This is a genomic window from Nonomuraea sp. NPDC050643 (assembly GCF_040654715.1).
GTDB lineage: Bacteria > Actinomycetota > Actinomycetes > Streptosporangiales > Streptosporangiaceae > Nonomuraea.
In genome coordinates this window covers 56,301-168,564 of the sequence record NZ_JBFAIM010000019.1, presented here as the reverse complement: position 1 = coordinate 168,564, position 112,264 = coordinate 56,301, and the positions used below count along the sequence as shown (strand labels likewise).

The window sequence follows — 112,264 nt, the reverse complement described above, 5'->3', positions numbered from 1 at the left end:
GTGGTCGACCAGGCGCTTGACGCCCGCCCGGCCGAGGTGCGACAGGGTCGCCCAGGTCTTCAGCGCGCGGAACGGGCGGGTCTGCTCGGGCCCGTACTCGGCGAACCAGCCGAGGTCGCCCGCGTTGTCGTCCATCAGGTACGACGGCACCAGGCTGAACGCGGCCCGCGCCGCGCCCGGATCGCGCAGCAGCGCGCAACCGCAGCCCACCGGCACGCCCAGCCACTTGTGCGGGTCGAGGGCCAGCGAGTCGGCCCGTTCGAGCCCCGCGTAGTGCGGCGCCGCGCCGTCGGCCAGGACACCGAGCGCGCCGTACGCGCCGTCGACGTGGAACCAGAGCCCGTACGCCGCCGCCACGTCGGCGATCTCGCCGAGCGGATCGACCGCGCCGGAGTTCACGGTGCCGGCGCTGCCCGCCACGCAGAACGGCCGCCGCCCCGCCGCCAGATCCTCGCCGATCATGGCGCGGAGCGCGCCCACGTCCATCCGGTACGCGGAGTCCACCGGCACCGTGCGCACGTTCCGTGCCCCCAGGCCGAGGAGCTGGGCCGCCTTGTGCAGGCAACTGTGGCCCTCCTCGGTGACGTACAGGACGAAGGGCGCCCGGCCGGACAGCCCTTCCTCACGCGCGTCCCACCCGTCGGCCCGCGCCGCCCGCTGGCGGGCGGTGGCCAGGCAGATCACGGTGGCGATGGACGCCCCGCTGGTCAGCAGCCCGCCGCCGGGCGGATGCGGGAAGCCGACCAGCCCGGCCAGCCAGCGCACCACCGTGCGCTCCAGGTGCGGCCCGGCGTGGTCGCCGCCGGCGCAGCTCGGGTTGAGTGCGGCGGCCAGCGGCTCCACGAGCACGCCCGCCGGGTTGGGCGGCGAGTTCACCCACCCGAAGAAGCGCGGGTGCCCGTTGCCCATCGGGTAGGGCAGGACGTGCGCCCGCGTGTCCTCCAGCAGGTCGTCGAGCGGGCGCCCGGTCTCGGGCAGCTCCTGCCCGGTCAGCCAGGCGAGCTCGTCGTCCGGCACCGGCCGCCAGACCGGCCCGTCGCCGACGCCCGCGAGGTGACCGGCCGCCATCTCGGCCGCCTTCGCTCCTGCCAGGCGCAGCTCATCCATGGGGCGTTTCCTTCCGTGGTTCGTGGTGCCCGCCCGCGCCTGCCCTCGGGCCCAGCTCCATGGCCAGGTAGAAGACGCAGTCGGTGGTGCCGTCGTTGGCGAAGGCGTGGCGGCGGTCGCCCGGGTAGTAGGCCGAGTCGCCGGCCGCCAGCTCGTACGGCCGGCCGTCGATCGTCAGCCGCAGCCCGCCGTGCTCGACGGCCAGGTATTCCCGCGACCCCGGCGCGTGCGGCGCGAACTCGCCCGCGTCCACGCCGGGGCCGATGGTCGTGCGCATGAACTCGAACTCGACTTCGCCCAGCACCGGCGACAGCACCCGCCGCTCCCAGCCGGACGGGTCGCGCAGCACCCGCTGCTCGGTGTGGCGCAGCACCCGCATCGCCCCGTGCGCCGGCTCGTCGAGCAGCCGCGCGATCGAGGTGCCGAGCGCCGTGGCCAGCCGGTCGAGCACCAGCACGGTCGGCGTCTTGGCGCCCCGCTCGACCTCGGAGACCATGCTCCTGCTGATGCCGCTCAGCTCGGCCAGTCGCTCGATGGACAGCCCGCGCGCCCGCCGCTCGGTGCGGATCCGCCTCCCCAGCTCGGCCATGGACAGCCCGCTGGACAGGAAACCTTCGCCTTCCATTCCTCCACTATAGCGGTGCCTTTTCCGCTTTAGTGGATTCTTGGTACGCCGCCAGCACCTGCTTGCGCCGCTTGGCCGGGAGCCGGTCGATGTAGAGATGGCCGTCGAGGTGGTCGGTCTCGTGCTGCAGGCAGCGGGCCAGCAGCCCGGTGCCCTCGACCGTGACGGGCTCGCCGGCGGTGTCCAGGCCGCGCACGGTGGCGCGGTCGGGGCGGGGGAGCGGCGCGTACTGGCCGGGGACCGACAGGCAGCCCTCGTCGTCGGGGTCCAGCCGCCGCTCGCCCAGGCCGGGCAGCTCCAGCTCGGGGTTGACGACGACGCCCTTGTGCCGCTGCCCGTCGGCGTCGGGGCAGTCGTAGATGAACACGCGCAGCGGCACGCCGATCTGGTTGGCGGCCAGGCCCACGCCCTCCGCCGCGTACATGCTCGCGAACATGTCGGCCACCAGTGCCGCCAGCTCGTCGTCGAACCGGGTGACCGGCTCGCACGGGTGATGCAGCACCGGGTCGCCCACGTGCACGATCGGCCGGACCTCTCCCACGACCAACGCCTTTCCTGAAGTGCGAACGTTTCCGGCAATTCTACGAGCTGTGGAAGGTGTCTCGTATCGCAAGACATTTTCTCTTGAATGGTGAGACTTCGTTACAGTGGCCTCATCGTCGCCCGAACGAGGTCGTCCGAACGAGGGAGTTTGCGATGGACGCCGTCTACACCCACGGCCACCACGAGTCCGTGCTGCGCTCACACCGCTGGCGCACCGCGGAGAACTCGGCGGCATACCTGCTGCCCTACCTCAAGCCGCACATGAAGGTGCTCGACGTGGGCAGCGGCCCCGGCACGATCACCGCCGACCTGGCGGCCCGGGTGGGGCACATGACGGCGTCCGAGGTGAGCGCGGACGCACTCGACCTGGCCAGGGCCGAGGTGACCGCCCGGGGGCTGGCGAACGTGGAGTTCGCGGTGACCGACGTACACGCGCTGGACTTCCCCGACGACACGTTCTGCGTGGTGCACGCGCACCAGGTGCTGCAGCACGTCGGCGATCCCGTGCGGGCGCTGCGGGAGATGGGCCGGGTGACCAAGCCGGGCGGGTTCGTGGCGGCGCGCGACAGCGACTACGCCGCGTTCACCTGGTATCCGGAGGTGCCGGAGCTGGAGGAGTGGTTGGCGCTGTACCAGCGGGTCGCGCGGGGCAACGGCGGCGAGCCGGACGCCGGGCGGCGCCTGCTGTCGTGGGCCCGCGCCGCCGGCTTCGGCGACGTCACCGCGACCTCCTCGACCTGGTGCTTCGCCACACCGGAAGACCGGGACTGGTGGGGCGGCATGTGGGCGGAGCGCGTCGTGCACTCGGCGATGGCCGAGCAGGCCCTGGCCACCGGGGCCGCCACGGACTCGGCCCTGCGGCGCATCTCGGCCGGCTGGCGGACGTGGGCGGCTGCCGAGGACGGCTGGCTGTCGATCCTGCACGGCGAGATCGTCTGCCGCGTGGCCTGACCGGTCGGGCCTGAAGAGGTGGGGTCGGACCTGAGACTGCGGGCCCCGTGCTCGAGGCGGCGGGTCGTCCCAGCGTTGACGGGGGGATGCCTGCGGCGGGGTCAGATGCCCAGCGTGCGGGCGCGCTGCCACTGCGGGTCGCGGTAGAGGACCATGTCCGTGCCGACCATCTCGTCGGGCGCCGACAGCATGGTGATCTCGCCCCCGGCCTGCAGTTGCAGCAGCAGGTCGCGCACCCGGGGCCCGACCGGCAGCCGGCCCGTGGGCAGCCCCAGCCCCGCGCGGACGGTGTCGGCGATCTCCGACAGGTGGAACGGGCCGTCGAAGCCCGCCACGATGCCGCGTACGACGGTCATCGTGATGACGTGCTCGGCCTCGGCGTAGGCGAGCTGCCAGGTGATCTGCTCCTTGCGCCGCCCGCTCCCGGCGCAGGCGGTGCAGGGCCGGTTCAGGCCGGGCACGGGCTCCTCCGCGGCGGAACCGAAGCAGACCGAGCACAGGCCGTTCTCGGCGGCGTGCAACTCGGCCGTCATCCGGCCGGCCAGCAGGGTGCCGCAGTCGCAGGCGTACGCGTCACCCAGGATGCCGGTCTGCGGCGAGATCACATGCGTCGTCACCGGCCCGACTCTACCGGCGCCCATCCGCTCCCGCGCGCCCACCCCACATCCCGCACCCCGCTCAACCCGTCCGGCTCAGCCCTTCCCGCGGCTTACGCGGGCCGCGGGAAGGCCCGGTCAGCCTCGGAGGTCGGTCAGGCCGTGGAGGCGTCGCAGGGCCTTGCGGGCCGTGGCGGACACGCGTTCGTCCGGATGATGCTCGATGATCACCCGCAGCACCTGCCCCGTCCACGGATGATCGCCGAACGCCAGGATCGCGATCGTCCCGGCCTGCTCCTCGGCGTCCATTCCCATGGCGATGGACTCGACGACCTCACCCGCCTCGCCCCCGAACTCCAGCAGCGCCGCCGCCATGTCCACGAGCACCCAGGCGATCTCCTCCGGCGCGGGCTGCCGATCCTCCCGCCCGGTCCTGGCCGCGACGACCGCCCCGAGCTTGGGCTCCTCCAGCAGCCGGGTCAGCGCCAGCCGCCCCTCCTCGCCGAAGGCGGACGACAGCAGCTCCACACCGACCGCCCGGCTCAGCGGGCTCACCGTGCCCAGCGCCGCCGCGATCTCGGCCACCGCCGTCGCCTCGTCGTCCCGGCCCTTCAGCCACCCCGTCAGCTCCTCGCCGCGCTCGGGCTCCGGATAGGACCGCAGCCCGTGCAGCAGCGCCGCCGCGTCGGCGCCGGCGAGCGAACCCATGACGGGGATGTCCTGCCCGGTGGTCTCGGCGATGATCTGCCGCGCCGCCCAGAGGCCGAGCCAGCTCAGCGTGTACGGCTCCGCCTGCCGTACCAGCCCCAGGCCCGTCAGCGTCTCGGGCACGTCGCCCACGAGCGGCTCGCGCGACAGGAACATCCTGATCAGCTCGAGCAGCAGCTCCTCGTCCTCGGCCAGCCGTCTCCGGCAGTGATCCGCCCAGGCGGCCAGCACTTCCGCGTCGTCGCCTGCCGGCTTCAGCTCTTCGGCCAGGGGAGCGGCGCGCACGGCGGCCGCGAGCGTGGCCTCGCCGGGCAGCCGGATCGGGGGCTGCAGGGGCAGCGTGTCGTCGTTGTAGGACATCACGAGCCCATCCTGTCGCGATATTTCAGTTAGAGTGCCGCCTGACACCGAAAAGTCAGAAGAAAGGAGGCGCTTAGATGTTCGGCACATGCCTGGGCGTTCACCGCGCCCGCTTCTACTTCTCGGAGGATTCATGCGTTTCCGTCCCGCGGTCAAGGAAGACCTAGACCGTCTGCTCGGCTGCGTCGTCGACGAGTCCATCAGCTGGAGCCACCCCGAACGGCTGCTGTCGTTCCTGGAGAGCGGGAACTACCACTTCGACCGCATCTGGCTGGCGCTCGACGACCAGAGCGACGAGATCCTGGCCAGGGCCGTCTGGTGGGGCTTCCCCGACGGTCCCAAGCCTCTCGCCCTCGACTGCCTCTACGTCCGCCCTTCGGTCCGCGACCGCGTGGAGGTGGCCGCCGAGCTGCTGCGCCGGGGTCATGAGGCGTTCGGGGTCGTGCCCGCGTACCACGTCTTCGTCTCCAACGGCTGGCGTGACGAACCCAAGGCCCGCGCGGCCATCGCCTGGCGGTGGGAGGCCGCGGGGCGGGCCGGGCTGACCGAGGAACTGGAACGGCTGCGTTACGCGTGGACGTCCGCGGAGGCGGAGGTGCCGGAGCCGTCGGAGCGGCTGGTGTTCCGGGGGGATGACGATGACGAGGCGTTCGTGGCGGCGTTCGCGAGGGTGGCGGCGGGGAGCCTCGACTTCCACACCCGCCAGGCCCTGACCACGATGGACCCGATGACGCAGGCGCGCCAGGACGTGAGCGACTACCGGTTGCTGGAGGGGGATCGGGAATGGTGGCGGCTGGCGTACGACGAGGGCGGGGACCTCGTCGGGGTCGCCCTGCCGTCGGCCAACAACGCCGGGCCCGTGGTCGGGTACCTGGGGGTGGTGCCCGAGCGGCGCGGCCAGGGGTACGCCGACGACCTGCTCGGCGAGATCACCCGTTTCCACGCGGCTCGCGGGGCGCAGCGGATCGTGGCCGACACGGACGCGGAGAACGTGCCGATGGCGCGGGCCTTCGAACGGGCCGGATACCGAAATTTCGCCGTAAGGCTGGTCTTGTCGGCGAATCCCGTGAACACGTGATGCGTCCCACCCGCCGCGCCCGCCACCGTGGAGTCCATGACGTGGGACATTGAGAAACTCGACCTGGACGCCTACCTGACCCGCATCGGCCTTGCCGGCCCGTTCGCTCCGTCCACCGCCACCCTGCGCGCCGTCCACCTGGCGCACGTGCGCTCGATCCCCTTCGAGAACCTGGACGTGGTCCTCGGCCGGGGCGTCGCCCTCGACCTGGGCAGCGTGCAGGACAAGCTGGTGACGGGCGGGCGGGGCGGCTACTGCCACGAGCACAACCTGCTGCTGGCCGCCGCCCTGGAACGCCTCGGCTTCCCGGTGACCCGGCACCTGGCCAGGATCCGCCTGGGCCGTTCCCACCTGCCCCGCGGCCACGCCATGCTCACCGTCCGGGCGGAGGGCCGCACCTGGCTGGCGGACGTGGGCTTCGGCGGGGACGGCCTGGTGGAGCCGCTGCCGTTCGAGGAGGGCGCCGAACTGGAGTCCGGGCCGTGGCGGTGGCGGCTCGGGCGGGACGGGGACTTCTGGGTGCTGCACGCGGGGGAGACGGAGCTGTACGCGTTCCGTCCGGACGAGCCGCACTATCCGAGCGATTTCGAGGTGGCGAACTTCTACGTGTCCCGCAGCCCGCACTCGCCGTTCGTCCGGCACGTCCTGGCCCAGCGCACGACCGCGGATGCCCGCATCCGCCTGGAGGAACGGACGTTCCCGGCGGCGGGCGATCTCGCGCGGTGGCTCCGGGACGAGCTCGGGATCGAGATCACCGATCAGGATGCCCAAGCCCTCCTGCCCCGCCTGCGCCCCTGACCCGGCGGGGTCACGGGCCCGGGGGTTCGTGGGACAGCACCTGGCGGGTCAGCTCCACCCGGCTGTTCACGCCGAGCTTGGCGAAGGCGTGGCGGAGGTGGCTGTCGATGGTGTGCGGCGACAGGAACAGCGCCGCCGCGGCCTCCCGGTTCGTCATGCCCTGAGCGACGAGCCGCACCACCCGCAACTCGGCCGCCGTCAACGCCGCCCACCCGCGCCTGCCTCTGGCCGGTCGTGCGCCACCCGCAACGGCACCGGCGCCTGTGTCCATCACGGCACCCGCAACGGTGCCCGCGGTGCCGGTGCCCGCAACGGTGCCGGTAACAGCGCCCGTACCGGTGTCCGTCACGGAGCCTGTCCCGGTGTCCATCGCGGCGCCGCACGACCGGTACACCTCGAGAGCCTCCTCCCGCCGCCCGGCCTCCTCCAGCGCTACGGCCAGCCCGAGCGGCCTGGGCCCGGCCCGGTACAGCTCGATCGCCTCCTCCAGCCGCCCCTCGGCGTGCGCGGCCCCTGCCGCCAGCGACACGACCCGGGGATTACGCCGCGCCAGGTCCCGCACGCACGCCACCACCCCCGGCACCGCCCGCCACCGCGCCGCCGTCCACGGCTCCCGCACCACCAGGTACGCCAACGCCCCACCCCGCAGGACCGCCGGAGCACCACCAGGCCCACCGCCACCTCCCACGACACCGGACCCGGAAGACGGCCGCGCCGTCCGCATCTCCGCCCGCATCTCCGTCCGCACTTTCGCCCGCATCTCCGCCTGCACCCCCGCCTCCTCCTCCGCCTGTGCCATCCGCCAGCGCAGTTCCTCGGCCACGAGTCCCGGCCCGTCCCCGGCCAGCGCACGCCCCCGATCCAGGAATCCGCGCGCCGTCTCCGGCTCGCCCCGCAGCGACGCCACATGCCCCAGCACCCCCAGCAACGCCGGAGCCAGCGCCATCGCCGACAGTTGTCCCGCCACCCGCAGCCCCGCCTCCGCCTCGGCCGCCGCATCGTCCAACCGCCCCCAGGCCAGCAGCAGCTCAGCCCGGAAGCAGTGCAGCAACGGCAACGCCCAGGCCGTACCCAGCCGCCCGGACTCCCGCTCGACCACCGCGTAGGCGGCCTGCGCCTCCTCGAACCGGTCCAGGGCCGTCAGCGCGGCTCCCAGCCACAGCCGCGGATGCCGATGCGCGCTCTCCCCGCCCGCCGCGTCCGCCAGCGCCACCGACCGTTCCGCGTGCCGCAGCGCACCGTCCAGATCGCCACGGAAGATCGCCACAGTGGAACGCGCCTCCAACCCCACCACTTGGGCGAACACCTCACCCTCCGCCACCGCCCGCACCGCCGCCCGATCGGCCGCGTCGATCTCGCCCGTCATCATCAGCGCGTGCGCCCGCACGGCCAGCAGCCGCGCCCGCTCCCGCACCGGTACGCCGGGCAACCCCAGCACCCGGCCGGTCCGCCGGATGACCCCCTGATCGTCCCCGGCGTGCTTCAACGCCTCGGCCAGCCCAATGGCGACCCCAGCCTCCCCGGCCGCGTCAAGGAGAACGCCATGCCCGTCGGCGATCTCCCGAGCCTCACCAATCCGCCCCGCCGACGCCAGCAACCGCACCACATCCCCCACCAGCCCACCACCCGCCCCCACCCTCCACACCCCCGCCTCACCACCCACCTGCCCATCCGCCTCACCGATCGCCTGCCCGTCCGCTTGACCGGCCACCTGCCCGGCTGCCTCACCGGCTTCCTGCCCGGTCGTCTGCCCGGCTGCCTCACGGGCCCTGTCACCGGCCGCCTCACCGATGGCCTCACCGGCCGTCTGCCTGGCCGCCTCACTGGCCGTCTGCCCGGTCGCCTCACCGCTCCGCTCATCGACCGCCTCACCAGCCGCCGCTCTCGGTGCCGCTCTCGGTGCCGCGCCCGGTGCCGTGGCGGGTGGCGTGGCGGGTGGCGCGAGGGTTGGCGGTCTCGACAGTTCGAGGGCTCGGAGCATGAGGTCCGCGGCGGCCGAGGGTGCGACGGCCATCACCTCCTCGGCGGCCATGCGCAGTTCCCGGATCGCCGACGCGTCACCCACCCGGGCCCCGTACCGAAGGTGCTCGGCCAGTTCCGTGGGCGATCGTCCCTCCACCCTGAGGACGGCCGCCGCCTCCCGGTGCAGCGCCGTCCGGAGGACCGCCCCGAGCCCGCCGTAGACGGCCTCCCTGATGAGATCGTGCCGGAACCCCAGCCGGTCCCCGTCCTCGACCAGCGCACCCGAACGCACACCCTCCTCCACGGGCCCGACCAGCATCCCAGGTGCCACCCCGAGCACCCCGGCGGCCTCGTGCACGGAGAACGGCCGCCGCAGCACGGAACCCACCTCCAGCAGCCTGCGCGCCTCACCCGAAAGATCGCTCAACCGCCTCTCCACCGCCACGACGAACCCCACAGGCAGCCCCAGCCCACCAATCCCACCGCTGCCAGCCCTTTCGCCGCCACCACCACGAGCGCCACCGCGCCGAGCGCTACCGCCGCCGCCCATGCCGCCGCCCATGCCGCCGCCCATGCCGCCGCCCATGCCGCCGTCCGTCGGAGCCGGGCGGCTGCTCGCCGGAGCGCGGCCATCGCCCGTCGGGGTGCCCCCAGTCGCCCCGGCCACGCCGCCGGTCGCCTCGGCCGCGTCGTCGCTCGCTCCGGCCGCGCCATCGGTTGCCTCGGCCACACCGCCGGTCACCGAGATCCGGCCCTCGGCCCGCAGTGCCGCCAGCACCTCCTCCAGCAGGAACGGATTTCCCCCGCTGCCCCGCACCAGCTCCAGCACCGACGCCCCCGGTCGGGCCCCGAGCAGCACCTCGCTCAGCTCCGCCGCCTCGTCCGGGCTGAGGGGCGGCAGCGGCACCCGCCGGGCGCCCTCCGCGATCAGTCGCTCCACCGCCTCCTGCCGGGGTAGTGGCCGCCGCCCCAGCAGCCACACCACCGGCGACCCGGCCAGCCCGGGAACGAGCTGCCGCAGCGCCAGGCAGGTCAGCTCATCCGCCCACTGCACGTCGTCCAGGATGATCACCAGCCCCCGGGAACGGGTGAAGCGCTCGATCGCCTCCCCGAGAAGCTCGACCGCCCGGAATCCGTCCCGCAACGGGTCCCCGCCGTGCGCGAAGGGTCCAGCCACAGCGGACGGCCCGGCCACGGCGAAGGGTCCGGCCACAGCGAAGGGCTCAGCCGTAGCAGAAGGCCCGGCCGCAGCGGACGGCCCGGCCACAGAGGAAGGCCCGGCCGTAAAGGAGGGGTCGGTCTCGAGAGAAGGGCCGGCGATGAGGGAGGTGTCGGTCAGGAAGGACGGCTCAGTCGCGAGGGAAGGCCCGGACAGGGGTGGGCCGAGGGCGCGGCGCAGGGTGGACAGGGGTGCCACCCGGTCCAGTTCGGTGGCCCGTCCCCGTGCCACCACCACCCCACGCGCCCGCCCCATCCCGGCGGCCTCCGCCAGCAGGCGGCTCTTCCCGATCCCCGCCGGTCCTTCGACCACCACGCACCCGGCCCCCGCCCTCAGCACCTCCTCGACGACCCCCAGCGCGGCCCGCCGGCCCACGAAGGGCACCGAGCTCATGGCAGCCGCGCCCGTACCACGAGGTCGTGCAGGGCGGCCTCCGCCGTGGAGCGGTCCGGCAGCGGCGACGAGGTCTGCGCCTCCTCCAGCGCCGCCGTCATCCGCTCCACGTCCCCCTCCACCCCCGGTACGGCGGGCGCCAGGGCGTGCTCGGCGGCCCGCTTGGCCGCGACCAGCTCCGGCAGGTAGGCGGGCCCGTACGCGTACAGCCGCGTCAGGTCGGCCTCCAGCTCCCCGGTGCGCATCAGGTGGGCCCCCGTGGCGAGCACGCGGAAGGTGTACAGCAGCGGCTTCAGCTCCCGCGTCTTGCCGAACAGCCGCCACTGCGTCCGCGCGAACCCCAGGTAGTGATGGGCGTGGTGCCGGGTCACGCACCCGGGGGCCAGCGCCACGAGCTCCTCGTACGGCGGCGAGGTCTTCACGGTCAGCGGCGACAGGAGCTGCTCCAGCACATACCCGTTGCGCCCCAGCAGCAGCCGGCAGAACTTCGCCAGGTCGTGCGTGACGAGGTCCACCTCCACCCCGTCGCGCGTCCAGGTGCGGTCGAGTGTTCCGGGCCCGTCGCGCAGTCCCGCCACCTCCGCCACCGGCAGCACGTGCGCGCCCCGCAGGTCCACGTCGGAGTCCGCCGACGGGAACCCGTACAGATGGGCTCCGCTCACCGTCGCGAACACCAGCGGGTACGGCTGCTCCCCGGCCACCTCGCCCAGCCACTCCGGCAACCCGGTCACAGGTGCTCCTTCCGCACGCCCACCAGGAAGTCCTCCACCCGCTCACGATCCGGCGAGGGCGGCAGCACGCCGGACAGGCCGGTCAGCTCGGCCGACAGGGCGGAGCGCCAGGCGTCCACCTCGTCCCACGGCACCTCGCCGCGCCTGATCGCCAGCAGCCGCTCCCGGTAAGTCCCCACCTCCACGAGCGGTTCACCGTGCCGCACCAGGTGCAGGCCGCTCAGCAGGAGCCGCACCATGTGCATGGCCTGCTTCCACTTCGGCCGCGCGGGGTCGAGGCGGCGGAACTGGTCGTCGGCGTATCCGGCGAACGTGCGCCGCGCCCGCTCCGACAGGAACGCCGCCCGCAGGTCCAGTAACCGCCGCCCGGCCGGGGTGACCGTCTCCACCAGGGGCGACCACAGGCACTCCAGGACGGAGGGGTTGGCCTCGAGGGCCAGGCCGCAGAAGCGTTCCACCTCTCACGAGAACTGCTCGGGCAGCGGCCCGTCCCGGTGGGTGGCGGGTTTGTCCAGCCGCCAGAACGCGGCCGTCGGCGCCACGAACACGCCGCGCCGGTCGGTGTCGGAGGTCGCGGTGTGCAGCCCGTACGCCCGGGAGCCCATCACGACCGAAAGGATCATGTCATCGTCCACCCGTCATATCTTGCGCCATGGGGGCGCGGACTGGTCTGATCGATAAGTGGGCGGTTATGACGAGGCTTACCGGCAGAGCATCGAGCGACCCGAGGAGTTCTGGGGCGAGGCGGCGCTGGGCATCCAGTGGGACGTGTCCCCGGCGACCGTCTACGGCGACGGCCGGTGGTTCCCCGACGGACGGCTGAACACCTGCTACAACGCGCTCGACCGGCACGTGAACGCCGGTCGGGGCGAGCAGGCGGCGCTGATCCACGACAGCCCGGTCACCGGCACGTCGCGCACCTACAGCTACGCCGAGCTGCTGGATCAGGTGGCCAGGACGGCGGGCATGCTGCGCGATCTCGGCGTGGCGGCCGGGGACACCGTGGTGATCTACATGCCCATGGTCCCCGAGGCGGTCGTCGCGATGCTGGCGTGCGCGCGGCTGGGCGCGGTGCACTCGGTGGTGTTCGGCGGGTTCGCGGCCAGGGAGCTGGCCCTGCGGATCGACCACGCCAGGCCCAAGGTGGTGCTGTCGGCGTCCTGCGGGATCGAGCCGGCGCGCGTGGTGGCGTACAAGCCGCTGCTGGACTCCGCGCTGGAGCAGGCCGCGCACCGGCCCGGCCGCTGCGTGATCCTGCAGCGGCCCGAGTGCCCGGCGGAGCTCGCCGAGGGCCGCGACCTGGACTGGGAGCGGGCGGTGAGTGAGGCGGCCCCGGCCGAGTGCGTGAGCGTGGCCGCCACCGACCCGCTCTACATCCTCTACACCTCCGGCACCACCGGCTCGCCCAAGGGCGTCGTGCGCGACAACGGCGGGCACGCGGTGGCGCTGCACTGGAGCATGTCCCACGTCTACGGCGCCGCCCCCGGCGAGGTCTACTGGGCGGCCTCCGACGTCGGCTGGGTGGTCGGCCACTCCTACATCGTCTACGCCCCGCTGCTCGCGGGCTGCACGACCATCCTGTACGAGGGCAAACCCGTCGGCACCCCCGACCCCGGCGCGTTCTGGCGGGTGGTGGCCACGCACGGCGTGCGGACGCTGTTCACCGCGCCGACCGCGATCCGCGCCATCAAAAAAGAGGACCCTTCCGGCAATTTCGCAAAAAAGTGGGACCTGTCCGGGCTGCGCTACCTCTTCCTCGCCGGCGAACGGCTCGACCCCGACACCTACCACTGGGCCGCCGACCTGCTCGGCATCCCGGTCATCGACCACTGGTGGCAGACCGAGACCGGCTGGCCCATCGCCGCCGACTGCGTCGGCCTCGGGCCGCTGCCGGTCAAGCCGGGCTCGCCGACGAAGCCCGTACCGGGCTGGGACGTGCACATCCTCGACCCCGACGGCAACGACTGCCCGCCCGGCGTCGACGGCGCCGTCACCGTCAAGCTGCCGCTGCCGCCGGGCGCGCTGCCCACCCTCTTCCGCGACGAGGCCCGCTACGCCCGCTCCTACCTCGAGCGCTACCCCGGCCACTACCTCACCGGCGACGGCGGCCACCTCGACGCCGACGGCTACCTCTACGTCATGGGCCGCATCGACGACGTCATCAACGTCGCCGGCCACCGGCTCTCGACCGGCTCGATGGAGGAGGTCATCGCCTCCCACCCCGACGTGGCCGAGTGCGCCGTGATCGGCGTGGCCGACGAGCTGAAGGGCCAGCTCCCGATGGGGTTCGTGGTGCTCAAGGCGGGCTCCGAGCGCGACCCGGGGGAGATGGAGCGCGAGCTGACCGCCCTCGTACGCGAACGCATCGGCCCGGTCGCCGCCTTCCGCCGCGCCGTCGTGGTGACCCGCCTGCCGAAGACCCGCTCGGGCAAGATCCTGCGCGCCACGATGCGCGACATCGCCGACGGCAACGCCTACAACACCCCCTCCACGATCGAGGACCCGGCGGCGTTGCCGGAGATCGAGCAGGCACTGAAGGGAACATGACGGCCAGGTAACGTTCGGACCGCCCTGGGCGAGGAGCCTGCGCGCCCAGGGCGTACGGCGCATGATGGGACATCCCAGTCCCCGGGAGAAGGCCATGATCGATACCCCGAACTACGCCGACGCCCTGAGGATCCTCGGATGCAAGGACGGCAGGCTCGTCAAGGTGATCGGGTTCGCCTCCGCGGCCTCCCGCACCGGGTGGGCGCTGGCCGGCGGCGGGCGGCTCACGGCGAACCTGCGCGACATGCGCGACGGCATCGTCGGCTACGGCGAGGACGTCGTACGCCGCATGCCCGAGCTGAAGAGCGGCGTGGACCGCTTCACCCGCACGCGGCGCCTGGCCGCCGCGCACGCCGCGATCGTCGTCGCCGCGTACTTCGAGGCGCTGGGGGAGGCGAAGCTGCCGTTCACGCTGGAGCAGCTCGACCGCGGCGACCGGATCTCCCACGGCGTGCCCACCGCCGAGCGGTTCGCCCGGCTGATGGCGGGGCTGCTGCTCGAACGGTTGCCCACGCCCGAGCCGCACGTCTCCTACGCCGAGACGCGGCAGGCCGTGGAACGTGCCTATCTGCGCATGTCCGAGGCCATGGCCGGCTACGTCGGCGGCCTGGCCGTCTGGGACGAGTTACCCGTCGACGACCAGCTCCTGCTGCCCCGCATGCTCGCCGAGGGCCCGCCCGCGCACGCGCTGCGCATCTACGACGAGGACTACCGGTCGCTGGCGCTCGACAGCCACGAGTTCGGCGTGCGCAGCCTGGTCACCGAGAAGCCGCCGCCCGCCACGGCGCTGTCGCGGGTGGCGTGGCTGCTGGCCGAGCTGGCCCCGCCCCGGGTGGGGGACCGGCCCGTGATCCACCGCGCCAGGATGGCCGCCAACGCCCTCGACCGGCCGCTCCTGCAGGCCGGCAAACATCCCGAGGACGTGTCGCTGCCGCTGCTCGGCGAGGGCTACCTGACGCCGCGCTGCCGGGTGGCGGAGCTGACCCGAGGGGCCACGCCGGCCCTGCGGGAATGGTGGGAGGAGCAGCGGCTGCTGCCCGACGCGGAGGCGTTCCTGGTCGGGTACCTCACCTCGCTGCGCGCCACCCAGGCGCCCCTGCTCGTGCTCGGCGAGCCGGGCTCGGGCAAGAGCAAGCTGACCGAGGTGCTGGGCGCCAGGCTGGCCAGGTCGGAGTTCCTGCCCATCAGGGTCGAGCTGCGCGCCGTGCGGGCGCGCGCCGAGGTCACCGAGCAGATCGAGCAGGCCGTCGCCGGGATCCTGGAGGAGCCGGTGACCTACCCGGACCTGGTGCAGGCCGGGGACGGCGCGATGCCGGTGATCCTCCTCGACGGGTTCGACGAGCTGGTCCAGGGCGATGTCAACCGCTACGACTACCTCCAGCATGTACGGGAGTTCCAGGCCGCGCAGGCCGAGCTCGGCAGGCCCGTCGCGGTGATCGTGACCAGCCGCACGGTCGTGACCGACCGCATCCGCTTCCCCGACGGGCTGCTGGCCCTGCAACTGGAGCCGTTCGACGACGACCAGGTACGCCAGTGGCTCGACATCTGGGACCAGGCCAACCGCGCCCTGCTGGCCCGGCGCGACCTGAAGCCGCTGCCCGCCGAGTCGGCGCTGGCCCACGGGGAGATGGCCAGGCACCCGCTGCTCCTGCTGCTGCTCGCGCTCTACGACGCCGGCGGCAACGCGCTGCAGCACGACCACGGCCCGCTCCGCCGGGCCCGCCTGTACGAGGTGCTGCTGCGGGACTACACCGAGCGCGAGACCGGCGGCGCCCGCCGGGTGGCGATCGACCAGGAGCTGGTCCTGCTCGGCGCCGTCGCGCTGTCCATGCTCGCCAGTGGCCGCCAGGTCATCACCGACGAGGCGCTCGACCGCGACCTGCCCGCCCTGTGCCACGGCGGCGAGGAGGACCCCGGCGACGAGGAGGAGCGGACCGACTGGGCGCGCAAGGCCACCGAGCGGTTCTTCTTCGTCCGCAGGAACGGCCACGCGTTCCTGCACTCCACGTTCGGCGAGTTCCTGGTGGCCTGGCTGACCCTCTACGCGCTGCGCGACCTCGACCGCCGCCGCCACCTCGTCGGGGACGAGCCGCTCGCCCTGGTGCAGGCCGTGGACGACGACCTGCTGTACGCGGTCACGTCCCACTCCTGCCTGGCCGAGCGGGGCCCGACGGTCGGCTTCCTCCTGGAGCTGATCGCCGAGGTGCCCTCCCCGGTACGCGCCCGCTGCGCCGACCTGCTGACGGGGCTGCTGCGCCGCTCCCTGCACGAGCGCCCGCGCCGCCACTTCACCGGCTTCCGCCCGGTGCGGCACACGGTCCCCCGCCGCCTGGCCGCCTACTCCGCGAACCTCACCCTGCTCATCGTCGCCGTCTCCGAGCAGCCGGTCAGCGTCTCCTCGATGCTGCCGGGGCCCGACCACCTGGAGCGCTGGTCCTCGCTCACCCACCTGTGGAAGGGCCAGCTCGGGCATGAGGGCTGGACCGGGCTGGTCACCGCCCTGTCGGCGCACCGGGTGATGGACGGCGGCAAGGAGGACGTCGTCCTCGGCGGCGCCACGGAGTCCGCCGGTCTGGGCGACGTCGTCGTGGCCGTCGCCACCGGGCACACGCCCCGGCACCGCCGGTTGCTGGACCTGCTGCTGCGCTCGCTGGGGGAGGGGCGGGCGCTGCCGTTCCGGGAGCGGGCCGGCATCCTTGCGGAGCTCCTGCGCACGGTGGCCGTCCGGTCGCCGGCGATGCACCAGGCGCTGGGCGCGATGTGGAACGAGGAGGGGGCCGACCGGTCCGAGCTGCGCCCGCTGCTGCACGCCCTGCTGGCCGACCCCGCCGACCGGATGGCGACCTGGGAGCAGCTCGTCAAGGCCGGCATCCCCGAACCGGCGCTCTGGGAGATCCACCAGAGCGCCCTGATGCCCGGCGACCGCCAGGGCCCGGACTGACCGCCCCCAGCCCGCGGACCGGCCGGCTCAGGGCACGGACTGGTCGGCGGGGAGCTCCACCGTGATGGTGAGCCCGCCCTCGTCCCTGGGCCGGGCCGTGACCGTGCCGCCGTGGGCCTCCGCGATCACCCGCACGATCGACAGTCCCAGCCCGCTGCCCCGGTCCGACCGCAGCCGGTCCCCGTGCAGCCGCCGGAACGGCTCGAAGATGGTCTCGATCTCGTACGCCGGCACGGGCAGCCCCGTGTTGGCCACGACCACCTCCACCTGCTCGGTACGCCGCCGCGTCGTCACCCACACCTCGCCCTTGGGATGGTTGTGCCGGACGGCGTTCTCCACCAGGTTCTGCACGAGCCGCTCCACCAGCACCGCCTCGCCGACCGTCGGGGCCGAGTCGAGCAGCCGGTGCATGCTCACCCCGCGCTCCGCCGCCTCGTCCGCCGCCTGGTCGAGCACGTGCTCGGCCACGTCCGACAGGTCGAACGGCCGCCGGTCCAGCACCGCCCGCTCACCCTCGGCCAGCGCCAGCAGGCCGTCGATGAGCCGTTCGTGACGGGTGTTGACCAGCAGCAGCGACTCGCCCAGCCGCTTGACGTCATCGGTGGCGTCGGGCCGCCGCACGGCCACGTCCACCAGCGTCCTGTTGATGGTGAGCGGCGTGCGCAGCTCGTGGGAGGCGTTGGCGATGAACCGGCGCTGGCCGTCGAACGAGCGGGCCAGCCGGTCCAGCATCGTGTCGTAGATGTCGGCCAGTTCCCTGACCTCCTCCCGGGCCCCCTCGTACGCGATGCGCTCGGTCAGGTCGTGGCTCTGCGCCACCCGCCGCGCGGTCTCGGTGACCTTCCCCAGGGGCCGCAGCGCCAGGCCGGCGCCCCACCATCCGAGCCCGAAGGCCACCGCCGCGGTCATCGGCACCGCGTACAGGCCGACGGTGCGCACGCTGTTCAGCGTGTCGCGCTGGTAGACCACGCGGACCTGCATCGCCCGCTGCCGGGCGACCTCGTAGGGGCCCTCCAGCCGCCGGAAGGTGCGCCAGCCGTCGACGGTGATGGCGGCGGGGGTGAGCAGGGCGCCCCGGTATTCGAGGCTCTGCCGCACCACGAGGTAGACCCCGGTCACGGTGAGGCCGCCGAGCAGCAGGAACACACCTGCGCAGGTCAGGGCGAAACGTAGGCGCATGCTCATGGGATGCGGTATCCCGACCCTGGCACGGTCTCGATGACCTGGGGCTCGCCGAGCTTCTTGCGCAGTTTCATCATCGTCGTCCGTACCGTGTTCGTGAACGGGTCGATGTGCTCGTCCCACACCTTCTCCAGCAGGGTCTCCGACGAGACCACCGCCCCCTGGGCGCGCAGCAGCTCGGCCAGCACGCCGAACTCCTTGCGGGCGAGCGGCACGTACCGGCCGTCGCGGAACACCTGCCGGTGCGCCCAGTCGAGCCGCACCCCCGTCCGCTCCAGCATGGGCGGGTCGGCCTTCCTGGCCCGCCGGCCGAGCGCGTGCACCCGGGCCAGCAGCTCCTCGAACGCGAACGGCTTCGGCAGGTAGTCGTCGGCGCCCAGCGACAGCCCGGCCACCCGGCTGCGCACGTCGGCGGCGGCGGTCAGCATGAGCACCCGCACCAGCCAGCCGCGCTCGACGACGGCCCGGCACACCTCGTCGCCGTGGAGGGCGGGCAGGTCCCTGTCCAGGATCAGCACGTCGTAGTCGTGCACGCCGAGCCGTTCGAGCGCCGCCTCCCCGTCATAGGCGACGTCGACCGCCAGCGCCTCCCCACGCAGCCCCTCGGCGATCGAAGCGGCGAGCATCCGCTCGTCCTCAGCGATCAGAACACGCACCGCGCCCCCAAAAAGATCTTCAAAATGCCGCCCCAGTCTGCACCGATCGGCATAACGCGGGCATAACCACCGCTAGGCGGGCTCCAGGCTAGCCCCTCACCCGGCCGCACGCGATCAGAGCCGCACGACTCCTCCGGCGCGGGGCCGGGCTCCCACGACCGCCCGCGCCGCGTCAGAGCCAGCCGCGCTCCTCCGCCACGCGGACGGCCTCCGCGCGGTTGCGGGCTCCGGTCTTGCCGATCGCCGACGACAGGTAGTTGCGCACGGTGCCCTCGGTCAGGAACAGCCGCCGGGCGATGTCCGCCACGGTGGCCTCGCCGGTGGCGACGCGCAGCACCTCCGCCTCCCGCTGGGTGAGCGGGCTCGGCCTGGTGGTCAGGGCGCTCAGGGCCAGCTTGGGATCGATGACGCGCTCTCCGGCCATCACCTTGCGGACGGCGGCGGCCGGCTCGGCGGCCGGGGCGTCCTTGACCACGTACCCCGCCACGCCCGCCGCCAGGGCCCTGCTGATATAGCCGGGCCGCCCGAACGTGGTCACGATGATCACCCGCCGGCCCGGCAGCCGCTCGGCGACCTCCAGCCCCGACAGGCCCGGCATCTCGATGTCGAGCAGGATCACGTCGGGGTCGTGCTCCTCGACGGCGGCCACCACCAGGTCGCCCCGGCCGGCCTCGGCCACCACCTCGATGTCCTCCTCGAGCCCGAGCAGCGCCGCCAGCCCGCCCCTGACCAGGTCCTGGTCGTCGGCGATCAGCACCCGGATCACGGCAGGACCCCTTCGAGCGGGACCAGGGCCCGGAGCCGGTAGCCGCCGCCGGGCAGGGCTCCCACCTCCAGCCGCCCACCGGCGCCGCCGATCCGCTCGGCCAGCCCGGCCAGCCCGTTCCCGGCGGCCGCGTCCGGGCGTCGCGTGGAACGGGCGGCATCAGGGGCGTGCCCGGCCCGGCCGTCGTCACGTACCTCCAGGGTCGCCGCCGCCTCGTCCACCCGCAGTCCGATCCAGCACCGCCGGGCGCGGCTGTGGCGCAGGACGTTCGTCGCGGCCTCCCGTACGGCCCAGGCCAGCAGGGTCTCGGCGGCGGCGGGGATGGGCCCGTCGGCGGGGGAGACCGTCGTCTCGATCCCGGCCACCCCCAGAGTCCGCGTGGCCGTCTCCAGCTCCTCCGACAACGACGGCGCCCGATAGCCCGCGATGGCGTGCCGCACCTCGTCGAGCGCCCGCCGCGCCGCCCGCTCCACCTCGGCCATCTCCCCGGGCTGCGGAAGGTGCGCAGCAGCTCCAGCCGCAGGTACGACCCCATCAGTCCCGCCCTCCGGTCAGGCTCAGGAACGCGCTCTCCAGATCCGTGCCCTCCACCCGCACGTCCCTGACCTCCTCGTACGCCGCGAACAGGGACTTGACCGTGGCGACCGGGCCGTCCGCGACGACCCTGCCCTCGGCCAGCAGGACGATCCTGTCGGCGTAGTCGTCGGCCTCGGTGAGGTCGTGCGTGGCGAAGACGGCGGTGCGACCGCGCGCCGTCCTGGCGCGTACCTCCTGCCAGAAGGCGCGGCGGCCCTCCACGTCGAGCCCGACGGTCGGCTCGTCGAGCACCAGCAGGTCCGGATCGCCGGCCACGCACAGCGCGAACCGCACCCGCTGCCGCTGCCCGCCGGACAGTCGCCCGGCGCGCTGCCCGGCGATCGGCTCGACCCCCGCCGCCCGCATCGCCCGCTCCGGCGTCAGCGGCTTCGGGTGCATCCCCGCCACCGCCGCCACCAGCTCCGCCACCCGCACGTCCTCCAGCAGCCCGGACTCCTGCGGCAACACCCCCACCCGGCCCGACCGCACCGTCTCGGCCGGCGTCCGGCCGAGCACGCGGGCCGAGCCGGCGTCGGGGGTGAGCAGCCCGAGCGCGATGGACAGCAGCGTGCTCTTGCCCGCGCCGTTGGGGCCGAGCACCGCCACCGTCTGTCCCCCGCCGACGTCCAGATCGACGCCGGCGAGCGCGGTGACCCGGCCGTACCGCTTGGTCACGGCCTCGAGTTTCAGCGCATCACTCATGCGGACAGCCTGCTCGAGGGCAGGGGAGCGCCTGTAGTGCCGTACGTCAGCCGCGCCCCTATGACGGATGTCATGAGCCTGCCGCGCCCGGGGCGCCGCGGGTCATGGGCGTGGGTGTGGCCGCCGCGGTGCTGGTCGACGCCACGGTGGTGCGCCTGGGCCCGGTGCCCGCCGCCATGGAGGTGCCCGGCGCGCGCAACCGGTGGTTCCCCTCCCTGACCTTTCGGAGGCTGACACTCACGCGGAATGTTACGTAATATCCACACACGACTAGCGTTGGGGGCGCCAGGGTGCCAGGACAGAACGTGGGTGTGGTCGTCGAGCCGGGTGTGCCGCCGGAGATCGCCGGACTGTTGCGCGCCAACGCCCCCTTACTGTCCAGGGTCAGAGCCGGGTGGGTGCCCCCCGCGGAGTTGCAGCCCTCGCGCCGCCGCAGCCCCTCCAGCGCGGTGTTACTGGCCGCCACACCGGTCGTCGTCGCGCTGATGTCCGTCCTGCTGGTCTCGCGGTACCCGGCCGCCGGGTTCGTGCTCCTCGGCACGTACGTCTTCATCGTCTTAGTCAAGATCGCCTCCATGAGCGAGGTGCCCGAGCACGACCGCCCCAACGAGCGCGCCGTGTACGAGCAGGCCCGCTGGTACGACGGCCGCTACCTCCTGGCCGAGGACTTCGACCAGGACGCCCGGAAGATCCTGCTCAGGGCCCAGCGGGCCATCGGCTCGGTGCTGCGCTCCCACGTCAACGCCGAAGGCCTGCTCGACGACGCGCGCAACGCCGTCATGCTGCCCGCCCAGGAGTGGGAGATCGCCCGGCTGCTGGCCAAGCTGTCGGCGCTGCGCCTGGAGCACCGGGAACTGCTGGCCAGGGGCATCGCGCCGGAGGTGGCCTCGGTGATCGAGCCGCTCGAACGGGCCCTGTCCAACAGCGAGGCGGCCGTGGTCGCCCGGGTCGAGGCGCTGGAACGTTACGCCGGGCACGTCGCCGAGGCCGAGCGCGCGTACCACGCCCGCAGCCAGATCGAGGAGCTGCGCGCCCGGCTGCCGCGCTACGAGGAGCTGCTCGCGGAGTCGGGCGCGGACAAGCTGGCCATCCCCGAGATCGAGCGGCTGGCCGAGGACGCCGACGTCCTGGAGAGCACCTTACGCCGCAGCGTCCGCTCGGCCCACGAGGCCTTCCGCTACCTCGAAGGCTGAACGCCGGAGAAGGCTGACAGTCGGACAGATGGGCACATAGGATCAATAACGTGCCCGGACGTCATACGAAGGTGATAGTCGATCCGGCGGTGCCCGGCGATGTCGCGGCCCTCCTTCGTGACAACCGCAAACTTCTCACCCGCATCCACGCGGGATGGGCGCCCGCGCACAGACGCCACCGTCCCATCGTGGGCAACGCGGCCCGGCTCGCGACCACCGTGACGGCCCTGGCGGCCGTCGTGTACGGCCTGGCCCTCTTCGTCGCCGGCCGCTACACCCCCTTCGTGGTCATCATGACCGGCGCGGCCCTGCTGATCGTCAGCGTCCTGCTCAGGCCCAGGCCCGACGCCGAGGTCGAACGCCGGCGCGTCCTGGAGCGCGAGGTCTACGACGCCGCCCGCCACAACGAGGGCCACTACGTCGTACGCGAACAGCTCGACGACCCCGCCCGATCGCTCATGACCCGCGCCCAGGCGGCCATCGAGCAGGTCATGGACTCCAGCGTGCACGCCAAGGGGCTGCTCGACGACGTCAGGAACGGCGTCATGCTGCCCGCCCAGGAGTGGGAGATCGCCCGGCTGCTGGCCAAGCTGTCGGAGCTGCGCTCCGAGCACCAGGAGGTCGTCTCCGAGGGCGTCACCCCCGAGGTGGAGGCCGTGGCCGAGCCCCTCGCCCGCGCGCTCGACAGCAGCGAGCGCGCCGTGCTCGCCCGCGTCGAGGCCCTCGAACGCTACGCCGGCCACGTGGCCGACGCCGAGCGCGCCTACCGCGCCCGAGACCAGATCGAACGCCTCAGCGCCCGGCTGCCCCGCTACGAGGAGCTCCTGGCCGAGTCCGGCGCCGACGGATCCGCGGTGCCGGAGCTGGGCCGGTTGTCCGACGACGCCGACCGCCTTGAACAGGCGCTACGCGACAGTGTCAGTTCGGCGCACGAAGCGTTCCGCCACCTTAACGGTTGATTTCCCTTAGGATCCGATTTCGTGGCGGATGTGGTGGTAGACCCCGGCGTACCTCCGGAGGACGCCCAATTGCTCGGGCAAAGCCGCCAGGTGCTGCTCAAGATGCGCCGCGGCTGGGTCCCCGAGCCGCGCAGAAGCATCACCGGCACGCACTACCGCGTGACCGCGGCGTTCGGGACGGTGGCCCTGTTCGGCCTGCTGCTGGGGGTGGGGGCCCTCGGCCGCCCCCTCGGCCTGCTCATGCTCGTGCTGCTCGGCATCCCCCTGATGATCGTGCTGTTCGTCCGCAACGACCTGCCCGAGGAGGAGCACGACGCGTACGAGCGCTCGGTCTACGAGCAACTGCGCTGGTACGAGGGCCGCTACATCCTCACCGAGGACCTCGACGAGTCCGCGGGCAGGCTGCTCGCCCGCGCCCAGCACGCCATCGACACCGTGACCCACTCCCGGGTCAACGCCGAGGGCCTGCTCGACGACGTCAGGAACGCCGTCATGCTGCCCGCCCAGGAGTGGGAGATCGCCCGGTTGCTGGCCAAGCTGTCCGCGCTGCGCACCCAGCACAGGGAGACCGTCTCGCAGGGCCTCACCCCCGAGGTGGAGGCCGTGGCCGAGCCCCTCGCCCGCGCGCTCGACAGCAGCGAGGACGCCGTGCTGGCGCGCGTGGAGGCACTGGAACGGTACGCCGCCAACGTCACCGACGCCGAGCGGGCCTTCGTGGCCCGCCGGCAGATCGAGGAGCTGCGCGGCCGGCTGCACCAGTACGAGGAACTGGTGGCGGAGACGGGGGCGGACACGTTCGCCGTACCGGAGCTGGAACGGCTGGCCCACGACGCCGACCGGCTGGAGCAGGCGCTGAGGCGGAGCGTGAGCTCCGCCCACGAGGCGTTCCGCTACCTGGAGCCCTGACCCGCCGGCCGCGGCACGCCTACCTCGCGCCCTGACCTCCGTGCTGCCCCTGACCACCAGGCCCTTGAACCCCGTGCCCTTGTGCCCCGTGCCGCCCTTGTGCCCCGTGCCGCCCTTGAGCCCCGTGCCCCGCCGCCTCCAGCAGCACGTCGCACAGCACGTCGGCCGCGTCGAGGCGGCCGAGCTTGGCCGCCGCCTGCCCCATCGCCTGCCGCAGCCCGGGGTCGGCCAGCAGCGGCATCAGCTCGGCCAGGAGCTGGTCGCCCGTCGGATGCGGCTCGAGCAGTGCCCGCCCCGCGCCCGCCGAGGCCAGGTAGCCGGCGTTCTTGCGCTGCTCGTCACCGCCGGTCGGGATCAGCGGGATCAGCACCGAGGGCTTGCCGATGGCCGTCAGCTCCGACACCGTGCCCGCCCCGCTGCGCGAGATCACCACGTCGGCCGCCGCGAACAGGTCGGCCAGCTCCGAGCCAACGTACGGCACCGGATGGTAGCGGTCGGCCAGCTCGGGGGGGAGGGCCACGGCCCGCATCTGGTCGATCCACGCGGGCCCGCACTGGTGCACGATCTGCGCGTGCGGCAGCAGCCGCGGCAGGATCTCCGCGATCAGCGTGTTGATCTGCTTGCTGCCCTGCGCGCCGCCCGTCACGTAGATGAGCGGCACCTCGAACGTCAGCCCGAACAGGTCGTAGGCCGCCGCCCGGTTGCCCTGCAGCAGCTCGGGCCTGATCGGGTTGCCCGTCACCACCGCCTTCGCGCGGGCGGAGGCGGGCAGGTAGTCCATCGAGGATTCGTGGGACAGCGCGATCCGGGTCGCCAGCCGGGCCAGGATGCGGTTGGCCAGCCCCACCACGGTCGTCTGCTCGTGCATCACGAGCGGCCGGCGGATCAGCTTGGCCGCGACCCCGATGGGCACCGCCACGTAACCCCCCGTCGAGAGCACCACGTCGGGCAGGTAGCGGGCCGCGTGGCCCACCGCCTGGAACACCCCGATCGGGATGCGGAACACGTCGGCGACATTGGTGCCCAGCTCTTTGAGGTTGGGGCGGCGGCGCAGCTTTCCCGTGATGATCGCCTTGAACGGGATGCCGTGCTCGGCCGTGATCCGGGCCTCAAGGCCGTTGGCCGTGCCGACCCACAGCACGTCGTGCGGCACCTGACGTCGCTGGACGGCCGACAGGGTCGTCAGGGCCGGATAGGTGTGACCACCGGTGCCGCCGCCGGTGATCAACAGTCGCAGGGTTCGTGACATGCGATCAGAGTATGGCCGCACAGCGGAACCCTGTGTGCCCGGTCGCGGAGTCCGGCGTGTTCGAGGTGCGCGCGGCCACGCGGTAGCGGTTGCAGTAGGAGTCATGGCACATGTACGAGCCGCCGCGGATCACCTTCGCCGTGCCCTCCGCCGGGCCCCCGGGATTGTCGGCGTACGGCTGCCACTCCGTGCCCCACCAGTCGGCGGTCCACTCCCACACGTTGCCCGAGACGTTGTAGAGGCCGTAGCCGTTCGGCTGGAACGACTTGACCGGCATCGTCCCCTTGCTCGGCGCCGTCGGGAAGTGGCCCTGCCAGATGTTGCAGCGCTGCCGGCCCTTGGGGGCCAGCTCGTCGCCCCACGGATAGCGCGCCCGCTCCAGGCCGCCGCGGGCGGCCATCTCCCACTCCGCCTCGGTGGGCAGCCGCTTGCCGGCCCACGCGGCGTACGCGGTGGCGTCGTGCCACGACACGTGGACCACGGGATGGTTCTGCCGGTCGCCGACCGACGACCCCGGGCCCTCGGGGGAGCGCCACGTGGCCCCCTCGACCCCCACCCACCAGGACGCGCCCGGCACGGAGGCGTCCATCACGCCGCGGGAGGCGAACTGGTGGAACACGAACGACCAGCCGATCCGCTCGGCCTCGGTCTCGTAGCCGGTCTCCTTGACGAACGTGGCGAACTGCGCGTTCGTCACGCACGCCGGATCGATGAGGAACGGCTCCAGCCGCACCTCCCGCACCGGCCCCTCGCCGTCCTCCGGCCGGCCGTCCGGATCGTCCCCGCCCATGAGGAACGTCCCCCCGGGCACCCGCACCATCCCACGCGGCGCCACCCGCCGCGCAGGAGCCGCCACGGCGCCCTGCACGGCGCCCTGCACGGCGCCCTGCACGGCGCCTTTGACGGCGTCCCGCACAGGGCCCTGTGCGGCGGTCCGCACGGCCTCCTGGGACGGCCCGTCGGCGGCCTCCCGGCTCGGGCCACAGCAAGCGGTCAAGGATCCCCCCCAAACGTGTCACGACACCATGGAAGGGTAGTCCCTGGGACATGCCCACGATCACGCGGCCACCCCAGGTCACGGCCGCCCAGACGCTCGCCCTGGCCACCACGCTGGTGCTGCCGGCCCTGGCCGAGGGCGCCGTCATCCGCCGGCCGCTCATGACGCGCCTGGCGGCGCTGGCCGGCGCCGAGCGGCGCGCGATCGGGCTGCTGAGCCGGCTGCGGGCCGAGCACGGCGACGGGCCGCTGCTGGTGCCGGTTACCGGCCGCCGCTGGGCCATGGTGCCGCTGTCCTCGCACGACGTACGGGCGGTGCTCGCGGACCGGGACTTCTCCCCGGCGACCAAGGAGAAACGGGGCGCGCTCGGCCATTTCGAGCCCGACGCCGTGCTGATCACCCCGGATCCGGAGCTGCGCGAGCGGCGGCGCGCGCTGAACGAGCGGGTGCTCTGCTCGGAGGCCGCCCGGTTCACCGACGAGGAAGCGACCGGCCCGTCCGCCGCGACCGGCGAGGAGGCGGGCAGGTTCGCCCGGGTCGTCGCGGAGGAGGTGGCCACGCTGCCCCGCGAGGGGGTGCTGACCTGGCCGCTCTTCCACGAGGCGCACTGGCGGATCGTGCGCCGCATCGTGCTCGGCGACGGGGCCCGCCACGACGTCACGCTCACCCGCCAGCTCGACCGGCTGCGCCGCGACGCCAACTGGTCCTACCTGCGCGGGCAGCGTACCGACGTGCGCAACGCCTTCCGCCGCCGGCTGGCCGGGCACCTGGCGCGGGCCGAGCCGGGCAGCCTGGCCGCCGTGCTGGCCCGCACCCCGGCCCCGGCCGACGTGAACGCCGAGGGGCAGGTGCCGCACTGGCTGTTCGCCTACGACGCCGCCGCCATCGGCGCCTACCGGGCGCTGGCCCTGCTGGCCGCCCACCCGGGCCCCCTGGAGCGCGAGCACCTGCGGGCGGCGATGCTGGAGTCCCTCCGGCTCTGGCCCACCACGCTCGCCATCCTGCGCGAGGCCACCGGCCCCACCCGCTGGAACCTCCCCGAGGGCACGACCGCGATCATCTACAGCCCCTACGTGAACAGGGCCGAGCCCGGCGACGCCTACCGGCCCGAGCTGTGGCTCGGCGGAGGTGAGGGGTGGGCGGGGGTGCCGTTCAGCGCGGGCTTCGGCCGCTGCGCCGGGCAGGACCTGGTGCTGGACACCGCGGCCACCCTCCTGGGCGCCTTCCTGCGTGAGCGCTCAGTCAGACCGTCCGTCAGGTTGGAGGATCCGGTGCCCGCCTCGCTCGACCACTTCCGGCTCCGTTTCGCTGTAAAAGCCGCAGAACGGTAGCGTTTTCTCATGCGACTCGGGGTGCTGGACATCGGCTCGAACACCGTCCACTTACTGGTCGTCGACGCCCACCGCGGCGCGCGACCCATGCCCGCCTACTCCCACAAGGTCGACCTGCGCCTCACCGAGCACCTCGACCAGAACCACCGCCTGGGCCGGCAGGGGATCGAACGGCTCGGCAACTTCGTCGAAGAGGCCGTCCACCTCGCCGAGGACAAGGGGGTGGAGGACCTGCTGGCCTTCGCCACCTCCGCCGTGCGCGAGGCCGCCAACGGCGAGCAGGTGCTCGCCGAGATCGACCAGCGCTGCGGCGTGCACATCGACGTGCTGTCCGGGCGCGACGAGGCCCGGCTGACGTTCCTGGCCGTGCGGCGGTGGTTCGGCTGGTCGTCCGGGCGGCTGCTGGCCTTCGACATCGGCGGCGGCTCGCTGGAGATCGCCGCCGGGGTCGACGAGGAGCCCGACCGCGCCGTCTCGCTGCCGCTGGGCGCCGGGCGCCTGACGCGCGACTGGTTCACCAGCGACCCGCCCACCACGGACGAGGTACGCAAGCTGCGCAAGCACGTACGCACCGAGATCGCCCGCACCGTCGGGGACGTCGTCAGGTTCGGCCAGCCCGACCGGGCGGTCGCCACCTCCAAGACCTTCAAGCAGCTCGCCAGGATCGCCGGGGCGGCCCCCTCCAGCGACGGCCCGTACGTCTCCCGCTCCCTGTCCCGCCAAGACATGGCCGACTGGGCCGTCAAGCTGACCACCATGGGCTCCGCGGAGCGGGCCCAGCTCTCCGGCGTGTCCGAGGGCCGGGCGGCGCAGCTCGCGGCCGGGGCGGTGGTCGCCGACGCGGCCATGGACCTGTTCGAGGTGGACCGGCTCGAAGTGTGCCCGTGGGCGCTGCGCGAAGGGGTCATTCTGCGCCGGCTCGACCTCCTGCCGGGGCGGCTCGACCAGTTCGAGCAGCTCGAGCAGCTCAACGGTGGGGCGGAGTAAGCTCGATATATCCCAAAAAATTGGAATAAAGTCCTGGTAGCGGGGCACTTTCCGCCGAATGGTGGCTGTGCTCGGCATGATCGGCTCTTTGGTGATGGTCTTCGTCCTCATCGTCCTGGCGGTGCTCCTCATCGCGGTGATCGGCATGATCACCCTGCTGGCCCTGGCCGGGACGCTGACCGACTGGCGTGGGATCTGGAGGCGCCTGACGCGGCGCCGAGCCCGGCTGGAGCTGAAACTCAGCGGGGAGACGGCGCCTGAGCGACGGCGGGCCGAGCTGAGCGGGGTGAAGCCCCGCGTGCGCCGCCGCTTCACGCTCGGCGGCGCACGCCCCAGGGATCGCGAGCGTTCCGGTGGCGACCTCCACCGATCCCGGCTCCACCGGCGGGTGCCGGTGGAGCGCCATACCGGGATCTAGTGTGCGTTCCGCATGTTCGATAGGGGATGCGGTCAGGTGTGCATGAGGTGCTGCCCGGCCGCTCCCGGCGCGTACCGCAGGCGTTTCTCGAGGCAGACGACCGCTCCGTTCTCCCGTCTGTTGGTGAAGCGGATGTCGTCGGCGAGCGCGCGCATGATCTGCAGGCCGCGGCCGTGCTCCGCGCCCGGGTCGGGCTCGGGCACGTCGCCCGGCCGGAATCCGCCGCCCGTGTCGACCACCTTGATGAAGCACATGTCGTCGTGGACGGTGGCGCTGACCATGTAATCATCGCTCGGCACCGCGTGCCTGATCACGTTGGAGCACGCCTCGGTGAGCATGAGCTCGATGTCGTCACGGACCTGCGGCTCGACGCCGAGCGACCGCAGCGTGCCGTCCAGCATCTGCCTGATCAGCGGGACGCTCGCCGCATCCCTGGGCAGTCGGAGCGCTATCATAGCCTCCACTGCTTCTCCTCCCGGTTGGATGCGTGGCAGCCTTCTGCCCCGAATGCGCTGTCCCAATCGTCCATTTCGGGGCCCGGGGTCCGAAAAGCTATGGCTCCAGTAGCCGGGCGGCCACCTCCAGGCACGCCTTGTGGATCTCCTCTTCGCTGAGCTCGTCGTCCTTCATCAGCCATTTGCCCGCGTGCATGGCGAACAGCGCCAGGGAGTGGCTGATGCGCTCGGCGGGCGTGGCCCCGGGCGGGCTCATCTCCGTCGTGAGCTCCATCATCCGGTCGCGGATCTTGATGAGCGTGGGGTGGTCGCGCAGCGCGGTCTGGTTGCGCTGCATGAACCGCTCGATCCCCAGATGCCGGGTCTCGCGGACCTGCGCGGCGTAGCGCTCGACGAGCTCGCGCCGCGTCTCCGGCGTCTTGGGCCGGCTCCTGAGCCAGGCGAGCAGCTCGCCGAGCTCGGCCAGCCGCATGTCGACCAGGCTGGCGACGATGTCGTCCTTGGTCTTGAAGTGGTAGTAGAGAGCCGCCTTCGTCACCCCGAGCTCCTCGGCGATCTCCCGTAGCGAGGTCGCCTCGTAACCCTGCTCGGTGAAGAGACGCAGCGCGATCTCCTGGATCCGGGTTCGGGTGTCTTCCCGCACTTCCCACCTATTTCGACTTGACGGCCGGCAAGTAAGTATCTAGCTTATTCTACGCTTGCCGGTCGGCAAGTAAGCAAGAGTGACATGGGGGGTGTGTCGTGGCGGAGGCAGTCGGACGACGCCGTGAGGTCATGGTCGTCCTGCCCGGCCTGATGCTGGCGATGGTGCTGGCCATGCTGGACAACATGATCGTGGGCACGGCCATGCCGCGCATCGTGGGGGAATTAGGCGGTCTGACGCATCTGTCGTGGGTCGTCACCGCGTACGTGCTGGGCACGACCGTCTCGACCCCGATCTGGGGCAAGATCGGCGACCTGTACGGCCGCAAGAACATCTTCATCATCTCGATCGTCATCTTCATGATCGGCTCCGTGCTCTGCGGCATGGCCGGCTCCGAGCTGTTCGGCGGCCCCGAGGGCGGCATGGCCGAGCTGATCGCGTTCCGCGCGGTGCAGGGGCTGGGCGCGGGCGGCCTCATGGTGAACGTCATGGCGATCATCGGCGACCTGGTGCCGCCCCGGGAGCGGGGCCAGTACCAGGGCATCATGGCCGGCGTCATGTCGCTGGCGATGATCGCCGGCCCCCTGGTCGGCGGCTTCATCACCGACCACCTCGACTGGCGCTGGGCCTTCTACGTGAACCTGCCCGTCGGCGCGGTCGCGCTGGTCCTGCTCGTGATGAAGCTGCACCTGCCGAAGCTGCACAACAAGGTCCGCATCGACTGGGCGGGCGCGATCCTGCTGTCGGTCAGCATCACCGCCATGGTGCTCATCACCACCTGGGGCGGCAACCAGTACACCTGGGGCTCGTGGCAGATCCTCAGCCTGGCCGCGCTCGCCGTGGTCACGCTGGTCGCGTTCATCATGGTCGAGCGCAAGGCGGTCGAGCCGATCATGCCGCTGCAGCTCTTCGGCAACCGCAACTTCACGCTGATCTCGATCATCGGCTTCCTGCTCGGGTTCGCCATGTTCGGCGCGATCAACTTCCTGCCGCTGTTCCAGCAGATGGTGCAGGGGGCCTCGGCCACCAACTCCGGCCTGCTGCTGCTGCCCATGATGGGCGCCGCCATGGTGGTGTCGCTGTTCGTGGGCAAGGCCATCACCAGCACGGGCAAGTACAAGATCTACCCGATCATCGGCGGCGTCGGCATGGCCGTCGGCATGTGGCTGCTGTCCACCATGGACGTCGGCACGCCGTCCTGGCTGACCGGTGTCTACATCGCGGTGCTCGGCCTCGGCATGGGCTTCCTCATGCAGACCACGATGCTCATCGCGCAGAACAGCGTGGAGCAGAAGGACCTGGGCGTCTCCAGCAGCGCGGCCACGTTCTTCCGGTCGATCGGCGGCTCGTTCGGCGTCTCGCTGTTCGGGGCGATCTTCAACAACCACCTCCTGTCCGAGCTGAGCGGCCGGTTCGGCGCGGAGGCGGCGGAGGGGCTGGCCACGACCGGCGCCCGGATGGACGCCGCCACCGTCGCGCAGATGCCGGCCCAGATGCGCACCGGGCTGCTGGAGTCGCTGGCGACCTCGATCTCCGGGGTGTTCTGGTGGGCGATCGCGTTCGCGGTCGTGGTGCCGGTGCTGGCGGCGTTCGTCAAGGAGATCCCGCTGCGCGGCGCCGGTCCCATGGACGCCGCGCCGGAGAAGGCGGTCACACCGGCGGCGGGCTGAGCGGCGCCCACGCCGGCCGCCGTCACAGCGGCGGCAGGGTGAAGAGCTGATCGAGGGCGGTCATCGTGAACAGGCCGCGCAGGTAGGGCGTCAACGCCACCACGTGCACCACGGCGTTGACCCCCGCGGCCTGCTGCTGCAGGCGCATGAGGGCGGCCAGGCCGGAGGAGTCGACGAAGCTGAGCGCCGACAGGTCGACGTCGATCCGGCTGTAGCCGGCGGCGAAGGTGAGGGCGGCGAGCTGGGCCACCGAGTCGTGATCGAGGTCGCCGCTCAGTGTCAGCGCGACGGTCGTCACGTCGCGCTGGGCGATGTCGATGTGCAGCGGCGTCCTGTCGAGCACGGGACCAGCTTAGTCCTCGAAAAATGAGAGGCGTAAAGCCCGATTTTTCTCGACAATTCTCTCCATGCATGACATCCGCCGGCCGCGCGTGGACGACGCCGCCGCCATCCACGAGCTCGTCGCCGCTTACGACACCTCGGTGATCGGCGGACCGGACTCGACCTTCGACGACATCGTCGACGAACTGGTCGAACCAGGCTTCGACCGGGACAAGGACGGCTGGCTGGCGTACGACGCCGCGGGCCGGCTCGTCGCCTGGGCCTGGGCCTGCGCCACCGGCGACAGCGACCTGGTGGACGTCGAGGTGATCGTCCGCCCCGGTGTCGAGGGCCTGGCGGAGGGCCTGTGGGAGCGCGTGATCGGGCGCGCCCGCGAGCTGGCCGCCGAACGGGGCCACGACGGCGTCACCCTGCACGTCGGCGTCTACCGCGTCGACGAGGCCAAGCGGGTCAAGGCCGAGGAGCTCGGCTTCGAGCCGGCCACCAGCTTTCACCGCATGCGCATCGACCACGACGGCCCGCTCTCCCCGCCCGTACCGCCGGGCGGCCTCACGCTGCACACCGGCGAGGACGACGACGTGCGGCGCGAGGCCCACCAGGTGCACCAGGAGGGGTTCGCCCAGCACTTCGCCTTCGTCCCGGCCCCCTACGACCAGTGGTACGAGCGCCGGCAGTCGTCGAGCGCCACCGACTGGGGCCAGCTCACGCTCGCCAGGATCGACGGCCGGGCGGCGGGCGTGGTGATCGGCAGCAACCAGTTCCTGTCCGACGAGGGCTGCGGCTACGTGGCCACGCTGGCCGTGGCGCCGGAGTTCCGGGGGCGCGGGCTCGGGCGGTTCCTGCTGCGGCACGCCTTCGCCGCCGACGCCGCCCGCGGCCGCAAGGGCACGATCCTGCACGTCGACTCCAACAACACCACCCCGGCCCTCGGGCTGTACGAGTCGGCGGGGATGCGCCCCGTCATGGTCATCGACATCTGGGGCCGCCGCCTCTGACCGGCCCCGACCCGGCCGCCTCTGGCTGGCCCCTGGGCCCGGAGCGCCCTGACGTGGCCGTCTTGGGCGGCGGTCACACCCGGTGGCGGGCCAGGTGTTCCAGCACCGACTGGTTGGCCTCCCAGCCGTCCGGGAACTTGACCGGCACCCCGAGCTGCACCGGCTCCGCCGACGGATGGGCGTCCAGCAGTTCGGCGATCCCGGCCCTGGCCACCACCACGCACGCGTGCCGGTGCCGCGACGCCAGCACGCACAGCCGTCCCGACTCCAGGTGGAAGGCCGTGGCGTCCCTGCGTCCCGACAGGGGGTGCAGCACGATCGTCACGTCGTACTCGCGGCCCTGGAGCCGGTTGGCGGTGTCCACGGTGATCTCCGGCGGCAGCCCGGCCGCCCGGATGGCCGCCACCTGGTCCCGGTGCGCCGCCCCCACCGCGATCCGGTCCGCCGTGACGTGCCGCTCGCCCTGCTCCGATCCGGCCGTCGCGCCGCGCTGCAGCAGCCGCTCGGCCAGCAGCGCCACCGCCTGCACGGCCTCGCCGTCGGTCCGCACCGTGTGCCGGTTCGGCAGTTCGAGCAGCGCCCACCCCGACCGGGCCGCCTCCTCCAGCGCCCGGTCGTGCACGGTGCCCATGCCGCCCGTCGACAGCTCCAGCCACCGGTCCCCGTGCCCGGTCCCGGACCGGAACCCGGTGAACGGGTAGAACGCCTGCGACACCACCGGCGCCGCCGTGGCGGGCAGCCGCCACGACACCGGCAGCCGGTGCACGGGCAGGTCCGGGTTGTGCCGCAGCAGCACCGACACCGCGCTCTGCAGCGGGTCCCACGACAGCCCCGACCAGCGGTCGCCGTCCACGATCGAGAACGGGTCCAACTGCCCGGGATCGCCCACGAACAGCGCCCGCTCGAACAGCCCCGCGATCCGCAGCAGCTTGTCCGAGCGCATCTGGTACGCCTCGTCCACGATCGCCCACGGCCACACCCGGCCGCTGATCCAGGCCCACTTGTCCGCCGTGGCGATGACGATGTCCGGGTCGCCCAGGTCCTGGATACGGGTGCCGACCCGGACGCCCGCCAGCTCCAGCAGGCGCAGCGGGGGCACGTAGCCGCCGGCCGACAGCCGCCCCACCCGCAGATGGGGGTGCTTGTCGGCGATCCTGGTCACCAGGTCGTCGACCTGCTCGTTGGTCTGGGCCACGATCATCAGCGGCTCGCCGGTGGCGGCGATGTGGGCGGCGGCCCGCACCACGAGGGTGGACTTGCCCGCGCCCGGCGGGGAGTCGACGACCACGCCGCGATGCCGGGGCAGGTCGGCCAGGACGTTCCTGATGACCTGCTCGGGGCTGTCGGTCACGACCACTCCTCTTGCGCGTCCTCGTCGTCGGGCACGTATTCCTGCGGCGGCCCGCCGTGGGTCCACGGCGTGGCCTCGGAGTCGGGCAGGCCGGGGGAGCCCTGGAAGTCGTCGGTCAGCGACGTGTAGCAGACCCGATCGCCGATCTCCGGCACGGCCCCGGGGGCGGGCGTCCTGCCCCGGCCCATGCCCTTGGTGATCTTCAGGGTGACGAGCCCGCCGGCCGCGTCGACCAGCTCGGCGCCCTGGCCGCGGCGCTGCGGGGTGCCGAGTGAGGTGCCGGGCGGCAGGCGTACCGGGTCGTCGGTCTTGATCACCACGAGCGGGCGCAGCTTGCGCGAGCGGCCCTCGCCCTCGGTGTTGTCGGGCACGGTCTCGATCACCTCGCCCGCGAACGCCTCGCCGGTCAGCCGGTATTCGGCCATGACCAGGGGGTCGTCGTAGGCGCGCTGCACGTCGTACGCGGCCTGGGCCCGTTCCATGCGGGCCAGCTTGGCCGCGGCGGCGATCGCGCCGTCGCGCCGGGGCTGCGGCGGCGCGCCCTCGGAGATGTGCACCGCCATGCCGCTGAACGAGCCGCGGTCCTGCTCCCACCGCTGCGCCACGCTCGCGCCCTCCGGCAGCGCGGCCAGCAGGTCGATCGCCTGCCACATGAGCCGCCACGTGGGTTCGAGCTGGGTGCGCAGCGCCTCGGTGATGCGCTCGGCCGACTCGCTCTCGATCGCCGGGGCGAGCACCTCGGCGTCGAAGCCGGGATCGGTGGCGGGCCCGGCGGGCGGCCAGATCAGCGGGTCCTCGGCCTCGTCGCTCGGCCCCGTGGTGATCCAGGCGAGCAGCGCGGCCAGGTTGGCGTCCTCGAGCCCGCTCTGCCCGCTGGCCCAGTGCCGGCCCAGCTCCTCGGTGGCGGCCGTCATCATCGACGACCCCGGGTACGTCGCCCGCTCCCCGAAGTAGGTCAGCCACCGCCCCAGCATCGGCACCACGTCGGGCACCGGATAGGGCCCGTCGGCCCGGCGGAAGCGCGTCGAGCGCCCGAGCAGCCGGGTGAAGGTCACGCCCGCCTGGTTCGGCACGATGAGCTGCGGGGCGTCCAGCGCCCGCTCGTAGGGGTCGGCGTTCTTGCGCTCGACCGTCTCGGTGTCGCCGAGGAACGTCTCCACGTACGGCAGCAGCACCCCGGCCAGCTCGGCCGCCCAGGCGAAGCGCAGGTCCCGGTTGCGCGGCTGGGTCACCACGAGCAGGCGCGGCCGGTCCTTCTCGGTGCCCAGCATCGCGGCCAGCGGCGCGGCGGCCTCGCCGGACAGCTTGAGCGGGATGAACACCATCGGCCGGTCGGACAGATGACAGTGCCTGACCGTCGCGACGGGCTGCGCGATGCCCTCGTCCAGGGCCCGCAGCCGGGCGAGCGAGGTGAGCAGGCTCATGTCGAACGTCTCCGCGGCGAGCGTGCGGTCGGCGAAGGGCTCAATTCAGGCACTCCTTGCGCAGGCGTTCGGCGTTGCGGAGCAGCCGGGCGATCTCCTCCTGCCCCTCGGCGGGATCGCGTGTCCCGTCGGCCAGGCCCAGGGCCTCGGCCACCGAGGCCACCCCGCCCAGCTCGTCGCGCACCTGCCGGCCGAGCAGGTCGGAGGCGCCCTCCTGCCGGGCCTCGTCGCGGCAGAAGAAGCACAGGTCGCACGTGGACAGGCAGTCGGGGGCGTAGCGGGCGGTCGTCCTGCGCAGCGCGTCGGCCAGCTCGGCCACCGGCCTGGTCGGCCGGCCGTCCTCGCCGGGCCGCAGGTCGAAGGTCAGGTCGTCGGGCAGCCCTTCGAGCAGCCGGTCGAGCGTGGTCATCCGGGTGAGCTGACGGCGCAGGACGGCGAGTTGCTTGCGTACGTCGACCAGGGTCGCGACCGGCCGGTTCGCGAAGTTCTCCGGGCAGACCAGCACCACCTCGTGCGCCACCTTCAGCGGGTCGTGCCCCAGCTCCTCGAGCAACGTGCGCAGCGCCAGCACGTAGACCGCCGCCTGCCGCGCCGCCCCCGCCACCGCCGCCGGGTCGGCCTGCCCGTCGACGACGGCGAACGACTTGATCTCCACGATGTGGAAGCGGCCGCCGAGCTGGAAGGCCACCACGTCGGGCTCCAGGTAGGCGGTGTGGCCGGCGATCTCCAGGGTGAGCAGCGGGTGGTCGTACAGCGTGCCCGCGTCCTGGCCCTCGCCCGCGGCCCGGTCGATCAGCGCCCGGGTGTGGGCGGCGCGCAGGTGGGCGCCGACGTTCTCCACGTCGTGGTAGGACACCTCGGCGATCGGCAGGCCGAGCAGCTCGCGCAGCATCCGCAGCAGCTCGGCGCACCCGTCGGCCTTGACCAGCGACTCGAACACGTTGCCGCGCGTGATCGCGAACGGCGACTGCCCGAACGGCGCCGGGAACCCCAGGTGCTGGGCCGCGGCGTCCTTGTCGATGCCGGCGCCGTCCATGAGCGCCCGGCGGGTGCAGCCCGGGTTCGCGGCCAGGGCCGCGATGGCGCGGGCGTCGTGCGGCTGCTGCGGCGTCGTGCCCCGCAGCGCATCGAGCCGGTGCACGTGGTCGCCTTCGCGCTTCAAGCCGCTCACTTCGCCTTCTCCTTCTTGATCGTGCTCAGCGTAGCGGCGCCGAACAGCCGGGCGACGTCACCGAGTTGCGCGGCGGCGCGTTCTGCCAGCTCGGCGCGATCCCGCGTGTCGCGTTCCGCGTGCACGCGCAGCTCGGCGCGGGCCGCCTCGGCCACCCGGGCCGGGTCGGGCGGGCCCAGCGAGCCGTCGGTCGCGCCCGGGATGTTCCTGGCCATCCTCACCAATAACCTGACCGCCCGATCGTCGTCCGTCTCCTGCTCGGCCACCGCGATGGCGCAGGTCAGGAAGTCGACGCGCGGGCTGAGCGGGCCGACCACCCGCCGCTCCAGCGGCCAGGCGCTGAGCGTGAGCAGGCCGCGGGCGGGGGAGAGGCGGTCGGTGAGCGCGGCGCACAGGTAGTAGGGCCGGCCGAAGGGTGACGACCTGAACGAGCGCTCCTCGTCCCTGCGCAGGCTGGTGAGCTGGTTGCTGCGGATGGTGCCGCCGAAGAACGCCTCGCTCACGGCCACGACCAGCCGCGGCTGCGCGGCCGCCCCCAGCAGCCGCAGCCCCTGGTGCACCTGCTCGCGTACGGTGACCAGCCGCGGCGGGTGTTCCTTGGCCTTCGGCTGCACGCCGGTCACGAGGGCGTCCCAGGCGCGTTCGGCGCTGCGCAGCTCGGCCCGCAGGACACGGGCGGTCGCGCCGTCCCTGACCCGCATCGCCTTGCGCACGCCCGCCCGCAGCTCGTCGATCCGCCGTTCGAGATCGTCCAGCCGGTCACTCATGGCGCGAGCGTACCAACAGTCCCAGTATTTTCCAGTAATTTCAGCACATGTAATAAGATCTACATCGTAAAGGGCGCTGCCAGGAGCCAGGTGCGGTCGTCCGTGAGGAAGCGCCGCAGCCGCAGGCCCTCGGCGGCCAGGTCGGCGGCGAGATCGTCGTCGGTGAGGCGCTTGGAGGAGAACGACTGCGTCCACACCCTGCCGCCGCCGCTGTCGTCGTCGCCGTACGTGTAGCGCATGGTCGCCTCGAAGACCCCCGGCGAGACCTCCTCGACGGCCGCCATCGTGATCGTGACGTCGCCGTCGCTCCTGCCCATGCCCACGTGCCACCGGTCGTGGGCGTCGGCGGGCATCCACTGGATCAGCACCGCGCCACCGGGTTTGACGTGACGCGCGCAGGCCGCCAGCAGGGCGCGCCGGGCCTGGTCCTGGACGGTGTTCACGAGCTGGGAGGCCAGCATGACCGTGTCGAAGCGCTCGCCGAGCCGCAACTCCTCCACCCGTCCGAGCACCGTGCGCGCGCCCCGCACCCGTTCCAGCATCTCGGCGGACTCGTCCACGGCCACCACCTCGAAGCCCAGCCCGACGAGCGGGTGCGTCACCCGGCCGACACCGGCGCCCAGCTCGAGGACCGAACCGCCGGGCGGCGTCACCTGGGCGACGAGCTCGGGCTCGCCGTTGGGTTTGAGCATGCTGTAGAACTCGACGGGGGATCCGTCCGGGGTGATGGGGCCGGGGCCCGTGCCTGAGTTAGCCATGGTTCGACGCTAACTCCGCGATCAAGACAGTGCGGGCACCCACCCACCGAGTCGTCAACCGCTCCGGCCTCCTTCGAGACCGCCATCCCCACGCCCGGAACGACCGTCCGCATCGGCCCCGGCACACGGGCGCGCGGTTGAGGCGGGGCGATCCCACCACGGTCAGGCGCACACAGGTCGGGCGTCTGGGCCGGGCGCCTGGGCCGGGCACGGCTGCGACTCGGTCCCGCAGCGGCCAAGTGCCCCCGGGTGGGGTGGGTGGTGCCGGCCCGTGGTCAGTGGTGGTTGTCGGGGCTTTTGGTGCGGTGGTGGGTGGTGAGGGTGAGGAGGGGGGCCAGGGCCAGTAGGGCGGCGAGGGCGGCGAAGCCGTACGGGAGGGCGGTGGCGGTGGCGACGCCGGCCACGAGGAGGGGCCCGCCGGCGTCGCCGAGTTCGCGGCCGAGTTCAGCCGACCCCATGGTCTGGCCCAGGTGCTCGCGCGGCGTGGCGGCGGCCAGTGCGGCGAACCCGAGCGGCGTGATCAGGCCCGTCCCGGCGCCGATCAGGACCGCGGCCGAGAGCAGGCCGGTCAGACCGGGCAGCAGGGCGCAGCCGAGGCCGGCGGCGGTGATGGCGAGGCCGGTCGCCAGGCCGGCGCGGGTGGTGAGGCGGCCGGCGTCGAGGGCGCGCCCGGCGTACGGCTGGACGAGGGCGCCGCAGGCGGCCAGGACGGAGACGGCGGCGCCGGTGGCCACCGTGCCGAGGCCCGCCGCCGCGCCGGAGACGGGCAGGAAGCCGACCCCGACCGACAGCGCGGCGGTCGCGCCCGCGAGGGCGGCGGTGGGGGCGAGGAAGGCACGGGAGGACAGGCGGCGGGCCAGGTCGAGCACCGTCTGCCGGGACCGGGGCAGCGGCTCCAGCCTGGGGACGGCCAGGGCGGCCCAGAGCGCCACCGCTCCGCCCAGCACGGCCATGACGGCGAAGAGCAGCCGCAGCCCGCCCGCCCAGGCCAGTACGCCGCCCAGGAGCGGGCCCAGCGTGTACCCGACGGACTTGGCGAAGCCGTATCCGCCGAAGGCGCGGCCGTGGCGTCCGGCCGGGTTGAGCCGGGCGACCAGCGCCGAGGCCGACGGGGAGAACGCGGAGGCGGCCGCGCCCTGTCCCAGACGGGCGGCCCAGAGCCAGCCGGGGCTGTCGGCGACCGCGTACAGGGCGGAGGCGGCGGCGAAGGCGACCAGGCCGCCGAGCAGGACCGGACGGGCGCCGATCCGGTCGGCGAGGGTGCCGAAGACGGGCTTGAGCACGACCTCGGCGCCGTCGTACAGGGCGAGCAGCCCCCCGAGCACCAGCAGGGAGGTGATCGCGTCACCGGAGAAGCCGCCCAGGTTGGCGGCGATGCCGTGCGCCCCGAACGCGGTGGTGAACCCGGCCGCGTAGAGCGGCCACATCGCCCGACGCGGCGCGCCGGTCACACGCCCCTCCCCGTTGTCGGGGTTCGGGGCCGTGGTCATGCGCCCTCCCCGTCGTTGTGGTGCAGGGCGGCGAAGACGCGTTCGGCGTAGTCCTCGCAGGCGGCCGTGCACTCCTTGAGACGCTCGCCGGCCAGCGCCGCCTCGGGCGCCCCGAAGACGTCGCGGGCCGTGAGGTCCCGGTGCCAGCGCCGCAGCCGCTCCAGGCTCTGCTCCTCTTCCTCCAGCTCGGCCAGCGTGAACTTGGCGATGCGGATCTCCTTGGCGAGCTCCGCATCGAACTTGGCGCAGTCGGAGAGGAACTCGGCCCAGTCCTCCGAGCGCGCGGCGGTGAACATCACCTCGAAGCGGCCGGCGTCCTGCGGCTCGCGCCCGGCGGCGGACAGGCTCACGGCCTGGCCCCCGGCCCGCTCCGTCAGCTCGATCGCGCGCCGTACGCCGTCGGCGAAGGCCGGGACGTCCGGCATCGCCCACACGCCCTGGCCCAGCGAGAGCGCGCCGGCCTTGCGCAACTCCCGCCAGACCGCCACCCGGTGCCGCGAGGGCTCGGCGGGCAGTTTGATCACGAGGACGAGCCATCGGTCTGTCACGCGGACAAATGTAGCAGGCGTTACATTTCGCCCACGGAAACGCTGCGAAAACACACGCTCGGCTTGCACCGTGGGCGCCCGACCGGGCTCACACCAGATGAGAACACATGACGACGGAAAGAGGCGTACATGACCCGGCAGGAGTCACGGCCTTCGCGACGCACCGCCCTCGGCCTGCTCGGTGCCGTCCCCTTCGCCGCGAGCGGCGTGACGGCGGCCTCGGGCGCCGCCCAGGCGGCCACCGGGTCCACCGAGTCCACCGAGTCCACCGAGTCCACCGGGTCCACCGGGTCCAGCGGGTCCAGCGGCGCGATCCCGGCGGACCTGCGGCCGGGCGGAGCCTTCGGCCGCTACATCAAGGGGCTGCTCACGCACACCGGCGGGATGACCGACCCCACCAACACCACGTCGGAGGGCCACGTCTTCACCAGCATCGAGGAGCGGACGCGGGACATCGCGCGGCGGGCGCGCACGCAGACGCTGCGCTTCACGCCGGGCACGGGCAAGGAGTACTCCAGCATGGGGTACGAGGTGCTCGGCGAACTCGTGGCCACGGTCTCCGGGCTGCCCTTCCACGAGTACGTCCGCGAGCACGTCTTCAAGGTGGCGGGAATGCACAGGTCGGCCTATCACACCCGGCCCGAGTGGCTGGCCGACGAGCGCATCGCGCACCCGTACATGCTGCAGGAGGACGGCTCGCGGGTGGACGGCGTCCGCAACCTGGACAAGGGCGGCACCGGCCCGGTGAAGGGGAGCAACTCGGCGCGCGCCTTCATCGGCTCCGGCGGCGGGAACGGCTTCTCCACGGCGCCCGACCTGGTCCGCTTCGCGCTCGCGCTGCAGAAGGACGAACTGCTCAAACGAGCCCACATCGAGCTGTACGTGAACGCCAAGGTCTCCGGCGCCCCCATGCGCGAGGGCCTCGCCGACCCCGCCCGCGGCGAGGCCTTCCACGCCTACGGGCCGACCGCGTCCGTCTACGACGACCGGCGCTACATCTCCCACGGCGGCGGGGTCGCGGGCGGCTCGACGAACTGGAGCATCTACCTGGACATCGACTGGGTGGCGGTCGTGCTGTGCAACTACGACCTCGACGTCGAGGCGATCATCACCCAGGAACGCCGGCTCATCACCGCGTAGCGGCCGGCGACGGGTGCCGGATCGGCGGCGCGAGGACGCCGCCGATCCGGCCGGGATCCCGTTACGCGAACGGGCCGGTCCGCCGGTAGCGGAGCGTGCCGTCCGTGCCCTGGCCGGGCGCGCGCTCGAAGCCGGCCTTCTCCAGGACGCGGACCGAGGCCGGGTTGGCCGGGTCGACGGTGGCGTGCACGGTGTGGACCTCCGGCGCCAGCAGGGCGAACCCGGTCAGCGCCCGGGTGGCCTCCGAGGCGTAGCCGCGGCCCCGCCGGGAGGCGACGACGCCGTAGCCGATCTCCAGGGTGCCGTCGGCCGGGGGCCAGAACAGGCCGATGGAGCCGACCGTCCGGCCGCCGGCCCGTTCGACGATCTGGCGGTGGCCGTAGACGCCCAGCCACGCGGGATGGTCGGCGAACAGTCCGGCGATCACGTGATCGCCCTCGGCGGGGAAGTCCGCGGCCCAGTGCGCCGGGCGCGGGCCGCCGAGGACGGCGCCGACCTCACCGGGGGTCCACGCCCGCAGGACGAGACGGTCGGTGATCAGCTCCGGAACGACGGAGGACTCCGGGATGCTGAACGACGGGGTGAAGGACCCGTTGAAAGACGCGTTGGAGGACATGGTGACAACTCCTGGTCGTCGCTGAGGAACGACCGGCCCCGGCGCTAGGCTGCCGCGGGCCGGACAAGGGCAGGCTGAAGACGGCCGCTGGCAGCCATATTCATCGACCTCCCTCGCCATCTGGTGTCACACGCTCAACGGCGGGGACTCTAGCAACACCTGGCCGTCCGGGCAAAATGTGGGGGTAGTGAGGGTGGTCTTCGCCCGACGGGGGACCTGGGCCGCCTTGACGTCCGCACCGCACCGCACCGCACCGACTGGGGGACCACCGATGCCGAAGACCATCGTCTGCGCCACGCCGCTGCACGGTCACGTCACCCCGCTGCTGTCGGTCGCCGCCGACCTGGTCCGGCGGGGCCACGACGTGGTCGTGCTCACCGGTTCCCGCTTCGCCGAGCGGGTCCGCGCCACGGGGGCGCGGCATCTGGCGCTGCCGCCGGAGGCCGACTACGACGACCGCCGCATGGCGGCGCATTTCCCGGAGTTCGCCGAGGTGGAGCCCGGGCCCGGCATGGACGCGGTCTACGCGCGGCGCGTGTTCGCCGACTGCCTGCCCGGACAGTGGGCGGCCCTGGCCGGGCTGCTGGAGACGTTCCCGGCGGGCGCGGTGGTGGCCGACGCATTGTTCCTGGGCGCGTTCCCGTTGGTGCTGCGCGAGCAGCGGGGGCCGCGGCCGACGGTGGTCGGCCTGGGCGTCGTGCCGGTGATGGCGCACAGCGCGGACGCGCCGCCGTACGGGATGGGGCTGCACCCGAGCGGGCGTGAGAGGCACCTGGCGCTGAACGCCGAGGCGCGCGCGGCCTTCGCGCCCGTGCAGGAGCACTGCGAGAAGGTGTTCGCGGCGCAGGGGGTCACGCTGCCCGGCTTCCTGTACGACGCCACGGTCACCGTGCCGGACCACTACCTGCAGCTCACCGTGCCCGAGTTCGAGTACCCGCGCGCCGACCTGCCGGCCTCCTTCCGCTTCGCCGGCCCCCTGCCGCCCCCGGAGGCCGCCGGGTTCGAGCCGCCCGCCTGGTGGGGAGAGCTGTCCGGCGGCCGTCCCGTCGTCGTGGTCACCCAGGGCACGCTGGCCAACGGGGACCTGGGCGAGCTCGTCGTGCCCGCGCTGCGCGGCCTGGCCGGGGCCGAGGCGCTGGTGGTGGCCGCGACCGCGCGGGCCGACGGCCCCGCCGAGGTGCGGGCCGCGCTGGGCGGCACGGTGCCCGGCAACGCGATCGTGGCCGCGTACGTGCCGTTCGACCGCCTCCTGCCCCACGCCGACGCGCTGGTCACCAACGGCGGCTACGGCGGCGTGCACGCGGCGCTCCACCACGGCGTCCCCCTCGTCGTGGCCGGTGCCACGGAGGACAAGCCCGAGATCGCCGCCCGCGTGTCCTGGAGCGGCGCCGGGATCGACCTGCGCACCGGCCGCCCCGGCGCGGACGCCGTGCGCCGGGCCGTGACGGCGGTGCTCGGCGACGAGCGCTACCGGCGGAACGTGAAGCGGCTGCGCGAGTCGGCGCTGCGCTACGACGCCTACGAGACCATCGCCCGCACCATCGCCTGAGCCCCTGCGCCGGCCGGGGTCCTGCCGTCACGGCAACAAAACCCTTATATCTGGTAGGAAATGTTGACTTAGGGCGCAGAGGCTCGTAGCTTCGTGGTCATGAGCCAGGGCCTCCGCTTGACCAGGCGCCCGCACGTGGACCACGGCCACGTCGCCAGCGCGCAGTGTCGCTGACCAGAGCCGCATCCGGCCGCCCGCAGCATCAGTGACGACCAGAGGACACACACCCACATGCCTGCCTCACGCCTCCTCCGACCGGCGCTCGCCGCGCTCCTGCTCACGCTCATGACCGCGTGCGCCCAGGAGCCGGACGAGCGAGGAAACCTCGCGGCTGACGCCCCGCTGCCCGCCTCCGTCCCCCAGGGCACCAAGCTGATCGTCGGCGACCCCCCGACCAAGGTCGCGCTCCAGCTCTCCGGCCAGATCGACGACTTCTCGTTCGACATCGAGTGGGCCAACCTCAGCGGCGGGCCGCAGACCAGCGAGGCGTTCAGGGCCGACGCCCTCGACGTCGGCGCGGTCGCGGAGATCCCGGCCATCCACGCCACCTGGACCGGCCTGCCCGTCAAGATCGTCGCCTCCAAGTTCCGCAAGGACCCGCTCGACCACCCCACGTACGAGCTGGGCATCGCCCCCGGCATCTCCGTGAAGACCCTGGCCGACCTGCGCGGCAAGAAGATCGCCTACAGCCCCGGCCAGGCGCAGGGAGCCCTCGTGCTCAAGGTGCTCAAGCAGGCCGGGCTCACCAAGGACGACGTCACCCTGGTCGAACTGCCGAGCACCGGCGACGTCTACCCCAACGCGCTCGCCTCCAAGCAGGTGGACGTGGCCCCGATCGGCGGCGTCAACATCAAGCGCTACACCACCAAGTTCGGCAAGGACGGCGCCACCACCCTCCGCCACGGCCTGCGCGACGACCCCGGCCACCTGTACGTCAGGACGGCCACCCTCCAGGACCCCGCCAAGGCCGCCGCCATCCGCGAATACGTCGCGGCCTGGGCCAGGGCCACCCGCTGGGTCTACGAGCACCCCAAGGAGTGGATCGACGGCTACTACGTCAAGGACCAGGGCCTGACCGCCGCCGACGGGCAGTATCTGGTCGAGCTGGCGGGCGAGCCCGACCTGCCGGCCGACTGGTCGGACGCCATCGCCCGCAACCAGGAGACCATCGACATCCTGGCCGCCGAGACCGGTAACCCCAAGCTCGACGCCAAGGACCTCTACGACCTGCGCTTCCAGACCGTCGGCGCCGACGCCGTCAAGGGTGGTGCCCGATGACGCTGCTCGCCTCCCCGCCCACCACCTCCGCCCCCGTACGCGCCCGCCGCCGCCTGCGGCCCGGCCGCCCGATCAGGCTCGGCTTCCTGGTGGGCCCGCTCCTGCTGCTCGTCTCCTGGACGGCCGCCTCGGCGACCGGCCTGCTCGACCCCCGGTTCCTGTCCCCGCCCTGGACCGTGATCACCACCGCGGGCGAGCTGATCGAGACCGGCCGGCTGCAGGACAACCTGTTCACCTCGGTCGGCCGGGTCGCGCTCGGCCTGGCGATCGGCGTGCCGCTCGGCACGCTGCTCGCGCTCGTCTCCGGGCTCAGCCGCTGGGGCGAGGCCATCATCGACGGGCCCGTCCAGATCAAGCGGGCCATCCCGTCGCTCGCGCTGATGCCGCTGCTGATCCTCTGGCTCGGCATCGGCGAGGTGATGAAGGTGAGCGTGATCGCGGTCGGTGTGCTCGTGCCGATCTACATCCACACCCACAACGGCCTGCGCGGCATCGACAACCGCTACGTCGAGCTGGCCGAGACCGTCGACCTCGGGCGCGGCGCGTTCATCAGGAAGGTGGTCCTGCCGGGGGCACTGCCCGGCTTCCTGCTCGGCATGCGCTTCGCGGTCACCACGGCCTGGCTGTTCCTGGTCGTGGCCGAGCTCATCAACTCGACCAGCGGCATCGGCTACATGATGGACCTGGCCCGCACGTACGGGCAGACCGACGTCATCCTCGTCGGCCTCGTCCTGTACGGCCTGCTCGGCCTGTTCTCCGACGCCGCCGTCCGCCTCGTGGAAAGGAGGGCGCTGTCATGGCGACGGACACTCGCGAGCTGATCCGCGTCGAGGGCCTGACCCGCCGCTACGGGAGGCGTACCGTGCTCGACGGGCTGGACCTGGAGCTGGCGCCCGGCGAGTTCGTGGCGCTGCTGGGCCGCAGCGGCTCCGGCAAGAGCACGCTGCTGCGGGCGCTGGCCGGGCTGGACGCCGACGTGGCCGGGAGCGGCACCCTCGAGGTGCCCGACCAGGTCTCGGTCGTCTTCCAGGACGCCAGGCTGCTGCCCTGGCAGCGGGTGCTCCCCAACGTCGTGCTCGGCCTGAACGGGGCCGAGCGGCGCGGCCTGGACAGCCTGGCGGAGGTCGGGCTGGCGGGTCGCGAGCGGGCCTGGCCCAACGAGCTGTCCGGCGGCGAGCAGCAGCGCGTGGCGCTGGCCAGGTCCCTCGTACGCGAGCCGCGCCTGCTCCTCGCCGACGAGCCCTTCGGCGCGCTCGACGCCCTGACCAGGCTCAAGATGCACGGGCTGCTGCGCCGCCTGCACGAGCAGCACCGCCCCGCCGTGCTCCTGGTCACCCACGACGTGGACGAGGCCATCGCGCTGGCCGACCGCGTCCTCGTGCTCGACGACGGCAGGATCGCCGCCGAGGTGCGCCCGGACAGGAGCGACGCCCGCGCCGAGCTGTTGCGGGCGCTGGGGGTGACGGAAGATCCCTGAGGGCCCGCCCGGCGGCTCTCATCTGTGCCAATCTCGGAGCGTGACCATCTCTGACGCCCCGCGATCCGGCGCCCGGTGGGTCTTCGGAACCGCCGCCGGCCTGGCCGCCGTCGTCCCCGTCTACTACCTGACCGAGGCCGCCGCGCGGGCCCTGCGCTCCGGCACCGCCGCCCTCGGCCCGGCGCCGGAGGCGCTGGGCTACCTGGCGGCGGTGGCCGTGATCGCCACCCTCCTGACCGCCTGGCGGGCGGCGGCGCTGGGCTGCGGCGCGCCGCTGGCCGGCATGGGCGTCCTGTTCGCCCTCGACCACGACGCCGCGCTCCGCGCCGCCGGCACCCTGCCGTGGTCACGGGCCGGGGGACAGCCCTGGGTGCCCCCCGGCGACGTCCCCTGGGCCGAAATGAGCGAACCACCCGGCACCCTGGCCGGAATGACCGGCCTGTACGCCCTCATCGGCGCCCTGCTCATGCTCTCGGCGCTGCTGCCCGCCCGTTTGCGATCTATCCTGGACAGGTGAGCGGGCGGGATCCGGATCGGCGCAAGGCACTGCTCGACGCGGCCGACCGCGTCATCATGAAGGAGGGCCCCGAGGTGTCGATGGCGGCGATAGCCGCCGAGGCGGGCATCACCAAGCCCATCCTCTATCGCCACTTCGGCGACAAGCGCGGCCTCTACCAGGCCCTCGCCGACCGCCACGTGCGCACCGTCATCGCCCAGCTCCGGCCGCGCCTCGGCGACTCCGGGGCCGACCTGCGCGGCCGGGCCAGGGCGGCCATCGGCGTCTACCTCGACCTGATCACGGCCAACCTCAACCTCTACCGGTTCCTGTTCCACCGGGCCAGCGCCGAGGACAGCCGGGTCCGCTCCCACATGACCTCGCTGGTGCGCGGCCTGGGCGAGGAGCTCGGCGGCCTGCTGGCCGCCGAGCGGGTGGTGCCCGACCCGGTGCGGGCGCAGGTGCTCGGGCACGCGTTCGTCGGCATGGTGCAGACGACCGGCGACTGGTGGCTCGACCACCCGGAGGTGGACCGCGCGCAGGTCGTGGAGGGCCTGGTCGACGTGATCGCCGCCGCGATCACTCGCCGAAACGCGAGAGCCGGCCGCGGCGCCGGGCGTAACCGAGGGCCCACGCGAACAACCCCACCGCCGCCGCAAGGTAGCCCACGTTGACGGCGGCGGCCCAGGCCAGCCGGTCCCACGGCACCGCCCCGCCCGCCATGACCGTGCGCATGCCCTCGAACACGTGAGAGGCGGGCACGAACCACGCCACCGCCTGCAGCGGCGCGGGCAGCACCGACACCGGATAGAAGATCCCGGCCAGCGGCTGCACCACGAACACCAGGGACCAGGCGATGACCTGGGCGTTCTCGCCGAAGCGGAGCACCGCCGCGATGCCGACCAGCCCCAGCGACCAGCCCAGCACGAGCAGCACCCCCATGAACGGCACCAGCCCCACGCCCACGGCGCCCAGCCCGAACCCGTAGAACGCCAGCGCCAGCCCCGCCATGACGGCTACGGCGAAGGCCACCTTGCCCAGCGAGAACAGCATCAGCCCGACCAGGTATTCGACGCTGGACAGCGGGCTGACCTGCACGTTGAGCAGGTTGCGCGACCAGATGTCCTCCAGGAAGGCGATCGAGATCTCGTTGCTGGCCTTCTGCAGCACCTGCCAGAGCAGCACCGCGCCGAGCAGGAACGTCACCACGAACGGCACCCGCTGCGTGTGCAGGAACGACGTCACGAACCCCCACAGCACCAGCTCGATCGTCGGCCAGAACAGGATCTCGAACACCCGGACCGGGCTGCGCCGCAGCGCCGCGAAGTCCCGCCGGACGACGCCGAGCACCCGCATGCGCCGGGCGGTCCAGCTCAGGGGAGGCAGGGTCAGGGTCGTCATCCGCGCGCCACCTTCAAGAACACCTCTTCCAGGTCTTCGGCCTCGTAGCGGCCGGCCAGTTCCTTCGCGCTGCCCACCGCCACGACGCGGCCGCCGGACAGGAAGTGGATCCGGTCGCACATGCGCTCGACCTCCCGCATGTTGTGCGAGGTGATCAGCATGGAGCTGTCGTTCTCCCTGGCCACGCGGGACAGCAGGCCGCGGATCCGGTCGCCGGCGTCGGGGTCGAGGTTGGCCGTGGGCTCGTCGAGCACCAGCAGCCTGGGCGCGTTGAGCAGCGCCTTGGCGAGCTGCACGCGGGTGCGCTGCCCCGACGACAGCGCCATCATCTGCCGCTTCGCGAACGGGCCCAGCTCGAACAGCTCGATCACCTCGGCCACCCGGTGGCCGGGCCGGCGCAGCGCGTAGAGGCGGGCGAAGGCGTCGAGCACCTCGTGCACCCGCAGCACGCCGGGCAGGTCGACGTAGCTGGCGGCGAAGTTGACCTGGCTGAGCACCTCGGTACGGTGCCCGGACAGCTCCTTGCCGAACAGCTTGATGCTGCCGGCGTCGGGGGTGATCAGGCCGAGCAGCATGTGCAGGGTCGTCGACTTGCCGGCGCCGTTGGGCCCGAGCAGCCCGGCGACCTCACCCTCGCCGACGGTCAGGCTCAGATCGTGCACGGCCGTGACCGCCCCGAAGCGCTTGGTCAGATGTGAGGCACACAGGATGGTCACCGGACAAGCGTGCGTTCACGACGGCGGGCGCGGCAACGGGTTTTCCCGCAGCAGCCGCAGCAGGTCCCACTCGTTCTCGCACACGCGCCGCCCGATCGCGGCCAGCTCCACCGAGCGCGCGCCGCCGCGCAGGTGCCGCATGGTCTGCATGACGCAGATGACGCCCCACTTGAGCACGCCGAAGGTCTCCCACCAGCGCAGCGCGTCCCGGTCGACGGGCTGCCCGCCGGCCTCCTCATAGGCCTCGACGAGGTCGGTGTAGCCGCCGAACCCGCCCACCGGCAGCGGCGAGCCGAACCGCCATGCCTTCACGCACAGCCAGCCGAGGTCCTCCAGCGGGTCGCCGGCGTGGGCCAGCTCCCAGTCGAGCACGGCCCTGATCCCCTCAGGGCCGACGATCAGGTTGCCGTTGCGGAAGTCGCCGTGCACCACCGTGTGCCGGGTGGCGCGCGGGCGGGTGGCCGCCAGCCGCCGCAGCGCCAGCTCGAACACCGGATGCGGCTCGCCGAGCAGGTCCAGCACGTCCCGCCAGCGCAGCAGCGGGTCCTGCTGCCCCTCCTCCCGCCCGACGGCGGACAGCGGCATGCGGTGGATCGCCGCCAGCGCCCGCCCGCACTGGCGGGCCAGCCGGGGCCTGGCCACCGCGTAGGCGTCGTCGCGCAGGATCCTGCGCGGGATCGTCTCGCCGGGCACGCGGGTCATGAGGATGAACGACTCGCCGCAGGAGACGATCCGCGGCACCGGCACGCCGGCGTCCGCCGCGGCCCGCATGAGCACCGCCTCCGCGGCCAGCCCGGCACCGGCCTCCGGGGCGCCGCCGGGGGAGTCGAGCCGCAGGATCAGCTCGTGCCTGCCGCCGCCGGGGGTGACCACGTCGAGGGCCCACGTCTCCCGTGACGCCCCGCCGGGCAGGCGGGTGCTGGACGCGACCGCCGCCCCGGCTCCGAACGCCTCGCGGGTGATCGCGTGGAGATCGTTCATCGCAGGCCGAACTCCCAGCCGCCGCCCGCCGCGTACACGCCCAGGATCCGCCGGCCCACCGAGTCGATGTGCACCTCGTCGGGGCCGTCGTAGACGCGTCCGGCCCGCGCGTGCCGGTACATCCGGTCGAGCGGGGTGTCCGGGGTGAGGCCGGCGGCGCCGTACACCTGGATGGCCCGGTCGATGACGTTGTGCAGCGTGCGGGCGCCCACCACCTTGATCGCCCCGATCTCGACGCGCGCCTGCGAGCCCGCGTCGATCACACCGGCGGCGTGCAGGGTGAGCAGCCGGGCGGACTGGATCTCGGTGTAGGAGTCGAACACGTGCTGGCGCATGAGCTGCTTGGCGGCCAGCGGCTCGCCGAACGCGCGGCGCTCGTGCAGCCTGCGGCACATCAGGTCGAACGCCCGCTGGGCCTGGCCCAGCCAGCGCATGCAGTGGAAGATCCGCCCGGGGCCGAGCCGCTTCTGCGCGATGACGAAGCCCTGCCCGCGCGGGCCGAGCAGGTTCGAGGCGGGCACCCGCACGTCCTCGTAGCGCACCTCGCAGTGCGCGCCGTCGAGCCCCAGCACGGGCGTCTCGCGGACGATGGTGTAGCCGGGCGTGTCGGTCGGCACCAGGATCATGGAGAAGGCCAGGTGCGGTGGCGCGTCCGGCTCGGTCCGGCACATCACGGTCGTGTACGCCGCCCGCGACGCCCCTGTCGTGAACCACTTGTGCCCGTTGATCACCCACTCGTCGCCGTCGAGCACGGCGGACGTGGTGAGCTGGGTGGGGTCGCTGCTGGAGACGGCGGGTTCGGTCATCGCGAAGCTCGGCCCGATGTCGCCGCGCACCAGCGGCTCCAGATACCGCTCGCGCTGGCCGGGCGAGGCGTGCTCGTGCAGCATCAGCGAGTCCTGCAACGTGTACGTCCCCAGCGCGAGCTGCCCGTACTCGCTGCGCCCCTGCACCTCGTTGACGTAGACGTAGTCGAGGAACGGCAGCCCCCCGCCGCCCAGCTCACGCGGGTGGCCGAGCGCCCACAGGCCCTCCTTCTTGGCCTCGGCCCGCAGTGCGTCGAGCGCCGCCACGGCCTCGGGGCCGCCCGCGTGCAGGACGGGTTCGGCGGGCTCGACCCGCTCGGTCATGAACGCGTACACGGCGTCGCGGATCGGCCGGACGCCGTCGGGCACGGTGAAGCTCATGAAAGGATCTCAACCCGAAACCGTTGCGCGGTCAACGGTATCGGGAGGTGTTTCAGGGCAGCCAGCTCACCCGGTCGCGCAGGAAGGCGTACCCGACGAAGGCGACGGCGTCGATGAGCGTGTGCGCCACCACCAGCGGCATGGCCCGCCCCCACCGCTGGTAGAGCCGCCCGAACACCAGCCCCATCACCACGTTCCCGACGAACCCCCCGAACCCCTGATACAGGTGGTACGACCCCCGCAGCAGCGACGACACCACCACCGCCTTCCACGGCGTCCAGCCGGCCTGCCCGAGCCGGTGCAGCAGGTACCCGGCGACGAGCACCTCCTCCAGCACCCCGTTCTGCGCCGCCGCCAGCAGCAGCACCGGCACCTGCCACCAGACCTCGGGCAACTGCCCGGGCACGACCGTCAGGTTCACGCCCAGCGCCCACACCAGCAGGTAGAACGCCAGCCCCGACCCGCCGATCACGGCCGCCAGCGCCGCCCCGCGCGCCAGGTCGCCCCCGGGCCGCCGGAAGTCGGCGCCGATCGTCCGCAACGACTCCCCGGAGCGCACCAGCAGGTACGCCACCAGCCCCACCGGCGCCACCGCGATCGCGATCTGCACGAGCTGCAGCGTCAGGTCCAGCCAGGGCCTGCCGGGCGCCATCGACCCGACGAGCACGGCCTGCTGGCCCTTGAGCTCCTTGGGGGCGGTGAGCGCGCCGATCAGCCGGACGAACGCCACCAGGGCGCTGGCGCCGAGCGAGACCGACATCACGACGAGGATCTCGGCCCGGATGAGCTTCGGCCCGAGCACGGGGGAGTCGGCGAGGGGGGTCGGAGTGTGCATGGCCGCAGATTAGCCGTTACATGCTCCGACACGGATAAAGGCGGAATATCACCATTCCCCCTCGCCGGCCCCCGCCCCCGCGCTCAGCGTTCGCCGCGCACCCTGAACGGTGTCCCGTCGAAGCTGCCCGACAGTGCGGGCCGCTCATCCGCCGTGAACGCCGCCCACTCCAGCTCGACCCGGCGCGGCCGCCCGCCCGAGACGTCGAGCGTGGCCGAGGCCCTGCCGCCGGCGGTGAGCGCGATCGTCCCGCTCACCGCCACCCCCGGCACGAAGGAGACCGACTCCAGCCGGACGGACCCCGCGCCGAACGTCAGGTTCCCGCCCCGCAGCCCCCGCTGGGCCGTCAGCCGCCCATGGACGAGGTTGTAGGGGTTGCGGCGCGCCACGGCGTCGGCGGCCGTGGCATGGACCGCGGCCAGCATCCGCCGCCCCTCCGCGTCCAGCCCGTGGACGGCCAGTGGCGCCACCTCGCCGATCGAGCGCGGGAACGCGCCGGCCGCGCGGTAGTTCTCCGCCGTGCACCGCGAACGCGGCACCCGGTGGTCGGTCACGAAGGAGCGCAGCGCCGCCCGTACGCACGCGCCCATGGCGTGCTCGCCCGAGGCGAGGCTGTGCGCCCCGAACGGCACCCGGACGAACGTCGCCCCGGGGAAGACCCGCATCGCGCGCTCCACCTCGGCGGGCGACTGCGTGTCGAAGTCGCCGCCCACCACCATCACCGGCACGCCGGGCGGCGCGGCGCCCGCCGGCAGCACCGGGCTGGGGCGCGGCGTCGGCCAGTTCACGCAGAACTCCGCTCCCTCGCGCACATCCAGCCCCAGATCACCGGGCGTGTACGGCGCCAGTGGCCGCTCCCGCGCGTAGAAGTCCACGAGCTGGTGCAGGCGCTCGGCGGGAGCCGCGTCCCGCTCGAAGGGGAAGGCCCCGTCGCCGCACCGGTAGGCCAGGTACCCGGCCCACTCCGCGCCCTCGACCGGCTGCTGCGGAGCCCCGCTCAGCACCCGGGCCAGCCGCCGCAGCGGCTCTCGATCCCCCGCGAGGTAGGCGGTGGCCGCGGCGTTCACCTCCCGCCCGAACACCGGCTCGTTCACCCGCTCCACGCCGCGCAACGCGGTCAGGGGCACCTCGGGGTCGGGATGGGAGCGCAGGTGCGCCACCAGCCGCGCGTGGGTCCGGCTCGCGCCGCCCGGCAGCGCCCGGCAGGCCCGCGACCGCTCGCAGACGAGGTCGAGGTGGTCGGGGCGGGTGCGGATCGGCCACAGGGCGTAGCCGCCGGGCGAGGTGATCACGGTGCTGTCCAGGAACGCCGCGGCCAGGCCCTCGGGGTGGCGGGCGGCGTAGGCCTGGGCGTAGACGGTGCCGTACGAGGTGCCGTAGAAGGTGACCGGACCGGCGCCGAGCGCCCGGCGTACGGCGTCCAGGTCGTGGGCCGACTGGTCGGCGGTGAAGAACCGGGCCCGCGGCCCGAGGTGGGCCGCGCAGGCCGCGACGGTGGCCGGCTCGGTGAGGTTCAGCCCAGGGCAGAGCAGCGGGGACGACCGGCCCAGCCCGCGCGGGTCGACGACGAGCAGGTTGCGGTGTTCGAGCGCCGGCCCCAGGGCCTGCCGGATCCGCGGGAGCTGGGGCAGCGCGGGCAGGGGCCCGCCGGGGTTGGCCAGGATCGTCCCGGTGGCGTCCTGCCCGGCCGGTGACCACGAGAAGGCCACCTCGATGCGCTCGGAGGACGGATCGCTCCAGTCCAGCGGCACGCTCAGCGCGCCGTCGCACCGGTCCACGGCGCGGGCGCATTCATGCGATCCATCCGGTGCCGTGGAGAGCACGGTGGTGGGCACAGTGGTGAGCACGGTGGTGGGCACAGTGGTGAGCGCAGTGGTGAGCGCAGTGGTGAGCGCAGTGGTGAGCGCAGTGGTGAGCGCAGTGGTGAGCGCAGTGGTGAGCGCAGTGGTGAGCGCGGCGGAAGGCGCCGTGGCGGGCGCGAACGTCGTGGCCAGGACGAGCCCGGCGACGGCGAGGAGTTTGCTGACCATGCCCTCAGCCTCGCCCGCGAGCCCCCGCCGATCTTCCTGCCACGGGACGAATTCGCTATGGGAGCAGGGTCCTACTCTGCTAGGGAGGACCTGTGACGCGCACCGACCCCCATGACGCCCCCACGGGCCCCCTTGACGTCCCCAGCGGCCCCCATGACGTCCCCACCGCCGCCCAGCTCGTGGCCGCCGTCCGCGACTTCCTCCAGACCGACGTCCTGCCCGCCGTGGAAGGCCGAGTCCGTTACCACACCCGCGTGGCCGTCATCGTCCTGGCCATGGTGGAGCGGGAGATCGAGCTCGGCCCGGCCCAGGCCGACCAGCACGCCGCCCGCCTGGCCGAGCTGGGCGTGGCGGGCGACGCCGACCTGGCCGCCGCCATCAGGGAGGGCCGCGTCGAAGACGACGCGGCCCTCGTCACGGCCCTGGAGCAGGCCGTACGCGCCAAGCTGGAGGTCGCCAACCCGGGCTACCTCACGGACTGAGCCGGGTCAGTGCGAACCGGTCAGGTCCAGGTCCTTGACCTTGGGGTCGCCCTCGTCGGCGAAGTAGTCGTCGCGCGTGGTCGCGTCCTCGCCGTCCGCCACCTTCAGCGCGCGGAACAGCAGCGTGCCCAGGGCCGCCACCACCAGGTTGACGGCGAGCGCCAGGAACCCGGCGTAGATCGTCATCTTGGTGTCGAAGCCCAGGTTCGACAGCCCGAACGCCGAGCCGCCGAAGTGCTGCTTGCCGTTGGCGGGGTTGGGGATGAGGTACAGCATCCACATGCCCGCCGCCAGACCGGCCGCCCAGCCCGCCAGCAGGCCGCCCTTGTGGAACCAGCGCGTGTACAGGCCCAGCGCCACCGACGGCAGCGTCTGCAGGATGACCACGCCGCCGATGAGCTGCAGGTCGATCGAGAACTGCGGGTCCAGCATCAGGATGCACAGCACCGCGCCCACCTTGACCACCAGCGAGACGATCTTGGAGACGCCGGCCTCCTGGGCGTCGGTGGCGTTCTTGTTGATGTACTCGCGGTAGATGTTGCGGGTGAACAGGTTCGCCGCCGCGATCGACATGATCGCCGCCGGGACCAGGGCGCCGATGCCGACGGCCGCGTACGCGACGCCGGTGAACCAGTCGGGGAACATCTGGTCGAACAACATCGGCACGATCGTGTTGGTGTCGGCCTTGCCGTTCTCGCCCACGACCGGCTTGGTGCCCGCCGCGATCGCCATGAAGCCGAGCAGCGCGATCAGGCCCAGCACCAGGCTGTAGGCGGGCAGCGCCGACATGTTCCGCTTGATGACGTTGCGGTTCTTGGAGGCCAGCACGCCGGTGAGGCTGTGCGGGTACAGGAACAGCGCCAGCGCCGAGCCGAACGCCAGCGTCACGTACTGGAGCTGGTTGCCGGCGTTGAGGATGAAGCCGTCGCCCGGAGCGGGCGTGGCGTCGAACTTGGCCTTGGCCGCGTCGAAGATCGAGTCCCAGCCGCCGAGCTGGGCCGGGATGTAGATGACCGCCGCCAGGATCACGATGTAGATCAGCGCGTCCTTGACGAAGGCGATCAGCGCGGGCGCGCGCAGCCCCGACTGGTACGTGTACGCCGCCAGGATCGCGAACGCGATGATGATCGGCAGGTGCCCGGTGATGCCCATCGCCTTGAGCACGGCCTCGATGCCGACGAGCTGCAGCGCGATGTACGGCATCGTCGCCACCAGCCCGGTGATCGCGATGGCCAGCGCCAGCGTCGGCGACCCGAACCGGGCCCGGACGAAGTCGGCCGGCGTGACGAACCCGTGCACGTGCGACACCGACCACATCCGCGCCAGCACCAGGAACACCAGCGGATAGACCACCACCGTGTACGGCAGCGCGTAGAACCCGAGCGCCCCGGCGCTGAACACCAGCGCGGGCACCGCGACGAACGTGTAGGCGGTGTAGAGGTCGCCGCCGATCAGGAACCAGGTGACCCAGGAGCCGAAGCTGCGCCCGCCCAGGCCCCACTCGTTGAGGCTGGCCAGGTCGGTGGGCCGCCGCCAGCGCGAGGCCACGAAGCCCATGCCGCTGACCAGGACGAACAGCAGGATGAAGACGACCAGTTCGGTCGTGTGAGCGCTCACTTGGTCATCCTGTAGACGATCGTCGTGGTGACGACGCCCACCACGATGAAGGCGATCTGCAGCCAGTAGAAGAGCGGGAAGCCCAGCAGGCGAGGCTCGTCGGCGTTGTAGAGGAACGTCAGCAGGGGCAGCACGATGGGCACGACCAGCAGCCAGTTCCATGGGCTGCGGTCGGTGCGTGGCCGCCCGGGATCCCCGGTAGTCATCGACCCTCCGATGAGTGGATCAGGAGCCGGCGGTGACCGCCTCCTGACGGGTTGTCAATGGAGGGAGAGTAGCTTTGCGGGGGTATTAACCCCAATGTCGGCTGTGTTACGGTTTGGCCTAAATGTCGGGACGGAATCCCGGCATGTGAGACCAGCCCCCGGAACGCGGCGGACACCGGCCCTCGCAGCTTAGTAACGGGCAGGTCGCGATCGTGATCGCCGATCGGCGAGTGGTCGGTAACGCTCGACGAGCGGTCAGACGGTCGGCACGACGGTTTGTCAGGTCGCCGTCAGCGTGTCGGGCCGTCAGCGTGTCGGGTCGTCAGTGCGGCGGGCCGTCAGCGTGTCAGGTCGTCAGCTCGTCGGCGATGTCCCGGGTGCCGTACCCCTCGGGCGCCGGCACCTCGACGATCGGGTCGGGCCGGTCGTCGAACTCCAGCCGCAGCGCCCGCGCCATCGTCGCGTGCATCTCGTACAGGCACGTCACGTACGTCAGCTCGAGGATCTGCTCGTCGGGCAGATGCCGGGCCAGCACGGCGAACACCTCGTCGTGGACCCGCCCGCCGTCCAGCACCAGCGCGTCGGTGTAGGCCAGCACCGCCCGCTCCAGCTCGTCGAACAGGTCGCTGACCGCCCAGTGGGCGACCGCCCGCACCTTCTCCTCGGCCACGCCGAGCGCCCGCAACTGCTTGCAGTGCTGCGAGAAGACGAACTGGCTCTGCCGCGCCCAGCCCGCCCGTGTCTGGCCCAGCTCGCGCAGCACCGGGTCCAGCGCGGACTCCCGGTAGAGCTGGAAGCCCTTGACGCAGTGCCGGAAGATCTTCGGGTCGAGCGCGAACACCGTCCACCAGTCGCCCGGCGACCCGGTGGCCGTGCCCTCGCGGTCGGGGGAGAGCAGGTGGTCGTGGAAGAACTGGACCACCGGGTCGGTCATCTCCTCCCGTGGCACCCGGCGCAGCCGCGGCATCACACGGTCCGGTCGGCGGCGGTCTTCGGCTCGTGCGTGACGTCGCCGGGCCCGCCGATCCGGCGCGTCCACGCGGCGAACTCGACGAGCACGCCGTCGGGGTCCTTGAAGTAGATGGACCTGACGAACACGCCGTCGTGCATCTTCGGCGCCACGCCGAACTCGCTGTCGTCGTGGTTGAGCAGCACGCCCACGTCGATGCCCTTGGCGACGAGCCGGTCGCGGTACTCCTCGATCCGCTCCGGCGGGACGTCGAAGGCGATGTGGTTCATCGAGCCGACGGCCGACAGCAGCTCGCCCCGGTCCGGCAGGTTCTTCGGCGCGGACACGCCCGGCACGCCGTCCGGCGCGTCGGGGAACCAGAAGAAGGCCAGCGCGTTGCCGCCGCCGCAGTCGAAGAAGAAGTGCTGCCCCCAGCCCATGGGCAGCTCGATGGTCTTGATCAGCGGCATGCCCAGCACACCGGAGTAGAAGTCGACGGTCTGCTTCATGTCCGAGCAGACGAGTGCGACGTGGTTGACCCCGCGGAGCTCGAATTCGCTGTTCATAGTAACTCCCTACTTATCACAGGGTTTCCGTGAAAAACATGACATGAGGTGTCGGCTTTCCCGGGCAGGATCGGCTCCATGATTGCTGTGGTGGCGGGCTCGACCCGCGGAACGGGACGTGGGATCGCGGTCGCGCTGGGCGCGGCCGGCGCGACGGTCTACTGCACCGGCAGGAGCACCCGGGCGGCCCGCTCGGAGATGAACCGGCCGGAGACCATCGAGGAGACGGCCGACCTGGTGACGGCGGCCGGCGGCACGGGCGTCGCGGTCCAGGTGGACCACCTGGACCCGGCACAGGTCGCGGAGCTGGCCGCGCGCGTCGAGCGCGAGCAGGGGCGGCTCGACGTGCTGGTCAACGACGTGTGGGGGAGCGACCACCTCTGGGAGTGGGACACCCCGGTCTGGAAGCACGACATGGACAAGGGCTTTAGGCTGCTCAGGCTGGCGATCGACACCCACATCATCAGCAGCAGGCACCTGATGCCGCTGCTCATCAGGAACGAGGGCGGCCTCGTCGTGGAGGTCACCGACGGCACCTGGTCCTTCAACGAGACCCGCTACCGGGAGAACGTCTACTACGACCTGGCCAAGATGTCGGTCAACCGGCTCGCGTTCGCCTGGTCCAACGAGCTGCGCCCGCACGGCGGCACGGGGGTGGCGGTCACGCCCGGGTTCCTGCGCTCGGAGGCCATGCTGGAGAACTTCGGCGTCACCGAGGACACCTGGCGCGAGGCCAAGGTGGACAGCGCCTGGATGGTCTCCGAGACCCCGGCGTACGTCGGCCGGGGCGTGGCCGCCCTGGCCCAGGACCCGGACCGGCGGCGTTGGTCGGGCAGGTCGGTCAGCAGCGAGGAACTGGCCGCGGCGTACGGGCTGACCGACGTCGACGGCAGCCGCCCGCGCGTGTGGAGCTACATCACCGAGGTGCGCGAGAAGAGCGGCGACACCGGCTGGGAGGCCTACCGCTAGTCAGTCGTAGAGGGCGGCCATGCGGGCGGTGGCCTCGGCCAGCATCGCCCGCAGCTCCGGCGGGCCGACCACCTCCGCCTCCGGCCCGAACCGCAGCACCTGCGAGTAGGCCACCGGCACCGACTCCACCGCCAGCCGCACCGTGCCGTCGGGCTGGAGCGAGGCCAGCGCGTCGTCGAGCGCCGCCGGGTCGGCCACGTGACGCAGGAGGCGCCGGCCACGCTCGGTGAGCCGCAGCGTGACCACCTCCCGCAGCAGCGAGCGGCTGAACTCGGCCGACTGCCCGGCCCAGTACGCGGCCAGGTCGAAGCCGGGATCCCGGTCGAAGGGCTCGTCGAGCACGGAGATCTCGCCGAACCGGTGCACTCGGAAGATCAGCACCCGCTCCTTGAGCCGGGCCGCCAGATACCAGGCGCCCGCCTTCAGCACCAGCCCGTACGGCTCCAGCGTGCGCCGGTTGCCCTTGTACACGGCCGTCACCCGGCGGTCGGACCACACGGCCCTGGCCAGCGGCGCCAGCGCGGCTGGCGGCGGATCGTCGCCGACGAACCAGCCCGGCGCGTCCAGGTGGAAGCGCTGCGCCGCGGTCGCCGGCGCGTCCCGCAGGGCGGGGGAGAGCGCGGCGGCCGCCTTCAGCCGGGCCGTGGCCGCCACCTCCTGCAGCCCCATCTCCCGCAGCGCCGCCGGCACCCCCGACAGGAACAGCGCCTCCGCCTCGGCCCGGTCCAGCCCGGTCAGCCGGGTGCGGTAACCGTCGACCAGCCGGTAGCCGCCGCCGCGCCCCCGGTCGGCGTAGACCGGCACGCCCGCCTCCGACAGCGCGAGCACGTCGCGGTGCACGGTGCGCTCGGAGACCTCCAGCTCCTTGGCCAGCTCCGCCGCCGTCATCCCGCCCCGGCCCTGCAGCAGCAGGACCAGCGACATCAGCCTTGAGGCGCGCACAGCGGCAGCACCACGGCGGACGGGCGGTCGGGGGAGTGGAACACCTCGACGTCGGCGGGCACCATCGCTCCGCCCGTGCCGAGCGGGTCGCCGGTGCCGTGGTTGCGGGCGATCGTCGGGTAGGCCCCCGCCGCCACGTGCACCCGGATCCGGTGGCCGGGCTGGAACCGGTGCGCCGTCGGCCACAGGTCCACGGCGGCCCGCCGCACCCCGTCGCCGGACTCCGGCCCGAGACGGCGCACGCCCTCGCAGACGTTCATCGAGCGGCCGTCGGGGTGCACGTCGCACACGCGCACCACCACGTCCACGTAGGGCGTGCTGGAGCGCACGAACAGCTCCGCGCGCACCGGACCGATCAGCTCCATGCCCGACTGTAGCGCGGCCGAGCTGTAGACCAGGACGTCGCGCCGCCGCTCCAGCCGCCGCTGGTCGCGCGGCCGGGAGTCGCCCAGCAGCACCGGCCCGCCGATCACCGGCGTCGGGTGGTCCGGGTGGTAGCGGAACCGGTCGGGCCCGGCCGCCAGCGGTCCCTCGGGCCCGAGCCCGAAGCCGTGCTGCAGGTGCCAGCGCTGCTCCCGCATGCCCGGGACCGGCCAGTCGGAGTGGTCGCGCCACTCCTCGGCGCCGGTCACGTAGATCCGCACCGGGTCCGGCCGCAGCCGGGAGGGGTCGCCGAGCAGGTGGGCGCGGAACCAGGCCGACGCGTCGGCCATCGAGGGCCGGCCGTGCCGGGTGTCGACGTGGTACCAGGGCCCGATCGTCAGGTACGGCCTGCGCCCCGCCGTCCGCAGCGCCGCGTAGTCCTTGAGCTGCCACGGCAGGAACACGTCGTACCAGCCGCCGAGCATGGTGACCGCCGCGTCCACCTCGCCCACCTTCGGGGAGAAGTCGCGCTTGTCCCAGTAGGGGGCGGCCGGGTCGGCGTGGTGGGCGAGCAGGTCCTGGAAGAACCGCAGCGGCCGGCCCGCCGAGGCCAGGTCCAGCTCGGCCACGGGACGGCCCGACAGGACCGCCCTGCGGGTGAGCCGGGGCGCGGCCAGCACGGCCGCGCCGCCGAAGCGGCGGGACATGCCGTCGGTGAGCGTGGTCCAGCTCAGCGCCGACTCCAGCGCGAACGCGCCGCCCACGTAGGCCGCGTCCCTGAACTGGGAGGCGGTGATCTGCGTGGCCATCGCCTTCAGCTCCGGCCCCGCGTAGGGCGCGATCGCCCACTGCGTGTAGCCGAGGTAGGAGGGGCCGAACATGCCGAACGACCCTCCGTACCAGGGTTGCTCGCGCAGCCACGCGACGGTGGCCAGGCCGTCCTCGTGCTCGTCGCCGAGCGGGTCGAGCCGGCCGCCGGAGCCGAAGCCGCCGCGGCAGCTCTGGATGACGACGTGGAAACCCTGGCGGGCGAAGCCGCGGCCGTAGTACCAGCCGAACAGGCCGCGCCGGCCGTAGGGGGAGCGCATCAGGATGACGGGGGCCCGCTCGGTTCCGGCCGGGGCGTAGTGGTCGGCCAGCAGCGTCACGCCGTCGGGCATCGGCACGGGGAGGTCCCGCTGAAGCCGCACGCGTCTCATGTACTTACCAGTAACATATGCCGCCCGGGGTGCGGTAGCCCGGGGCGGCCGCTGCGTTATGAGGCGAGCTGTACGGCGATGTCGCTGACCTGCTGCTTCATCGGGAACGTTCCAACCTGAGTGGCACTGCCGGTCAGGACGTTCACCGTGTAGAAGCGGTAGGCGCCGCCCACCTTGAGCGTGGCGTACGCGGTGTTCGCCACCGTCACGCCCTTGCGGAGCTGGCTGTAGACGTCGAATCCGGCGTCGGCCCCGGCGTCGGCGCCCAGCTTGCCGGTCGGGGCCAGGTTGCCCGCGTTCGCCGGGGACTGCGCCGAGATCTGGTCGCCGGTGGTGTCCACGTCGAACAGGGTCGTCGCCGTCGTGGCGTCGAGGTCGTTGTTGGTGTAGCCGGCGCCGGTCACGCCCAGCGCGGTCTGCGCGGCGGCGGGAGGCACGGGCGGATTGGTGAGGGTGCCGTCGGTGGCGGTCATGCCCGCGGCGGGGGCGCCGTTGGGGTCGTCGAGGTTGTGCCGCAGGTTCTGGCCGGCGTCGCTGATGACGCGCAGCCGGTTGGCGGCCGGGTTGAAGTCGACGCCGAAGGTCTTGCCGCTGAGCGCCACGGTGAGCTGGGACACCTTGGTGGCCCTGGCCCTGCCGTCCAGCGTGTAGACGCCGCCCTTGTCGCCCACCGCGTACAGCTTGCCGTTCTGCACCCGGTAGTCGATGCCGATGACCCTCATGTCGTCCTTGAGCCCGCTGACCTTGCCGGCCCGCTCCACCTTGCCGGGGCTGCCGGCGTCGAAGACGACCAGGTCGCCGGCCGTCGTCAGGCCGGTGACACGCGGCCCCTCGTCACGGTTGGCGGCCTGGGCGGGCATGGCCAGTGCCGCGCCCGCGCCGAGCACCGCGACGGCGAGCGCCAGTTGCTTACGCATCAGATCTCCTTGTGTGGGGTGTTGCCTTGCCCCTTTCTTCGCTCGCCCGCCGTCTCCGGATGTCGGTGAAAGGCAGAGCCCGCCCCGCCCGGAGGCGGAGCGGGCTCGCGTCACTACGGGGTCGCCCGGTCGGAGCGCTCCGAGATCCGCAGGGCGTTGACGATGGTCGCCCCCTGCCGGGTCGCGAAGCGCACGTTGAGCTGCCCGTCGGTCACCTTGACCGTGTACTGCCTGGTCGCCGCCGTGTACGTGCCCGACTCCAGGGCCAGGTCCAGCGCCGGGATCGCGAGCTGTCCCTCGACGAGCACGTCGAAGACCCGCTCACCCATCCGCATGTTCCTGATCTCGGCGAAGTCCAGCTCGACGGTGTACGTCCCGTTGGGCACGTTGTCGAACCGGTACTCCAGCATGCTCTCCCTGGCGGTCCTGAACAGGGCCTGGTCGGTGGTGCCGGCGATGGTCCTGGACGTGCTCTGCGTCCGGTTCTGGTTGGCCAGGTAGCCGTAGCTCCCCTGGACGTACTTCTTGTCCGGCGTCCAGGTGTCACCGGCGCCGTCCACCAGGCTCCTGGTGGCCCCGGCGTCGATCGCCACCTGGTGCTTGGGCACCACGACCGTCACCTTGACCTCGATGGTCGGCTGCCGGCCGCTGGCCGACTTGACGAGCAGCTTGCCCGTCTTGAACGTGCCCGCAGCCACGCCCGCGCTGGACACCGTCACCTTCAGGCTCACCGCCTGCCCCTTGGCCAGCTCGCCGGCCGTCGGCGCCACGGTGAACCAGGACTCGCCCGTCACCGTGTACGGCGTCGGCGTGCCCAGGTTCGTCAGGACCAGGCTCCGCGTCCGGCTGGACCCGGTCGGCATGACCACGGTCAGCTCCGCGACCGACGCGCTGACCCGGCCCGTGACCAGTGCCGTGTCGATCCGCGTCACCGTCGTGGGCGCCACCGTGACGGCCCGGGTGAAGGTGCCGTAGTGCTCCTTGGACACCACGACCTGGTAGTCCCCGGCCAGCACCTGGCCGTAGAAGGAGCCGTTCTCGCCGGTCGTGAACGTGGCCACGTCGCCCACCTTGACCGTCGCCCCGGCGATCGGGTCGCCGTCGTTGGCGTCGGTGACCGTGCCGGTGACCAGGCCGTGCCTGCTCGCGGTGAACGTCAGCGACTGCCCGGTGGACAGCGCCGCCTCCTCGAAGGAGTACAGCAGCGCGTCGTTGCCGGCCGCGTTCTCGACGCCGACCGTGGCGCTGAGGCCCTGGTCGCGCGTGCTCTCGATGTCCTTGTACCGGAACCCGATCGAGCCGTCCTCGCCCAGCAGCGCCGCGAACGACACCCGCTGGCCGCCCTCGTTGTAGAAGGTGACGTTGCGCCACTCGACGACGAACGCCCGGTGCGGCGCCGTACCCGTCACCCCTGTGTAGATGCCGGACTGGGCGTCCACCACCAGGTCGTCCCAGTACGGGTAGACCGCGTTGTTCGGGGTGCCCGAGGTCGGGAGCCGGCCGTTGCTGCCGGTGGTGATCCGGTCGGCGGCGAACGTGACGAACCCGTTCGTGCCGATCCACGCCCTGCTCTGCCCGGCGCCGTAGAACGGGACCGCGAACGGGAGCGTCACCTGCGCGGCCTCGTCGTCGCCGGTCAGCGCCAGCTTCTCGGTGCCCGCCACGTACGCCTGGGCGCCGCTCGCGCAGGTGTAGCCGAAGTTGTCGCCGCGCAGCGGCAGCTCGATGTCCTTGACCACGTCACCGGCCACCGTCACGGACGCCGCCGAGCCGCTGGAGCAGCGCGACACCGGCGTGACCCGCAGCTCGTACGTGCCGTGCGGCAGCGTCAGGCTGTAGCGGCCCGCGGCGTCGGTGACCCCGCGCACCGGCGTGCCCGCGGCCACCACCGCCGCGCCCGGCTCCGGCGTGCCGGCCGTGGTGACCGTGCCGGAGACCACGCCCGTCGGCAGCACCGTCATCGGCACGTCCGCGGTCGTGCTCTGCTCCGCGGTGATCGTGACGTCGGCCGTGGCCGTCTCGTAGCCGAACTTCGCCGCGCTGAGCCGGTAGTCGCCGGCGGGCAGGCGCGGGATGGCGTAGCGGCCGTCCGCGCCGGTCGTCACGCTGCGGCTGAGCGGCCCGGTGACGGTGACCGTCGCCCCGGCCATGGGCGCGCCGCCCGCCGTGACGGTGCCGCCGAGCTCGCCCAGGCCCTCGGCGGGCGCGGCCTGCACGGCGGCGTAGGTGTCGAGCCGGCCCTCGCCCCACACGTTGTTGTCGGTCGCGGTGCCGCCGCAGCTCGTGTCGGAGACGTCGGTGGCCGTGCTGTCCAGCAGCGGCCGGGTGGCCGCCACGTCGCCCTGCAGGCCGGGGGAGCCCGACCAGATCAGCGCCACCGTGGCCGCCACGTGCGGCGAGGCCATGGAGGTTCCGGTGTAGCTGTCGTAGGAGTTGCCGGGGGTCGAGGAGCGCACGTTGACGGCGGGGGCGGCGATGTTGGGCTTGATCTCGCCGCCCTCGCCCTCACCCTTGCTGGAGCGGGCGTACAGGGCGTTGTTGATGTCGAAGCCGCCCGCGCTGTACGAGCTCACGTACTGGCCGGGGGAGCCGCTGGTACGGCAGGCCGGGCCCTCGTTGCCGTTGGCGAACGCCGGGAAGATCCCCGCCGCGACCCACGCCTCGACGACCTCCTTGTACCAGGGGTCGAACCCGTCGCCGCCCCAGGAGTTGTTGACGATGTCGGGCGCCAGCTCGGGACGCGGGTTCTGGCCGTTGCGGTCGGTGGGCGCCAGCATCCACTGGCCGGCCGCCAGCAGGGAGGCGTCGGTGCAGGTGTTGAGCTCGCAGCCCTTGGCGGCGATCCACTTCGCGCCGGGGGCCACGCCGATGCCGTTCGCGCCGGTCATCGTGCCCATGACGTGGGTGCCGTGGCCGTTGTTGTCGCACGGGGCGGGCGACGGGCAGATGCGCGCCGGGTCGAACCAGTTGTAGTCGTGCGTGAACGTGCCGTCCGGGTTCGTGCCCCGGTAGCTCCCCACCAGCTCGGGGTGGTCGAACTGGGCGCCGGAGTCGATGTGGGCGACGACGATGCCCTCACCGCGGTTGCCCAGCTCGTTCCACACCCGGGGGGCGTTGACGCGGTCGATGTTCCACTCCACCGCGTTCAGTCTGGCCTCGGACTTGCCCGAGACCGGCTTGGGGAGCGTGAGCGTGCGGATGGGGGCGAGGCTCTCGACCTCGGGTAATTTGGCGATCTCACCCGCCAGCTTCTCGTCGGCGGTGACTCGTACCGCGTTGACGATCCAGTAGGGGGTGTAGTCGGCGCTGCGCGAGTCGAGCAGCTTGCGCAGGCCCTCCTGGGAGGACTCGGCGCTCTCGGTCTTGGCCTCGAAGACCTGCTCGGCCTTCGCGTCCTTGGTGGTGGCCCGGCGGGCGCCGCTCAGGTCGGCCGCCCCTTTCAGCCGGACCCAGAAGGTGGCCTTGTCGTCCTGCGCGAGCTGCGCCTGGACGGCTGTGTCGATCTTGCCGGGATCCGGCGCCGCCGCCTGGGCTGCGGCCTGCGGGACGAGAAGTCCCGCAGCGGTGACGATCCCGGTCAGGATCGCACGCCAGCGAGGGGTGTTCGGCACGTGCTCTCCTTCAAACGACTCTGCTTCGAATGACTCTGCAGAGGTGATCTTTACGCCTCTGTCGAGAAGGGTGAAGAGATCTTGTTCGGAAAGCAAGAGGTGCCGGAAAACGTTACGCAGAGGGCTGATTTGTAATCTGGTCAGCCGAAGTGCCGCCGCCTGGGCGCCGCCGCCGGTGCCCAGGTCAGGGGCGGTATCCCACCTGCTTCAGCAGCGCCAGGAAGTACGCCTTGATCCGCTCGGCGTCCTCGTCGTCAGGATGCCCGTTGAGGTGGCCGAGCACCGCGCCGGAGAGCATCTCCTGCACCACGTCCACGTCGACGTCCGGTGGGAGCTGCCCGTGCTCGCGGGCCCGGCAGAGCGTCTCCCGCACCACCTTCTCCCGGCGCCCGCCGTTGACGTGCCGGTACGTCGTGATCAGCTCCGGATAGTCGTCCACGCTGCCGTTCACGCGGCGCAGCAGGCGGCGGTTGCGCGGCACCGCCAGATGCGCCGCCCAGTCGTCGAACATGTGCTCGACGTCCGGCCAGCCGGTGAAGCCGGGGTCGTCGTCGTGGTTGGCCCATTCCAGCGCCCGCACCAGCAGCGCGGTCTTGTCGGCGAACCGGCGGTAGACCGTCGCCCTGGTCACCCCGGCCCGCCGGGCGACCTGCTCGATGCTCGTCTGCACCGCGCCGTGCTCGATGAGCAGGTCGAGCGCGGCGGTCAGGATGGCGGTGTCGGCCTCCTGGCTGCGCGGCCGGCCGGCGGGCCGCGGCGCGGGCGAGGAGGGCGGTGTCGCGGTGCTCATGCCGCCCGGTCCCTGATCGTCTTCATGCCTGTCGGGTCACCATCTTGTCGTAGAGCCGGTCCGGCAGGATTCTATTGACCGTCAGCAGGAGTCTGGCCAGGTAGCCGACGGCGTAGCGGGGCCTGGGGGCGGGCGTGGCGACGATCCGCCGGATGCACCGACCGACCACGGACGGGTCGGACGCCTTGCTGTCCGGCCCGAACCCCGCCTCGGTCTTGCGCGCCATCGCCTCCACCATCTCCCGGTACGGCCCCCGCCCCGAGAACTCCCGCAGCTCGCGCGGCGTGTCGTCCTGGAACTCGGTCTTGATGATGCCCGGCTGGACCACGACCACGTGCACGCCGAACCGCCCGGCCTCCTGTCGCAGCGAGTCCGAGTACGCCTCCAGCGCGTGCTTCGAGGCGTGGTACCAGGCGCCGAGGGGCAGCGCGATCTCGCCGCCGATCGAGGAGACGTTGACGATCGTGCCCGACCCCCGCTCGCGCATGTGCGGCAGGACGAGCCGGATCAGCCGGGCCGGGGCGAACACGTTGACCTCGAACACGTGCCTGGCGTGCTCGATCGGCACCTCCTCGGCGGAGCCGTAGCCGCCGACGCCGGCGTTGTTGACCAGTACGTCGACGCGGCCGTGGGCGTCCAGCACGGTCCGCACCACGCGCTCGAGGTCGGCCTGGCCGGTGACGTCCGCGCCGATCGGGTGGCCGCCGGCGGCGCGGAGCGGCTCCATGCGCTCCACGCGGCGGGCGACGCCGTAGACGGTGTGACCGGCGTCCAGCAGCTCCAGCGCGGTGGCGCGGCCGATGCCCGACGACGCGCCGGTCACGAGGCACACCTTGCCCATCTACCTCACGTCCCAGGTGACGGGCAGGCCGTGCACGCCGTGGATGAGCATGTCGTCGCGCAGCGGCACCTCGCCGGGGTCGGCGGCCAGGCGCAGCGACGGGAACCTGGCGAACAGCGCCGGGAAGGCCGCCCGCATCTCGACCCGGGCCAGTTGCTGGCCCAGGCACTGGTGCGGGCCGTGGCCGAAGCCCACGTGCCCGCCGGCCGGCCGGCGCAGGTCCAGGTGGTCGGGGTCGGGGAAGCGGCCGGGGTCGCGGTTGGCCGCCGGGATCGACAGGGTCACGCTCTCCCCGGCTCGTACCGTCCGGCCGCCCAGATCGAGGTCCTCCAGCGCGGTCCGGACGAGGAAGGGGACGATGCTGAGATGGCGCAGCAGCTCCTCCACCACCTGGTCGATCCGATCCGGCTCCGCGCGCAGCACGGCGAGCTGGTCCGGATGGGTCAGCAGCGCGAAGGTGCCGAGGGCGAGCATGTTGGCGGTGGTGTCCAGGCCGGAGCCCAGCAGCAGGAAGCCGATGTTGGCCAGCTCTTCGTCGGTCAGGTCGCTCCTGGTCAGCCCGCTCAGGATGTCGTCGGTGGGCCGGGCCCGCTTGGCCGTCACCAGCTCCGTCATGTGGAGCTGGACCGTCCGGTACGCCGCCGCCTTCTTCTCGGCGGGCACGTCGGCGCGCATGAGCGTGGCGCTCTCCGCCATGAACCGCTCGCGCTCGCTCTCGGGCACGCCCAGCAGCTCGCAGATCACCACGGCCGGGATCGGCGCCGCGAACGACTCGACCAGGTCGGCGGGCGGGCCCTGCCGCTCCATGGCGTCCAGGTAGGACCGGGTGACCTCCTCGATCCGCTCGGTCAGCAGGCGCATCCTGCGCACGGTGAACTCGCCGGTGAGCAGGTGGCGGTAGCGGGTGTGCGTGGGCGCGTCGGTCGAGATGAACATCCCCGGCGGGGCGGGCTCGGCGGGGCGCCCGCTGGCCTCGGTGGGGCGGTGCCGCAGCTCGGCGCGGGCGCTGAAGCGCGGGTCCGCCAGCACCTCGCGTACGAGCGCGTGACTGGTCACCAGCCAGCCCCGGTGCCCGTCGGGGTAGGCCATCGGGGTGATGGGCCGCGTCTCCCGCAGCCCGGCCAGCTCGATCGGCGGATCGAACGGCGTGGGCCGCTCGGTGGGCAGGGTGATCGCCTCGGTCATCTCGGGTCTCCTCTCGACCGTCGCTCAACAAATACAGTACAGCTCTGTATTGCAACTCGCATCGCCCACCCCCGGCCGGCGGGTCGCGTTGCGCGATCATGGTCCGGGGGTTACCCTTACCCCATGCGAAATCACGCTCAGCTCCAGTGGTGGCGCCGCTCCTAGGCGGCGCGTGTTTCGCATTCCTCAACGGACGGCCGCCCCGGATGGCGGCCTTTCTCGTGTCCGCCCCCGGGGCTCGATCATTTGACGTGGTAAAGGGGCAGCAGTGGAGACGAGCGGATATACCACCGCCGGGGGCATCGGCGTCGAGCGCGAGGCACGTGAGGTCGACGAGGTCGCCCTCGAAGAGATCGTGACCGCCCTCGGGGAGCGGCGCGGAGGTGCCTTCTCCTCGGGCATGGACTACCCGGGCCGCTACAGCCGATGGGCCTTCGGCTATGTCGATCCATGTCTGGAGCTGGTCGCGAAGGGGCGCACCATCTCCGCGACCGCGCTCAACGAACGTGGCCGGGTCGTGCTGCCCGCCATCGCCTCCTGCCTGCTGGCCGCGGGCAAGCCGGTCTCCGAGCCCACGGCCGACCGGGTCGAGGTGCACGTGCCCGAGTCCGAGGACCTGCTGCCCGAGGAGATGCGCAGCCGCAGGCCCACCGTGTTCACCGCGATCCGCGAGGTCATCGCCGCCTTCAAGGGCGACGACCCGCACCTCGGCCTCTACGGCGCGTTCGGCTACGACCTGGCCTTCCAGTTCGAGCCCATCAGGCAGGAGCTCGTCCGCCCCGACGACCAGCGCGACCTGGTGCTCCACCTGCCCGACCGGCTGGTCGTGATCGACCGCCAGCGCGAGACCAGCCTCGAGTTCCGCTACGAGTTCACCGTCGACGGCGCCACCACCCGGGGCCTGGAGCGCGTCGGCGAGACCGCCCCCCGCGTCACGCCCGCCGAGCCGCCCGAGAACCCCGTGCGGGGCGAATACGCCAAGGTCGTCGCCGCCGCCAAGGAGAAGTTCAAGCGCGGCGACCTGTTCGAGGTCGTGCCCGGCCAGGTCTTCCACGCCACCTGCGCCGACCCGTCCGGCTTCTACCGCAGCCTGCGCCACAGCAACCCGGCCCCGTACGAGTTCATCATCAGCCTCGGCGAGGGCGAGCACCTCGTCGGCGCCTCGCCCGAGATGTACGTCCGGGTCAGCGGCGACCGCGTCGAGACCTGCCCGATCTCCGGCACCATCGCCCGCGGCAGCAACCCGGTCGAGGACGCCGAGGCCATCCGCACGCTCCTCTCCAGCGTCAAGGAGGAGTCGGAGCTGACGATGTGCACCGACGTCGACCGCAACGACAAGTCGCGCATCTGCGTGCCCGGCACCGTCAAGGTCATCGGCCGCCGCCAGATCGAGCTCTACTCCCGCCTGATCCACACCGTCGACCACATCGAGGGCCGGCTGCGCCCCGAGTTCGACGCCCTCGACGCCTTCCTCACCCACATGTGGGCCGTCACGGTCACCGGCGCCCCCAAGACGTGGGCCATGCAGTTCATCGAGGACCACGAGGCCACCACCCGCAGGTGGTACGGCGGCGCGATCGGCTTCATCGGCTTCGACGGCTCCATGAACACCGGCCTGACCCTGCGCACCGCCCAGGTCAAGAACGGCGTGGCGACCGTCAGGGCCGGGGCCACGCTGCTGTTCGACTCCGACCCCGAGTCCGAGGAGCGCGAGACCGAGCTCAAGGCCAGCGCCCTGCTCGGCGCCCTGGCCGCGGTCAACCAGCCCGGCGCCGTGCCGGTGGCCGAGCCCAGGGAGCAGCCCGGCCTGGGCATGAAGGTGCTGCTCGTCGACCACGAGGACTCCTTCGTCAACACGCTGGCCGACTACTTCCGCCAGGAGGGCGCCGACGTGGTCACGCTACGCCACGGCTTCCCGGCCTCCATGATCGACGAGATCGCGCCCGACCTCGTCGTGCTCTCGCCCGGCCCCGGCTGGCCCACCGACTTCGGCATGTCGGCCCTGCTCGACCAGATCTACGCCCGCGACCTGCCCGTCTTCGGCGTCTGCCTGGGCCTGCAGGCCATGGTCGAGCAGGCCGGCGGCACGCTGGAGCTGCTCGACTACCCCGAGCACGGCAAGCGCGGCCAGGTCGCGCGCCTGGGCGACAGCGCGCTGCTCGAAGGGCTGCCCGACGAGTTCACCGCGGCCCGCTACCACTCGCTGCACGCCAAGCGGCCCGGCGTGGTCGGCTTCACCCCGACCGCGCTCACCCCCGACGGCAACGTCATGGCCATCGAGGACGTCCAGAGGCGGCGCTTCGCCGTGCAGTTCCACCCCGAGTCGATCCTGACCCAGGAGGGCGGCGCGGGCGCGAAGGTCATCGCGAACGTGCTGCGTCTGTCCCGTAGGTAGGTAAAACGTGGGCGGGGGCGTGCGGAGCTCCCCTAGAGTCTCCGCATGCTCCCCGCAGACCTGCCCGGCACGGCGCGCGACGCGCTCCTCGCCCCGCTCGTCGATCACCACTGTCACGGGGTGCGGCGAGACGACCTGAGCAGAGCCCAGTTCGAGCTGCTCATCGGCGACGGCGGCAACCCGGCGCCGCCCGGCACCACCCACTTCGACACGCCGTTCGGCGCGGCCGTGCGCCGCTGGTGCGCGCCGCTGCTCGACCTGGAGCCGCACGCCCCGCCCGCCGTCTACCTGGCCCGCCGGGCCGAGCTGGGCGCGGGCGAGGTCAACCGGCGGCTGCTGGCCGGGGCCGGGGTGGTGGCGTTCCTGGTGGACTCCTCACCCGACGACACGTCCGCCGGTTCGTCCGCCGGTTCGTCCGAGGAGACCTCTGATGGGGCGTTCGACGGGATCTTCGGTCTGACAGGGGGTGTGTCGGGCGACCTCGACGTGCTCTCGGCCGCCGAGATGGGCCGCCACGGCGGGGCCGCCGCCGACGAGATCGTCCGGATCGAGCGGATCGAGCGGGACGTGGCCGGGACGGCCGAGATCGCCGTCGACTACCTCGACACGCTGGGCGAGGAGCTGGCCGCCCGGGCCGCCAGGGCGGTCGGGCTCAAGACGGTCATCGGCACGGTGTGCGGCCTCGACGTCGACCCGGCCCCGCCCGCCAGGGGCGCGGTGATCGCGGCGGCCAACCGGCGGCTGGCCGACCCCAAGGAGACGCTGACGGACCCCTTCCTGCTGCGCCACCTGCTCTGGAGCGCGGTGGACGTGGCCAGGGAGCGCGGGCTGCCCCTGCAGTTCCAGGCCGGGTTCGGCGGGGTGGCCAGCGGGGCGTCCTGCGGGGCGGCCGAGCCGCACCGCACCGACCCGTCCAGGCTCAGCGCCTTCGCCGGGGCGCTGCAGCCGCTCGGCGTGCCGGTGATCCTGCTGCACTGCTTCCCGTTCCACCGCCAGGCCGCCTACCTGGCCGGGGTGTTCCCGCACGTCTACGTGGACGTCGGGCTCGCGCTGCCGTACACGGCGGCCGCCTCCGCGCGGGTCCTGGACGAGCTGCTGGAGCTGGCGCCGTTCCACAAGCTGCTGTTCAGCTCCGGCTGCCGGGCCCTGGCCGAGACCGGCTACCTGGGCGCCCTCTACTACCGGCAGGCGCTCGGCGCCGCGCTCGCCACGAGGCTCGGCACGGGGGAGTGGAGCGCCGCCGACGCGGCCAGGATCGCCCACATGATCGGCTCGGGGAACGCCCGGCGGGTCTACCGGTTGTGAAGTCCTCCTTGCGAAGGAGGTGTGATCTGGGTCTCACTGTGGATAATCGGCTCCACCATGAGTGCTATCGAGATTCGAGAACTTTCCAAGTCCTTCGGTCCGGTACGCGCGGTGGACGGGGTGTCCTTCACGGTCGAGGCCGGCACGATCACGGGCTACTTGGGCCCGAACGGTGCCGGTAAGACCACGACCCTGCGCAGCCTTCTCGGGCTGGTCACCGCCGACTCCGGCAGCGCGCTGGTCAACGGCCGGCGCTACGTCGAGCTCGACCACCCGCTCACCGAGGTGGGCGCCGTGCTCGAAGCGACCAACTTCCATCCGGGGCGCACCGCGTACGACCACCTGAGGGTGCTGTGCACGGCCGCCCGCCTGCCCCTCACGCGCGCCCGCGACGCCCTCGAGCGGGTGGGCCTGGCCGAGGTGGCCGGCAAGCGGGTGCTGGGCTTCTCCATGGGCATGCGGCAGCGGCTCGCCCTGGCCACCGCACTGATCGGCGACCCGAAGGTGTACATCCTCGACGAGCCCGCCAACGGCCTCGACCCGGCGGGCATCCAGTGGCTGCGCGGCTTCATGCGCTTCCTCGCCCACGAGCAGGGGGCCGCCGTGCTGGTCTCCAGCCATGTGCTGGCCGAGGTCGAGCAGACCGTCGACAACGTCGTGATCATCGCCAAGGGCCGGCTGGTCCGCCAGGGCACCCTCGCCGAGCTGGTCTCCAACGGCGGCGCGCCCGTCATCAGGGTGCGCACGGCCAAGCCCGACGAACTGCGGCCCGCCCTTGAGCGGCAGGGCGCCGAGGTGGAGCTGGCAGACGGGGTGCTGCGGGTCAGGAACCTGGGCGTCGAGGCCATCGGCGCCGTCGCGCTGGAGGAGCGCGTCGTGCTGACCGAGATGACCGAGGAACGCGGCGACCTGCAGCAGGTCTTCCTGCAGCTCACGGGGGAGGGGCAGGGCTGATGGCGCTCATCCGCGCGGAACTGCTCAAGGTCGCCACCACCAGGCTCTGGTGGGTGATGCTGCTCGTCATGCTCGCCTACGTCGCCATCCCGCTCGGCTTCGCCGTCTTCTCCGCCGGTACGACGGGCGCCAACGGCCAGGTGATCATCCCGGCCCGCGACACGGCGGCCTTCCAGGAGCTCGTGTGGGGGATGGGCACGGGCGGCAGCCTCTTCGCGGCGGTGCTCGGGGTCGTCATGATGACCGGCGAATACCGCTACCAGACGATCACCACCACGCTCCTCGTCACGCCGAAGCGGGTGCGCGTGGTGGCGGCCAAGCTCGCCGCGAGCCTCGTGGTGGGCGTGCTGCTGGGCCTGGCCGCGCTGCTGCTGACCGGGGTCACGCTGCTGGTGACCGTGCTCGCCGCCGGGGGCGAGCCGGTGCTCACCGGGACCGTCGCGCGGGTGGCCGCGAGCGTCCTGGTGGTGCTGGCGCTCTACGCGCTGTTCGGGCTGGGGCTGGGGGCGCTGATCAAGAACCAGATCGGGGCGCTCCTCGCGGTCATCATCTGGATCTACATCGTCGACTCCGTGATCAACCTGGTGCCGGTGCTGCAGCCGCTGGCCCGATGGACGCCCGGCGGGGCCACCTCGGCCCTGACCAGCACGGGGGTGACGTTCGGGATCGACATGTCGTACCTGCTGCCGCCGTGGGCGGGCGGGCTGGTGCTGCTCGGCTACGGGCTGCTCTTCTCGGCCCTCGCCTCGGCCACCACGCTCCGCCGCGACATCACCTGAGCCCGGCGCACGTTGCGCCGCGACATCACCTGAGCCCGGCCCACGTTGCGCCGCGATCTCGCCTTGGCCCGGCGGCGGGTCAGGCCGGGCGTTCCTCGCCGGGCGGGCGGCCGTCGAGGCAGGCGCCCAGCTCCGTGCCGACGACCTGCATGGCGTCGGCCAGGGCGGCCGTCTGCTCCGGCGACAGGTGGTCGAAGAGCACCTCGCGCAGCGCCTTGGCGTGATGAGGGGCGATCGCGGCGATGACCGCGCGCCCCTCGTCGGTGATCTCGGCCACGCTGGCCCGCCCGTCGTTCGCGTCGGGCTTCAGGCGCACGTAGCCCCGGTCCACCAGCTTGCTCACCCGGTGGCTGAGCCGGCTGATCGAGACGTTGCCGACGGCCGCCAGGTCGCTCAGGCGCAGCGGCCGCGCGGTCAGCGCCTCGAGCAGGCCGTATTCGATGTGGACCAGGCCGTGCGCCCGGAACGTGCGCTCGACCTGCGGGATGCCCACCAGCATGACCGCGAGCAGGCCCTGCCACGCGCGCTGCTCGTCCTCGCCGAGCCCTTCGACCAAGGAACCCCCAGGGTCAGATGCGTCCCACCACGACGATGACCGCCATCGCCAGCAGGACCAGATTAACCGCGAAGCCCTCCTTGCGCCGCCGATGCACCAGAGCGGCCCCGATCATGATGAGGCCCAGCCCGGCGGCGGCGAGCGGGGTGAGGAAGGCCGCGATGCCGGTGGCCCAGGGCAGGACCACGCCGATGCCGCCGAGGACCTCGAGTGTGCCGATGCCGCGGAGCTGGGCGGGGGTGAAGTCCTCCCGGTACGCCTCCTGCCGCCGCGCTCCCGGGCCGGGCGAGACGAACTTGCCCGCGCCGGAGATCACGAACGCGAGGCCGAGCAGGATCTGGACGATCCAGAGTACGACGTTCATAGCTTGACCCTTCAAGTATTTGCCCGAGCCTCGACTGTAGACCGGAAAGCTTGAAGCGACAAGTATGTTGACGGAGCCGTGCAGCCGGAGATGCTTTCTTCTGGAAACAAGAAAGTCATATTTCCAAATTCGAGTTATCGAATTGTGATTTGTCGATTTGTCAAATGTGCGGTGATGATCGGTTGGCCAGAAACCCTACGCACCCTTGGAGCCGTCGTGTCCTGGCGTCCGATCACTCTTGCCACCGCCTTATGCCTGGCGTTGTCCGTACCGGGAGTCGCCTCAGCCGAGGCCCCGCCGCCTGAGATCGAGCCCCGGGCCGGCACCCGGGCCCCCGCGGAGGTCTACAACCTGTCCGAGCCCGCACGGGCCGCGGACCCCGTCGCGGCGGCCAGGGCGCACCTGGCCGACCCGCGCTACCACCTTGACCCGGCCGACCTCACCCCGGTCCAGACCGTCGTGAACGGCCAGGACGAGACGGTCAGGTTCGCCCAGCGCTACCGCGGCCTGCCCGTCTTCGGCGCCCACTATCTCGTGCACTTCCGCACCGACGGCGCCCGGCGCGAAGTGATCGGCGCGGGCGGCCGTTTCCTCACCGAGCTGAGCGTCGGCACCGACCCGGCCGTGAGCGGGGAGAGCGCGGCGAAGATCGCCCGGACCCTGGTCCTGCGCGACCGCGAGGTACGCCGGGAGGCGCGGGCCCAGACCGGCGAGCTGGTCGTGGTGCCCCGGGGCAAGGGCGTGCTGGCCTGGCACGTCGTGCTCAGCGGCGTGGACCGGGCGGCCAAGCGGCCGCTGCTGCTCGACGCGTACGTGGACGCCCACTCGGGCCGCCCCCTGTTCGCCGTGGACCGGCTCCGCTTCGAGGGGCCCGTGCAGGCCACCGGCCGGACGGCCCACGGGCAGACCGTGACGCTCAACGCGTACCAGCGCGGTGACGGCGCGTACGAGCTGCGTGACCGTTCCCGCCCGATGTGGAACGGCACCACCGGAGAGATCCTCACCTACGACGCCGGCGGCGCCGACTTCACGAACTTCCTGAACCCCGGCATCCCGCCGGGCACCAAGCTCGCCGAGTCGCCCACGCTCGCCTTCGGCCCGCAGCACACCGAGACCGGCGCCGTGGACGCCCACTGGGGCGCCGGCAAGGTGTACGAGTACTACCGCTCCCTCGGCCGCGAGGGCCTCGACGGCCGGGGCGGCACCATGTACTCCGTCGTCAACGTCACCGCCGACGGAGAGCCGTTCATCAACGCCTTCTGGGACGGCACCAAGATGGTCTACGGCGGGGGCGGCGACTACTACTCCTTCGCCGCCAGCCTCGACGTCGTCGGCCACGAGATGACCCACGGCGTCATCACCCACAGCGCCGACCTCGTCTACCTGGGCCAGTCGGGCGCGATCAACGAGGGCCTGGCCGACTACTTCGGCAACGCCATCCAGAACGACACCCTCGGCATCCCGATGAGCGACCCCGACGCCAGCCTGCTCGGTGAGGACCTGTGCCGGACCGGCACGCCCGCCGAGTGCGCCGGCCGCGACCTCGACGACGCCCGCGTGGCCGCCGACGACTACATCGGGGCCTCCATCGCCCTGGACAACGGCGGCGTGCACCTCAACTCCACGATCTTCTCCGGTGCCCTGTGGGACGTCAGGGAGGTGATCGGCGGCGTGAAGACCGACAGGCTCGTCTACAAGGCGCTGACCGAGTACATGACCCCGCTCGACGACTTCACCGACGGCCGCCGCGCCGTCGAGTCGGCCGCCCGCGCCCTCGGCATGTCGAGCCGCGACCGGCTGGCGGTCACGCACGCGTTCGAGCAGCACGGCATCAAGCCCGGCTGGGAGCGGCGCATCCCCACCGACAGCCGCGTGCTCGTCGACGGCATCACCGACTTCAACGCCAGCCCCGACGTGGCCGGCGGCCGGTACGTGATCTCCAACTCCTCGCCCGACGGCGCCGCCCCCAGCCGGATCCTCACCGGGGACGTGGCGGGCGGCAGGCCGGTGACCCTGTCGGAGGGCGACCGGTGGAACTACTTCCCGGCGACCGACGGCAGGCAGGCCGCCTGGGCGTCGTTCAACACCGAGTTCACCAATTTCCAGATCCACGCCCGCCGGCTCGACGCCACCGACCCGGTGCGGCTCGTCGCCCAGTCACCGGAGCCGGTCAACGACCTGGCCATCACCGGGGAGGACATCGTCTGGGCCGCCCTCGACCCGGCGAACGGCGAGGACGAGATCTGGCTCAAGCGCGGCTCCGCCGCCCCGATCAAGGTCACCGCGGCGGCGGGCGTCAACGGCTACCAGCCGACGATGATCCGCGGCAAGCTCGCGTACCTGCGCGTCTGGCAGGAGGGCGGCTCCTTCCACACCACGCCCGTCGTCTACGACCTGGCCACCGGCACCGAGGTCGTCTTCCCCGAGAGGCCCGGGTCGCTGTCGATCGTGCCGGTCATCACGGACCGGTACGTCCTGTGGCTCAACGACGCCAACGGCGACGCGCTCTACGGCATCCTGCGCGCCGCCCACAACGGCACCGGCACGACCACCCTCCTGGCGGACGGCCCCCAGGCGCCGGACCCGAACGGGTTCGACGCCAACGACACGAACGCCACGATCGGCCTGTGGCCGCCCGGCACGGGGCTGTCGAACGCCATCCTGCCCAAGCTGTTCCAGCTACCGGTCACGGGCGGAGCGCCGCAGCGCTACTCCTGCAACCGGGGCGACCAGTCCTTCTTCGCCTCCGGCACGGCCGGGACGGTCGTCTGGCTCGACGGCACCGCCGCGGACACCGACCTGGTGACCCGCGACACGCCCGCCGGCCGCTGCTGAACCGGATCGCGGCAGGCCGGCGACCCCGCTGACCTGCCGCGCCGCTCCGACGGGGCGCCCGCCGTACCACTGGAGGGGGCGGCGGGCGCCGACTCGCGCCGACGGCCGCGACCTGGTTTGCTTGGGCCGTATCGTCGTCGATCCCAGTGGGGGGTTCTGCATGGGCACGGTCGAACCGGAGGCCGAGGTCAAGTTCCGTAGCGACATGGACGTGGAGCTGGTCAAGGCCGCAGCATCGGACGCCGATGTGCTCTGGGCCGCACGTGTCTCCACCAAGGGCGAGAGCTCGCTGGCCGAGATCGAGGCCGATCCGCAGCGATCCAAGGGCCTGATCAACTTCCTGATGCGAGACCGGCACGGCACGCCGTTCGAGCACTCCTCGATGACCTTCTACATCAGCGCGCCGATCTTCGTCTTCCGCGAGTTCATGCGGCACCGGACGTTCTCCTACAACGAGGAGTCCGGCAGATACCGGCAGCTCGTCCCGGTCTTCTACGTGCCCGGCCCGGAGCGCCAGTTGATCCAGGAGGGCAAGCCCGGCAAATACGTCTTCAAGGACGGCAGCCCCGAGCAGCACCAGGTGGTGACCGAGGCGACCCAGCGGAGCTACCGGCAGTCCTACCAGGCCTACCTGGAGATGCTCGAGGCGGGCGTGGCCCGGGAGGTGGCCCGCACGGTGCTGCCGGTGGGCCTCTACTCCTCCATGTACGCCACCTGCAACGCCCGCGCCCTGATGAACTTCCTGTCGCTGCGCGTCAAGCGCGAGGACTCCACGTTCCCCTCGTTCCCGCAGCGCGAGATCGAGATGGTCGCGGAGCGGATGGAGGAGATCTGGGCCGGCCTGATGCCGCTGACCCACGCCGCCTTCGAGGCCAACGGCCGCGTCTGCCCCTGAGCCGCCCTGGGCGGCCCTGAGAGTTGCGTGGTGCCTTCGCCGGCCTCCGGCCGGGCCGGCGAAGGCACCCGTGTCAGGCCAGCGCCGGCAGCACGTAGACCTCGGCCCCCGGCGGCAGGGCGCAGTCGAGGCCGCCGAGACCGCGGGCGTTCTCGCCGCACACGATCATGCTGATGTGCCGCCGGATGCGCCCGTAATCGTCGCGCAGCCGCTCCTCCAGCATCGGATGCGTACGCCGCAGCATGTCGAGGGCCGAGCCCAGGGTGGGCGGGGAGTGGCGGTCGGCGCCGACGGCGAAGACCTTGACCTCCGTGCGCCCGCTCACCCACTTGCGCAGCGAACTGGGCAGGACGAACACCACCATCGTCACCGTTTTCGCCATCGACTAGAGCACCGCCGCGCGGACGGTGAGCACGTCGGGCAGGTGACGGGCGACCAGCGACCAGCTCTCGCCGTCGTCTCGTGAACCGTAGACCTCGCCGTCGCGCGTGCCGAAGAAGATCCCCGCCTCCGAGGCGGTCATGGCGTCGCGCAGCACGGTCGCGTGCACCGGCTCCTCGGGCAGCCCCTTCGAGAACGCCTGCCAGGTCGCCCCCGCGTCGTCGCTGCGGTGGACCTGGTAGCGGTGGCCGACCGGCGTGCGGTCCATGTCGGCCGTCAGCGGCAACACGTAGATGGTGCCGGGCCGCGTGGCGTGGGTCACGATCGGGAAGCCGAAGTCGGACGGCAGCGCCGAGCCGATGTCGTGCCAGCTTCCGCCGAAGTCGTCGCTGCGGTAGACGCCGAAGTGGTGCTGCAGGTAGAGCCGCTCGGGCCGGGACGGATCCATGTCGACCTTGTGCACGCACTGCCCGTATTCGGGATATTGCTGACCCTCGGGCATGAACGGGGCCCGGATGTTCTTGTTGGCGGCCTCCCACGACCGGCCGCCGTCGGTGGTGCGGTAGAAGCCGGCGGCCGAGACCGCGATGGCCATGATCTCGGGGTCGGTGGGGTGGTTGATGATCGTGTGCAGGCACAGGCCGCCGCCGCCCGGCGCCCAGTGCTCGCGGTGCGGGTGCTGCCACAGGCCCTCGACGAGCCGGTAGGTGACGCCGCGGTCCTCGGAGCGGAACAGCGCGGCCGGCTCGACGCCCGCCCACACCACGTCGGGCTCCGACGGGGACGGGACGAGCTGCCACACCCGGGTGAGCGTCGCCTCGGTCGCCTCGGGGAAGGCGATGGGCGGCCGCTCCGCCTCCTGCCAGGTCTGGCCGAGGTCATCCGAATACATGACGGACGGACCGAAATGCCCGTATTCGATGCCGGCCAGCAGCCGGGGCGTGGTGCCGCGCGCGTCGATCGCCACCGAGGGCACCGCGACCGTGGAGAACTGGATCGGCTCGACCTCGAAGGGGCCGCCGCCCGCCGAGCGGGCGAGGAACAGGCCCTTACGGGTGCCGATCGCGAGCACTGCGTCACTCATGACATCGCTCCCATGTTCGCTTGCGAGCCATCGTGCCACGCGGCACCGACAGTCGCCGAAGACTGGGAGATTCCGCACGCGCCCGCTTTACCCGGGGGGTAATCGTGACCTTTCCCTCGAGGCGATAGCGTGCCGGGCATGGGAGCGGTCGCCGTACAAGAAGAGTCTTTCGGGGAATTGCTGCGGTCGTGGCGGCAGCGGCGCCGGGTGAGTCAATTGGATCTCGCCATCGAGGCCGACGTTTCGGCCCGCCACATCAGCTTCCTGGAGACCGGGCGCGCCCGGCCGAGCCGCGAGATGGTGATGAAGCTGGCCGAGGAGCTCGAGGTGCCGCTGCGGCACCGTAACAGGTTGCTGGTGTCGGCCGGGTTCGCCCCGGTCTATCCCGAGCGGGAGGTGCGCGCGCCCGAGATGCAGGTCGTCCGGGAGGCGCTGGACAAGATCCTGGCGGGGCACGAGCCCTATCCGGCGGTCGTGGTGGACGCGGTGTGGAACCTGGTGGCGGCCAACTCGGCGGCGGCCATGTTCATGGAGGGGGTGCCGGCCGAGCTGCTGGAGGAGCCCGTCAACGTGATGCGGCTGTCGCTGCATCCGCAGGCCATGGGCGGGCGGCTGCTCAACCTGGCCGAGGTGCGGGCCCATCTGCTGCACCAGTTGCGCCGGCAGGCGGAGGTGTCGGGGAACGGGCGGCTGGCCGAGTTGCACGACGAGCTGGCGTCGTACGTCTATCCGGGGGTGGACCTGAACGTGGCCCACGTGCCGGGGCCGGCCGACATCCTGATCCCGTTGCGGATCGCGGCCGGGGACCGGGTGCTGTCGATGTTCACCACGATCGCCACGTTCGGCACGCCGGTCGACGTCACGGTCTCCGAGCTGGCCATCGAGACGTTCTGGCCGAGCGACGAGGAGACCGCCGCGGCCTTCAAGTACGGGGTCAGCGGGCCGTGAGGGGCAGGTCGATCGGGGGTTCGCCGAGGGCGATGGAGGCCTCGATGGAGCTCATCGGCGGGGGACCGCCGGTGATCGGGAGGCCGCCGGTGACGGTGTGGGCACGGACGTTGAACGCCCCGGCCGCGGGCGCCGCCGCGATCGTGAACGCCGGGTAGGCGCTTCCGCCGGGCACCACCGAGGTGGAGATGTAGTCGCCGGCCATGCGTCCCTGCGTGGTGTTCGCCAGCCAGTCCAGCGCCATCGGCCCGTGTAACTCCATCGGCGGCGACCAGGTGGCGCCGCCGTTGGTGGAGGAGGTGTAGGCGACCGTGAGCCGGCACGTGGCGGGCACGCAGGCGGCCTCCGGGTAGCGGTAGTAGGCGAGCGCGAGCCGGGCCTTGCCGCCCGAGCTCGTCCGGTCCACGCCGAGCCCTGGAATGAAGTGGTCGCCGGCGCCGTCGGTGACGCGCAGGACCTCGCCCCAGGAGCCGCCGGTGGCCGACCTGCTCAGCACGATGTCGTTGCCCGTGCAGCCGAACTGGAAGCGGCAGTCGTGCCAGACGACGTACACGGCGCCGGCCGCGTCGGTCTCCGCCGACGGCAGCGGCAGGGCCCGTAACCCGCCCGCGACCGTGTGGCGCTGCACGTCCGAGACCAGCACGGTGGCGCCCCACGTCGCGCCGCCGTCGCGGGAGCGGAAGGAGCGGATCCGGCCGTCGTTGCTCAGGTACGGGACCACCACCGCCCCGTTCGGCCGCACCACCGGCTGCCCGCCCAGCCCGGTCGCCTGGGTGCCGGCCACGGCCCAGGTCAGGCCCCCGTCGGAGGAGCGGGCCACCTTGATCGCGTTGCCGGCGGCGTGGTCGTCGAAGGCCGTGTAGCAGCGGCCGTAGAACGGGCTGTCCTCGGTGTTGTCGCAGACGATCCAGCCCTTGTCCAGGTCGCCCCCGTTGGCGAGGGCGGTCGTGACCGGCTCGCTCCAGGTCAGGCCGCCGTCGGTGGAGCGGCTGGTGAGCACCGCCGCCCCGGCGACCCCGCCCGCGTCGGTGAGCGCCAGCGAGGAGATCAGCCACGTGCCGTGCCGGGCGTCGAAGGCCACCGACGGGTCGCTGACCCGGCCGTACGGCCCCCCGCCGAACGTGGTGATCCCGGGCAGCACCCCCTTCGCCCAGGTGACGCCGTTGTCGGCCGAGGTCGCGAACGCGATGCCGGAGGCCCCGCCGTCGGAGAAGCGGCCCGCCTGCTGCGCCGCCACGATCGTGCTGTCCCACTGGTAGGTGTCGGGCCCGGCCTGGGTGCCGTGCTGGCTGCTGGCGTTGGTGTAGGCGTCGGTCCCGAGCTCCGTCAGCGGGACGGCACCCTCCTCCGTCGCCGATGCCGGGCTGGTGACGAGGAGCAGCGTCGCGGCAACGGTCAGGATCCCGCCGATTCCTCGGCGCCGGGCGGAGGTTGGCACGGTTCACCTCACTTTGGCGTCTCAAGTACCAGAAGGCACCGTCCGACCTCCGCTGTCAACCGTTGATTTTTTCCAGCCGCCCGATCTCCCTTCGGTGAGCGTCAGCGTTCGCCCTGGTTGATGTCCCGGTGGATGCGTGACAGGGGCACCCCGTCGATCTGCAGGCGGCGTACGGTCTCGTTGACCATGGACGGCGGGCCGCACACGTACACGTCGTGCTCGGCCCAGGAGGGGAAGCGCTGCACGACCTCGGGCAGGTGGCCGCGCATGCCGTCGTAGGAGGGCTGGCCCGACACCACCGGGATCACGCGGAGCCAGGGGAACGACGACTCCATCCTGATCAGGTCCGGCAGGTCGTACAGCTCCTGTGCCGTGCGGGCCCCGTACAGCAGGTGGATCGTGGGGCGGCGGCCGGAGGTGATCACCGACTCGATGATCGCCTTCAGCGGCGCCAGGCCCGTGCCGCCGGCCACGCACAGCACGTCGCGCACGCTGTGCTCGCGCGGCGCCATCGTGCCCATCGGCGGCCCCAGCATGAGCGTGTCGCCGACGTGCGTGTGCCGGGTCAGCGCGTTGGACACCCAGCCGCCGGGGACCGAGCGCACGTGCAGCCTGATCGTGTTGTCCGGGCGCGGCGCGTTCGCGATCGAGAAGGTCCGCCACACGCGCGGCCAGCGCGCGGTCTGCACGTTGACGTACTGGCCCGGCGTGTACGGCAGCCGCTGCGTGGGCCGCAGCGTGAGCACCGCGATGTCCCGGTGCCGCTGCTCGTGGTCGATGACCTCGGCCAGCCACCAGGCCGGGGACACCCCCGAGTCCGACTCGGCCGACTCGATCATGAGGTTGGCCGCCGCCGTGTACGCCGACACCCACGCCGCCTCGATCTCGTGGTTCCACACGTCGGCCGCGAAGCGGCGGATGGTGGCGAGCAGGGCGTTGCCCACGGCCGTGTAGTGCTCGGCGATGACGCCGTACTTGCGGTGGTCCCGGCCGAGCTGGCTCAGGTACGCCGCCAGGCTGTCCGGGCTGTCCAGGCTCCACACGATGCGGGTCAGCGCGCTGAACAGCCGATCCCGCTGAACGTCCATGGCAGGCGGGAACATGCCGCGCAAGTGCGGATTCTCGGCGAACAACCGGCCGTAGAAGTAGACCGTGGCCTTGTCGGCCATCGGCTCGACGACGGAGAAACTCTCCTTCACCAGGCGCGGATTCAATGACATATATCCAACCCCACCCTTTGACCGGAAACGCATTCCGGTCTCTCGCCGTGCACCTCCTGATGGTTCCGGGTCCTGAGCGCGGAGTCCTCCCCGGCACTTCACCGCGCTTGAAAGTGAGTGTTACACCCCCGATGACGCGTCACAACCGTTTCCCCCCAATAAGGTGCGAAGCAGAACTATCCGTAGTGGCTTCGTGATTCTCCGCGTGCGCGGTCTCCGCGTTTTCGGATGGCGAATGCGAATAATAATTATATTCGCCTTTCAGTAAGAGCATTTCCGCGCGGGGCCCGCCGGGCGTACGATCCGCGCATGGCAGTCCTCCATCCCAGGCGGGTCGCCTGGGAAGGCGCGCGGACCTTCGTCTTCGCCTCGACCACGAACGCCTACTGGTGGCTCGGCGACACCGTCGGCCACTCCCTCGGCCCGGCGTACCGGCTCCATCTCCGCGAGACCCGGCTGCGGCTCCAGGCGGACGCCGACGCCCTGTACGGCGAGGCCGGCGCCTGGCGCGCCCGCCTGGACGAGCTGATCGACACCCACCCCGGCATCGCCTCGACCCTCACCCGGCTCATCTCCGAGACCGCCGCCCGCATGCCGTGACGTCTTTCTGCGCGCAAGGAGTAAAACCGGCAAGCTCCATTCCCCGGGACCCAAGTGGTAGGCCGGGATCTTTGGGAGAGGTGACATATCGGAAAGGGTGTGCGCCATGATGGGGCGAGTGGCCGTCACCCCGAGGGGCCGCCTCGCCGGGTGCCCGATCGGGTGATGGCGGCACGGACTCCACCATGCACCCTGGAGATCGCATGACCCGACCGCTCATCGGCATCACCGCCTACTTCGAAGCAGCCCGCTGGGGCGACTGGGTGCGGGAGGCCGTCCTGTCTCCCCCCTCCTACACCAAGGCGGTCGGCCGGGCCGGGGGAGCGCCCGTGGTGCTGCCGCCCATCAGCCCGCACGCCGCCGACGACTACGTACGCGGCCTGCGCGGGCTCGTCCTGGCCGGCGGCGTCGAGGTCGGGGCCGAGACCTACGGCGGCGAGCAGGACCAGCGCGTCCCCGAGCCGCAGGCCCACCGCGACCGCTGCGAGCTGGCCCTGGCCCGGGCCGCCGTCCGCGCCGACGTGCCCATTCTGGCCATCGCCAGGGGCATGCACGTGCTCAACGTCGCCCAGGGCGGCACGCTGATCCCGTGGCTGCCCGAGGTGCTCGACAGCGACCGCCACACCGAGCCCGACGCCGCCCACACGATCCAGATCAGCGTCACCAGCAAGCTCGGCAAGGCCGTCGGCGACCGGGCCGAGGTCAGCGCGCCGCACCACCAGTCCGTACGCCGCCTCGGCACCGGCCTGCTGGCCGTGGCCTGGGCCGAGGACCAGATCGTCGAGGGCATGGAGCTGCAAGGACACCGCTTCGGCGTGGGCGTGCAGTGGCACCCGGAACGCGGCGAGGACAACCGGCTCTTCGATGCGTTCGTCGAGGCGGCCCGATAGGCTGCGATCATGCCGCTGCATCCCCAGGCACGAGACCATGTCGCCCAGAACCCGTCAGATCTCGGCGCCGACCTGGCCACGCTCGACCTGGCCACGATCCAGGAGATGCGCGCGCAGGACGCCCTGGCGGCCCACCGGGGGCCGCTGACCAAGCTGCCGTTCGTCCGCGACGAGCTGGCCGGCGACGTGCCGATCCGCGTCTACCGCGCCGACCCCGGCGACGGCCCGCTGCCGGTCGTGGTCTACTTCCACGGCGGCGGCTGGGTCTTCGGCAGCGTCCGGCGCAACGACGCGGCGGGCCGCGACCTGGCCATCCGCACCGGCGCGGTCGTGGTGTCGGTCGACTACCGGCTGGCCCCCGAGCACCCCTTCCCGGCCGCCGCCGACGACGCCTGGAGCGTGGTGCGCGACATCTTCGCCCGGCCCGCCTTCTACCAGAGCAACGGCCACGTCGCCGTGGTCGGCGACAGCGCGGGCGGCAACCTGGCCGCCGTGGCCGCCTGGCAGGCCCGCGACGCCGGCCTGCGCCTGGCCCACCAGGTGCTCGTCTACCCGGTGCTCGACGTGGCCATGGACACGCCCAGCTACGCCGAGTTCGCCAAGGGGTTCGGGCTGGACGCCGCGGAGATGGAGTGGTTCGCCCGGCAGTACGCCGGCGGCGCCGACCCGGACGACCCGCGGCTGTCCCCGCTGCGCCTGCCCGACGTCTCCGGCCTGGCGCCCGCCACCGTGCTGACCGCCGAATACGACGTGCTCAGAGACGAGGGCGAGCGCTACGCCCGCCGCCTGGCCGAGGCCGGCGTGCCGGCCGAGACGCGCAGGTTCGACGGCGCCGTGCACAGCTTCTTCGTCCTGCCCGGCCTGTTCGACCAGGCCGTGGAGGCCCGCGAATACGTCGCCGAGCGCCTGCGGGGCTCCTGGTGAGCCCCGACCCGAGCCCCGACCCGAGCCCCGACCCGAGATACGACGTGGGATACGACAAGCTGAAGATCGACACCCCGGCCGACGGCGTGCTGCGGATCACGATCAGCGAGCCCGGCCGCCTCAACGCCGTCGACACCACCGCCCACCGCGAGCTGGGCGAGATCTGGCGCGACGCCGACCGCGACGACACCGTCAGATCCATCCTGGTCAGGGGCGAGGGCACGGCCTTCTCGGCGGGCGGCGACCTGTCCATGATCGAGGAGATGATGGCCGACCACGCGGTCCGGCTGCGGGTGTTCACCGAGGCCCGCGACATCGTCTACAACGTCCTCAACTGCTCCAAGCCGATCGTCTCCGCGATCCAGGGCTCGGCCGTCGGCGCCGGGCTCGCGGTCGCGCTGCTGGCCGACATCTCCGTCGCCGGCCGTACCGCGCGGATCATCGACGGGCACACCAGGCTCGGCGTCGCGGCCGGCGACCACGCCGCGATCATCTGGCCGCTGCTGTGCGGCCTGGCCAAGGCCAAATACCACCTGCTGCTGTGCGAGCCCGTCTCGGGCGAGCAGGCCGAGCGCATGGGGCTGGTCAGCCTGTGCGTGGACGACGACCAGGTGCACGACAAGGCGATGGAGATCGCGGTCAGGCTCGCGGCCGGCAGCCAGGAGGCGATCAGGCTGACGAAATACTCGCTCAACAACTGGCTGCGCCTGGCCGGGCCGTCGTTCGACGCCTCGCTGGCCATGGAGTTCCTCGGCTTCACCGGACCCGACGTGGCCGAGGGCGTGCGCGCGCTGCGCGAGAAACGGCCTCCTTCGTTCGGCTGAGCCGGTGTGCTTCCCCGAGCCTCGGGTAGGCGCAATCTTGCAGGACAACGGGGTGGTGGGCCTGGCGCCGTACCGGTGACTCGCGCGTCAGGGCCCTGCCCGCCGAGGCCGAGAACGGCGCCTTGGCGGACGATGCGGGGGCCGGGTGCGCCGGGCGGCCGCCCATGAGAGGGCGAAGGAGGGCAGGACCATCCGCGGCGGAGCCCGCGGAGAAAGCGGCACGCGACAGCCTGAGGGCGACGGGCCTCATCGGCCCGGGGTCGCTAGAAGCTGCGGGGCAACCCGAGCACCTGCGTCGCGAGGTAGTTGAGCAGAAGCTCCTCGGTCACAGGTGCGACCCGCCCGATCCGGGCGTCGGCCAGCAACCTGGCCACGGGATATTCCAGCGAGTACGCCATACCGCCATGCGTCTGGAACGCGGCGTCCGCCGCCTCCCACGCGGCCTGGGAGGCGGTCAGCTTGGCGATGTTGGCCTCCGTGCCGCATGGCAGCCGCCGGTCGAAGGACCACGCGGCCTTGTAGAGCATCAGGCGGGCCAGCTCGATCTTGGCCTTGACCTGGGCCAGCGGGAACGCGATCGCCTGGTTGGCACCGATCGCGCGGCCGAACACCTCGCGCTCCTTCGCGTAGTCGACGGCCACCCGCAGCCCCACCTCGGCCGTGCCGAGCGCCGAGGCGGCCAGCAGGATCCGCTCGGGGTTGAGGATGTCCCAGAGCACGGCCGCGCCCTGGTCCACCTCACCGACCACGCGCTCGGCGGGCACGCGCAGGTCGTCGACGAACACCATGTTCGACGGCGTGGTGTTCGCGCCCATCTTCGGGATCGGCCGGTACGACAGCCGCCCCGCCGCCACCGCCTCCGGCACGTTCACCAGGAACACCGTGAGCCCGTTCGTCCGCGGCGAGGCCTGCGCCGCCGGGATCGTCCTGGCCACCAGCAGCATCCAGGTGGCCCGCTGCACGCCGGTGATCCAGATCTTCTGGCCGTTGACCACGTAGTCGCCGCCGTCGCGCCGGGCCGAGGTGGTGATCGCCAGCGAGTTGGACCCGGCGTCCGGCTCGGTCAGCGCGAAGCAGGTCTCCACCTCTCCCGTGGCCAGCCGGGGCAGCAGGTCCGCGCGCTGCTCGGCGCTGCCGTGCCGGGCCAGGGTGAGCGCGCCGAAACCGGGGGTGAGCACGTACGTGAACGCCGACCCGCCCGCCGCGCCCGAGGCCGACAGCGTCTCCGTGGCCACGGCCAGCTCCAGCAGGCCCTGCCCGCCTCCGCCGTACTCCTCCGGCACCGCCAGCCCCAGCCAGCCGCCCTTGGCCAGCTCCGCCCAGACCTCCTCCGGCCACCGCTTGTCGCTTTCGCACCGCTGCCAGTAGTCGAGGTCGTAGCGCGCGCAGATGTCGCCGATCCCACGCTGGACGGCGAGGGCGCTCTCCGGAAAGGTGAAATCCATCACGCCATGTTAGAAGAAGGTTCTGTTCAGGGTCGAGGTCTGCGGGCGTGGAACACGAACGCCGGGGGAGTGTTGCGCCACACCGTACGTCCCTGCACGACCTCCTCGAAACGCTCGGCCAGCAGCGCGCGGAAACGCCGGGCCGAGCTGAGCGGGATGGCGTGGATGTAGGAGAACGTCGTGAACGCCGCCCCCACGCTCATCGCCGACGTCACCGCGCTCATCAGGTCGCGCTGCAGCCCGCCGGGGAAGGCCGCCCACGGCAGCCCGCTCACCACCACGTCCGCCTGCCCCAGCCCGCGCTGGCCGAGCAGCTCCTCCAGCTTCGCCGCGTCGGCGTGTGCCACGTCCACCGCGGGGAAGCGCTCGATCAGCAGCCGCGCCAGCGGCTCGTTGAGCTCCACGGCCAGGTGGTGACCGCGCCCGCCCAGCCGCTGCTGGATCTCCGCGGTGAACGAGCCCGTGCCGGGCCCCAGCTCCACGACGACCGGTTCGCCGCGCTCGGGAATCGGTGCGCACACTGCCGCGGCCAGCTTGCGCGAGCTGGGCGCGACCGCGCCGATCTTGCCGGGCGAGCGCAGGAACTGGCCGAGAAATACTGCGGTGTCGTTGGACATGTCCTCGAACCTAAAGGGAAGATCGCACTGCTTCGCTCCGCCCTCCGGGCGGACCTGCGGCCACTTGGAGGAGACGCAGTCCTCCGCACGGAGGATTGGCTGTTCAGGCTATGCGGATACCGTGTGTCCATGCGTTGGCGTGGCGTGCCGCTGGATATCCTGCTCGCGGCCTCAGGGGTGAGCCTGGACCTGTTGACGACGGCGCACGCGGGCGACACGGAATATCTGCCCGCCGAGATGAACATCCCCATGGCGCTGCTGGTCGGCATCCCCATGGGCCTCGTACGCCGGTGGCCGGTGGCCGTCTCACTCTACCTGGCGGCCTTCCTTGCCGTCACCGACCAGCTCGGGTCCTTCACCTCCAACACCGCGCAGATCCTCGTGTGCGTGTCGGTGGGCGTGGCCGGATTCAAGACCGGCCTGCGGCCCACCGCCCTCGCCGTGGCCGCCACGATCGGCGCGACCGCGCTCAACATCGCCGACCCCGGTGTCGCCGTGTCCGGCAACACGTGGATGTACGCGGTGTTCCTGCCCGTCTTCCCCGCCGTGCTCGGCTCCTACCTGCGCAGCTCCGCCGAGCGCCTGGACGAGCGCGACGTCACCCCCGACGCGCTGCTCGCCGCCGGCGGCGTGGCCATCACCGTGCTCAGCACCTGGACGAGCTGGCACTCCGGCACCCAGCCCGTCTGGGTCGCCGGGCTGCTGGCCGTCGTGGGCGGCCTGTCGCTGGGCATCGCCCGGCGGATGCCCGGCCTGGTCCTCACCCTTCAGGGCGTGCTGCTCGTCTCCGCCGACATCTACCTGAACGAGGCGGTCAACACCTGCGTGATCCTCACCCTGATCGCCATCGGCGTGTTCGCCATGCGGGTGGTCTCCTGGGCCTGGACGATCGCCGCGTACCTGACCGGGTGCCTGCTGGCCGCGATCGCCGTCGTCGGCGACGAGACCGACGTCACCCCCTTCCGCGTCGGCGTGCTCATGACGCTGGTCGCCACCCCCGTCGCGATCGGCCGCTACCTCGGCGTGCGGCGCGAGGCCGTGGCCTCCGAGCGGCTGCGCGCCGAGGAGGCGGCCCGGGCGGCGGTGGCGCAGGTGCGCGCCGACCAGCTCGCCGAGCGCGAGCGCATCGCCCGCGACGTGCACGACATCGTGGCCCACCACGTCGGCGCCATGGTCCTGCGCGCCAGCGCCGCCCGCTACACCGCCCCCGACGGCCCCGTCGCCGACGCGCTCACCGACATCCGCGAGACCGGCCACCAGGTGCTGCAGGACCTGCGCGACCTGCTCGACCTGCTGCGCGACCCCGACCGCGGGCCCGACCTGCTGGCCAACCCCGCCGACGTGGTACGCGAGTCCGCCGAGCGCATGTCCGCCGCCGGGCTCGTCGTCGACCTCGCCCTCGACCCGGCCACCGACCAGGCCCCGCTCATCGCCCGCACCTCCGCGGCCCGCATCGTCCAGGAAGGACTCACGAACGTGCTCAAACACGCCGGACCCGGCACCCGGGTCCGCGTCTCCGTCTCGCCGTACGAGGAGGGGCTGGCCGTGGAGATCCGCAACGGCCGCCCGCCCACGGCCATCGAGCGCCTGCCCTCCTCCGGGCGTGGTCTGGCCGGCATGCGCGAGCGCGTCCGCGCCCTCGGCGGCACCCTCAGCGCCGGTCCCGACGGCGAGGGCGGCTGGCAGCTCGCCGCGCACCTGCCCGCGCGCCTGTCCTCGGGGAGCGCGGCGTGATCCGGGTCCTGGTCGCCGACGACCAGGCGCTCGTCCGCGCGGGCGTCCGCATGCTGCTGCAGGCCACGGGCGACATGGAGGTCGTGGGCGAGGCCGAGGACGGCGCCGAGGCGGTCCGCCTGGCCGAGCGCCACCTGCCCGACGTGATCCTCATGGATCTGCGCATGCCCAGGGTCGACGGGCTGGAGGCCATCAGGCGCGTGCTCGGGGCCCGGCCGGGGGCCAGGATCGTGGTGCTGACCACGTTCGCCGAGGACGGCAACGTCTACGCCGCCCTGCGCGCCGGCGCCGTCGGCTTCCTGGTCAAGGACGACGACCCCGAACGCATGGTGGACGCCGTGCGCAGGGCCGCGGCCGGCGAGCAGCTCCTGGCCCCGTCGGTGCTGCGCCGGGTGGTGGAGCGCTTCCTGGACGCCGAGGAGCAGGCCACGCCGTCGGCGCCGCCCGGCCTGACCGAGCGCGAGCTGGAGGTGCTCGCCCTGGTCGGCACCGGCCTGTCCAACGCCGAGATCGCCGAGGAGCTGCACGTCGGCGTCACCACGGTCAAGACCCACATCGCCGCCGCCATGGACAAACTCGGCCTGCGCAACCGCATCCAGGCCGCCGTCGTCGCCCACCGCACGGGCCTCGTGGACGCCTCCTTCCGCCCGGTACGCCCACCCCGCGGCAGCCAGACGGCCACCTGAGCCGCCGTGCCTCTTGCCCGCTCCGCCACGCGGTGGACCGGGAGTCATCCGGCAGGCTGACGACCGGTCCCGGCCCGCGCCGCGAGCATGTGGTCCTCGAACGCTCTGCGAAAGGACCACCATGCCGGAAACCGTCGTCACCTCCCAGCCGCTCAAGGCGGGCGGCCGGGTCTCACCGGGCCTGCTCCACAGTCTGCGCGTGGCCGTCCTGGCCCAGGCGGTGGCGCTGCTCGTGGCGGCCTCGTTCGCCGGCCGGGCGGTGGAGTCGGACGCGATGCTCGAGCCCCACGTCATGGCCGGCATGGTCGTGCACCTCGTGGCCCTCGTGCAGATCGTCCTGGCCGTCCTCGTCTGGCGCCCGGGCCGCGGGGCCGGCTGGCCGGCGCTGGCGAGCGTCGCGCTGTTCGTCGTCGGCATGGCCCAGCACTTCACCTGGCCGTGGCTCGGGGCGCACCTGCCCAACGGGGTGGTCCTGTTCGGCCTGGTCGTCGCCGTGCTCATCTGGTCCTGGTCCCCGGCGGCCGCGCGCCGCCGCTAAGGTCGGAGATGTGTATGTGAAGATCTGCGGCTTGAGCGAGCCCGAGCACGTGGCCACCGCCGTCGCGGCGGGCGCCGACGCGATCGGGTTCGTCATGACCCGCAGTCCCCGCAGGATCGCGCCCGAACGGGCGGCGGAGCTGGCCGCGCTGGTCCCCGCCCACGTGCTCACCGTCGGCGTGTTCCGCGGCGAAGACCCCGAAGCCGTCCGGGCGGCGGCGCTGACGTCCGGTGTGCGGGCCGTGCAGTTGCACGGAAGGCATCCGCACGGCGACTTCACCGCGCTGAAGGATCTCGGCGTCCGCCTGGTCAGGGCCGTCGACGCGCAGGCCGACCTGCGGTGCGGCGCCTACGACGAAGACCTGCTGATCGTCGACGCGCCCCACGCGGGCTCGGGCGAGCCCTGGCACTGGGCCGCCGTGCGCGGCCGCCCCTCCGGCCGGTGGATGCTGGCGGGCGGCCTCGACCCCGCCAACGTGACCGAGGCGATCGCGGCCGCCGACCCGTGGGGCGTCGACGTCTCCAGCGGCGTGGAGACGGCGCCCGGTGTCAAGGACTCCGCCCTCATCGAGGCGTTCCTGCGGGCCGTGCGCGGGGCCGGTCGTGGATGAGCTCCTCCGGGGCCCGGCCCTCGACCGCCACGGCTCGGCCGCGGACCTGGCGCGCGCCCTCGACTTCCAGCACGCCTTCGCCCGCCGCAAGGCGCCCCGGTGGGTGCCGGTGCCCGGCGGCTTCGCGGTCCTCGACGACCGCTACCCCGGCTCCTACGACGACAACAAACTGATCGTCTCCTCCCCGTCCGGGCTCGAGGAGACGTTCGAGGACACGTTCGAGGACACGTTCGAGGACACGTTCGAGGACACGGAGAAGGCCGCCCACGCGCTGCTGGCGGCGGCCGACGAGGTGCTGGCGGGTCACGAGCACCGCATGGTGTGCGTCGACGACGACCGGCTCGGCACGGCCCTCGCGCCGGCCTTCGCCGCGGCGGGTTACGAGCGCGAGACCAACCTCGTCATGGCCTTCCACGGCGAGATCCCCGACGACCCGCCCCCGGCGGACCGGCTGAGCCTGGAGGAGCTGGTGCCGGTGCTGCGCCGCGACTGGCGCCACACGCTCCCGGACGCGCCCGACGAGGTGATCGACCGGCTCGCCGTCCGTGTGGAGGCGCGGCTGCGCGGAGCCGACGACGTGACCTCCTGGGGAGCGCGCACCCCGGACGGGGAGATCGCCGCCCGGGCCGACCTGTACGTCCACGGCGGCGTCGCCCAGATCGAGAGCGTCTTCACGAGCCCGGCCCGGCGAGGCAGGGGTCACGCCCGCATCCTCATGACCGCCCTGCTGGCGAAGGCCGCCCAGGCGGAGCTGATCTTCCTCGTGGCCGACACCGACGACTGGCCCCGGCACTTCTACACCCGGCTCGGCTTCACCCCCATCGGCCACACCCACACCTTCCTCCGCACCTGACCCGCCCCCGCCCGTCGCTTCTCGGAACCATGACCCCGGCGGCACCGGAGGCCCCGATGGCGAGGGTTCGCGACGGGGCGTTGCGGTCGGGTGGGTGAAAAGCCTGGACGGGTGGGCCTGCGGTGGGCCGCTGCGTTGGAGTTCCACGCAGTAGGGTCTCCTGCGTGAGCGAAACTTCCGCCGAGGACCGGATCTGGACGGTTCCTAACCTGCTGAGCTTCCTGCGCCTCCTGGGCGTCCCTGTGTTCCTCTGGCTGGTTCTCGGGCCCAAGGCGGACGGCTGGGCCATCGGGGTCCTCGCGGTGGCCGGTTTCACCGACTGGCTCGACGGAAAGATCGCCCGGGCGTTCAACCAGACCAGCCGGCTCGGCCGGATCATCGACCCCGCCGCCGACAAGCTCTACGTCTTCGCCACGATCCTCGCCCTGCTCCTGCGCGACGTGATCCCGTGGTGGCTGGTCGCCGTCATCGTCGGGCGGGAACTCTTCGTCGCGAGTTTCATTCCCGTACTTCGCAAACATGGCTATAAGGCACTTCAAGTGCATTTCCTGGGCAAGGCCGCCATGTTCAACCTGATGTACGCCTTCCCTCTCCTCTTCCTTGCCTCCCACACTGGGTGGTATGCCGAAATAGCACGCGTTGTCGGGTGGGCGTTCGCGCTATGGGGCACGAGTCTGTACTGGTGGGCGGGGCTGCTGTACGTGAGGCAGGTGCTTCAGCTGGTATCCGCGGCCAAGAAGGAGTGATCGGGTGAAGGCGGTCGTCATGGCGGGCGGGGAGGGCACTCGGCTGCGTCCGATGACCGCCAACCAGCCCAAACCGCTGCTTCCCGTGGTCAATCGTCCGATCATGGAACACGTGCTGCGCCTGCTCAAACGGCACGGCGTCACCGAGACCGTCGTCACCCTCCAGTTCCTGGCCGCCCTCGTCCGCAACTACTTCGGCGACGGCGACGAGCTGGGCATGAGCCTCCAGTACGCCACCGAGGACCTCCCCCTCGGCACCGCCGGCAGCGTCAAGAACGCCGCCGACCGCCTCCGCGACGACCGTTTCCTGGTCATTTCCGGTGATGCCCTGACGGATATCGATTTATCCGACATGATCCGTTTTCACCGTGAAAATGGGGCACTCGTGACCATCGGCCTGAAACGGGTCCCCAACCCCCTCGAATTCGGGATCATCATCGTCGACGAGGAGGGCCGCGTACAGCGCTTCCTCGAGAAGCCCACCTGGGGCCAGGTCTTCTCCGACACCGTCAACACCGGCATCTACGTCATGGAACCCGAAGTCCTCGACGCCGTCGCGTCCGGCGAGCCCGTCGACTGGTCCTCGGACGTCTTCCCCGCCCTCCTCGACAGCGGCGCCGCCATCTACGGCTACGTGGCCGACGGCTACTGGGAGGACGTCGGCACCCACGACAGCTACCTCAAGGCCCAGGCCGACGCCCTGTCCGGCAAGGTCGAGCTGGACATCGGCGGCTTCGAGCTCTCACCCGGCGTCTGGGTCGCCGACTCCGCCTCCGTGGACCCCGACGCCGTCCTGAAGGGCCCGCTGCTCGTCGGCGACTACGCCAAGGTGGAGGCGGGGGCGGAACTGCGCGAGTACACCGTGCTCGGCAACAACGTCGTCGTCCGCGAGGGCGCCTTCCTGCACCGCGCGATCGTCCACGACAACGTCTACCTCGGCCCCGGCGCCCATCTGCGCGGCTGCGTGATCGGCAAGAGCACCGACGTGATGGCCGGCGCCCGCATCGAGGAGAACGCCGTCATCGGCGACGAATGCGTCATCGAGGCCGAGGCGTACGTCTCCAGCGGCGTCAAGGTCTACCCCTTCAAGACCATCGAGGCCGGCGCGGTCGTCAACACCAGCGTCATCTGGGAGTCACGCGGCCAGCGCAACCTGTTCGGCCCCCGGGGCGTCAGCGGGCTGGTCAACGTCGAGATCACCGCCGAGCTGTGCGTCCGCCTGGCCAGCGCGTACGCCACCACCCTCAAGAAGGGCGAGTACGTCGTCACCTCCCGCGACTGCTCCCTGGCCGCCAGGGCGCTCAAGCGGGCCGTCATCGGCGCGCTCACCGCCGGCGCCATCAACGTCCTCGACCTCGAGGCCGCCCCCCTGCCCGTGACCCGCTTCCACACCGGCAGGGAGTCGGCCGCCGGCGGCATCGCGCTGCGCACCACGCCGGGCGACCCGCAGAGCGTGGACATCGTCATCATGGACGGCCGCGGCGCCGACCTGCCCCCGGCGGCCCAGCGCAAGCTGGAGCGGGTCTTCTCCCGCCAGGAGTTCCGGCGCGCCTTCCCCGGCGAGATCGCCGAGCTCGCCTACCCGGCCAGGGCCGTGGAGGACTACACCCACGAACTGCTGCGGCACGTCGGCGTGGGCGGCGTCAGGGACATGAAGGTCGTCGTGGACTGCGCCGGCGGCACCTCCTCCCTCGTGCTGCCCACCCTGCTCGGCCGGGTCGGCGTCGAGGTGCTCACCGTCAACGCCCGTCTCGACGACGTCTCGCCCACCGAGACGCTCGCCGAGCGCCGCCGCGACCTGCAGCGCCTGTCCGAGCTCGTCAGCTCCTCCCGGGCGGCCTTCGGCGTGCGGTTCGACCCGGTCGGCGAGCGCATCGCCCTGGTCGACGAGAAGGGCCAGCTCATCAACGAGGAGCGCGCGCTGCTCGTCGTGCTCGACCTCGTGGCCGCCGAGCGCAGGGGCGGCCAGGTGGCCCTGCCCGTCACCACGACCAGGGTCGCCGAGCAGGTCTGCCGTTTCCACGGCGTACAGGTGCAGTGGACCTCCACCGCGCTCGACGCCCTCACCTCGGCCGCCGCCGGGCCCGACATGATCTTCGCGGCGGACGGGCGCGGCGGGTTCGTCGTCCCCGAGTTCAGTCCGGCCATCGACGGGCTGGCCGCGTTCATGCGCCTGCTGGGCCTGGTCGCCCGCACCCGGCTGTCGCTCAGCCAGATCGACGCCAGGATCCCCGAGGTCAAGCTGCTCAAGCGCACCGTGCCCACGCCGTGGGCGGCCAAGGGCGCCGTCATGCGCTCGGTGATCGAGGCGGCCGAGGCCGAGCCCGAGGGGAACCGGGTCGACACCACCGATGGGGTGCGCGTGGCCCGCGACGACGGAAGCTGGGTGCTGGTCCTGCCCGCCGCCGCCGAGCCCGTCACCGATCTGTGGGCCGAGGCCTCCGACATGGACGGCGCCCAGGCACTGCTCGAACGCTGGGCGCGGATCGTGGAACAGGCCGCCGGATGATATTGTCACGCGGCGTGACCATAGGTACGGGAAAAGGCGTCGCCGATGATGTGCGCGAGGAGTGCCGCAAGATCGTAATGTAGAAACGCGCGGCGGCATGGACCCCGGGGCGGAAGCGGCGGTAACTTTGTCTGCGTCCAAACCAAAGTCCAGTGCCCCGCCTTGACCTTTGCCGCTGATCAGCGTAAGTTGCGGCATTCGCAAACTTGAAAAAGCGAAGCGAGGCGCGCCTTGAGCACCGTCGCCGCGTCTTCGCGGTAGGAGGCCGAGCCGATCGATGCCGAGCGTCTACTGCACGCAGTGCGGGCACGCCAACCCCGAGGATGCCCGTTTCTGTTCCCGCTGTGGGTCACCGTTGACCAGACCCGAGGTCTCCGGGGATACCACATCGACGATCTCCGTCGCGGGAATCGAGGCGTACGAGGCTGAGACCGGTGACATGCTGCTGGCCGAGCGGGCGCTCGTCGAGCAGCTCCCGCCCGGCACGGCGTTGCTCACGGTCACCAGGGGCCCCAATCAGGGGAGTCGCTTCCGGCTCGACAAAGAGCTGACCACCACCGGGCGCCACCCGGAGAGCGACATCTTCCTCGACGACATCACGGTCTCCCGCCGGCACGTCGAGTTCTACCGCCACCGCGGCGGCCAGTTCTCCGTGCGCGACGTGGGCAGCCTCAACGGCACCTACGTCAACAGGGAACGGATCGAGGAGGTTCCCCTGCATTCCGGAGACGAGGTGCAGATCGGCAAGTTCCGCCTCGTCTTCCTGATGCGAGGCAACTCCGGCGTATGACTTCTCAGGCCGCGCGGTCCCACATGAGCATCGGGGAGGTGCTCGCGCTCCTGCAGGGCGAGTTCCCCGATGTGACGATCTCCAAGATCCGGTTCCTGGAGGGGGAGGGGCTCATCGAGCCCGAGCGCAGCCCCTCCGGCTACCGCAAGTTCACCCACCTGCACGTGGAGCAACTGCGCTTCATCCTCACCGAGCAGCGCGACCACTACCTGCCGCTGCGGGTGATCAAGGACAGGATGGCGGAGAGCTTCGGCCGGCCGCGTGCCCTCGGGCACCAGCCCCAGGAGATCAGGCTCAGCCGGGCCGAGCTGCTCGAGGCGGCGGAGATCGACGATGAGACGCTCTGCGAGCTGGAGGACTACGGCCTGCTCGCCGCCGTGGCCAGGCGCTACGACGAGGAGGCGCTCAAGGTGGCGCGGACCGTCGGCGCCCTGGCCCGCTTCGGCCTGCACGCCCGCCATCTGCGGGCGGTGAAGGCGGCGGCCGAGCGCGAGTGCGGGCTGGTCGAGCAGACCGTCGCGCCCATACTCAAACGGCGTGCCCCCGGGGCCATCGGCGAGGCCGACGAGGTGGCCAGGGAATTGTCCACGCTCCTGCTCGACCTGCACGCATCCCTTGTACGCACGGGCGTGCGGTCGGTCCTGGGGCGTTGAGACCCCACCCGGCTGGGAGGCGGAGGCACATTCGAGGCCCGGCGGGTGTTACGTTGAATTGCAGAAGCCAGTCAGCAGACAGAAGCCAGTCAGCGTAAGCGACGAGCCAAAAGCTGTGCCGGGTGACCGGTCAGGAATACGGAGCAGCCCGTGTTGCAGATGGAGGTCGTGGGCGTACGAGTTGAAATGCCCACAAATCAGCCGATCGTCTTGCTCAAGGAGGCACACGGGGAGCGGTTCCTGCCTATATGGATTGGCATGACCGAAGCGACGGCGATCGCCCTGGCCCAGGCGGAGGAGCCCCCGCCGAGGCCGCTCACCCATGACCTCTTCCGCGACGTGCTGAGCGCCCTGGGCGTCGGCCTGCGGGCGGTCAACATCGTCGCCCTGCGCGACGGCATCTTCTTCGCCGACCTGGTGTTCTCCAACGGGGTCGAGGTGAGCGCGCGGCCCTCCGACTCCATCGCGCTCGCCCTGCGCACCGGGGCGCGCATCTTCGCCAGCGAGGAGGTCGTCCAGGAGGCCGGAGTGATCATCCCGGACGACCAGGAGGACGAGGTGGAGAAGTTCAGGGAGTTCCTTGACACGATCACTCCCGAGGACTTCGGCAGGGCGGGGTAGGTATTTCAGTGCATTTACGCTTCACGACGCGCCGAGCCGGATCGTTGACTGAGCATGGTCACGGTCCTACGGTGCAAGTGAAACCCGTGGTCGCCCTTTTACGAACCCCCAGATCAGGCCGCGGGATGAGAGAAAGCCGGAGGTCCGCGTGGCGGTCAGCAGCGGCGAGGGAAAGACGGCCGGCCAGGAAGATCCGGTTCGGCGCGAGAGCGCGCGCCAGCGTGCCGGAGAGCAGGGCCTGCTCTTCGACGAGAGGCCGGCGGCGTTGCCGGGCGACATCGGATACCGCGGGCCGACGGCCTGCGCGGCGGCCGGCATCACCTACAGGCAGCTCGACTACTGGGCGCGCACGGGCCTGGTGGAGCCCACGATAAGAGCCGCGCACGGCTCGGGCTCCCAGCGGCTCTACAGCTTCCGCGACATCCTGGTGCTGAAAGTCGTCAAGCGGCTCCTCGACACCGGGGTGTCACTGCAGCAGATCCGCACGGCCGTGCAGCACCTGCGTGATCGCGGGGTCGCCGACCTCGCGCAGATCACGCTCATGAGCGACGGCGTCAGCGTCTACGAGTGCACCTCGGCCGACGAGGTGATCGACCTGCTCCAGGGCGGCCAGGGCGTGTTCGGCATCGCGCTCGGCCGGGTCTGGCGCGAGGTTGAGGGCTCCCTCGCGGAGCTGCCGGGGGAACGCGCGGCGGTCGAGGACACCGTCCCGGCCGACCATCCCGCTGACGAGCTGGCCCAGCGGCGACGCGCACGCCGTTCGAGCTAGTGTCCGGCTCAAGGCCGGCTGGTGAACCCGCGCGGTGGGCCGCCTCGACGCGGCTCACCGGAGCAATCGTAGTAATCTAGGACAGCAAGGCTGACGACCCCGTGCGGGAGAGTCCCCGGGCCTTGGGTCCCGGGGCGCCGAAGGAGCAACCCTCCCCGGAATCTCTCAGGCATCCTGTACCGCTCGGGTGAGGCAACTCTGGAAAGCAGGTGCGCCCGCCAGGCGTACCTCACCGACGGTGCAAGCCCCTTCGGGGGTGAAGCTCTCAGGTCGCGGTCACGCCGCGCTGACAGAGGGGGAGATCCGGCACTCGCCCGCGCCCTGGCGCCGGTCTCCATCGCCTCAGGAGGCACTGTCCATGACAGATCTGTCAGCTCCGCCGTTCTCTGCCAGGCACATCGGCCCCTCAGAGCCCGAGCAGCTGCGCATGCTCGAGGCCGTCGGCTTCGAATCCGTGGCGGACCTGGTGGCGGTGGCCGTCCCCGAGGCCATCAGGGCCAAGGACCGGCTCAAGCTGCCCGCCGCGATCGGCGAGGCCGAGGCCATCGCCGAGCTGCGCGCCCTGGCCGGACGTAACCGGGTGCTCACCTCGATGATCGGCCTGGGCTACTACGACACCGTCACGCCCGCGGTCATCCGCCGCAACCTGCTGGAGAACCCGGGCTGGTACACCGCGTACACGCCGTACCAGCCGGAGATCTCGCAGGGGCGCCTGGAGGCGCTGCTGAACTTCCAGACGGTCGTCTCCGACCTCACCGGGCTGCCCGTCGCCGGCGCGTCGCTGCTCGACGAGGCCACGGCCGCCGCCGAGGCCATGACGCTGGCCCGCCGGGCCGGCAAGTCCAAGAGCGACGTGTTCGTGGTGGACACCGAGGCGCTGCCCCAGACCAAGACCGTGCTGGCCACCCGGGCCGAGCCGCTCGGCATCACGCTGGTCGAGCACTCCCTGGAGGGCGAGCTGCCCGAGTGCTTCGGCGTGCTGGTGCAGTATCCGGGCGCGTCCGGGCGGCTGCGGGACTTCCGCGCCGTCGCCGCGGCCGCCCACGAGGCGGGCGCGCTGGTCGTGGCCGCCGCCGACCTGCTGGCCCTGACGCTGCTCGCCGCCCCGGCCGACCTGGGCGCCGACATCGCGATCGGTTCCTCGCAGCGGTTCGGGGTGCCGTTCGGGTTCGGCGGGCCGCACGCGGCCTACATGTCCGTACGCGAGGGGCTCCAGCGCCAGCTTCCCGGCCGCCTGGTGGGCGTGTCGGTGGACGCCGACGGCGACCCCGCCTACCGCCTGGCCCTGCAGACCCGCGAGCAGCACATCCGCCGCGAGAAGGCCACCAGCAACATCTGCACCGCCCAGGTGCTGCTCGCCGTCATCGCCGGCATGTACGCCGTCTACCACGGCCCCGAGGGCCTGCGCGGCATCGCCCACCGCGTGCACCGCTACGCCTCCGCCCTGGCCGAAGGGCTTCGCGGCGCGGGCGTGGAGGTCGTGCACGGCGAGTTCTTCGACACCGTGCTGGCCCGCGTGCCCGGCCGGGCCGCCTCGATCGTGGCCGCCGCCGCCGAGCGGGGCGTCAACCTCTGGCAGGTGGACGACGACCACGTCTCGGTCTCCTGCGACGAGAAGACCGGCGCCGCCGAGGTCGCCAAGGTCTGGGACGCCTTCGGGGCCGCCGGCGCCGAGGTCGACATCGAGGGGGCCGCCGACGCGCTGCCCGGTTCGCTGCTGCGGGAGAGCGCGTACCTGACCCACCCGGTCTTCCACGGCCACCGCTCCGAGACGGCGATGCTGCGTTACCTGCGCAGGCTGCAGGACAAGGACATCGCGCTCGACCGCTCCATGATCCCGCTCGGCTCCTGCACGATGAAGCTCAACGCGAGCACCGAGATGGAGCCGATCACCTGGCCCGAGTTCGCCGCGATCCACCCGTACGCCCCCGACGACCAGTCCGAGGGCTACCGCGAGCTGATCGGCACGCTGGAGGGCTGGCTGGCAGAGGTGACCGGCTACGACGCGGTCTCCATCCAGCCGAACGCCGGCTCCCAGGGCGAGTTCGCCGGGCTGCTGGCCATCCGCGCCTACCACCGCGCGAACGGCCATGGCGAGCGCGACGTCTGCCTCATCCCGTCCTCGGCCCACGGCACGAACGCCGCCAGCGCCGTCATGGCCGGCATGCGGGTCGTGGTCGTGGCCTGCGACACCGACGGGAACGTGGACCTGGCCGACCTCGACGCCAAGATCGAAAAGCACCGCGACGCGCTGGCCGCGATCATGGTGACGTACCCGTCCACGCACGGCGTGTACGAGGAGACGATCACCGAGGTCTGCGCCAAGGTGCACGACGCCGGCGGCCAGGTGTACGTCGACGGCGCCAACCTCAACGCGCTGGTCGGCCTGGCCAAGCCCGGCGAGTTCGGGGCCGACGTGTCCCACCTCAACCTGCACAAGACGTTCTGCATCCCGCACGGCGGCGGCGGCCCCGGCGTCGGCCCGGTCGCGGTGCGCGGGCACCTGTCGGCCTACCTGCCCGGCCACCCGCTGCACAACGGCACGCCGGTCGGCCCGGTCTCGGCGGCCCCCTACGGCTCGGCCGGGATCCTGCCGATCTCGTGGGCGTACGTCAGGATGATGGGCGCCGAGGGCCTCACCGCGGCCACCGAGCAGGCCATCCTGTCGGCGAACTACCTGGCCAGGCGGCTGGCCCCGCACTACCCGGTGCTCTACACCGGGCGGGGCGGGCTGGTGGCGCACGAGTGCATCGTCGACCTGCGGCAGATCACCAAGGAGACCAGCGTCACCGTGGACGACGTGGCCAAGCGCCTCATCGACTACGGCTTCCACGCGCCGACCATGTCGTTCCCCGTGGCGGGGACCCTGATGATCGAGCCGACCGAGAGCGAGGACCTCGCCGAGCTCGACCGGTTCGTGGACGCGATGGTCGCCATCCGCGGGGAGATCGCGAAGGTGGCCTCCGGCGACTACGACCGGACGGACAACCCGCTGCGCAACGCGCCGCACACGGCCGAGTCGGTCGCCGCGGACGAGTGGCCGCACCCGTACGCGCGCGGCGAGGCCGCCTACCCGCTGCCGTCCCTGCGGGAGAACAAGTACTGGGTGCCGGTGCGCCGCATCGACCAGGCGTACGGCGACCGCAACCTGGTGTGCTCCTGCCCGCCGCTGGAGGCGTACGAGGACTGAGGGCCCGGATCGGCGGGCGGGGTGTTCCTTCCGCGTCAAGTGAGCAGACATGATCGCCAGAAGTCGTTAGGCTCGGTGCGATCCGTCGCCACAAGGAGCTCCCTTGACGTCCTCAGAGCTGGAGACCCCGCCTCTCGACACCGCCCGCCGCCTGGCGGAGGGCGGTGACCTCGACGCCGCCGCCGCCATCTTCGGGGAGCTGGCCGCCGACCCCGACGAGCCCGACAGGGCGCAGGCCGCCGTGGGGCTGGCGGTGGTGCTGGAGCAGCGCGGCGACGTCGAGGCTGCCCGGGCCGCCGCCAGGACGGCGCTGGCCACCGGGCACCCCGAATACGCCGCGCAGGCCGCCTGCCACCTGGCGCAGGGGTTCGAGCGGGAAGGGCGGGCCCAGCAGGCCAGGGGCGCCTGGCAGGCCGTGCTGGGGGTGGGGACGGCGGCGTACGTGCCGCTGGCCCACCTCGCGCTGGCCCGGCTGGCCGTCGCGGCCGATGAGCTGGACGAGGCGGAGAAGGAGCTGCGCGCCGCCATGGACGTGGGCGACGACCGGCTCGGGGCGCACGCCGCGCAGCAGCTCGCCGACCTGATGCTGGAGCACGGCGAGCCCGGCGCGGCGGCCGAGGTCCTGCTCGACGCCCTGGAGTTCGCCCCCGCCGACGAGGTGCCCCGGCTGCGGGTGCAGCTCGGGATCGCGCATCTGGAGCTGGCCTGCGCCGAGTTCGCCGAGAGCGTCGAGGGCGGGGCGGACGCGCAGACGAGCGCGCTGGCCATCGAACTGCTGGCCCGCACCCTGCCGCTGCGCGGGCGGCCGGAGGATGCGGACCAGGTGTGGTCGTACGGGCTCGAACACGAGGACGAGACCCTGGCCGCCGAGGTCCGCCTCCGCTACGACCGTGACGCCTGACGGCCCGCCCCCGCCGTACCTACTCCGGAGGGTCCCTTCGGCGGGCCTTCAGGAGAGGCGCCCGGGGCACGGATCTTTCCAGGACCGTGAGTCGCTTCACGGGTGCGGGTCTCTTCGGGGCAAGGCGTGCGGGCGGGTGGCGGAGGCGCTCCCGTTGCCCCCGCCGGTCGCCGGCGGGCCCTGGGCGGGCGTCATGGGCGGCGCATGACGGCCATCGCGGCGGCCACGTTGACGAGCACGATCCCCATCCACGCGATCAACAGTCCCACCAGCCCCGCGGCGCTCGCCGCGATGCCCGTCAGCGGCACGCCGATGCCGAGCGAGCCGAGCGCGATCGGGATCATCGCCCCGCCCGGGGTCTGCTTCTTACGGGGAGGGGCGCCGGGATGGCCCAGCTCGGCCTGGACACGGGCGGCGATCGTGGCGTCGAGGCGGTCCACGAAGGAGTCGACGAGCGCGGTCTCGTACTCGGGGCCGAGATCGCGGCGGGCGTCGAGGGTGGCCTGCAGGTCATCCCGGATAGGGCGTTTGTCTGGCATAAGCGTCATCATCCCTGCCGCGCGCCGCGCCGTCATCCAACCTGAGAGCTAAGGTGCGATCCTCCCCAGGTACGGTGCTGCCATGCAGGTGATGACCCCGAGGGGCCCGGCGCTGGTCGAGATCGAGGAGGCGGCGGACGCGCGACTGCTGCTCGTGCTGACCCACGGCTCGGCCGGGACCGTGGACGCCCCCGATCTGCTGGCCGTGCGTGAGGCCGCGCTGAAGGCGGGTGCCAGTGTGGCGCGGGTGACGCAGGCGTTCAGGGTGGCGGGAGCGCGGGCGCCGGGGTCGCCGGTGAAGCAGGACGAGGCGTGGGAGATCGTCCTGGAAGAGATCCGTACGCGCCTGCCGGGCCTGCCTCTGGTGCAGGGCGGGCGGAGCAACGGGGCGCGGGTGGCCTGCCGTACGGCCAGGGCGGTCGGCGCGGTGGCGGTCGTGGCGCTGGCCTTCCCGCTGCATCCGCCGGGGAGGCCGGAACGGTCCAGGGCGGACGAACTACGCGGCGCCGGGGTCGACGTGCTGGTGGTGAACGGGGATCGTGACCCGTTCGGTGTGCCCGACGCCGCGGACGCCACGCGCCTGGTGGTGCTGCCGGGGGAGGGACACGACCTGAAGCGGGACCCCGCCCGGGTGGGCGAGGTCGTCGCGGAGTGGATCGCCCGCTACGCCTAGCGTGCGGGCCTGGCCGCTCCGCGCTGGATCAGGCCGCGCCGACCAAGGGCTCGGGCCGGTGCGGGGCGATGGCGGTGCCGCTGGGCAGGAGCTCCCCGGTGTCCTCGAACAGGACGACGCCGTTGCAGAGCAGGCTCCACCCCTGTTCGGGGTGGCAGGCGAGGGTGCGTGCCGCCTCGCGGTCAGGCGCCTCGGCATCCGGACAGGCCGGGTCGTGCGGGCACATCGGCGTGCCTCCGATATCTCGTGGGATGCTCCCGGCTGGAGGGGCGGGAGCTTGCTCGGGTTGTTCTGTTGGTTCTACTGGCAAGTGTGCGACGTATGTCACACGTTCCGACATAGCCCGTTAGGACTGTTACAGGAGGGTCCCCGGAGCGTGTGACCTTCGACACAGCGTGCCTTATGCAGGATAACGGGCCAAGCGCGACACGCGCATCACGTTTGCAATCCCTTGAGCAGAGCGTCGAGTCCGCGTTCGAAGTCCACATCGGCCCTTTCATCCCTCCTGACCCATTCGTCGACTTCTGGGTCGGCCCAGCCCGACTGCTGCACCTCGACCGCCACGCTGCCGAACACGAAGGCCCGCAGCGCGCGCACGGCCTCGGGCGCCTGGGTCAGCCCCCCGTCGGTGAGCTGCTCGGTCTGCTCGCCGATCGCGATGACGGTGGCGCCCTTGGGCGGCTTGGTCAGCGCCAGGGCCAGGACGCCCGGGTGCTCGCGCAGCAGCTCCCTGCCGGCCCGGCACCACGCCTTGGCCGTCTCCTGCCAGGTGGGGCCCTGCTCGACGTGGACGGTGGTGACGTGCTCGGCCAGGGCGTCCATCAGGGCCTCCTTGCCTCGTGGCAGGTGGTGGTAGATGGCCATGGCCTCCACCTCCAGGGCGTCGCCCAGCCTGCGCATGGTGAGCCTGCGCAGGCCCTGGCTGTCGGCGATGTGCAGGGCGGCCTCGATGATGCGCTCGCGGGACAGGGGGACGGACGGTCGCTTGGCGGGCATGGTGATCATCTTACTTCGTAAAGGCGCTCGCTCCGGGGCGATTTCCGCCCGTGTCGCGGGACGGCGTACCCTTGGCCGTTGAACGAGTGCCGACAGTTGTGAAGGGGCCGGGTCGATGGCGTTTTTCCGTCCGCGGGTGAGCCGGGAGGCAGAGGTCCGCTACCACGCGGACCAGGAGATCTCCAAGGGCTTCCCCGAGCTGCTCGACGAGGCCAGGCAGGCCGAGCGGACCCTGCGTGAGCTGCAGGCCGCCACGGCCGACGAGATCGAGCTGCTGGCCGCGGGCCGCGAGTTCGACCGGGCGCTGACGGAGGCCCTGAGGGCGGCCGAGGCGGGCCAGCGGGCCACGTTCGGGGTCAAGGCCTACGATGACCGGATCGCGCGGCGCAAGGCCAAGGCGACGCCCTCCGGGGCCATGTGGACCTCCGAGGTGGAGCGGCTGCGCACGCTGCGCGAGGACAACCGGCTGTGGGGGATGCCCAGAGCGCCCCGGCCGGTGCCCACCACCACCCGCTGACCCTCGAAACCGAAAGCCCCGGCACGTCGACGTGTGCCGGGGCTTGTGGTGTTCCCGCCTGATCAGGCCGGGCTGGCCCAATTGGGCTGGCCCGGCCGGGCGGTGCCGTTCAGCTGGCCCAGTCCAGCAGGGGGCGGGTGTTGCTCGGGTGGCGGAGCTTGGACAGGGACTCCTTCTCGAGCTGCCGGATCCGCTCCCGGGTCAGCCCCAGGTGCTTGCCGATCTCGTCGAGCGTGTGCGGCTTGCCGTCCACCAGGCCGAAGCGCAGGGCCATGATCTTCGACTCCCGCGGCGAGAGGTTGTCGAGCACACCCCGGAGCTGGTCGCCCAGCAACTGGCGGTCGACGATCTCCGAGGCCTCGGGGGAGTCGACGTCCTCGATGAGGTCGCCGATCGTGGTCTCCCCGTCCTCGCCGATCGTCGCGTTGAGCGAGATCGGCTGACGGCTGGTGCGCAGCAGCTCCTCGATCTGGTCCGGCGTCCTGTCGAGTTCGACCGCCAGCTCCTCCGGCGTGGGCTCACGCCCCAGGCGCTGGTGCATGTCGCGCTCGACCCTGGACAGCTTCGACAGCATCTCCAGGACGTGCACGGGCAGCCGGATCGTACGGGCGGAGTCGGCGAAGCCGCGCTGGATGGCCTGCCGGATCCACCACATGGCGTACGTGGAGAACTTGAATCCCTTGGTGTAGTCGAACTTCTCCACGGCCCTGATCAGTCCCAGGTTGCCCTCCTGGACCACGTCCAGCAGGGACATGCCGCGGTCGGTGTACTTCTTGGCGACCGAGACCACCAGCCGGAGGTTGGCCTCCAGCATGTGGTCCTTGGCCTGCCTGCCGTCCTCGATGACCAGGTTCAGGTCCTTACGGGCGGCGGGCGACAGGTCGGGGTGGGTCTCCAGCTTGTACTCGGCGTACAGGCCGGCCTCGATCCGCCGGGCCAGCTCGACCTCCTGCGCCGCGGTGAGCAGCGTGCGGCGGCCGATGGACTTGAGGTAGGTGTGCACGGAGTCGCCCATGACGGACTGTGTGTCGTCCAGGTCGAGCGTCTCCGTCTCGAGCTCGGCGTCCTCGCCGTTCAGGCTGAGGTCGTCGGGCACGTCCTCCTCGTGTTCCGGCTTGGGCTCGGACGGGGTGACGGCCTTGGCCGCAGCGGTGGTGGCGGCGGTTTTTGCCTCCGCCGCCTTGCGGCCGGTAGTCTTTGCCCGCGAAGTCTTCTTGGCGGGTGCCGCCGTCTGGGCGGTCTTCTTGGGGGCGGTGGTGCTGAGAGACGGCTCGTTCTCGGCGGCCAGGCTCACGCCGGCCTCCGACAGCTCACGCAATATCGTGCGGCCTTCAGAGGGGCTGATACCGGCCTCGGCGAACGCGTCACGCAGCTCCGCCAGAGAAAGGTGACCCTGAGCTCGCCCTCGTCCAATGAGCTGGTCGAGAGTAGCGGGTGGGGTCGCCACGGCGGTTCTGGGCATGAGGACACCTCCTCCGTACGGAGTGGAAGCGATCAGGCAGGTTGTGGTGGGGCGGGTTCGCAACCGCACGACGCACCAGTATCAATAACGCCAATCGCCGTCATTTGTTCCCGTGCGCCCAAGGCGGGTGGAAAAAGGGGCGGAACGCCCAAAGAGCGAACTACCCCTCCAGCGGTCTTATTCCGTGGTCTGCAGCTTGTCCGCCGGGATCTCGAACTGTCCTGGCGTGACCCCGGGCATGGGCATGGGCTGGGCGTCTTCCATGCGCTGGTCCGTCCAGTAATCGATGACCTCGTTCGGATCGGGGTTGACCTCCTTCGAGACCACGATGCCATCGGTGGTCTCGGGGGCCGGCCGCTCCGACGGCTGACTGGACGGTGACGCCTTCTCCACCACGGCTCGGGTGTCCCGTGCGACCTGGTCGAGCCTGCCCGCCGAGGCGGCCGCCGCGATCGAGGCTCCGCCGACGACGATGACGCCGACGATGGCCGCGGATGCCCACATCTTGCGGGTCTGGTCCATGAAGGCTCCCTCCTTCTCCCCACTATGACGCAGCCGCAACTCGTCAGGTTCCTGCTCGCAGGCGTACCAGATCGGTCTTTCCGTTCGGCAGCAGCGGAAGCCGGGGAAGTATGCGCAGGTCACGGGGGGTGGCATGGGGTGGGAGGCGGTCGCGGCAATATGCGCGCAATTGCGGGAGGGTGATGGGCGTGTCGGGGTTCGCGGGCACGATGACGGCGGTGACCAGCTCACCCCATTCGGCGTCGGGCGTCCCGATCACGGCGGCGTCGGCCACCTCGGGGTGGGCCGACAGGACGGCGGTCACGGTGGCCGCCACGACCTTCTCGCCGCCGGTGTTGATGACGTCGTCGGCCCGGCCCAGCACGCGCAGCCGGCCGCCGGCCAGCTCGCCGAGGTCGGAGGTGACGAACCAGCCGCCGTCGAGCGGGGCGGGCGGGTCGGCGAAGCGGTAGCCGGAGAACAGCACGGGGCCGGAGATCCTGATCAGGCCGTCGTCGCCGATTTTGAGATCTACATTGTAAAGGGGCTGGCCGTCGTACACGCAGCCGCCGCACGTCTCGCTCATCCCGTACGTCGTCACGATCCGGGCGCCGAGGTCGCGGGCCCGCTCCAGCAGGCCAGGCCGGACGGCGGCGCCGCCGAGCAGGATCGTCTTGAACACCGACAGGTCCGCCTCCAGCTCGACCAGCCGGTGGAGCTGGGTGGGCACCAGGGAGACGTGGTCGGCGCCCGAGGTCAGGACCGCGTGCGGGTCGAACCGGGAGTGGATGACGGGCTCGCTCTCCGAGAGCAGGGCGCGTACGAGGACCTGCAGGCCGGAGACGTGGGAGACGGGCAGGCAGCACAGCCAGCGCTCGCCCTTGGAGGCCTCCACGCGGCGCAGGGAGGCCGCCGCGGAGGCGCGCAGCGCGGTGGCCGAGAGCATCACGCCCTTGGGGGCACCGGTGCTGCCGCTGGTGGCGATGACGACCGCCACGTCACCGGGGACGCCCACCCCGTCGGCCCGGGCCACTCCGCCGGCGTGGGTGGGCCGCAGGGCGGCGAGCGTGGCTTCGGTGGCCTCGGCCGGGGACGGCGCGGAGCCGGGGGACAGGGGTAGCACGGCCGGGCCGTCGCCCGCGAGCGCGTCGCGGATCGCCGTGAACAGGGCGGGTCCCGGAGGCTGCACAATGGCATGCAGCGGACGGTCCGGATGCGACGGGTTCCTCCACATGCTCGTAAGGTTAATGGCGACAGGTCGGACAGTGTTTCAGGGAGGGTCGTGACGCGTTCTCCCGTGGTCTTCCGGATCCCGATGCGCACCCGTTTCCGGGGTCAGACCGTCAGGGAAGGGGTGCTGCTGCACGGCCCGGCGGGATGGGGCGAGTTCTCCCCGTTCCCGGAATACGGCCCGCGCGAGTGCGCCCGCTGGCTGGCCTGCGCGCACGAGGCGGCGTTCGAGGGGTGGCCGGAGCCGGTGCGCGACAGCGTCCCCGTCAACGCGACCGTGCCCGCCGTGGCGCCCGAGCGGGCCCACGACCTGGTGCGGAGCTCGGGATGCGCGACGGCGAAGGTCAAGGTGGCCGAGCCGGGGCAGACGTTCGACGACGACGTGGCCAGGGTGGAGGCCGTGCGCGACGCGCTCGGGCCCGCGGGGCGGCTGCGCGTGGACGCCAACGGCGCCTGGGAGCCCGGCGAGGCGGTCCGGCGGCTCAAGCGGCTCGACCGCTTCGACCTGGAATACGCCGAGCAGCCGTGCGCCACGCTCGAGGAGCTGGCGGCGGTGCGGCGGGCGTGCGACGTGCCGATCGCCGCCGACGAGTCGATCCGCAGGGCCGAGGATCCGCTGCGGGTCAAGGCGGCCGAGGCGGCCGACATCGCGGTGGTCAAGGTGCAGCCCCTGGGCGGGGTGCGCGCGGCGCTGCGGGTGGTGGAGGCGTGCGGGCTGCCGGCGGTGGTGTCGAGCGCCGTGGAGACGTCCGTGGGGCTGGCCGCCGGGCTGGCGCTGGCGGCGGCGCTGCCGGCGTTGCCGTACGCGTGCGGGCTCGGCACGATGCCGCTGCTGTCGGGCGACGTGGTGGACGACTCGCTGGTCCCGGTGGAGGGACGGCTGACGGTCCGGCGCCCACCGGTGAATTTTCAGCATTTGTCGGCATTTGAGATTGAATCTCCCCAGTGGCTACGCCGGATGCAGGAGGCGTCACGTTGAACCCCGCTACCGCGCTGGCCACGGTGCTGGTCGATGAGCTGGTGCGCTGCGGCCTGACGGACGTGGTGATGGCGCCCGGCTCCCGCTCCGCCCCGCTGGCGCTGGCCCTGCACGCCGAGTCACGCGTACGCCTCCACGTGCGCGTCGACGAGCGCTCCGCCTCGTTCCTGGCCCTGGGGCTGGCCAAACGCTCCGAGCGGCCCGTCGCGCTGATCTGTTCCTCCGGCACCGCCGCCGCGAACTTCCACCCGGCCGTCATCGAGGCGAGCGAGTCGGGCGTACCCCTGCTGGTGCTGACCGCCGACCGCCCGCCCGAGCTGCGCGGCACCGGCGCCAACCAGACGATCGACCAGCTCAAGCTGTACGGCACCGCCACCCGCTGGTTCGCCGAGGTCGGCGTGCCGGAGGAGCGGCCCGGGCAGGTGGCCTACTGGCGCTCGCTGGCCTGCCGCGCCTACCAGCGCGCCGCCGGCCCCGCGGGCCCCGGCCCCGTGCACCTCAACCTGGCCTTCAGGGAGCCGCTGATCCCCGACGGCGACACCTCCTGGTGCGAGCCGCTCGACGGCGGCGCGAACGGCCCCTGGGTGCGCGCCCGCGTCGCGCCTCCGCCCATCGCCCTGCACCTCCCCCCGACCAGGCGCGGCGTGCTCGTCATCGGCGACGGCGCGGCCAACGTGCGCCGCTACGTCGCGGCGGCGGGCATGGCGGGCTGGCCGGTGCTGTCGGAGCCGAACGGCGGCGGGCGCTACGGCGACCACTCCATCTCGACCTACCACCACCTGCTCGGCACGCCCGAGTTCGCCGACGCCCACCGGCCCGACGTGGTGGTGACGCTCGGCCGCCCCGGTCTGTCCCGGCCGCTGCTGTCGTGGCTGCAGCGGGCCGGCGAGCACATCGTGGTGGCGCCCGACCTCGACCGCTGGCCCGACCCGACCCGGTCGGCCACCCAGGTGGCGCAGGCGGTGGAGATCCCGGTCGCCTCGGGCGACGACACGTGGCTGCACGCCTGGCGGCAGGCCGACCAGGCGGTCAGGGCGGCCACGGACGAGGTGCTCGACCTGTCGGGCACCAGCGAGCCGCGCCTGGCCAGAGACCTGGTCGACGCGCTGCCGAACGGGGCGCTGCTGTTCTGCGGCTCCTCGATGCCGATCCGCGACCTGGACCAGTCGATGCGGCCCCGGCGCGGCATCCGGCTGATGGCCAACAGGGGCGCCTCCGGCATCGACGGGCTGGTGTCCACGGCCATGGGCGCCGCGCTGGCGCACAACGGCCCCTCCTACGCGCTGGTCGGCGACCTGTCGTTCCTGCACGACCAGAACGGGCTCATCCTGGGGCCCCGCGAGCCCCGGCCCGACCTGTGCTTCGTGGTGGTCAACAACGACGGGGGCGGCATCTTCTCGCTGCTGCCCCAGGCGGCGGTCCGCGACCCGTTCGAGCGGGTCTTCGGCACGCCGCACGGTGTGGACCTGGGCTATGCGGCGGCGGCGACCGGGACGCCGTACACGCTGGTGGGCGACATCAGCGACCTGCCCAAGGCGCTGCGCGGCGAAGGGCCGCGGGTGGTGGAGGTGCGGACCGACCGCGAGGAGAACGTGCTCGTGCACGCCCGCCTGCGGGACGCCGCGCAGGCGGCCGTACGGGCCTTCCTGGCCGGCTGACGCGCCCCGGGGCGGACGCCCCACGTGGGGAGGCCGTGGCTCCGCTACCGGCGCGAGCCGCACGGGTCCACGGCGAGGCGGCCCGCTACCGGCGCGAGCCACGCGGATCCACGGCGAGGCGGGCCGTCCTGCCCTGAGGGACCCGCCGTGGTGCGGGGGGTTTCTTCAGGCGGGGTCAGCCGTTGAGGACGTCGAGGAGGCGGTTGAGCGGGCTGTC

107 protein-coding genes, 1 pseudogene and 1 riboswitch (2 of these 109 only partly in view) are annotated in these 112,264 nt (G+C 72.3%); of the genes and pseudogenes, 50 read left to right on the top strand and 58 right to left on the bottom strand.

Annotated features, from left to right (window positions below; translation table 11 throughout):
• The 3 genes in view from AB0I15_RS26535 to def are tightly spaced (at most 7 nt apart) and all read right to left on the bottom strand, a layout consistent with a single transcriptional unit that may run on beyond the window.
• On the bottom strand, window positions 1-1,107 hold the 5' portion of the coding sequence (locus tag AB0I15_RS26535; protein WP_358100792.1) for a pyridoxal-dependent decarboxylase. It extends 306 nt beyond the left edge of the window; 1,107 of the gene's 1,413 nt are visible here — the first part of the coding sequence; the start codon lies at window positions 1,105-1,107; the stop codon falls past the left edge of the window.
• Window positions 1,100-1,732, bottom strand: coding sequence for a helix-turn-helix domain-containing protein (locus tag AB0I15_RS26530; protein WP_358100789.1), 633 nt, complete (start codon window positions 1,730-1,732; stop codon window positions 1,100-1,102). The genes AB0I15_RS26535 and AB0I15_RS26530 overlap by 8 nt, the downstream gene beginning before the upstream one ends.
• Window positions 1,733-1,739: 7 nt before the next feature.
• On the bottom strand, window positions 1,740-2,273 hold the full coding sequence (gene def / locus AB0I15_RS26525) for a peptide deformylase (protein ID WP_358100786.1): 534 nt from the start codon (window positions 2,271-2,273) through the stop codon (window positions 1,740-1,742).
• 155 nt (window positions 2,274-2,428) lie between these two features.
• Between def and AB0I15_RS26520 the strand changes: the two genes are divergently transcribed.
• Window positions 2,429-3,226, top strand: a complete 798-nt coding sequence (locus AB0I15_RS26520; RefSeq protein WP_358100783.1) for a methyltransferase domain-containing protein — start codon at window positions 2,429-2,431, stop codon at window positions 3,224-3,226.
• Between the two features lie 101 nt (window positions 3,227-3,327).
• Here the strand turns inward: AB0I15_RS26520 and AB0I15_RS26515 are convergent, their stop codons facing one another.
• Together AB0I15_RS26515 and AB0I15_RS26510 are read right to left on the bottom strand one after the other, a co-directional pair.
• Window positions 3,328-3,843 (bottom strand): hypothetical protein, encoded by a 516-nt coding sequence (locus tag AB0I15_RS26515; RefSeq protein ID WP_358100780.1) that lies wholly within the window; start codon window positions 3,841-3,843, stop codon window positions 3,328-3,330.
• A 117-nt stretch (window positions 3,844-3,960) separates the two neighbouring features.
• On the bottom strand, window positions 3,961-4,893 hold the full coding sequence (locus tag AB0I15_RS26510) for a hypothetical protein (RefSeq protein ID WP_358100777.1): 933 nt from the start codon (window positions 4,891-4,893) through the stop codon (window positions 3,961-3,963).
• A gap of 130 nt (window positions 4,894-5,023) precedes the next feature.
• Between AB0I15_RS26510 and AB0I15_RS26505 the strand changes: the two genes are divergently transcribed.
• Together AB0I15_RS26505 and AB0I15_RS26500 are read left to right on the top strand one after the other, a co-directional pair.
• Window positions 5,024-5,968: a GNAT family N-acetyltransferase gene (locus AB0I15_RS26505; RefSeq protein ID WP_358100774.1), complete on the top strand. Its 945-nt coding sequence runs from the start codon at window positions 5,024-5,026 to the stop codon at window positions 5,966-5,968.
• A 36-nt stretch (window positions 5,969-6,004) separates the two neighbouring features.
• Entirely contained in the window at window positions 6,005-6,766 is a 762-nt protein-coding gene (locus AB0I15_RS26500; RefSeq protein WP_358100772.1) for an arylamine N-acetyltransferase, read from the top strand.
• Between the two features lie 10 nt (window positions 6,767-6,776).
• On the opposite strand, the gene AB0I15_RS26495 is transcribed toward AB0I15_RS26500, so the two are convergent.
• The 3 genes and pseudogenes from AB0I15_RS26495 to AB0I15_RS26485 all read right to left on the bottom strand — a co-directional run bounded on the left by AB0I15_RS26495 (window position 6,777) and on the right by AB0I15_RS26485 (window position 11,694).
• Window positions 6,777-10,340, bottom strand: coding sequence for an AAA family ATPase (locus AB0I15_RS26495; protein ID WP_358100769.1), 3,564 nt, complete (start codon window positions 10,338-10,340; stop codon window positions 6,777-6,779).
• Window positions 10,337-11,071: a nucleotidyltransferase domain-containing protein gene (locus tag AB0I15_RS26490; RefSeq protein WP_358100766.1), complete on the bottom strand. Its 735-nt coding sequence runs from the start codon at window positions 11,069-11,071 to the stop codon at window positions 10,337-10,339. The genes AB0I15_RS26495 and AB0I15_RS26490 overlap by 4 nt, the downstream gene beginning before the upstream one ends.
• Window positions 11,068-11,694: pseudogene (locus tag AB0I15_RS26485) on the bottom strand (nucleotidyltransferase domain-containing protein). Before AB0I15_RS26485 ends, AB0I15_RS26490 begins: the two are co-directional and overlap by 4 nt.
• Window positions 11,695-11,752: 58 nt before the next feature.
• On the opposite strand from AB0I15_RS26485, the gene AB0I15_RS26480 reads away from it, so the two are divergent.
• Together AB0I15_RS26480 and AB0I15_RS26475 are read left to right on the top strand one after the other, a co-directional pair.
• Complete coding sequence (locus AB0I15_RS26480) at window positions 11,753-13,618, top strand: propionyl-CoA synthetase (RefSeq protein ID WP_358100763.1); 1,866 nt, start codon at window positions 11,753-11,755, stop codon at window positions 13,616-13,618.
• Between the two features lie 94 nt (window positions 13,619-13,712).
• Window positions 13,713-16,559, top strand: coding sequence for a hypothetical protein (locus AB0I15_RS26475; RefSeq protein WP_358100760.1), 2,847 nt, complete (start codon window positions 13,713-13,715; stop codon window positions 16,557-16,559).
• A gap of 27 nt (window positions 16,560-16,586) precedes the next feature.
• Here the strand turns inward: AB0I15_RS26475 and AB0I15_RS26470 are convergent, their stop codons facing one another.
• The 5 genes from AB0I15_RS26470 to AB0I15_RS26450 all read right to left on the bottom strand — a co-directional run bounded on the left by AB0I15_RS26470 (window position 16,587) and on the right by AB0I15_RS26450 (window position 20,441).
• Entirely contained in the window at window positions 16,587-17,738 is a 1,152-nt protein-coding gene (locus AB0I15_RS26470) for a HAMP domain-containing sensor histidine kinase (protein WP_358100757.1), read from the bottom strand.
• A gap of 2 nt (window positions 17,739-17,740) precedes the next feature.
• Complete coding sequence (locus AB0I15_RS26465) at window positions 17,741-18,397, bottom strand: response regulator transcription factor (RefSeq protein WP_358100754.1); 657 nt, start codon at window positions 18,395-18,397, stop codon at window positions 17,741-17,743.
• A 172-nt stretch (window positions 18,398-18,569) separates the two neighbouring features.
• Window positions 18,570-19,163 carry a response regulator transcription factor gene (locus AB0I15_RS26460; protein ID WP_358100751.1) on the bottom strand — a complete coding sequence of 198 codons (594 nt, stop codon included), beginning with the start codon at window positions 19,161-19,163 and terminating at the stop codon, window positions 18,570-18,572.
• Window positions 19,160-19,645, bottom strand: a complete 486-nt coding sequence (locus tag AB0I15_RS26455) for an ATP-binding protein (RefSeq protein WP_358100748.1) — start codon at window positions 19,643-19,645, stop codon at window positions 19,160-19,162. The genes AB0I15_RS26460 and AB0I15_RS26455 overlap by 4 nt, the downstream gene beginning before the upstream one ends.
• Window positions 19,646-19,697: 52 nt before the next feature.
• Entirely contained in the window at window positions 19,698-20,441 is a 744-nt protein-coding gene (locus tag AB0I15_RS26450) for an ABC transporter ATP-binding protein (protein ID WP_358100745.1), read from the bottom strand.
• A 305-nt stretch (window positions 20,442-20,746) separates the two neighbouring features.
• On the opposite strand from AB0I15_RS26450, the gene AB0I15_RS26445 reads away from it, so the two are divergent.
• The 3 genes from AB0I15_RS26445 to AB0I15_RS26435 are packed head-to-tail and all read left to right on the top strand — an operon-like array spanning window position 20,747 to window position 23,499.
• Entirely contained in the window at window positions 20,747-21,634 is an 888-nt protein-coding gene (locus tag AB0I15_RS26445; RefSeq protein ID WP_358100743.1) for a hypothetical protein, read from the top strand.
• 50 nt (window positions 21,635-21,684) lie between these two features.
• A complete protein-coding gene (locus AB0I15_RS26440; protein WP_358100740.1) occupies window positions 21,685-22,593 on the top strand; it encodes a hypothetical protein in 909 nt (302 codons plus the stop codon).
• Window positions 22,594-22,614: 21 nt separating this feature from the next.
• The gene (locus tag AB0I15_RS26435; protein WP_358100738.1) at window positions 22,615-23,499 is read left to right on the top strand and encodes a hypothetical protein; all 885 of its coding nucleotides are present in this window, start codon (window positions 22,615-22,617) and stop codon (window positions 23,497-23,499) included.
• Between the two features lie 19 nt (window positions 23,500-23,518).
• Here the strand turns inward: AB0I15_RS26435 and AB0I15_RS26430 are convergent, their stop codons facing one another.
• Both AB0I15_RS26430 and AB0I15_RS26425 read right to left on the bottom strand, forming a co-directional pair.
• On the bottom strand, window positions 23,519-24,748 hold the full coding sequence (locus AB0I15_RS26430) for a UDP-N-acetylglucosamine--N-acetylmuramyl-(pentapeptide) pyrophosphoryl-undecaprenol N-acetylglucosamine transferase (RefSeq protein ID WP_358100735.1): 1,230 nt from the start codon (window positions 24,746-24,748) through the stop codon (window positions 23,519-23,521).
• Between the two features lie 4 nt (window positions 24,749-24,752).
• Window positions 24,753-25,688, bottom strand: coding sequence for a formylglycine-generating enzyme family protein (locus tag AB0I15_RS26425; protein ID WP_358100732.1), 936 nt, complete (start codon window positions 25,686-25,688; stop codon window positions 24,753-24,755).
• A gap of 107 nt (window positions 25,689-25,795) precedes the next feature.
• On the opposite strand from AB0I15_RS26425, the gene AB0I15_RS26420 reads away from it, so the two are divergent.
• The 3 genes from AB0I15_RS26420 to AB0I15_RS26410 are packed head-to-tail and all read left to right on the top strand — an operon-like array spanning window position 25,796 to window position 28,481.
• Window positions 25,796-27,076 carry a cytochrome P450 gene (locus AB0I15_RS26420; RefSeq protein WP_358100729.1) on the top strand — a complete coding sequence of 427 codons (1,281 nt, stop codon included), beginning with the start codon at window positions 25,796-25,798 and terminating at the stop codon, window positions 27,074-27,076.
• 9 nt (window positions 27,077-27,085) lie between these two features.
• Window positions 27,086-28,063 (top strand): Ppx/GppA phosphatase family protein, encoded by a 978-nt coding sequence (locus tag AB0I15_RS26415; protein ID WP_358100726.1) that lies wholly within the window; start codon window positions 27,086-27,088, stop codon window positions 28,061-28,063.
• Between the two features lie 58 nt (window positions 28,064-28,121).
• Window positions 28,122-28,481, top strand: a complete 360-nt coding sequence (locus AB0I15_RS26410; protein ID WP_358100723.1) for a hypothetical protein — start codon at window positions 28,122-28,124, stop codon at window positions 28,479-28,481.
• A gap of 32 nt (window positions 28,482-28,513) precedes the next feature.
• Here AB0I15_RS26410 and AB0I15_RS26405 read toward each other — a convergent pair whose 3' ends face one another.
• The gene (locus AB0I15_RS26405) at window positions 28,514-28,936 is read right to left on the bottom strand and encodes an ATP-binding protein (RefSeq protein ID WP_358100721.1); all 423 of its coding nucleotides are present in this window, start codon (window positions 28,934-28,936) and stop codon (window positions 28,514-28,516) included.
• Window positions 28,937-29,033: 97 nt separating this feature from the next.
• A complete protein-coding gene (locus AB0I15_RS26400; protein WP_358100718.1) occupies window positions 29,034-29,579 on the bottom strand; it encodes a helix-turn-helix domain-containing protein in 546 nt (181 codons plus the stop codon).
• Between the two features lie 98 nt (window positions 29,580-29,677).
• Here AB0I15_RS26400 and AB0I15_RS26395 point away from each other — a divergent pair, with 98 nt between their 5' ends.
• Window positions 29,678-31,249, top strand: coding sequence for an MDR family MFS transporter (locus tag AB0I15_RS26395; RefSeq protein ID WP_358100716.1), 1,572 nt, complete (start codon window positions 29,678-29,680; stop codon window positions 31,247-31,249).
• Window positions 31,250-31,271: 22 nt separating this feature from the next.
• Here AB0I15_RS26395 and AB0I15_RS26390 read toward each other — a convergent pair whose 3' ends face one another.
• Window positions 31,272-31,592 (bottom strand): STAS domain-containing protein, encoded by a 321-nt coding sequence (locus AB0I15_RS26390; protein WP_358100714.1) that lies wholly within the window; start codon window positions 31,590-31,592, stop codon window positions 31,272-31,274.
• Between the two features lie 64 nt (window positions 31,593-31,656).
• Between AB0I15_RS26390 and AB0I15_RS26385 the strand changes: the two genes are divergently transcribed.
• Entirely contained in the window at window positions 31,657-32,586 is a 930-nt protein-coding gene (locus tag AB0I15_RS26385; protein WP_358100712.1) for a GNAT family N-acetyltransferase, read from the top strand.
• A gap of 73 nt (window positions 32,587-32,659) precedes the next feature.
• On the opposite strand, the gene AB0I15_RS26380 is transcribed toward AB0I15_RS26385, so the two are convergent.
• The 7 genes from AB0I15_RS26380 to AB0I15_RS26350 form a co-directional block, all read right to left on the bottom strand.
• The gene (locus AB0I15_RS26380) at window positions 32,660-33,937 is read right to left on the bottom strand and encodes an AAA family ATPase (protein WP_358100710.1); all 1,278 of its coding nucleotides are present in this window, start codon (window positions 33,935-33,937) and stop codon (window positions 32,660-32,662) included.
• Window positions 33,934-35,361: a hypothetical protein gene (locus tag AB0I15_RS26375; protein WP_358100707.1), complete on the bottom strand. Its 1,428-nt coding sequence runs from the start codon at window positions 35,359-35,361 to the stop codon at window positions 33,934-33,936. The genes AB0I15_RS26380 and AB0I15_RS26375 overlap by 4 nt, the downstream gene beginning before the upstream one ends.
• A gap of 40 nt (window positions 35,362-35,401) precedes the next feature.
• Window positions 35,402-36,532, bottom strand: coding sequence for a hypothetical protein (locus AB0I15_RS26370; protein ID WP_358100704.1), 1,131 nt, complete (start codon window positions 36,530-36,532; stop codon window positions 35,402-35,404).
• Complete coding sequence (locus tag AB0I15_RS26365) at window positions 36,529-37,299, bottom strand: hypothetical protein (RefSeq protein WP_358100701.1); 771 nt, start codon at window positions 37,297-37,299, stop codon at window positions 36,529-36,531. Before AB0I15_RS26365 ends, AB0I15_RS26370 begins: the two co-directional genes overlap by 4 nt.
• A 59-nt stretch (window positions 37,300-37,358) precedes the next feature.
• Window positions 37,359-38,057 (bottom strand): class I SAM-dependent methyltransferase, encoded by a 699-nt coding sequence (locus AB0I15_RS26360; protein WP_358100698.1) that lies wholly within the window; start codon window positions 38,055-38,057, stop codon window positions 37,359-37,361.
• Window positions 38,058-38,332: 275 nt separating this feature from the next.
• Complete coding sequence (locus AB0I15_RS26355; protein WP_358100695.1) at window positions 38,333-39,547, bottom strand: MFS transporter; 1,215 nt, start codon at window positions 39,545-39,547, stop codon at window positions 38,333-38,335.
• Window positions 39,544-40,095 (bottom strand): Chromate resistance protein ChrB, encoded by a 552-nt coding sequence (locus AB0I15_RS26350; RefSeq protein ID WP_358100692.1) that lies wholly within the window; start codon window positions 40,093-40,095, stop codon window positions 39,544-39,546. The genes AB0I15_RS26355 and AB0I15_RS26350 overlap by 4 nt, the downstream gene beginning before the upstream one ends.
• 129 nt (window positions 40,096-40,224) lie before the next feature.
• On the opposite strand from AB0I15_RS26350, the gene AB0I15_RS26345 reads away from it, so the two are divergent.
• Window positions 40,225-41,235, top strand: a complete 1,011-nt coding sequence (locus AB0I15_RS26345; RefSeq protein WP_358100689.1) for a serine hydrolase domain-containing protein — start codon at window positions 40,225-40,227, stop codon at window positions 41,233-41,235.
• Window positions 41,236-41,296: 61 nt separating this feature from the next.
• Here AB0I15_RS26345 and AB0I15_RS26340 read toward each other — a convergent pair whose 3' ends face one another.
• The gene (locus AB0I15_RS26340; RefSeq protein ID WP_358100686.1) at window positions 41,297-41,851 is read right to left on the bottom strand and encodes a GNAT family N-acetyltransferase; all 555 of its coding nucleotides are present in this window, start codon (window positions 41,849-41,851) and stop codon (window positions 41,297-41,299) included.
• 271 nt (window positions 41,852-42,122) lie between these two features.
• On the opposite strand from AB0I15_RS26340, the gene AB0I15_RS26335 reads away from it, so the two are divergent.
• The 6 genes from AB0I15_RS26335 to AB0I15_RS26310 all read left to right on the top strand — a co-directional run bounded on the left by AB0I15_RS26335 (window position 42,123) and on the right by AB0I15_RS26310 (window position 47,325).
• Window positions 42,123-43,400, top strand: a complete 1,278-nt coding sequence (locus AB0I15_RS26335) for a nucleotide disphospho-sugar-binding domain-containing protein (RefSeq protein WP_358100683.1) — start codon at window positions 42,123-42,125, stop codon at window positions 43,398-43,400.
• A 231-nt stretch (window positions 43,401-43,631) separates the two neighbouring features.
• Window positions 43,632-44,678, top strand: a complete 1,047-nt coding sequence (locus tag AB0I15_RS26330) for an ABC transporter substrate-binding protein (RefSeq protein WP_358100680.1) — start codon at window positions 43,632-43,634, stop codon at window positions 44,676-44,678.
• Window positions 44,675-45,499, top strand: coding sequence for an ABC transporter permease (locus AB0I15_RS26325; protein ID WP_358100677.1), 825 nt, complete (start codon window positions 44,675-44,677; stop codon window positions 45,497-45,499). Before AB0I15_RS26330 ends, AB0I15_RS26325 begins: the two co-directional genes overlap by 4 nt.
• Window positions 45,475-46,155, top strand: a complete 681-nt coding sequence (locus tag AB0I15_RS26320) for an ABC transporter ATP-binding protein (protein WP_358100674.1) — start codon at window positions 45,475-45,477, stop codon at window positions 46,153-46,155. Before AB0I15_RS26325 ends, AB0I15_RS26320 begins: the two co-directional genes overlap by 25 nt.
• Before the next feature lie 40 nt (window positions 46,156-46,195).
• Complete coding sequence (locus tag AB0I15_RS26315; RefSeq protein WP_358100671.1) at window positions 46,196-46,672, top strand: hypothetical protein; 477 nt, start codon at window positions 46,196-46,198, stop codon at window positions 46,670-46,672.
• A complete protein-coding gene (locus AB0I15_RS26310) occupies window positions 46,669-47,325 on the top strand; it encodes a TetR/AcrR family transcriptional regulator (RefSeq protein ID WP_358100668.1) in 657 nt (218 codons plus the stop codon). The genes AB0I15_RS26315 and AB0I15_RS26310 overlap by 4 nt, the downstream gene beginning before the upstream one ends.
• Here AB0I15_RS26310 and AB0I15_RS26305 read toward each other — a convergent pair.
• From AB0I15_RS26305 to AB0I15_RS26280, 6 genes are all read right to left on the bottom strand, one after another.
• Window positions 47,231-48,052, bottom strand: coding sequence for an ABC transporter permease (locus AB0I15_RS26305; protein WP_358100665.1), 822 nt, complete (start codon window positions 48,050-48,052; stop codon window positions 47,231-47,233). The genes AB0I15_RS26310 and AB0I15_RS26305 overlap by 95 nt on opposite strands.
• Entirely contained in the window at window positions 48,049-48,768 is a 720-nt protein-coding gene (locus AB0I15_RS26300; RefSeq protein ID WP_358100662.1) for an ABC transporter ATP-binding protein, read from the bottom strand. Before AB0I15_RS26300 ends, AB0I15_RS26305 begins: the two co-directional genes overlap by 4 nt.
• A 15-nt stretch (window positions 48,769-48,783) precedes the next feature.
• Window positions 48,784-49,749: a phosphotransferase family protein gene (locus tag AB0I15_RS26295; RefSeq protein ID WP_358100659.1), complete on the bottom strand. Its 966-nt coding sequence runs from the start codon at window positions 49,747-49,749 to the stop codon at window positions 48,784-48,786.
• Complete coding sequence (locus AB0I15_RS26290; RefSeq protein ID WP_358100656.1) at window positions 49,746-50,936, bottom strand: acyl-CoA dehydrogenase family protein; 1,191 nt, start codon at window positions 50,934-50,936, stop codon at window positions 49,746-49,748. The genes AB0I15_RS26295 and AB0I15_RS26290 overlap by 4 nt, the downstream gene beginning before the upstream one ends.
• 52 nt (window positions 50,937-50,988) lie before the next feature.
• Window positions 50,989-51,771 carry a CPBP family intramembrane glutamic endopeptidase gene (locus AB0I15_RS26285; RefSeq protein WP_358100653.1) on the bottom strand — a complete coding sequence of 261 codons (783 nt, stop codon included), beginning with the start codon at window positions 51,769-51,771 and terminating at the stop codon, window positions 50,989-50,991.
• A gap of 83 nt (window positions 51,772-51,854) precedes the next feature.
• Entirely contained in the window at window positions 51,855-53,801 is a 1,947-nt protein-coding gene (locus tag AB0I15_RS26280; protein ID WP_358100651.1) for an alpha/beta fold hydrolase, read from the bottom strand.
• A 92-nt stretch (window positions 53,802-53,893) separates the two neighbouring features.
• Between AB0I15_RS26280 and AB0I15_RS26275 the strand changes: the two genes are divergently transcribed.
• Window positions 53,894-54,283 (top strand): DUF6285 domain-containing protein, encoded by a 390-nt coding sequence (locus AB0I15_RS26275; protein ID WP_358100648.1) that lies wholly within the window; start codon window positions 53,894-53,896, stop codon window positions 54,281-54,283.
• Window positions 54,284-54,289: 6 nt separating this feature from the next.
• Here AB0I15_RS26275 and mctP read toward each other — a convergent pair whose 3' ends face one another.
• The 4 genes from mctP to AB0I15_RS26255 form a co-directional block, all read right to left on the bottom strand.
• Window positions 54,290-55,900 carry a monocarboxylate uptake permease MctP gene (gene mctP / locus AB0I15_RS26270; protein ID WP_358100645.1) on the bottom strand — a complete coding sequence of 537 codons (1,611 nt, stop codon included), beginning with the start codon at window positions 55,898-55,900 and terminating at the stop codon, window positions 54,290-54,292.
• Window positions 55,897-56,106 carry a DUF3311 domain-containing protein gene (locus AB0I15_RS26265; RefSeq protein WP_358100642.1) on the bottom strand — a complete coding sequence of 70 codons (210 nt, stop codon included), beginning with the start codon at window positions 56,104-56,106 and terminating at the stop codon, window positions 55,897-55,899. The genes mctP and AB0I15_RS26265 overlap by 4 nt, the downstream gene beginning before the upstream one ends.
• Window positions 56,107-56,452: 346 nt before the next feature.
• Window positions 56,453-57,040: a carboxymuconolactone decarboxylase family protein gene (locus AB0I15_RS26260; RefSeq protein ID WP_358100639.1), complete on the bottom strand. Its 588-nt coding sequence runs from the start codon at window positions 57,038-57,040 to the stop codon at window positions 56,453-56,455.
• 32 nt (window positions 57,041-57,072) lie between these two features.
• Window positions 57,073-57,621 (bottom strand): VOC family protein, encoded by a 549-nt coding sequence (locus AB0I15_RS26255; RefSeq protein ID WP_358100636.1) that lies wholly within the window; start codon window positions 57,619-57,621, stop codon window positions 57,073-57,075.
• A 78-nt stretch (window positions 57,622-57,699) separates the two neighbouring features.
• Here AB0I15_RS26255 and AB0I15_RS26250 point away from each other — a divergent pair, with 78 nt between their 5' ends.
• Window positions 57,700-58,590: an SDR family oxidoreductase gene (locus AB0I15_RS26250; protein ID WP_358100633.1), complete on the top strand. Its 891-nt coding sequence runs from the start codon at window positions 57,700-57,702 to the stop codon at window positions 58,588-58,590.
• On the opposite strand, the gene AB0I15_RS26245 is transcribed toward AB0I15_RS26250, so the two are convergent.
• The 7 genes from AB0I15_RS26245 to AB0I15_RS26215 form a co-directional block, all read right to left on the bottom strand.
• Window positions 58,591-59,532, bottom strand: coding sequence for a WYL domain-containing protein (locus tag AB0I15_RS26245; RefSeq protein WP_358100630.1), 942 nt, complete (start codon window positions 59,530-59,532; stop codon window positions 58,591-58,593).
• Window positions 59,514-61,094 carry a CocE/NonD family hydrolase gene (locus AB0I15_RS26240; protein WP_358100627.1) on the bottom strand — a complete coding sequence of 527 codons (1,581 nt, stop codon included), beginning with the start codon at window positions 61,092-61,094 and terminating at the stop codon, window positions 59,514-59,516. The genes AB0I15_RS26245 and AB0I15_RS26240 overlap by 19 nt, the downstream gene beginning before the upstream one ends.
• A gap of 56 nt (window positions 61,095-61,150) precedes the next feature.
• Window positions 61,151-62,011, bottom strand: coding sequence for a DUF4394 domain-containing protein (locus tag AB0I15_RS26235; RefSeq protein WP_358100624.1), 861 nt, complete (start codon window positions 62,009-62,011; stop codon window positions 61,151-61,153).
• A 113-nt stretch (window positions 62,012-62,124) separates the two neighbouring features.
• A complete protein-coding gene (locus AB0I15_RS26230; RefSeq protein ID WP_358100621.1) occupies window positions 62,125-65,622 on the bottom strand; it encodes a S8 family serine peptidase in 3,498 nt (1,165 codons plus the stop codon).
• Window positions 65,623-65,806: 184 nt separating this feature from the next.
• Window positions 65,807-66,412 carry a TetR/AcrR family transcriptional regulator gene (locus AB0I15_RS26225; protein ID WP_358100618.1) on the bottom strand — a complete coding sequence of 202 codons (606 nt, stop codon included), beginning with the start codon at window positions 66,410-66,412 and terminating at the stop codon, window positions 65,807-65,809.
• A 22-nt stretch (window positions 66,413-66,434) separates the two neighbouring features.
• Window positions 66,435-67,235: an oxidoreductase gene (locus AB0I15_RS26220; RefSeq protein ID WP_358100615.1), complete on the bottom strand. Its 801-nt coding sequence runs from the start codon at window positions 67,233-67,235 to the stop codon at window positions 66,435-66,437.
• 18 nt (window positions 67,236-67,253) lie between these two features.
• Window positions 67,254-68,438 carry a cytochrome P450 gene (locus AB0I15_RS26215; protein ID WP_358100612.1) on the bottom strand — a complete coding sequence of 395 codons (1,185 nt, stop codon included), beginning with the start codon at window positions 68,436-68,438 and terminating at the stop codon, window positions 67,254-67,256.
• A 268-nt stretch (window positions 68,439-68,706) separates the two neighbouring features.
• Between AB0I15_RS26215 and AB0I15_RS26210 the strand changes: the two genes are divergently transcribed.
• Genes AB0I15_RS26210 through AB0I15_RS26195 form a run of 4 tightly spaced genes read left to right on the top strand, consistent with a single transcriptional unit; the run spans window position 68,707 to window position 73,871 of the window.
• Window positions 68,707-70,833, top strand: coding sequence for an anthranilate synthase component I (locus tag AB0I15_RS26210; protein ID WP_358100609.1), 2,127 nt, complete (start codon window positions 68,707-68,709; stop codon window positions 70,831-70,833).
• 45 nt (window positions 70,834-70,878) lie between these two features.
• Complete coding sequence (locus tag AB0I15_RS26205; protein ID WP_358100606.1) at window positions 70,879-72,138, top strand: amidohydrolase family protein; 1,260 nt, start codon at window positions 70,879-70,881, stop codon at window positions 72,136-72,138.
• A gap of 57 nt (window positions 72,139-72,195) precedes the next feature.
• Window positions 72,196-73,092 carry an ATP-binding cassette domain-containing protein gene (locus AB0I15_RS26200; protein WP_358100603.1) on the top strand — a complete coding sequence of 299 codons (897 nt, stop codon included), beginning with the start codon at window positions 72,196-72,198 and terminating at the stop codon, window positions 73,090-73,092.
• Window positions 73,092-73,871 carry an ABC transporter permease gene (locus AB0I15_RS26195; RefSeq protein ID WP_358100600.1) on the top strand — a complete coding sequence of 260 codons (780 nt, stop codon included), beginning with the start codon at window positions 73,092-73,094 and terminating at the stop codon, window positions 73,869-73,871. The genes AB0I15_RS26200 and AB0I15_RS26195 overlap by 1 nt, the downstream gene beginning before the upstream one ends.
• Before the next feature lie 79 nt (window positions 73,872-73,950).
• Here the strand turns inward: AB0I15_RS26195 and AB0I15_RS26190 are convergent, their stop codons facing one another.
• Both AB0I15_RS26190 and AB0I15_RS26185 read right to left on the bottom strand, forming a co-directional pair.
• A complete protein-coding gene (locus AB0I15_RS26190) occupies window positions 73,951-74,427 on the bottom strand; it encodes a MarR family transcriptional regulator (protein WP_358100597.1) in 477 nt (158 codons plus the stop codon).
• A gap of 13 nt (window positions 74,428-74,440) precedes the next feature.
• Entirely contained in the window at window positions 74,441-74,791 is a 351-nt protein-coding gene (locus tag AB0I15_RS26185) for a DoxX family protein (protein ID WP_358100594.1), read from the bottom strand.
• 216 nt (window positions 74,792-75,007) lie between these two features.
• Here AB0I15_RS26185 and AB0I15_RS26180 point away from each other — a divergent pair, with 216 nt between their 5' ends.
• Window positions 75,008-77,626: a M4 family metallopeptidase gene (locus AB0I15_RS26180; protein ID WP_358100591.1), complete on the top strand. Its 2,619-nt coding sequence runs from the start codon at window positions 75,008-75,010 to the stop codon at window positions 77,624-77,626.
• Between the two features lie 160 nt (window positions 77,627-77,786).
• The gene (gene thyX / locus AB0I15_RS26175) at window positions 77,787-78,521 is read left to right on the top strand and encodes an FAD-dependent thymidylate synthase (protein ID WP_358100588.1); all 735 of its coding nucleotides are present in this window, start codon (window positions 77,787-77,789) and stop codon (window positions 78,519-78,521) included.
• Window positions 78,522-78,594: 73 nt separating this feature from the next.
• Here thyX and AB0I15_RS26170 read toward each other — a convergent pair whose 3' ends face one another.
• Together AB0I15_RS26170 and AB0I15_RS26165 are read right to left on the bottom strand one after the other, a co-directional pair.
• Window positions 78,595-78,903, bottom strand: a complete 309-nt coding sequence (locus tag AB0I15_RS26170; protein ID WP_358100585.1) for a hypothetical protein — start codon at window positions 78,901-78,903, stop codon at window positions 78,595-78,597.
• A 3-nt stretch (window positions 78,904-78,906) separates the two neighbouring features.
• On the bottom strand, window positions 78,907-79,986 hold the full coding sequence (locus AB0I15_RS26165) for an exo-alpha-sialidase (protein ID WP_358100582.1): 1,080 nt from the start codon (window positions 79,984-79,986) through the stop codon (window positions 78,907-78,909).
• A 138-nt stretch (window positions 79,987-80,124) separates the two neighbouring features.
• On the opposite strand from AB0I15_RS26165, the gene AB0I15_RS26160 reads away from it, so the two are divergent.
• Window positions 80,125-80,934 (top strand): helix-turn-helix transcriptional regulator, encoded by an 810-nt coding sequence (locus tag AB0I15_RS26160; protein ID WP_358100579.1) that lies wholly within the window; start codon window positions 80,125-80,127, stop codon window positions 80,932-80,934.
• On the opposite strand, the gene AB0I15_RS26155 is transcribed toward AB0I15_RS26160, so the two are convergent.
• Together AB0I15_RS26155 and AB0I15_RS26150 are read right to left on the bottom strand one after the other, a co-directional pair.
• Entirely contained in the window at window positions 80,921-82,372 is a 1,452-nt protein-coding gene (locus AB0I15_RS26155) for a sialidase family protein (RefSeq protein ID WP_358100576.1), read from the bottom strand. The two genes, AB0I15_RS26160 and AB0I15_RS26155, sit on opposite strands and share 14 nt — an antisense overlap.
• Window positions 82,373-82,473: 101 nt before the next feature.
• Window positions 82,474-83,592, bottom strand: coding sequence for a globin domain-containing protein (locus tag AB0I15_RS26150; RefSeq protein ID WP_358100574.1), 1,119 nt, complete (start codon window positions 83,590-83,592; stop codon window positions 82,474-82,476).
• Between the two features lie 309 nt (window positions 83,593-83,901).
• Here AB0I15_RS26150 and AB0I15_RS26145 point away from each other — a divergent pair, with 309 nt between their 5' ends.
• The 4 genes from AB0I15_RS26145 (at window position 83,902) to AB0I15_RS26130 (ending at window position 86,830) form a co-directional block, all read left to right on the top strand.
• Window positions 83,902-84,192 (top strand): hypothetical protein, encoded by a 291-nt coding sequence (locus tag AB0I15_RS26145; protein ID WP_358100571.1) that lies wholly within the window; start codon window positions 83,902-83,904, stop codon window positions 84,190-84,192.
• 203 nt (window positions 84,193-84,395) lie between these two features.
• The gene (locus AB0I15_RS26140; protein WP_358100568.1) at window positions 84,396-85,082 is read left to right on the top strand and encodes a gamma-glutamyl-gamma-aminobutyrate hydrolase family protein; all 687 of its coding nucleotides are present in this window, start codon (window positions 84,396-84,398) and stop codon (window positions 85,080-85,082) included.
• 9 nt (window positions 85,083-85,091) lie between these two features.
• A complete protein-coding gene (locus AB0I15_RS26135; RefSeq protein WP_358100565.1) occupies window positions 85,092-86,006 on the top strand; it encodes an alpha/beta hydrolase in 915 nt (304 codons plus the stop codon).
• Complete coding sequence (locus AB0I15_RS26130; RefSeq protein ID WP_358100562.1) at window positions 86,003-86,830, top strand: enoyl-CoA hydratase/isomerase family protein; 828 nt, start codon at window positions 86,003-86,005, stop codon at window positions 86,828-86,830. Before AB0I15_RS26135 ends, AB0I15_RS26130 begins: the two co-directional genes overlap by 4 nt.
• Before the next feature lie 263 nt (window positions 86,831-87,093).
• Here the strand turns inward: AB0I15_RS26130 and AB0I15_RS26125 are convergent, their stop codons facing one another.
• Together AB0I15_RS26125 and AB0I15_RS26120 are read right to left on the bottom strand one after the other, a co-directional pair.
• Window positions 87,094-88,275, bottom strand: coding sequence for an acyl-CoA dehydrogenase family protein (locus AB0I15_RS26125; protein WP_358100559.1), 1,182 nt, complete (start codon window positions 88,273-88,275; stop codon window positions 87,094-87,096).
• Between the two features lie 26 nt (window positions 88,276-88,301).
• Entirely contained in the window at window positions 88,302-88,892 is a 591-nt protein-coding gene (locus tag AB0I15_RS26120) for an SAM-dependent methyltransferase (RefSeq protein ID WP_358100556.1), read from the bottom strand.
• Window positions 88,893-89,021: 129 nt separating this feature from the next.
• Between AB0I15_RS26120 and AB0I15_RS26115 the strand changes: the two genes are divergently transcribed.
• The 13 genes from AB0I15_RS26115 (at window position 89,022) to AB0I15_RS26055 (ending at window position 103,492) form a co-directional block, all read left to right on the top strand.
• Entirely contained in the window at window positions 89,022-90,626 is a 1,605-nt protein-coding gene (locus AB0I15_RS26115; protein ID WP_358100553.1) for a histidine kinase, read from the top strand.
• The gene (locus AB0I15_RS26110) at window positions 90,623-91,312 is read left to right on the top strand and encodes a response regulator transcription factor (RefSeq protein ID WP_358100550.1); all 690 of its coding nucleotides are present in this window, start codon (window positions 90,623-90,625) and stop codon (window positions 91,310-91,312) included. Before AB0I15_RS26115 ends, AB0I15_RS26110 begins: the two co-directional genes overlap by 4 nt.
• Window positions 91,313-91,433: 121 nt before the next feature.
• Window positions 91,434-91,850, top strand: a complete 417-nt coding sequence (locus AB0I15_RS26105) for a hypothetical protein (RefSeq protein ID WP_358100547.1) — start codon at window positions 91,434-91,436, stop codon at window positions 91,848-91,850.
• Between the two features lie 10 nt (window positions 91,851-91,860).
• Window positions 91,861-92,460 (top strand): phosphoribosylanthranilate isomerase, encoded by a 600-nt coding sequence (locus AB0I15_RS26100; protein WP_358100545.1) that lies wholly within the window; start codon window positions 91,861-91,863, stop codon window positions 92,458-92,460.
• Complete coding sequence (locus AB0I15_RS26095; protein ID WP_358100542.1) at window positions 92,453-93,313, top strand: GNAT family N-acetyltransferase; 861 nt, start codon at window positions 92,453-92,455, stop codon at window positions 93,311-93,313. Before AB0I15_RS26100 ends, AB0I15_RS26095 begins: the two co-directional genes overlap by 8 nt.
• Before the next feature lie 164 nt (window positions 93,314-93,477).
• Complete coding sequence (locus tag AB0I15_RS26090; RefSeq protein ID WP_358100539.1) at window positions 93,478-94,059, top strand: CDP-alcohol phosphatidyltransferase family protein; 582 nt, start codon at window positions 93,478-93,480, stop codon at window positions 94,057-94,059.
• A 4-nt stretch (window positions 94,060-94,063) separates the two neighbouring features.
• Window positions 94,064-96,568 carry a mannose-1-phosphate guanyltransferase gene (locus AB0I15_RS26085; protein ID WP_358100536.1) on the top strand — a complete coding sequence of 835 codons (2,505 nt, stop codon included), beginning with the start codon at window positions 94,064-94,066 and terminating at the stop codon, window positions 96,566-96,568.
• Between the two features lie 277 nt (window positions 96,569-96,845).
• Window positions 96,846-97,358: an FHA domain-containing protein gene (locus AB0I15_RS26080; RefSeq protein ID WP_346110937.1), complete on the top strand. Its 513-nt coding sequence runs from the start codon at window positions 96,846-96,848 to the stop codon at window positions 97,356-97,358.
• A 23-nt stretch (window positions 97,359-97,381) separates the two neighbouring features.
• Window positions 97,382-98,011: a MerR family transcriptional regulator gene (locus AB0I15_RS26075; RefSeq protein WP_358100533.1), complete on the top strand. Its 630-nt coding sequence runs from the start codon at window positions 97,382-97,384 to the stop codon at window positions 98,009-98,011.
• Between the two features lie 150 nt (window positions 98,012-98,161).
• On the top strand, window positions 98,162-98,632 hold the full coding sequence (locus AB0I15_RS26070) for a bifunctional nuclease family protein (RefSeq protein ID WP_090771501.1): 471 nt from the start codon (window positions 98,162-98,164) through the stop codon (window positions 98,630-98,632).
• 148 nt (window positions 98,633-98,780) lie between these two features.
• Window positions 98,781-99,401, top strand: coding sequence for a MerR family transcriptional regulator (locus AB0I15_RS26065; protein ID WP_358100530.1), 621 nt, complete (start codon window positions 98,781-98,783; stop codon window positions 99,399-99,401).
• Between the two features lie 94 nt (window positions 99,402-99,495).
• Window positions 99,496-99,593, top strand: a riboswitch (glycine riboswitch).
• A gap of 166 nt (window positions 99,594-99,759) precedes the next feature.
• A complete protein-coding gene (gene gcvP / locus AB0I15_RS26060) occupies window positions 99,760-102,591 on the top strand; it encodes an aminomethyl-transferring glycine dehydrogenase (RefSeq protein WP_358100528.1) in 2,832 nt (943 codons plus the stop codon).
• A gap of 103 nt (window positions 102,592-102,694) precedes the next feature.
• A complete protein-coding gene (locus AB0I15_RS26055) occupies window positions 102,695-103,492 on the top strand; it encodes a tetratricopeptide repeat protein (RefSeq protein ID WP_358100525.1) in 798 nt (265 codons plus the stop codon).
• A gap of 191 nt (window positions 103,493-103,683) precedes the next feature.
• On the opposite strand, the gene AB0I15_RS26050 is transcribed toward AB0I15_RS26055, so the two are convergent.
• Complete coding sequence (locus AB0I15_RS26050; RefSeq protein WP_358100523.1) at window positions 103,684-104,031, bottom strand: hypothetical protein; 348 nt, start codon at window positions 104,029-104,031, stop codon at window positions 103,684-103,686.
• A gap of 82 nt (window positions 104,032-104,113) precedes the next feature.
• Between AB0I15_RS26050 and AB0I15_RS26045 the strand changes: the two genes are divergently transcribed.
• A complete protein-coding gene (locus tag AB0I15_RS26045) occupies window positions 104,114-104,704 on the top strand; it encodes an alpha/beta family hydrolase (RefSeq protein ID WP_358100520.1) in 591 nt (196 codons plus the stop codon).
• A 28-nt stretch (window positions 104,705-104,732) separates the two neighbouring features.
• On the opposite strand, the gene AB0I15_RS26040 is transcribed toward AB0I15_RS26045, so the two are convergent.
• Together AB0I15_RS26040 and AB0I15_RS26035 are read right to left on the bottom strand one after the other, a co-directional pair.
• Window positions 104,733-104,930: a DUF5999 family protein gene (locus tag AB0I15_RS26040; RefSeq protein WP_358100517.1), complete on the bottom strand. Its 198-nt coding sequence runs from the start codon at window positions 104,928-104,930 to the stop codon at window positions 104,733-104,735.
• A 209-nt stretch (window positions 104,931-105,139) separates the two neighbouring features.
• Entirely contained in the window at window positions 105,140-105,700 is a 561-nt protein-coding gene (locus tag AB0I15_RS26035; protein ID WP_358100514.1) for a TetR family transcriptional regulator, read from the bottom strand.
• Window positions 105,701-105,815: 115 nt separating this feature from the next.
• Here AB0I15_RS26035 and AB0I15_RS26030 point away from each other — a divergent pair, with 115 nt between their 5' ends.
• Window positions 105,816-106,217, top strand: a complete 402-nt coding sequence (locus tag AB0I15_RS26030) for a hypothetical protein (protein ID WP_358100511.1) — start codon at window positions 105,816-105,818, stop codon at window positions 106,215-106,217.
• Window positions 106,218-106,326: 109 nt separating this feature from the next.
• Here the strand turns inward: AB0I15_RS26030 and AB0I15_RS26025 are convergent, their stop codons facing one another.
• The 3 genes from AB0I15_RS26025 to AB0I15_RS26015 all read right to left on the bottom strand — a co-directional run bounded on the left by AB0I15_RS26025 (window position 106,327) and on the right by AB0I15_RS26015 (window position 109,414).
• Entirely contained in the window at window positions 106,327-107,679 is a 1,353-nt protein-coding gene (locus AB0I15_RS26025; protein ID WP_358100508.1) for an RNA polymerase sigma factor, read from the bottom strand.
• 177 nt (window positions 107,680-107,856) lie between these two features.
• Window positions 107,857-108,201, bottom strand: a complete 345-nt coding sequence (locus tag AB0I15_RS26020; RefSeq protein WP_358100505.1) for a hypothetical protein — start codon at window positions 108,199-108,201, stop codon at window positions 107,857-107,859.
• A 43-nt stretch (window positions 108,202-108,244) separates the two neighbouring features.
• On the bottom strand, window positions 108,245-109,414 hold the full coding sequence (locus AB0I15_RS26015; RefSeq protein ID WP_358100502.1) for an AMP-binding protein: 1,170 nt from the start codon (window positions 109,412-109,414) through the stop codon (window positions 108,245-108,247).
• 48 nt (window positions 109,415-109,462) lie between these two features.
• Here AB0I15_RS26015 and AB0I15_RS26010 point away from each other — a divergent pair, with 48 nt between their 5' ends.
• Entirely contained in the window at window positions 109,463-110,389 is a 927-nt protein-coding gene (locus AB0I15_RS26010) for an o-succinylbenzoate synthase (RefSeq protein WP_358100500.1), read from the top strand.
• Window positions 110,386-112,047, top strand: coding sequence for a 2-succinyl-5-enolpyruvyl-6-hydroxy-3-cyclohexene-1-carboxylic-acid synthase (gene menD, locus AB0I15_RS26005; RefSeq protein WP_358100497.1), 1,662 nt, complete (start codon window positions 110,386-110,388; stop codon window positions 112,045-112,047). Before AB0I15_RS26010 ends, menD begins: the two co-directional genes overlap by 4 nt.
• Window positions 112,048-112,222: 175 nt before the next feature.
• Here the strand turns inward: menD and AB0I15_RS26000 are convergent, their stop codons facing one another.
• Window positions 112,223-112,264, bottom strand: partial view of a 5'-3' exonuclease gene (locus AB0I15_RS26000; RefSeq protein ID WP_358100898.1) — the final stretch only. The gene runs 855 nt beyond the window's last position; 42 of the gene's 897 nt are visible here — the last part of the coding sequence; its start codon lies beyond the right edge, outside the window; it ends in the stop codon at window positions 112,223-112,225.

Coding starts and splice junctions, on each gene's coding strand:
- AB0I15_RS26530 (WP_358100789.1), bottom strand. CDS start 1,732: ATGGAAGGCGAAGGTTTCCTGTCCAGCGGGCTGTCCATGGCCGAGCTG.
- AB0I15_RS26520 (WP_358100783.1), top strand. CDS start 2,429: ATGGACGCCGTCTACACCCACGGCCACCACGAGTCCGTGCTGCGCTCA.
- AB0I15_RS26505 (WP_358100774.1), top strand. CDS start 5,024: ATGCGTTTCCGTCCCGCGGTCAAGGAAGACCTAGACCGTCTGCTCGGC.
- AB0I15_RS26500 (WP_358100772.1), top strand. CDS start 6,005: ATGACGTGGGACATTGAGAAACTCGACCTGGACGCCTACCTGACCCGC.
- AB0I15_RS26495 (WP_358100769.1), bottom strand. CDS start 10,340: ATGAGCTCGGTGCCCTTCGTGGGCCGGCGGGCCGCGCTGGGGGTCGTC.
- AB0I15_RS26475 (WP_358100760.1), top strand. CDS start 13,713: ATGATCGATACCCCGAACTACGCCGACGCCCTGAGGATCCTCGGATGC.
- AB0I15_RS26470 (WP_358100757.1), bottom strand. CDS start 17,738: ATGCGCCTACGTTTCGCCCTGACCTGCGCAGGTGTGTTCCTGCTGCTC.
- AB0I15_RS26455 (WP_358100748.1), bottom strand. CDS start 19,645: ATGGCCGAGGTGGAGCGGGCGGCGCGGCGGGCGCTCGACGAGGTGCGG.
- AB0I15_RS26450 (WP_358100745.1), bottom strand. CDS start 20,441: ATGAGTGATGCGCTGAAACTCGAGGCCGTGACCAAGCGGTACGGCCGG.
- AB0I15_RS26430 (WP_358100735.1), bottom strand. CDS start 24,748: ATGTCACGAACCCTGCGACTGTTGATCACCGGCGGCGGCACCGGTGGT.
- AB0I15_RS26420 (WP_358100729.1), top strand. CDS start 25,796: ATGCCCACGATCACGCGGCCACCCCAGGTCACGGCCGCCCAGACGCTC.
- AB0I15_RS26415 (WP_358100726.1), top strand. CDS start 27,086: ATGCGACTCGGGGTGCTGGACATCGGCTCGAACACCGTCCACTTACTG.
- AB0I15_RS26410 (WP_358100723.1), top strand. CDS start 28,122: ATGGTGGCTGTGCTCGGCATGATCGGCTCTTTGGTGATGGTCTTCGTC.
- AB0I15_RS26405 (WP_358100721.1), bottom strand. CDS start 28,936: ATGATAGCGCTCCGACTGCCCAGGGATGCGGCGAGCGTCCCGCTGATC.
- AB0I15_RS26385 (WP_358100712.1), top strand. CDS start 31,657: ATGCATGACATCCGCCGGCCGCGCGTGGACGACGCCGCCGCCATCCAC.
- AB0I15_RS26375 (WP_358100707.1), bottom strand. CDS start 35,361: ATGAGCCTGCTCACCTCGCTCGCCCGGCTGCGGGCCCTGGACGAGGGC.
- AB0I15_RS26365 (WP_358100701.1), bottom strand. CDS start 37,299: ATGAGTGACCGGCTGGACGATCTCGAACGGCGGATCGACGAGCTGCGG.
- AB0I15_RS26360 (WP_358100698.1), bottom strand. CDS start 38,057: ATGGCTAACTCAGGCACGGGCCCCGGCCCCATCACCCCGGACGGATCC.
- AB0I15_RS26355 (WP_358100695.1), bottom strand. CDS start 39,547: ATGACCACGGCCCCGAACCCCGACAACGGGGAGGGGCGTGTGACCGGC.
- AB0I15_RS26345 (WP_358100689.1), top strand. CDS start 40,225: ATGACCCGGCAGGAGTCACGGCCTTCGCGACGCACCGCCCTCGGCCTG.
- AB0I15_RS26340 (WP_358100686.1), bottom strand. CDS start 41,851: ATGTCCTCCAACGCGTCTTTCAACGGGTCCTTCACCCCGTCGTTCAGC.
- AB0I15_RS26335 (WP_358100683.1), top strand. CDS start 42,123: ATGCCGAAGACCATCGTCTGCGCCACGCCGCTGCACGGTCACGTCACC.
- AB0I15_RS26330 (WP_358100680.1), top strand. CDS start 43,632: ATGCCTGCCTCACGCCTCCTCCGACCGGCGCTCGCCGCGCTCCTGCTC.
- AB0I15_RS26325 (WP_358100677.1), top strand. CDS start 44,675: ATGACGCTGCTCGCCTCCCCGCCCACCACCTCCGCCCCCGTACGCGCC.
- AB0I15_RS26320 (WP_358100674.1), top strand. CDS start 45,475: ATGGCGACGGACACTCGCGAGCTGATCCGCGTCGAGGGCCTGACCCGC.
- AB0I15_RS26305 (WP_358100665.1), bottom strand. CDS start 48,052: ATGACGACCCTGACCCTGCCTCCCCTGAGCTGGACCGCCCGGCGCATG.
- AB0I15_RS26295 (WP_358100659.1), bottom strand. CDS start 49,749: ATGAACGATCTCCACGCGATCACCCGCGAGGCGTTCGGAGCCGGGGCG.
- AB0I15_RS26290 (WP_358100656.1), bottom strand. CDS start 50,936: ATGAGCTTCACCGTGCCCGACGGCGTCCGGCCGATCCGCGACGCCGTG.
- AB0I15_RS26285 (WP_358100653.1), bottom strand. CDS start 51,771: ATGCACACTCCGACCCCCCTCGCCGACTCCCCCGTGCTCGGGCCGAAG.
- AB0I15_RS26280 (WP_358100651.1), bottom strand. CDS start 53,801: ATGGTCAGCAAACTCCTCGCCGTCGCCGGGCTCGTCCTGGCCACGACG.
- AB0I15_RS26265 (WP_358100642.1), bottom strand. CDS start 56,106: ATGACTACCGGGGATCCCGGGCGGCCACGCACCGACCGCAGCCCATGG.
- AB0I15_RS26260 (WP_358100639.1), bottom strand. CDS start 57,040: ATGACCGACCCGGTGGTCCAGTTCTTCCACGACCACCTGCTCTCCCCC.
- AB0I15_RS26255 (WP_358100636.1), bottom strand. CDS start 57,621: ATGAACAGCGAATTCGAGCTCCGCGGGGTCAACCACGTCGCACTCGTC.
- AB0I15_RS26250 (WP_358100633.1), top strand. CDS start 57,700: ATGATTGCTGTGGTGGCGGGCTCGACCCGCGGAACGGGACGTGGGATC.
- AB0I15_RS26240 (WP_358100627.1), bottom strand. CDS start 61,094: ATGAGACGCGTGCGGCTTCAGCGGGACCTCCCCGTGCCGATGCCCGAC.
- AB0I15_RS26235 (WP_358100624.1), bottom strand. CDS start 62,011: ATGCGTAAGCAACTGGCGCTCGCCGTCGCGGTGCTCGGCGCGGGCGCG.
- AB0I15_RS26225 (WP_358100618.1), bottom strand. CDS start 66,412: ATGAGCACCGCGACACCGCCCTCCTCGCCCGCGCCGCGGCCCGCCGGC.
- AB0I15_RS26215 (WP_358100612.1), bottom strand. CDS start 68,438: ATGACCGAGGCGATCACCCTGCCCACCGAGCGGCCCACGCCGTTCGAT.
- AB0I15_RS26205 (WP_358100606.1), top strand. CDS start 70,879: ATGCTCCCCGCAGACCTGCCCGGCACGGCGCGCGACGCGCTCCTCGCC.
- AB0I15_RS26200 (WP_358100603.1), top strand. CDS start 72,196: ATGAGTGCTATCGAGATTCGAGAACTTTCCAAGTCCTTCGGTCCGGTA.
- AB0I15_RS26195 (WP_358100600.1), top strand. CDS start 73,092: ATGGCGCTCATCCGCGCGGAACTGCTCAAGGTCGCCACCACCAGGCTC.
- AB0I15_RS26185 (WP_358100594.1), bottom strand. CDS start 74,791: ATGAACGTCGTACTCTGGATCGTCCAGATCCTGCTCGGCCTCGCGTTC.
- thyX (WP_358100588.1), top strand. CDS start 77,787: ATGGGCACGGTCGAACCGGAGGCCGAGGTCAAGTTCCGTAGCGACATG.
- AB0I15_RS26170 (WP_358100585.1), bottom strand. CDS start 78,903: ATGGCGAAAACGGTGACGATGGTGGTGTTCGTCCTGCCCAGTTCGCTG.
- AB0I15_RS26165 (WP_358100582.1), bottom strand. CDS start 79,986: ATGAGTGACGCAGTGCTCGCGATCGGCACCCGTAAGGGCCTGTTCCTC.
- AB0I15_RS26160 (WP_358100579.1), top strand. CDS start 80,125: ATGGGAGCGGTCGCCGTACAAGAAGAGTCTTTCGGGGAATTGCTGCGG.
- AB0I15_RS26150 (WP_358100574.1), bottom strand. CDS start 83,592: ATGTCATTGAATCCGCGCCTGGTGAAGGAGAGTTTCTCCGTCGTCGAG.
- AB0I15_RS26145 (WP_358100571.1), top strand. CDS start 83,902: ATGGCAGTCCTCCATCCCAGGCGGGTCGCCTGGGAAGGCGCGCGGACC.
- AB0I15_RS26140 (WP_358100568.1), top strand. CDS start 84,396: ATGACCCGACCGCTCATCGGCATCACCGCCTACTTCGAAGCAGCCCGC.
- AB0I15_RS26135 (WP_358100565.1), top strand. CDS start 85,092: ATGCCGCTGCATCCCCAGGCACGAGACCATGTCGCCCAGAACCCGTCA.
- AB0I15_RS26125 (WP_358100559.1), bottom strand. CDS start 88,275: ATGGATTTCACCTTTCCGGAGAGCGCCCTCGCCGTCCAGCGTGGGATC.
- AB0I15_RS26120 (WP_358100556.1), bottom strand. CDS start 88,892: ATGTCCAACGACACCGCAGTATTTCTCGGCCAGTTCCTGCGCTCGCCC.
- AB0I15_RS26115 (WP_358100553.1), top strand. CDS start 89,022: ATGCGTTGGCGTGGCGTGCCGCTGGATATCCTGCTCGCGGCCTCAGGG.
- AB0I15_RS26105 (WP_358100547.1), top strand. CDS start 91,434: ATGCCGGAAACCGTCGTCACCTCCCAGCCGCTCAAGGCGGGCGGCCGG.
- AB0I15_RS26080 (WP_346110937.1), top strand. CDS start 96,846: ATGCCGAGCGTCTACTGCACGCAGTGCGGGCACGCCAACCCCGAGGAT.
- AB0I15_RS26075 (WP_358100533.1), top strand. CDS start 97,382: ATGAGCATCGGGGAGGTGCTCGCGCTCCTGCAGGGCGAGTTCCCCGAT.
- gcvP (WP_358100528.1), top strand. CDS start 99,760: ATGACAGATCTGTCAGCTCCGCCGTTCTCTGCCAGGCACATCGGCCCC.
- AB0I15_RS26050 (WP_358100523.1), bottom strand. CDS start 104,031: ATGCCAGACAAACGCCCTATCCGGGATGACCTGCAGGCCACCCTCGAC.
- AB0I15_RS26045 (WP_358100520.1), top strand. CDS start 104,114: ATGCAGGTGATGACCCCGAGGGGCCCGGCGCTGGTCGAGATCGAGGAG.
- AB0I15_RS26040 (WP_358100517.1), bottom strand. CDS start 104,930: ATGTGCCCGCACGACCCGGCCTGTCCGGATGCCGAGGCGCCTGACCGC.
- AB0I15_RS26035 (WP_358100514.1), bottom strand. CDS start 105,700: ATGCCCGCCAAGCGACCGTCCGTCCCCCTGTCCCGCGAGCGCATCATC.
- AB0I15_RS26030 (WP_358100511.1), top strand. CDS start 105,816: ATGGCGTTTTTCCGTCCGCGGGTGAGCCGGGAGGCAGAGGTCCGCTAC.
- AB0I15_RS26025 (WP_358100508.1), bottom strand. CDS start 107,679: ATGCCCAGAACCGCCGTGGCGACCCCACCCGCTACTCTCGACCAGCTC.
- AB0I15_RS26020 (WP_358100505.1), bottom strand. CDS start 108,201: ATGGACCAGACCCGCAAGATGTGGGCATCCGCGGCCATCGTCGGCGTC.
- AB0I15_RS26015 (WP_358100502.1), bottom strand. CDS start 109,414: ATGTGGAGGAACCCGTCGCATCCGGACCGTCCGCTGCATGCCATTGTG.